The following is a 113,727-nucleotide window of genomic DNA, read 5'->3' as shown; positions in this document are numbered from 1 at the left end:
CTGTCGCCGGAGCTGCTGCGCGAGCGTCTGAACGATGCCCCGCGCATCGAAGTGTGGTCGGCTGACCACGCGCGCATCGCCGATGCCCATGCGTTGGGCGACCAGCCGCTGCCGCCGCTGCCGGTGGCCGCGCGCGAGGCCCCCGCTGGCGACGCGCTGAAATCCTTCCTCGGCCATTATCCGGGCCGGGTGCTGATTGCCGCCGATTCGCCCGGGCGTCGCGAGGCGCTGCTGGAAGTGTTGCAGGCCGCCGAGCTGAAGCCGCCGGTGGTGGCCGACCTGCCCAGCTTCCTCGCCGACGATGCGCGCTTCGCGATCGCGGTGGCACCGCTGGAGGATGGCTTCGCACTGGACGATCCGCGCATCGCGGTGCTGACCGAGCGCCAGCTGTTCCCCGAGCGCGCCGGCAGCACCCGCCGCACGCGCCGTGCCGGCCGCGAGCCGGAAGCGATCATCCGCGACCTCGGCGAACTGACCGAGGGTGCGCCGATCGTGCACGAGGACCATGGCGTCGGCCGCTACCGCGGCCTGATTGCGATGGACGTCGGCGGCATGCCCGGCGAGTTCCTGGAAATCGAATATGCCAAGGGTGACCGCCTGTATGTGCCGGTCGCCCAGCTGCACCTGATCAGCCGCTACTCCGGCGCTTCGGCGGAAACCGCGCCGCTGCATTCGCTGGGCGGCGAACAGTGGAGCAAGGCCAAGCGCAAGGCCGCCGAGAAGGTGCGCGACGTGGCTGCAGAGCTGCTGGAGATCCAGGCCCGCCGCCAGGCCCGTGCTGGTCTGGCGCTGCAGGTGGACCGCGCGATGTACGAGCCGTTCGCGGCCGGTTTCCCGTTCGAGGAAACGCCGGACCAGCTGGCCGCGATCGACGCCACCCTGCGCGACCTGGCCAGCAGCCAGCCAATGGACCGCGTGGTCTGCGGCGACGTCGGCTTCGGCAAGACCGAGGTGGCGGTGCGTGCCGCGTTCGCCGCCGCCAGTGCCGGCAAGCAGGTGGCCGTGCTGGTGCCGACCACGCTGCTGGCCGAACAGCACTACCGCAACTTCCGCGACCGTTTCGCCGATTACCCGCTGAGGGTCGAGGTGCTGTCGCGCTTCAAGACCACCAAGGAAATCAAGGCCGAGCTGGAGAAGGTCGCCGCCGGCACCATCGACGTCATCGTCGGTACCCATCGCCTGCTGCAGCCGGACGTGAAGTTCAAGGACCTGGGCATGGTCATCGTCGACGAGGAACAGCGCTTCGGCGTGCGCCAGAAGGAAGCGCTGAAGGCGCTGCGCGCCAACGTGCACCTGCTGACCCTGACCGCCACGCCGATCCCGCGCACGCTGAACATGGCCATGGCCGGCCTGCGCGACCTGTCGATCATCGCCACGCCGCCGCCGAACCGGCTGGCGGTGCAGACCTTCATCACCCAGTGGGACAACGCGCTGCTGCGCGAAGCCTTCCAGCGCGAGCTGGCACGCGGCGGCCAGCTGTACTTCCTGCACAACGACGTGGAAAGCATCGGCCGCATGCAGCGCGAGCTGTCCGAGCTGGTGCCCGAGGCGCGCATCGGCATCGCCCACGGGCAGATGCCCGAGCGCGAGCTGGAAAAGGTGATGCTGGATTTCCAGAAGCAGCGCTTCAACGTACTGCTGTCGACCACGATCATCGAGTCGGGCATCGACATCCCCAACGCCAACACCATCATCATCAACCGCGCCGACCGCTTCGGCCTGGCCCAGCTGCACCAGCTGCGTGGCCGGGTCGGTCGTTCGCACCACCGCGCCTACGCCTACCTGGTGGCGCCCGACCGCCGCTCGATCACCCCGGATGCGGAAAAGCGCCTGGAAGCGATCGCGTCGATGGACGAACTCGGCGCCGGCTTCACCCTGGCCACGCACGATCTGGAAATCCGCGGTGCCGGTGAACTGCTGGGCGAGGACCAGAGCGGGCAGATGGCCGAGGTTGGCTTCAGTCTGTACACCGAACTGCTGGAGCGCGCGGTGCGCAGCATCAAGCAGGGCAAGCTGCCCGACCTGGATGCCGGCGAGGAAGCGCGCGGTGCCGAGGTCGAGCTGCATGTGCCGGCGCTGATTCCGGAAGACTACCTGCCGGACGTGCACACCCGCCTGACCCTGTACAAGCGCATTTCCAGCGCGCGCGACAGTGATGCGCTGCGCGAACTGCAGGTGGAGATGATCGACCGCTTCGGCCTGCTGCCGGATGCGGCCAAGCACCTGTTCGCCATCGCCGAGCTGAAGCTGAAGGCCAACACCCTCGGCATCCGCAAGCTGGACCTGGGCGAGAACGGTGGCCGCATCGTGTTCGAGTCCAAGCCGAACATCGACCCGATGGCGGTGATCCAGCTGATCCAGAAACAACCCAATCTCTACGCCATGGAAGGGCCTGACAAGCTGCGCATCAAGCACCCGCTGCCGTTGCCGGAAGACCGCTTCAATGCGGCCCGCGCCCTTCTGACCACCCTCGCCCCGGGTTGATCGCCCCCGAATACCCCGCACCGGTCCCCACCCGGTGCGGGCGGATGACCATGTTTCCTGACGCCGTACCCGCCCCCGACCTGCTGCACGCGCAGGCCTGCCTGATCGATGCCCTCTCGATGTCGCTGCAGATGCGCGACGCCTACACCCGCCACCACTGCGACCGCGTCGGACTGCTCGCGCAGCGCCTGGCCACGCACTGCGATCTCGATGACGATGCCTGCTCGCAGATCGGCCTGGCCGCGCGCTTCCATGACATCGGCAAGATCGGCATCCCCGACGATGTACTGCTGACACCGCGCCGGCACACCGACGAGGAACGCGCGATCATGCGCGAGCATCCGGTGCGCGGCGAACACATCTTCCTGGCCACCGGCCGCAGCGATGCGGCACCGGTCGCGCGGCTGATTCGCGCCCACCATGAAGCGTTCGATGGCAGCGGCTATCCCGACGGCCTGCGTGGCGAGAGCATTCCGCTGGGCTCACGCATCGTCACCGTTGCGGATGCCTACGATGCCATGACCAGCGTGCGCCCCTACCGCGCAGCGATGGAACGCGAGACTGCGTTGCGCATCATCGACGAGCAGTCCGGCGGCCTGATCGATCCCTATGTGCTGCAGCGCTTCCATCGCATGCTGGCGCAGGAACCAGCGCTGGCCTGAGATCCGCCGGGCATGGCCCGGCGCCTCCGATCAGACAAACAAAAGGCCCGGCATTCGCCGGGCCTTCTGCATCACGCATCACGTGCGATCGATTACCAGATCACCACGCGCTTGTCGTCGGCACGCACCATCGCGTCGCCGGCCTTGCACTGGAACGCAGCGGCATACGACGGCATGTTCGACGGCGCGCCGTTGGCACGGAAGTTGGCCGGGGCATGCGGGTCGGTGTTCAGGCGGACGCGCAGCTCACCATCGGTGAAGTTGCGGCGCCACACGGTGGCCCAGTTCATGAAGAAGCGCTGGTCCTGGCTGTGGCCGTCGACTTCCACGTTCGCCTTCGGATCTTCCTTCAGCGCCATCTGCAGCGCGTCATAGGCCACGGTCAAGCCGCCCAGGTCGCCGATGTTCTCGCCCAGGGTCAGCTTGCCCTTCACGAACACGCCCGGCACCGATTCATAGCCATCGAACTGCGCGACCAGCTGGTCGGTACGTTCGGTGAAGGCCTTGCGGTCGGCGTCGGTCCACCAGTTGTCGAAGTTGCCGTTGGCAGCGAACTGGCTGCCCGAGTCGTCGTAGCCGTGCATCATCTCGTGGCCGATGACGGCACCGATGCCGCCGTAGTTCAGCGCCGGATCGGCCTTGGCGTCGAAGAACGGCGCCTGCAGGATGGCGGCCGGGAACACGATCTCGTTCTTGGTGGCGTTGTAGTAGGCGTTGACGGTCTGCGGGGTCATGCCCCACTCGGTCTTGTCCACCGGCTTGCCGATCTTGTCCAGCATGTAGCGATAGTTGAACGCGCGCGCAGCCTGCATGTTGCCCAGGTAGCTGTCACCGTTGGTCTGCAGGTCCGTCCACTCACGCCACTTGTCCGGGTAGCCGATCTTCGGGGTGAAGCTGGCCCACTTCTCCAGCGCCTTCTTCCTGGTCTCTTCGCCCATCCACGGCAGCTGCTCCAGGCGCGCCTTCAGCGCCACCGAGAGGTTCTCCACCAGGTGCTGCATGGCCACCTTGGATTCGGCCGGGAACACGGCGTCGACGTACAGCTGGCCCAGGGCTTCACCCATGCCGCCGTTGACCGACTCCAGCACGCGCTTCCAGCGCGGCTGCATTTCCTTCTGGCCACGCAGGGTGGTGCCATAGAAATCGAAGTTGGCCTTCTCGAACTGGCTGCTCAGGTACGGCGAGGCGTCGTCGATGGTGTGGAAGCGCAGATAGGCCTGCCAGGTGCTGGCCGGCACGTCGGCGAGCATCTTGTCCATTTCACCGAAGAAGCCCGGCTGCGCCAGCGAGAACTTCTGCGCGGCCGGCACCTTCAGGGTGTCGAACAGCGCGGTCCAGCTGAAGTTCGGGGTCAGCTTGTCGGCGTCGGCCGCGCTGAGCGGGTTGTAGCGCTTGGCCGGGTCACGCATCTCGATGCGCGACATCGAGGCCTTGGCCAGGCGGGTTTCGAAGGCCATCACGGCCTTGGCCTGCTCGGCAGCCTGCGCCGCGTCCACGCCGGACAGCGTCAGCACCTGCGCGATGTAGGCCACGTAGGCGTCGCGGATCTTGGCCTGCGCGTCATCGAAGTAGTAGCCCTTCTCCGGCAGGCCCAGGCCGCCCTGGCCGACGTAGGCGATGACGTTGGCCGAATCCTTGTAGTCGGCATTGGCGAACAGCGAGAACAGCACGCCCTTGCCCTCGGCCTGGCTGTCGCGCAGGTACTGGGTGATGGCGGCGGTATCGTTCAGCGCGGTGATCTTGTCCAGCTGCGGCTGCAGCGGCGCCAGGCCGGCGGCTTCGATCTTGGCTTCATCGTTGCCGGTCTTCCAGATGTCGCCGATCTTGGCTTCCACCGAGCCGGCCTTGGCCTGGCTGGCCGCGGCCTGCTGCACCAGTGCGTGCTGCACTTCCAGCGAGCGCTCGCGCAGGATCTCGAAGCTGCCCCAGGTGGTCTGGTCGCCCGGCACCGGGTTGGCCTTCAGCCACTTGCTGTTGACGAAGCCGTTGAGGTCGGTACAGGCCGAGATGGACGGATCCAGGTCGGCGCTGTTGAGCGAGATCAGCGGCGTCTTGATCTGCGACAGGTCGAAGGCCGGCTTGGCGTCGGCGCTGGCCGCCGGCGCGGTTTCATTCTTGCCACAGGCCGCCAGCGAGGCAGCGATGGCGATGGTCAGGCCCAGCGGGACCAGGTTGCGGACGTTCATGAGGCTCTCCTGCGGGTAATTTCACAGGGTAGCCGGGGAGGCCTGCGGTGGGACCGGCCAAAGGTCACAGGACGCGCTTATGTAGAGTCGAGCCATGCTCGACTGCTCTCCGTTCCGGGTTTATTGTCCTTGCGGCAAGAGGCCAACAGCATTCGAGCATGGCTCGACTCTACAAAAAGCGAAGGCCGGCTTGCGCCGGCCTTCTGTTTTATTTCGCCTTGCCCTGGTTGGCCACGGCTTCAGCGGCCTTGCGCGCTGCTTCCGGGTCGCCCAGGTAGCGGAACGACTTCACCGTCAGGTCGTCGTTCAGTTCGAACAGCAGCGGGATGCCGGTCGGGATGTTCAGCTCGAGGATTTCCTCGCGCGAGACGTTGTTGAGGTACTTGTACAGCGCGCGCAGCGAATTGCCGTGGGCGGTGACCAGCACGGTCTTGCCGTCCTTCAATTGCGGCGCGATGGCGTCGTGCCAGTACGGCAGCACGCGGTCCAGCGTGGTGGCCAGTGATTCGGTACCCGGCAGCGCGTTGCGGTCCAGGCCAGCGTAGCGACGGTCATGGATCGGGTGGCCCGGATCCTCCAGGTCCATGGCCGGCGGCGGGATGTCATACGAACGACGCCACACCTTGACCTGGTCCTCGCCGTGCTTGGCGGCGGTCTCGGCCTTGTCCAGGCCCTGCAGGCCGCCGTAATGGCGTTCGTTGAGGCGCCATGACTTGTTCACCGGCAGCCAGTCCTGCTCCAGCTCGGCCAGCGCACCCTGCAGGGTGTGGATGGCACGCTTCAGCACGGAGGTGTGGGCGACGTCGAACTGCAGGCCTTCCTCGCGCATCAGGCGACCCGCGGCGGCCGCTTCCCGGCGCCCCTGCTCGGTCAGGTCGACATCGACCCAGCCGGTGAAGCGATTGTCCAGGTTCCACTGGCTCTGGCCATGGCGCAACAGTACGAGTTTACGGGTCACTGCAGGGTCTCCAACGCGAGGAAAGGCAGGCCGCCATTGTAGCCCCGGGCGCCGCTCACCGGGCCGTGGCACCGCGCATGCGATGCTGTGACCAATGAATACGGTGATCGACCCCGGGCGCTGGGAAGGCAGCGTCGCTGCGGCACGCAAGCAGCAGATCCAGCTGGCTGGCCGCGTGGAGCGCCAGGACCGGCTGCCACGCAACGTGCGCTGGCTGGCCGGGCTGGATGTCGGCTTCGAGGACGATGGCGCCATCACCCGCGCCGCGGCGGTACTGCTGGACGCAGAAACGCTGCAGCCCGTGGCGCAGGAGATCGCGCGCATCCCCACGGTGATGCCCTATATCCCCGGCCTGCTCAGCTTCCGCGAGCTGCCGGCATTGCTGGCCGCACTCGCGCTGCTGCCACGCACGCCGGACCTGGTGTTCGTCGATGGCCATGGCATCAGCCACCCGCGCCGGCTGGGGGTGGCCGCTCACCTCGGTGTGGTCACCGACCTGCCAAGCATCGGCGTCGCCAAGTCGAAACTGGTGGGCCGGTTCGTCGAACCGGGCGCCGAGGCCGGTGCGCATACGCCGCTGCTGGATGGCGATGAGCAACTGGGCTGGGTGCTGCGCAGCAAGCTGCGCTGCAAACCGCTGTTCGTGGCCGGTGGCCATCGGGTCAGTGCAGATACCGCGCTGGACTGGGTACGGCGCACGCTGCGCGGTTACCGGCTGCCGGAGCCGACGCGGCTGGCAGACCGGCTGGCCTCGCGACGGGACGAATAGCCACCGCGGGCACCACCCGGCACGGCCCTCAATTTCAATCAACGATGCACGTGACCGCGATGGCCCTGCGCGTCCTCGCCGTGGTCATGGCCTTCATGGCCCTCGTGCTCGCCGCCCTTGGCCGGCGCCGGCTCACCACAGGCTTCGCCGCAGTGGTCCGCTTCGATCTGCAGTGTCACGTGCTCGATGCCGAAGTCATCGTGCAGGCGCCCGCCCAGATCACGACGCAGCGCATCGGCATCGGTGCCGTCGCGCATCACGATGTGCGCGGTCAGCGCCGGGGTGCTGGAGGCCAGCGCCCACACATGCAGGTCATGCACGTCCAGTACCGCAGCGTGGCCGGACAGGCTGTCGCGCACCTTGGCCACGTCCATGCCCTTGGGCACGCCTTCCAGCAGCACGTTGATCGCTTCGCGCATCAGCACATAGGTGCGCGGCAGTACCCACAGGCCGATCAGCACCGCCAGGATCGGGTCGATCGGCTTCCAGCCGGTCCACTTGATCAACAGCGCGCCAGCAATCACGGCCACCGAGCCGAGCATGTCTGCCCACACTTCCAGGTAGGCACCCTTCACGTTGAGGCTCTCGCCGCTGCCAGCCTGCAGCAGGCGCATCGAGATCAGGTTGATGACCAGGCCCGCCGCGGCAATCACCAGCATGCCCGACGAGGCAATCTCCTGCGGCTCGCGGAAACGTCCAATGGCCTCCCACAGGATATAGCCGGCGACCACGAACAGCATCGCGCCATTGATCATCGCGCCCAGCGCTTCCAGGCGTGCATAGCCGTAGGTGCGGCGCGCGTCCGGCGGGCGCCGGCTCAGCCGCACCGCGACCAGCGCGATCATCAGCGCTAAAGCGTCGGTAGCCATGTGCGCCGCGTCGGACAGCAGCGCCAGGCTGTTGGTCCAGAACGCGCCCACCACCTCGACGACGAGGAAGGTGGAGGTCAGGCCGAGCGCCCACCACAAGGGTTTCTCGTGGCGGATCTCGGATGGCAGGTGATCGTGGTCGTGGCCCATGGCAACAGCTCCTTTGCGATGGGAGGCAGGCTACGCCGGAGGGCGTTGGGAAACTATCACGGTGTTTATAACATTGCAGGCCACGCGGTCCCTCACCGGGCATGGCCCGGCGCTACCGGAGCGCGGCCGGCAACGCCAGGCCACGCCTGGCGGACGCAGCGGACCGACGTCCGCCTGCGGTCAGAACCCGAAGCGCAGGCTGGCCCAGTACGCGCGGCCCGGCTCGTTGTAGGTCGCCGCGCCGGCATCGCTGCTGTTGGCCTCGCGGAACAGGCGCTTGTCGGCCAGGTTGTTCACGCCGAAACCGAAGCTGACCGTCTCGGTCACCTTGTAGCGCGCGCTCACGCCCCAGATGTTGTACGCACCACGGTCCTGCAGCGCGATCGACGGATCGCAGGTGCCGGTGCAGCGCGGATCATTGTTGATGTTGGTGGTGGCCGGCTTCTGCTTGCCGTAGAAGGTGCCGGTCAGCAGCACCGACAGCTTGTCGGTGGCCTGCCAGTCCAGCATCGTGTTGACGGTGTACTTCGGAATTACCGACAGCGGCTGGCCGGTGCTCTTGTTCTCGTTCTCCACCATGTAGGTGAAGTTGTTGCTCCACTTCAGGCGGTTGCCCTGCTCGCCCAGCAGCGGGACCACCAGGTTGCCTTCCAGACCCTGCACGATCGCCTTGGGTGCGTTCTCCCAGCGGAAGATGCGGCCCTTGGTGTCGGCGGTCAGCCCGATCTGGTTGTACCCGGCCTGGATCTTGTCCTTGTAGTCGTTGTGGAAGTAGGTCAACGACGCTTGCCAGCCGCTCTGCGGTGCCCACTCGATACCCAGTTCCTTGTTCAGGCTGGTTTCCGCCTTCAGGTCCGAGTTGCCGCGCATGTAGCAGCCGGCGCCCAGGCTCGGCAGTGCATTCGGGCAGCCATTGCCCCGGGTGTAATACAGATAGTCCGGATTCGACTGGTACAGGTTCGGCGCCTTGAATGCACGGGCGATACCGCCCTTCACCACCCAGTCGCTGTTGATGCGGAACTGCGCGTTGAGGCTGGGGCTGGTGTTGTTGCCGAACTGGCTGTGGTGGTCGAAGCGCAGGCCCGGGGTGACGATCCAGCGCTCGCCCAGGTAGATGTTGTCTTCCACGAACACGGCGGTGGTCTGCGCGTCGGACTTGCCGCGTGCGCGATCGGCCGACAGCCCCGGGATGCCGCCGCCGCTGCTGCTGGACTGGCTCATCGAGTACGGGTCGGTCAGGCGGCTGTCCAGGTATTCAAAGCCCAGCGTCCAGATGTTCTCGGCACCACCCAGCGTGGTCGGGAAACTGACTTCGCCGTCCAGCTGGTAGTTGCGCAGGCGCGAGGTCGACCAGTCGGTGCCGTTGAAGCTGCCCTCCGGGCCACCGGCCAGGCCTTCGTTGATGCGCGAGTTGTTCACCGCCTCCACTGCAGCCGTTACCCGCGAGGTCACATCACCCCAGCGGCCGCGATGGGTGATCGCTCCGGTGTTGCGATACATGCGGTTGGTCTCGGCCTGCTGCTCGGCCAACGCCCCCAGATCGATCGGTGTCGAGGTACCGGTGGTGCTGACCGCGCGGTCGCCAGCATAGATGTTGCCCTGGCGACTGGTGCCGGCTTCGAATTCGACCACCTGGTTGGCGGTCACGTCCCAGCGCAGCAGCGCGTTGACATCGCGGTTCTTGACGCCCTCGCGACCGGCCGGCGGCACCGCGTTCGGATTCGTCGCGAAGTCACGATTGAGTTCCAGCGAATCGGCGTCGGTCTTGTTGAGATTGCCGTACAGGCGGAACGACAGGGTGTCGGTCATCGGCCCGCTCAGCTGCAGGCCGACGCGCTCGCTGCCGCCTTCGGCGCTGTGCTCGGGCACCAGGCCATACAGGTCGACCGCGCCGGTCAGGTCGCCGGTCGGGCGCTTGGTGATGATGTTGACCACGCCACCGGAAGCACCCGAGCCATAACGTGCCGCTGCAGGGCCACGCAGCACTTCGATGCGCTCGATCATTTCCGCCGGCACCCAGTTGGTATCGCCGCGGGTATTGCGCTCACCGCTGCGGCCCATGCGCACGGCATCACGCGCACCGATGCGCTTGCCGTCGACCAGGATCAGGGTGTTTTCCGGGCCCATGCCACGCAGATCGATCTGGCGGTTGTTGCCGTACTGGCCCGAGGCACTGTTGCCGGTCAGGTTGACGCCGGGCATGGTGCGCAGCAGCTCGGCGATGTCGTTGGCCGGCGGGCGCCTGGCGATGTCCTCTGCGGTGATGGTGGAGGTACCCAGGGCCTGGCGCGCGATCTGCGAGGCGGTGACGTGCACCGTGTCGATATCGGTGGCGTCGGTTTCGGCGTGGGCGGTCAGAGCGCTGCCGGCCAGCAGGGCGGCAACGGCAAGCGCCAGCGGGCGCGGCGAAAGGACAACGGCAGGGGACATGATCAGGACCTTCTGGCAGGGCTACGGGCCCTCTGGCAAAGGGCTTGAGGCAACGACGAGGGGGAGGCGGAGCAGTCCTGCAGCAGGCACCTGCAGCCCGTTCCGTGCGCGCATTCTCCCATCAATGCGATTGATTCTCAAATGCGTTCACTCATTGCCGCAGCGGCGCCGATGTGGTTTGCGCACCGTGCAACCCTGCACCGCGCGTAAACTGGCCGGCTAACCCGCCATCAACCGTATGCCGCCGCGGCCGATACCCGTGGTTTGCCGTACGCAGTCAGAGATCGACGTGGAACCACCCCAATTGGACGATGCCAGCCAGCCGCTGGCCGAGGCCTGGCAGCAGTGCCTGCTGCAGGCCGGCCCTGCCGCCACCGCGCTGCTCAAGGCCGCTGCTACCGATGCCCCACCCGCGCTGGCCCAGCGCTTTTACGAAGTACTGCTGCAGGACACCCGTGCGCGCCGTTTCCTGTCCCACGACCAGGTCAAGCAGCGCCTGCAGCCGGCCATGCAGCGCTGGCTGGCGCAGCTGCTGACCACTGATGCCAGCGGCATCGCCAACACCGTGGCCTCACAGCGGATCATCGGCGACGTGCACGCCCGCGTCGGCATTCCGGTCGACCTGGTTACCCGCGGTGCGCGTGTGCTCAAGCACGAACTGTTCGTGCGCCTGCGCGACGATGCACCGGACAGCGACACCGCATTTGCCGCCATCGACTGCCTCAGCGCGATCATGGATATCGCCATGGAAGGCATGACCCTGGCCTACACCCACGCGCGCGAGCGCTCCACCCGTGCCGACGCCGCCTACCGGCTGTTCTCGCTGGTACAGAACGTTGGTACCGAACGCGAGCGCCAGCGCGCACTGCTGCTGGACTGGGAAAACGCCCTGCTCTACGCGTTGGCCGGCCACGTGCAGGCCAGCGACAACGCCAGCCTGGCTACCTCGGAGTTCGGCCTGTGGTTCACCCACAAGGGCATCCCCAGCTTCGGCGAAAGCAGCGAAACGCAGCAGGTGGGCCAGTTGATGGCCCGCATTGATGGCCACCTGCAGCGCGCGAGCGGCGATGCTCCGGCGCAGCGGCTGGCGGTGCTGCCGGCCATCCGCGAGGACCTGGCCGCCATCCGCACCCTGATGACACTGCTGTTCGAGCGCATCGGCGAACTGGATGCCGGCAGCGACGCGCTGACCAACCTGCTCAACCGTCGCTTCCTGCCCACCGTGCTGCGCCGGGAAATCGAGCTGGCCACACGCAACCGCACACCATTCTCGCTGCTGCTGCTCGACCTGGATCACTTCAAGGCGATCAACGATGGCCACGGCCACGATGCCGGCGACCGCGCGTTGCAGCACGTCGCCGGCCTGCTCGGCCAGCTCACGCGCGGCAGCGACTACCTGTTCCGCTATGGCGGCGAAGAATTCGTGGTGGTACTGGTGGCTGCCAGCGAATCGCAGGCGACCGTGATCGCCGAGAGCCTGCGGCGGCAGATCGCACAGTCGCCGGTGGCACTGGCCAACGGCCAGGTGCTGGCACTGACCGCCAGCATCGGCGTGGCCGGCCACGACGGCCATCCGGACTACGAGCGGCTGATGGCCCGTGCCGACGCGGCAATGTACGAGGCCAAGCGCAGCGGCCGCAACCGCGTGGTGGTGGCCAGTGCGGACCTGCAGGAAGCGCCGGGACGGCGCGCACTGCAGCGATGACGGCAGGACAGGTAGAGTCGACCGCGGGTCGACTATCGCGCGCACCGCGGGGTTTTTCGCACGCAGGGCGAAGAGCAGTCGACTGACAGTCGACTCTACTGACAGCCGGCACTACCGATACGGCCGCCGGCCGCTGCTTTCACCGCCACCACCCGCCACGCTGCCCACCAGAGCAGCGCCAGCAACGCGATGCCCGCCCCCAACAGGCATACCGCCGGCCAGCCATGGCGCGCCTGCATCCAGGGCCCGGCCGCTGCACCGGCACCACTGCCCACCGCATAGAACAGCATGTACAAAGCCACCAGGCGTCCATGCTGTTCAGCCGGCGCGCGCAGCAGCAATGCCTGGTTTGATACGTGCAGTGCCTGCCCACCCAGGTCGAGCACAATCACGCCCAACAGCAGCAACGACAGCGACTGCGGCAGGCCCAGCAAGGGCCACCACGCAACCAGCATCAACAACAGCGCACCGACGCTGACAGGATGCGCGAAACCACTGTCCATCCAGTGCCCTACCCGCGCCGCCAGCAGCGCACCGATCACCCCGGCCAGGCCCAGTGCACCGATGGCGGCGGTCGACCAATGCAGCGGTGGCGCCGAGAGCGGCAAGGGTGCCGCCGCCCAGAACACATTGAGGCCGGCAAACAGCAGCAGTGCCAGCGGCCCACGCTCGCGCAACGTTCGATCGCGGCGCAGCATGCCCAGCATCGAGCCCAGCAGCTCGCGCCAGCGTGGGGGAACCGACGGCACCGGTACTGGGGGCAGGCGCCGCCACAGCAGCGCCGCCAACCCCGCCATCACCATCGCTGACAACAGGTAGACCATCTGCCAGCCAAAGGCCGCCGCCACCGTACCGGACACCACGCGCGCCAGCAGCAGGCCGATGAACACGCCGCCCTGCACCACACCGACCACGCGACCGCGCTGCTCGGGCGGTGCCAGCATGGCGGTATAGGCGATCAGGCCCTGGGTCAGCGCCGTGCCCAGCAAGCCGGCCAGCAGCATGCCCGACAACAGCCAGCCCGCCGTGCGTGACGCTGCCAGCCACAGCAGCGCCAGCACCAATGCGATCAACTGCAGCCGCAGCAGGCGTCGCCGGTCACCACGGTCCGCCAGCGGCAGCAGGCCAAGCAACGCCAGCACGCTACCGGCCTGGGTAGCAGCCAGCACCGCGCCGGCCACGGCCCGGTCCAGCGCAAAGGCGCGTGCAAGCTGATCCAGCAGCGGCTGTGCGTAGTAGACGTTGGCGACGCTGGCGCCGGCGGCAACCGCAAGCAGGACCAGCAGTGGGCGGGGAAGCGATGTGGCACTCATGACGTGGTTGCAATTTGAAACTTGATGCAGGCTACTGCCATTGGTTTTAAACTGCAACCACATCAGAGAGGTCCACCATGCACGCCGACAGCCCCTGCCCCGTCGCCCGCAGCGCCGATCTGCTCGGTGATCGTTGGGCGCTGCTGGTCATCCGTGATGCCTTCGATGGCGTCACCCGTTTCGGTGATTTCCAGCGCAGCCTCGGCGCGGCCCGCAACATCCTCAGCGACCGCCTGCGCCGGCTGGTAGAGGCCGGCGTCCTGCAGCTGCAGCCGGCCTCCGATGGATCGGCCTACCAGGAATACGTGCTCACCGCCGCTGGCCAGGAACTGTTCCCGCTGCTGGTCGCGCTGCGCCAATGGGGTGAACGCCATCGCTTCGAGGCCGGTGAAGCCCATTCACAGCTGATCGAATCGGCGACGCGGCGGCCGCTGCCCTACATGCAGCCGCGCGGGCGCGACGGCCAGCCACTTCAGCCCACCGCCACCCGCGTGCGCAAGTTCAGGGACGGCGGGCGCGACACCTGATCCGCCCATTCGCGCACACCGACGAACACCCGCGCCGGTTAGCATCGGGTCTTTCCGCCACTGGATGCCGCCGATGTCGCGCGATCGCCCTTCCCTGCTGACCGCCCTGCTGTTGCCGCTGCTGGCCTGCGCCACAGCAACCACGCAGGCCCGCGAGGTTGCCGCGCCCGCCGACCACGTGCAGGCCGATGGCCCCTATGTGTTCCGCCAGGGCGACCAGCTGCAGGCCAAATGGATATGCGACGACAAGGTCGAGTCGCACACGCTTGCCACGCAGGCCGCAGGTACCGACATCGCCCCGCGCTGCGGCTACGAGCACACGGTGCACGTGGCTGCCCCGAATGCGCCTTCGGTTTCCGTGCTGCCGGCCGTGCCGCGCATCGTTGCGCTGTCCGACATCCATGGCCAGTACGGGCTGCTGGTGCGCCTGCTGCGCGCCCACCAGGTCATCGATGCCCAGGATCGCTGGGCGCTGGGCAAGGACACGCTGGTCATCGCCGGCGATGTGTTCGACCGCGGCCCGCAGGTGACCGAGGCCTTCTGGCTGCTGTATGGCCTGCAGCAGCAGGCGGCCGCCGCCGGCGGCGCGGTGCACTTCGTGCTCGGCAACCACGAAACCATGGTGCTGTACGACGACCTGCGCTACGTCAACCCGAAGTACCTGCGCAGCGCGCAGCTGCTAGGCCGCAGCTACCCGCAGCTGTACGGTGCCGATTCGGTGATCGGGCAGTGGCTGCGCACCCGCCCGGTGCTGCTGAAGATCGGCGACACCCTGTTCCTGCACGGCGGCATTTCGCCCGAGGCAGTGCAGCTGGCGCTGGACCCGGCGCGCACCAATGCGGCCTACCAGGCGTCACTGGGCCTGCCAAAGGCCGAAGTAAAGGCCGACCCGGCCACCGCACCGCTGTATGACGGCAAGACCAGCCCGATCTGGTACCGCGGCTACTTCGATGGCCGCCTCGACACCGCGGGGGTGCAGACCGTACTCGACCGCCTGCAGCTCAAACGCATCGTGGTCGGCCACACCTCGATGCCACACGTCAGCAGCTTCCATGGCGACCGCGTGATCGCCATCGACAGCAGCATCAAGAACGGCGAGAACGGCGAACTGCTGTTCATCGAGGATGGCAGGCTCAGCCGTGGCCTGCTGGATGGCTCGCGGGTGCCGTTGGCGCCGGGTGAGCCGGGCCTGCAGGACTGAATGAAGGGACAGCGCGACGGCACCGGGCGGCGGCGGCGCGCTCCACCTTCACCCGGTTTGCGGCTACCCTCGGCAGCCGAGAGAGGCCCACCCCGTCCATCCGGTGGGCCTGACCGTTACAGGAGCCCCCGCGCATGCGCGTTCTGATTGCTGAAGACGACCCGGATATCGCCTCCGGCCTGTGCGCCTCGCTGCGCCGGCAGGGGCACGTGGTTGACCACGTCGACAACGGCGCGCACGCCGACGCGGCACTGGGCTCGACCCAGTACGCATTGCTGGTGCTGGACCTGGGCCTGCCTCAGCTGGATGGCCGCGACGTGCTGCAGCGCCTGCGCCAGCGCGGCGATGGCCTGGCGGTACTGGTGGTGACCGCCCGCGACGGCCTGGCCGAGCGCGTGCGCGTGCTCGACCTGGGCGCCGATGACTACCTGGTCAAGCCGTTCGCGCTGGACGAGTTCGAAGCACGCGTGCGTGCGCAGCTGCGGCGGGTCACCAGCAATGGCAACCCGGACCTGCGCATCGGCCGCCTGCGTATCGATCTGGCCGGGCACCGGGTGTGGATCGACGACCAGTCGCTGGAACTGACCGCGCGCGAGTTCGGCCTGCTGTCGGCACTGGCGGTACGCGCCGAGCGCATCGTGTCGCGCGCGCAACTGGTGGAAGCGCTGTGCGACTGGGGCCAGGACCTCACAGACAACGGCCTGGACATCGCCCTGCACCGCCTGCGCCGCAAGCTGCAGCCCGGCGGCATGGGCATCCGCACCGTGCGCGGGCTGGGCTACATGCTGGAAGACGCACAGGACGACAGCGCCCCGTGATCAGTGGACCACCCAGCCTGCGCCGGCGCCTGCTCGCCTTCCTGGCGTTGCCGATGCTGGGCCTGCTCACCTTCAACACGATCCTGGCCTACTACGTTGCGCTGGACTATTCCAACCGCATCCACGACCGCAACCTGATCGACGACACGCATTCGTTCGCGCAGATGCTGAGCACCATGCCGGTGACCAGCGACCTGTCTCCGCAGGCGCGCTTCCTGATCGAGTACGACCCCGACGGCCATCGCTACTTCAACGTCGACAGCAGCCGCATGGGTACGCTCAGCGGCAATGCAGACTTCAGCCCGTACGCCCCTTCGCAGGACTGCACCGGCGTGCATCCGGCGCTGTACGACGGCAACCTCAATGGCCAGCAGGTGCGCATGGCCACCGTCTGCACGCAGGCGATGAACGATCCGCAGGACCAGCTGGCGGTGACCGTGGCCGAGAGCATGGCCGACCGCCGGCAGCGTGCGCGCGAGATCCTGATGATCATCATCCCGCTGATGACCATGCTGGCGCTGGGTACCGCAGCGCTGGTCTGGTTCGGCGTGACCTATGGCCTGCGTATCCTGACCCCGCTGAGGACCCGCCTGGCCCAGCGCCGCGGCGAACTGGCACCGATCTCCGATGCCGACGTGCCCGAGGAGATCCAGCCACTGATCAGCACCATCGATGATCTGTTTGCCCGCCAGGCGGAAATGATCACCCTGCAGAACCGTTTCATCGCCGATGCCGCGCACCAGCTGCGTTCGCCGCTGGCGGGCATGGCCCTGCATGTGGACCAGGCACTGGCACATGGCGACCCCGATACAGTGCGCGAGGCGCTGCAGCACATCCGCCGGCTCAACCAGCGCACCGCCCGGGTCAGCACCCAGCTGCTGGCACTGAGCCGGGCGCAGACCGTGCCCGATACCGTGGAGGCACTGGACCTGTGCGAGCTGGTACCGCAGTGGGTCGGCATGCGCGTACCGGAGGCGATCCGCGATGGCATCGATCTGGGCTACCGCGGCAGTCCCCATCCGCTGCGTGTACTCGGCAACGGCGCCATGCTGCAGGAAGCGCTGGACAACCTGATCGACAACGCCCTGCGTTATGCCGGCCGCAATGCAACCGTCACGGTGGGCGTGCACGCGCTGGACGACAATGATGTCGAACTGTATGTGGAAGACAACGGCCCTGGTGTGCCCGACGACGTGATGCCACGGCTGGGCGAGCGCTTCTTCCGGGCGCCGGGCACCGCTGCCAGCGGCACCGGCCTCGGCCTGGCCATCGCGCACGAGGCGGTGGAGCACTTCGGTGGCCGCCTGAGCTTCCTGAACCGCCCAGGTGGCGGACTGAAAGTCGCCATCACGCTGCCGCTGCTGAAGGCGCCCTGACCCGGCCCGGGGCGCTGAAAGGCTGGCGAAAATCGCGCTTGCGATCCTGCCATCCCCACTGCCGTCCCGGAGCCGCCAGGTGACCGAATCGCACGACTTCTTCCTCCCCGGTGGCCCACAGGGCGTGCTGCTGGTCCATGGCCTGACCGGCACCCCGGCGGAAATGCGCATGCTGGGCAAAGGGCTGAACAACGCCGGTTTCACGGTGCACGGCGTGCAGCTGCCCGGCCATTGCGGCACCGTGGATGACCTGCTGGCGACCACCTGGGAACAGTGGTACCAGGGCGTGGAAGATGCGGCGGCCGCCCTGCGCGGCAAGGTCGACCAGCTGTTCGTGGGTGGACTGTCGATGGGCGCGGTACTTTCGCTGGCGTTGGCGGCACGTCGCCCGGAGTGGGTGTCCGGCGTGGGCGTGTACGGCGCCACTTTCCGTTACGACGGCTGGAACATTCCCGCCGTGGCCCGCTTCTCGTTCCTCCTGCCGTGGTTCAAGCGCTTCAACATCGGCCGCGACCGCATGTTCATGGAAGAACCGCCGTACGGCCTGCGCGACGAGCGCCTGCGCGCGCAGGTCAGCGCCGCCATGCTGTCCGGCGACAGCGCGGCTGCCGGCCTGCCGGGCAACCCCTGGCATGCGCTGGCCGAGATGCGTGCGCTGAGCCAGTGGACCCGCCGCCACCTGCATCAGGTCACCGCACCGTGCCTGGTGATGCACGCCCGCGAGGACGACGTGGCCAGCATGGGCAACGCCGAGCTGGTGATGTCGCGGGTCAGCGGCCCGAAGGAACTGGTGGTGCTGGAAGACAGTTACCACATGATCACCATCGACCGCGAACGCCGCGATGTGATCCGCCGCAGCGCGCGCTTCTTCACCGAAATCGGTGAACGCACTGGCGTGCTCAAGGCGGTGGCCTGACATGGGGGCACTTGCCACGCTGCTGTGGCTGGCCAATGTCGTGCTCGATACCGGTGGCCAGCTCGCGTTCAAGGCCGCCGCCAGCGACCCGCAGGAGGGCGAAGGACTGCAGCGCTGGAAACACATGCTCAGCCGTCCCTGGCTGTGGATCGGCATCGCCTGCTACGTGCTTGAGTTCGTCGCCTGGATCGCGTTCCTGTCGCTGGTGCCGCTGTCCAAGGGCGTGCTGCTGGGCTCGATCAACATCGTCGCGCTGATGATCGCCGGCCGTTTCCTGTTCCGCGAGAAACTCACGCCGCTGCGGGTGACCGGCATGCTGCTGGTCACCGCCGGCGTAGCCGTGGTGGGGGCCGGCTCATGAGGCGCCTGTATGTGATCGGCTTCCCGCTGCTGATGGCTTTCGACACGCTGGCCCAGCTGTGCTTCAAGTACGCCGGTGACGCCGCGTTGCCGGTCGAGGCCAACACCGCCTGGCTGCTGCGCGTGCTGTCGCAGCCGTGGGTTTACGGCGCCATCCTCGGCTACGTGGGTGCATTCTTCACCTGGATGAGCCTGCTGCGCCATGCGCCGATCGGTCCCGCCTTTGCTGCCTCGCACCTGGAAGTGATCAGCGTGCTGCTGCTGTCGGCGTGGCTGTTGAACGAGCCGCTGACCCTGCACCATCTGCTCGGTGCGGTACTGATCGTGGCCGGCATCGTCTGCCTCGGCCGCGCCGAGGCGGACGACCCGCACAGCCCTGCCGAAAACACCCCGTGAGCGCGCTGCGATGAGCCTGTTCGCGCGCGAACTGCCACCAACCGCCGGCCTGCCGATGCAGGCCAGCGATTTCCTTCCCGGTGGCGGCGACCTGCGTGACATCCTGGCCAGCCAGCTCGGCACACCGCCGCTGCAGCTGACCTGTTCCGGCACGCACGCGCTGCTGATCGCCCTGCGCACGCTGCGCAAGCGTGCGCCAAAGCGCGACACCGTGATCATGCCGGCCTATACCTGCCCGCTGGTGCCGATCGCGGTGCACAGCCTGGGCCTGCGCGCGCAGTTGTGCGATACCCGGCGCGGTCATTTCGACTTCGACCCCGGCCAGCTCAAGCGGCTGGCCGATGCGCGCACGCTGGCGATCCTGCCCACCCACCTGGGCGGGCGCATTGCCGATGTCGAGCTGGCCTGCGAAGTCGCCCGCAACGCCGGCGCCTGGGTGATCGAAGATGCCGCGCAGGCACTCGGCGCACGGGTCGGCAACAGCAGTGTCGGCCTGCGCGGCGATATCGGATTCTTCAGCCTGGCCGCCGGCAAGGGCCTGAGCCTGCATGAAGGCGGCCTGCTGGTCAGCCGCGATGACGAACTGCGTGCTGCGCTGGCCGAACATGCCGACCAGCACGTTCGCTCCAGCCTGCGCTGGGAGCTGCTGCGCAGCGTGCAGTTGCTGGGCCTTGCTGCCTGCTATCGCCCTTCGCTGCTGTCACTGGTGTATGGCAATCCACTGCGCAATGCGCTTCAGCGTGGCGATCTGGAAGATGCGGTCGGTGACATTTTCCCGCTGGATATCCCGCAGCACCGGGTCAGCCAGTGGCGGCAGAACATCGGCGCGCATGCTGCGCGGCGCTTGCCGGCATTCCTTCAGGCCGGTCGGCTGCGTGCGTTGCAGCTGCGGGTGCAGCTGGCACAGCTGCCTGCCGTTGAGGTGGTCGATGGGCTGGCCGGTAGCGGTGGCACCTGGCCACTGTTGATGCTGCTGCTGCCCAGCCAACGCGCCCGCGATGCGGTACTGAAGGACTTGTGGCCACGCGGGCTTGGCGCCAGCCGCATGTTCATCCATGCCCTGCCCGGCTATGCCTACCTGCGCGGCATCGTGCCGCAGGACGACATGCCCAACGCACGCGACTTCGCCGCACGCATGCTGACCCTCGGCAACAGCGCCTGGCAGACCCGTGAAGAGACCGCCGAAATACTGCGGGCACTGGCCCGCGCGTGACGCCAGGACGCACGGATGGAGTGCGCCCCGCGCATTCATCCATGCACCTTCCTGAACGCTTTCCGCGCCCTGAAATGCAGGCTTTCAACAGGAAAGGAACGAGAAAGGCTGCCTGCCTACATTGAGCCTGGCCCGGCATCGCGCCGGACGTTCCTTTCATCGACGGACCTGCCCATGCACTGGAGCATCCTGTGTGACTTCGACGGCACCATCAGCCTCGAAGATGTCATCGACTCGCTGCTGGAGAAATACGGCCAGCCGGGCTGGCAGGAACTGGAAGACCAGTGGAAAGCGGGAAAGATCGGCTCGCGCGAATGCATGCAGGGCCAGGTCAGGCTGCTGAAGCTGGACCCGGCCACGCTCGACGCCCACCTGGACCAGGTGCAGATCGATCCGGGCTTTGCCGCCTTTGTCAGCCGTGCCGAACAGCTGGGCGTGCCGCTGCGCATCGTCAGCGACGGCCTGGACCATGCGATCCACCGCATCCTCGCCAACCACGGCCTGTCGCGACTGCCGGTGGTGGCCAACCACCTGCGCTGGTGCGATGGCTACTGGGAACTGGAATCGCCCTACCAGGCCGAAGGCTGCCGCAGCGGCACCTGCAAGTGCACCTGCGCCGCGCAGGCGCGCGCCAACGAAGCACCGCGTGTGCTGATGATCGGCGATGGCAGTTCGGATTTCTGCGTCTCCGAAGATGCCGACTTCGTGTTCGCCAAGCGTCGCCTGATCACCCATTGCACCGATGCCGGCATCGAGCATGCCGCCATCGATACCTTCCACGATGCAATCGCACTGCTGCCGCGCTTGCTCGATGGCAGCCTGCTGCAGCCACGTCGTATCGACGCCAGCCCGCAGCCCGCCGTACTGCCCCTGCTGCTGGCCACCGCCTGAGCACTCCCTTCCAAGCACGCCCCCGCTACCTCTTTCGAACGTCCTTCACGGAACCGAACTGCATGAACATTTTTGACAAGAACGCCGACGCCGCTGCCTCCGACGCGCAGCTGCTGGCCGACGAAGCCCGTTACAGCTCCTTCGGCGATACCGTCCACTACGTCGACCCGCCGAAGATCTTCCAGCGCGGCGAAGGCAGCTACATGTTCGACGGTGCGGGCGTGCCCTACCTCGACCTGCAGATGTGGTACTCGGCCTGCAACTTCGGCTACAGCAACAAGCGTCTGAACGATGCGCTGAAGGATCAGATCGACACCCTGCCGCAGGTCGCCAGCCAGTACCTGCACCCGACCCGCGTGCAGCTGGCCAGGACCATTGCCGTGGACATGCACGAGAAGTTCGGCCTCGACGGCCGCGTGCATTTCAACGTCGGCGGCGCGCAGGCCATTGAAGACTCACTGAAGATCGTGCGCAACGCGCGTGGCGGCAAGAGCCTGATGTTCGCCTTCGAGGGTGGTTACCACGGCCGTACCCTGGGTGCGTCGTCGATCACCTCCAGCTACCGCTACCGCCGCCGCTACGGCCACTTCGGCGAGCGCGCGATGTTCATTCCGTTCCCATACCCCTTCCGTCGCCCGAAGGGCATGACCCCGGAAGAGTATTCCGACCATTGCGTGTGGCAGTTCGAGCGCCTGTTCGAAAGCGAATACAACGGCGTGTGGGATCCCAAGGTCGGCCAGGCGGAGTACGCCGCGTTCTATGTCGAGCCGATCCAGGGCACCGGCGGCTACGTCATCCCGCCGCGCAACTTCTTCACCGGCCTCAAGCGCGTGCTGGACAAGTACGGCATCCTGATGGTCGTCGATGAAATCCAGATGGGCTTCTGGCGCACCGGCAAGCTGTGGGCCATCGAGCACTTCGGCGTGACCCCGGACGTGCTGGTGTTCGGCAAGGCGCTGACCAACGGCCTGAACCCGCTGTCGGGCCTGTGGGCGCGCGAAGAGCTGATCAACCCGACCGTGTTCCCGCCGGGCTCCACCCACTCCACCTTCAACTCCAACCCGCTGGGCACCCGCCTGGGCCTGGAAGTGCTGAAGCTGGGCAAGGAAATGGATTACGAGCGCACCGTGCCGGAAAAGGGCGCGTACTTCCTCGATGGCCTGCGTGGCCTGCAGAAGCGCCACCCGGAAATCGGCGACGTCGACGGCCTGGGCCTGGCCCTGCGCGCGGAAATCTGCCAGACCGACGGCTACACGCCGAACAAGGAACTGCTGGACCGCATGGTCGACATCGGCTTGGCCGGTGACCTGCTGCACGACGGCAAGCGCATGGGCCTCGTGCTCGACGTGGGTGGCTGGTACAAGAACGTGATCACCTTCGCGCCGTCGCTGGACATCAGCTACGAAGAGATCGACCTGGCGATCACCCTGCTTGACCAGGCGCTGACCAAGGCCAAGGGCTGAGGTCCGATGCGCTGCCGGTTCCCGTGCCGATGGAAATGACGTCACGCGCATCCAGCACCGCGCTGGAACCGGCCGCGCTGCTGGAGGGCTTCCTGGCCCACCCGCCGCTCGGGTTCGAGGCAGGCCGCCTTCCCAGCGGCCTGCCGACCTTCCGTGCGCCGCTGGATCTGACCACCACCATGGACGACGACCTGCGCGGCAAGCTGCTTGGCCTGCCGCTGTCGCGCCTGTGGCGGCCCTGGATCACCTGGAAAACCCGCTTCGTCGGTGCCACCAGCACCGAGTACACCCCGCTGCCCGCGCACGTCGCTCCAGAGGCATTGGCCGAGGACGTGACGCGTCACGCGATCGGCGATACGCGCCTTCTGGTGGTCAAGGACCTGGCGATCGATTCGCCGCTGCTGGACGACGCGGCCAACGCACACAGCGGTGCCTTCCTGCAGGCATTGCTGGCACGCGGCTTCGTCGAACTGGAAGGCATGCCGCTGGCCTGGGTGGCCATCGATTTCGATTCGATCGATGGCTATCTCGGCCGCCTGTCGTCTTCGCGCCGCAAGAACATCCGGCGCAAGCTGCGCTCGCGCGACGACCTGCAGATCGACTGCATCGCCACCGGCGATCCGGCCCTGGCCGACCCGCAGCTGCAGGCCGAACTGTATGCCTTGTACCTGGGCGTGTACGCGCAGAGCGCGGTGCATTTCGACCAGCTCGACGTGCCCTACTTCCAGCATCTTCTGGCCGACAGCCAGGGCCAGGGACGGATGTTCCTGTACCGCCACCAGGGCCAGCTGATCGGCTGGAACCTGTGTTACGTGCATGCGGGCAAGCTGGTGGACAAGTACATCGGCCTGGCCTATCCGCAGTCCCGCGAGCACAACCTGTACGCGGTGAGCTGGATGCACAACCTCGAATACGCGCTGCAGCACGGCCTGAGCCACTACGTGGCCGGCTGGACCGATTCGCGGATCAAGGCCGAACTGGGCGCCCGCTTCACCTCCACCCGGCATGCGATCCACGCCCGTTCCCCGCTGCTGCGTGCAGCCCTGCGCAGGCTGGCCCCGTACCTGCAGGGCGAACCGGACGGAGGCGGCTGAGCGATGCCATTGCGTTCCCCGCTGATCCTGGACCTGGACGGTGGCGTGCTGCCGCTGCCAGAGGCGCAGACCCTGGCCCTGCCGCAATGGCACGATCCACTGCGCTTCGCCTGCCGCAATGCCACCCTGAACCGTTTCGCCACTGAAGTGCTGGCACCGTTGCCGGCCCAGCTCGGCACGGTAATGCTCGGCAGTGGCGACTTCCACCACCTCAGCCTGCCGCTGCTGCAGCGCATGCGCACGCAGGCGCCGTTCCAGCTGGTGGTGCTGGACAACCATCCGGACAACATGCGCTTCCCGTTCGGCATGCACTGCGGGTCGTGGGTGAACGCCGCCAGCAAGCTGCCGCAGATCTCGCACATCCACGTGCTCGGCATCACCTCCAGCGACATCGGCCTCGGCCATGCCTGGGAGAACCACTGGCGCCCGCTGATGAGCGGCCGGCTGACGTACTGGTGCATGGACGTGGACGTGGGCTGGGGGCATCGTCTCGGCATGGGCCACGCCTTCCGCCGGTTCGAGCACCCGGAGGCACTGGTCGCCGCGTTCGCCGCCGAGCAGGCCAAGTCGCCGCAACCGACCTACCTGTCGATCGACAAGGATGTGTTCGCCGAGGACGTCGCCCGCAGCAACTGGGACCAGGGTCGCTTCCAGCTGGAACACGCACTGGTGGTGATCGAAGCGCTGCGCGCCGGCGGCCTGGTCGGCAGTGACATCACCGGCGAAGTGTCGCTGGCCAACTACCAGAGCCGCTTCAAGCGCTGGCTGTCGTCGCTGGATGGCCAGCCTGACGTCAGCGCCAAGGATCTACCTGTGTGGCAGGCGCGGCACCAGCAGGTGAACCGCGAGCTGCTGGCGGCGATGGCCGCAGTGCCGACGGCCTGCTGACCGCTTCCGTTAGTGCCGGCTGCTGGCCAGCGTGGCTTCGTCGGTAGTGCCGGCCGCTGGCCGGCAATGCCAACCAAGGTTGGCAACTACCAGACCCAGGCAGCGGCGGTCGTGCCGGCCGCTGGCCGGCAACCTCATTGTTCCCGGGCTCACGGGGATGCCGGCCAGCGGCCGGCACTACACTGGACGCCTGCCCCAGGAGCCCTCGCCATGCCCCAGACCGTCATCCCCCAGCTGCGCATGCGCCACGCCGACACCACCCTGCCGTTCTACGTGCAGGGACTGGGCTTCGTGGTTGACTGGGAACACCGCTTCGAACCCGGCTTCCCGCTGTTCGCCCAGCTCACCCGCGACGGCCAGACGATCTTCCTCACCGAACACAGCGGCGACTGCGAGGTCGGCGGCGCGGTGTACTTCATCGTCGAGGACGTCGACGCCCTGCACCGCGCCTTCAGCGCCGCAGGCGTCCCCATCGAACAGCCGCCGCATGACACCGAATGGGGCAGCCGCGAGATGCTGCTGCGTGACCCCGACGGCAACCGCCTGCGCTTCGCCACCGACGCGAGCTGAACCGGGCGGCCTTGAGCCGGATATACGAAACATATACGCTTCGTATACCCCCTCCTTCAGGACCGCCCATGGGCATCGTCAACATCGATGACACCCTGCACGACCAGCTGCGCCGTGCCTGTACCGTCTCCAGCCGCTCGATCAACGCCCAGGCCAACTTCTGGATCCGGGTCGGCATGCTGTGCGAGCTGAACCCCACGCTGAGCTTCCAGGACATCGTCGCCAGCGAGCTGCGCGCGGCCGGCGTGCAGCCCCCGTTGCTGCCGCCGGGCCAGGTCTGAGCCAATGGGCATCATCAAGCGCCCCGACGAGATCGCGCTGATGGCCGAATCGGGTCGCCTGCTGGCGCAGGTGTTCGCCGCGCTCGACCAGCTGCCGTTGCAGGGCCGCAGCACGATGGAGATCAACGATTTCGTCGAACGCATGATCGTTGATGAGCTGCAGGCGAGGCCGGCCAGCAAGGGCCAGTACAGCTTCCCGTACGTGCTCAACACCTCGATCGACAACGTTGTCTGCCACGGCGTACCCAGCACCACCGACGTGCTGCGCAACGGCCAGATCGTCAACCTCGACATCACCCTGGAGAAGAACGGCTACATCGCCGACTCCAGCACCACCTATCTGGTCGGTGAGGTCGACTATGCCGCGCGCAGGCTGGTGCAGACCACCTACCAGGCGATGTGGAAAGGCATTGCCGCCGTGCGTCCTGGTGCGCGGCTGGGCGACATCGGCCACGCCATCGCCCGCCACGCGCGCAGCCACGGCTACAGCGTGGTGAAGGAATACTGCGGCCACGGCATCGGCCAGGAGATGCACGAGGAACCGCAGATCCTGCACTACGGCCATCCCAACACCGGCATGGTGCTGGAAGAAGGCATGGTGTTCACCATCGAACCGATGCTCAACCAGGGCAAGCCGGCCATCCGCCAGCAGCCGGACGAATGGCCGGTGTACACCCGCGACGGCAAGCTGTCGGCGCAGTTCGAGCATACGGTGGCAGTCACTCGCAATGGCGTGCGCGTGCTGACCCTGCGCCCCGGCGAGACGCCGCTGTGCGCGGTGGATGCCGCCTAGAGTGGCCGTTGCTGCATCCCGGCACCCTCGTGCACGGCGCGCTTCCGTGCCGTCAGCGGTTCGCGTACCCGCTGTGCCACATAGCCGACGCTGGCTGCGAGAATGAAGGTGTAACCAAGGAGTTCGGTGGTCTCCTCGATGGTGTTCTTGAACACGCGGATGTACTGGTCACCCAGCAGTCCGGTCCACAACGACGTCATGCCGATCAGACGCGAATAGAACAGCAGCAGAACCAGGCCGATCGTCATCACGGTACCCGGCCGGGATACGAGAAAACGCACCAGCGCCGGCATGGCCCGGCGCCAGTCGCGGCTGGCCCAGGCCAGTGAGCCGATGATCAGCACGGCCACCGGGTACTTCCAGAAGCCGTGTGCGATCAGGTCCAGCGCCTCATCCATTTCACGCAGGAGCATGCAGGCGAACAGCGCGGCCGCCAGAACGGCAAAGGCCCGATCATCGGCACGTCGCAATGCAAGCCGGACGAAGGCAGCCACGCTGGCGACCAGGAAGCCTTCCTGGGTCAGTTCGACCAGCGACCACTCGCCGACTGCATTGCCCAGCCAATGGATGTCGAGCCAGGCCAACGCAGGCGGAAGCGCCATCATCAGGCCGAACAGGAAGGTGCGCCCCAAGTGGGACAGGAGCAGCTGTAGATTGTCTTTCATGCAACACCGATGCCGCGCCGTGGCGGTCGTACAACGAGAACACAGGCGACCGGGGGGCTGCCGAACGACGGCATGCGCGGCGGGGTCGCGACCAGGCGCGCATTATCCGCGCTGTATCCGGCCACGTGAACCGTACCGGTGGAACACATACGCAACACCGGCGTACGTCACGCACTCATGGCGATAAAGGACGCAGCAGCAACAACGTCGCCAGGCAGAACATGAAGATCGCCACGCCTGCATCCAGCACACGCCAGGCGCCCGGCCTGCGGAACACCGGCTGCAACAGGCGCGCGCCATAGCCCAGCGTGCAGAACCAGACCACACTGGCAATGCAGGCACCGGCGGCGAAGGCCCAGCGCAGATCGCCCGGGTAACGCGTGGACAGACTGCCCAGCAGCACCACGGTATCCAGATAGACGTGCGGGTTGAGCAGGGTGAAGGCCAGGCAGGTCAGCAGTACCTGCCGTCCGCTGCCGCCCTGCGCCTCGGCGGCGGCCAGCGCACTGCCACCGCGCCATGCGCGGAGCCCCGCCTGCAGGCCATACCAGAGCAGGAAGCCCGCACCACCGAAGCGCAGCACCTGCAGCAGCAGCGGCCACTGCAGCACCAGCGCGCCCATGCCGCCGACGCCGGCCAGGATCAGCACGATGTCCGCGCCGGCACAGGCCAGCACCACCCTGCCCACATGGCGCTGCTGCAGGCCCTGGCGCAGCACGAAGGCGTTCTGCGCACCGATGGCGATGATCAGGCCGGCACCTGCGAACAGGCCGGCGGCGGTAGCGGCGATCCACATCAGGACAGGCCAGGCAGCGAGGGGACGCGCAGGGTGCGGCCGCTGACCCTGTTTAGACAATCTGATTTTTCTTTATCCTGTGCAGGAAAACTGAAGAGGCACCGGGATGGATCTGGTACATCCGCAACTGGCCGCGTTTGCTGCGGTGCTGGAAGAAGGCAGCTTCGACGCCGCGGCACGCCGCCTGTCGATCAGCCCGTCGGCCCTGTCGCAGCGGATCAAGGCCCTGGAGGACAGGCTCGGCCAGGTCCTGGTCGTGCGCCAGGCACCGTGCCGGCCGACCACCGCGGGCGAAGCACTGCTGCGCCGGGTCCGGCCGATGCAGGCCCTGGAGGCCGAGGCATTGGCCGAGCTGCTGCCCGAGCGTGGCAGCGACGCTGCGCGCACGCCGATCCCCCTGGCGGTCAACGACGACTCGCTTGATACCTGGTTCGTGCCGGCCATCGCCGAACTGCACCAGCGCCATGGCTACCTGTTCGACCTGCGCATGGACGACCAGGATCACACCCTGCAGCTGCTGCGCGATGGCAGCGTGCTCGGCGCGGTCACCGCCGAAAGCCAGCCGGTAAAAGGCTGCAACGTGCACCCGCTCGGCGCGATGCGCTACCACGCTGTCGCCTCGCCCGGCTTCGCCCGCCAGTACTTCCGCGACGGCATGCAGGCTGCGGCACTGGCGCGTGCACCGATGCTGGTGTTCAACCGCAAGGATGAACTGCAATGGCGCTTCGTGCGGCGCCTGACCCGCGCCCGCCTGCAGCCACCGCTACACTACCTGCCCTCCTCCACCGGTTTCGTCGAAGCCGCTGCGTGCGGACTCGGCTGGGGCATGGCCCCGGAAACCCTGGTTGCGCCCGCCTTGCGCGCGGGCCGCGTGGTGGTACTGGAACCCCGCCGCTGGCTCGATGTGCCGCTGTACTGGCAGCATGCCGCCGTACGCTCAAGCACGCTGCAGCACATCACCCAGGCGCTGCGCACTGCGGCCAGCGGCACCCTACGATGAGGACAATCCAATGACCGCAGACCCGGGCTTCACGCCGCGCGCACTACCGTTTGCGCACTTCTTCACCACTGGGACGGCATGGGCGTGATCGGCCGACGTACAAGGATGCACGGCGCGAGGGCCGCGCTGGCGCTGGCAGCCTGCCTGCCACTGGCTGCAGCGGCGCAGACTCTCACCGATGCACCCGCATTGGACTGGGAACAGGCGCGGCAGCGCCTGGAGCAGGTCTCCGATGCACTGGCCGCCGCTGATGCAGCGGTGCGCAACAAGCAGGACCTGCAGGACGCCACCCGCCTGCTGCGCCTGCCGGAGATCACCGGCGAAGTGCGCCGGCTGCAGTTCCAGAAGACCCTCACCCTGCCACTGGGCTCGCTGGCGCCGGTGGCCGAGGCCTTTGGCATCGACTCGCCCCTGTCGTTCACCGAACGCGACTGGCGTACCCGCCCGGTGGTGACCGCGGTGCTGCCGCTGTACACCGGCGGCGTGATTCCGGCTGCGCAACGTGCGGCCAGCGCCGCCCACGAACAGGCCAGTGCCGAGCGCGAGGCTCAGCGCCAATCGCTGACCGTACAGCTGGCCCAGGCTTATTTCGGCCAACGCCTGGCCGAGCAGGCAGTGGATGTGCGCCGCGACGTACGCGATGGCCTCAACCGCCACCTGTCCGACGCAGAGAAGCTGGAACGCGAGGGCTTCGCCACCCGCGCCCAGCGCCTGCAGGCCACCGTGGCCCGCGACAAGGCCGAGCGCGAATACCAGAAAACGGTGAACGACCTGGCCACGCTGAAGGCGGCGCTGGCCACGCTGTTGCGCAGTGGTGGCGAGGTACAGCCGGTGTCGCCGTTGTTCGTGCAGCGCGTGCCGCTGGAACCGGTGGCCAGCTTTGAGCGTACTGCGCAGGCACGCCAGCCGCAGATCGCACGCCTGCGGGCGATGGTGGCACAGGCCGAACAGGGCGTGCGCGTGCAGCAGGCCAAGCTGAAGCCACAGATCTTCGCCTTCGGCCAGTACGACTTTCGCCGCCGCGACGAGATGCTGACCGATCCGGACTGGGCGTTCGGCATCGGCCTGAAGTACACCTTCCTGTCGCCGAACTCGCGGCCGGCGCAGATCAGCGCCGCGCGTGCACAGCAGGACCAGGCCGAAGCGGGCCTGCGCGAGGCCGAGAACCAGGTCGCACTGGGCGTGCGCAAGGCCTGGAACGAGCTGGAAACCGCGCGCCAGCAGTACGTGCTGCTCGACAGCAGCATCGCCCAGGCACAGGAAAACCTGCGCCTGCAGGAGCTGGCGTTCCGCGAAGGCCAGGCGACTTCGCTGGATGTGATCGACGCGCGGCTCGGCCTCGGCGGCGCCCGCGTCGAGCGCGCACAGGCCGCCTACCAATACGATATTGCGCTGGCACAGTTGCTGGAGGTCAGTGGACAGATGGACCGTTTCGAAGAGTTCCGGCGGCGTGCGGACGAGGTGATCGACCATGAGTGATGTGCTGCACGACGATGCAACGACGCCCCCGGCCAAGCGCCGCCTGGGCCCGATCCTGATAGTGGTGCTGCTGGTCGTGGTGGTGCTCGGCCTGTGGCTGGCCTGGCGCAGCCCGGCCGACCAGATCCAGGGCATGGCCGATGCCGACACCATCAACGTGGCCGCCAAGATCACCGCGCGCGTGGCCGAACTGAAGGTGCGCGAGGGCGACCGCGTGCAGCCCGGGCAGGTGCTGTTCCTGCTCGACAGCCCCGAAGTGGCCGCCAAGGAACAGCAGGCGCACGGCGCATTGGCCGCCGCACAGGCGGTGGCCGACAAGGCCGACGAAGGTGCGCGCAGCGAGGACATCCGCGCCGCCGAAGCCAACTGGAAGCGGGCTGAAGCTGGTGCGACGCTGGCTGAAGCCACCTACCAGCGCGTGCAGAACCTGTTCAACGAAGGGGTGATGACCCGGCAGAAGCGCGATGAAGCGCATGCCCAGGCCACCAGCTCGCGCGAACTGGCGCGTGCCGCCCGCGCGCAGTACGACATGGCCTTGGCCGGCGCACGCGAGCAGGACAAGCGTGCCGCGCAGGGCCAGGTGCAACAGGCACAGGGCGCGGTGGCCGAAGTCAACGCCGCGCGTGTCGAAGTGGAAGGGCGCGCGCCGGTGGCCGGCGAGATCAACAAGCGCATGGCCGACCCGGGTGAACTGGTGCCGGCCGGCTACCCGGTGTTCACCCTGGTCGACATCGACCGCATGTGGGTGGCGATGAACCTGCGCGAATCGCAGATGCAGGGCCTGAAGGTCGGCAGCAAGCTGCAGGGCAGCGTGCCGGCGCTTGGCCAGGACGGCGAGTTCGAGGTCTATTTCATCAATCCGGCCGGTGACTATGCGACCTGGCGGACCACCCGCCAGTCGTCCGGCTACGACGTCCGCAGCTTCGAGGTGCGGGTGCGCCCGGTACGCCGCATCGAGGGCTTCCGCCCCGGCATGAGCGTGCTGTTCGCATGGCCCCAGCACTGAGCCCCGACAGCAGCAGCTTCGCCGCCAGCTGGCGGCGCGAGCTGCGGTCGCTGCGCGGCAACCGCGCCGACCTGCTGCTGGTCACCCTGCTGCCGCTGCTGATGCTGGCCGTGATGGCGTGGATGTTCACGCCCTCGGTGATGCGCGACATCCCGATCGCCGTGGTCGACCTCGACCACAGCAGCGACAGCCGCCTGCTGCTGCGCATGCTCGATGCCAGCCCCGGCGTGCGCATCGCCAGCCAGCCGGTGGACCTGGAAGACGCACGTTCGCAGCTGCGTCGGCTGGATGTGTTCGCCATCGTACTGGTGCCGCGCGATGTCACCCGGCAGGCATTGCGTGGACGCCAGGGCACCGTGTTCGCCTATTACAACGCCACCTACATGACCACCGGCCAGTCCGCGGCGCGCGATATCGGCGACGCGGTCTCGGCCTGGAACGCGCGCCTGCTGCGCGAGCGCATCGGCCTGCAGGTCGGCCCGGCCAAGCTGCGTGCGGCACCGATCGCGGTGCAGTCGGACATCCTGTACAACCCAGCGCGCAGCTACGAGCTGTTCCTGCTGCCGCTGATCTTCCCGGCAGTGCTGTCGCTGGTGCTGGCACTTGCGGTGGCCGGCAGCCTCGGCCGCGAGATCCGCGACGGCACCCTGCCCGCCTGGCTGGGCCGCACGCCGTGGCTGGCGATTGCCGGCAAGGTCGCGCCGTACATCCTGCTGTTCTCGCTGTATGGCGCGCTCGGCATCGGTTACCTGGCCTGGCTGCGCGGCGACGGTGTGGCCGGCAGCGTGCTCCTGCTGCTGCTCGCTCAACCCCTGTTCTATCTGGCCACCGCCGCCTACGCGTTGTTCTTCGTCGGCGTCACCCGCGACATGGGTACCGCGCTGTCCGCGGTCGGCCTCAGCATCGGTACTGCACTGGCATTTTCCAGCGCCACCTTCCCGGTGCTGGACGGGCCGTTATTCACCCGCGTCTGGCATCAGCTGCTGCCGCTCAGCGCCTATATCAAGCTGCAGACCCAGCAACAGTTCATCGGTTCGCCGCTGCAGGTTTCGGTATGGCCGATGGCCACGTTGCTGCTGATGTCAGTGGTGGCTGGCGGCATCGGTGGGCTGCGCCTGATCGCCTTCGCGCGTACGCCCGAAGCCGCGCAACCGGCGGGGGCCGACGCATGAGCGCACTGTGGCGCAGCCTGCGGCAGACCCTGATGGCGGTACTGTGCGACCGCTATGCGATCGTAGTGATGGTCGGCGCGGTAATCCTGTACTCGTTCTTCTACCCGGCCGCGTATCGCCACCAGGTGGCCGGCAACCTGCCGGTACTGGTGGTGGATGAAGACCACAGTGCCACCAGCCGCGAGCTGCTGCGAAAGCTCGACGCGTTGCGGGTCGCACGCGTGGTCGGGCAACCGGCGGACATCGACAGCGCGCGCCAGCAGCTGGAAGCCGGTCATGCCGAAGGCATCGTGCTGATCCCGGCCAACCTGGAGCGCGACATCCTGCGCGGCCATCCGGCCAAGCTGGTGCTGCTCGGCAACGGTGCCTACCTGGGCCGTGCCAGCTGGGTGCTGGGCAGCGTGGCCGATGCACTGGGTGCCTTCGGTCGTGACGCCGTGGTCGGCCAGGCCGCCTTCATGGGCGCGCCGCAGGCACCACCGGTGACCCTGGTGCAGCGCCCGCTGTACAACACCCAGGAAGGCTATGGCAGCGCCATCGTGCCCGGCGTGGCCGAGCTGATCGTGCACCAGACCCTGCTGATGGGCATCGGCGTCCTGCTCGGCGGCCGTCGTCTCGCGCTCGGCCGCCGCCTGCGCTTCGACCTGCCGACGCTGGCCGGTATGGCACTGGGCTTCGGCCTGATCGGCCTGTTCGGCCTGTTCTATTACGCCGGCTTCACCGCCTGGGTGCAGGACTATCCGCGCGGCGGCAACCCGCTGGGCCAGCTACTGGGCGGCACCTTGTTCATCGCCGCCACCGTGGCCTTCGGCCTGTTCGTCGGCAGCTTCTTCCGAACCCGCGAACGCGCCTTCCAGTACATCATCGCCACCTCGATCCCGCTGTTCTTCCTCGCCAACCTGTCGTGGCCGGCGGTGATGACGCCACAACCGCTGGTCTGGCTGGCGCAGCTTCTGCCGACCACCTCGGGCATCAACCTGATGGTGCGCCTGAACCAGATGGACGCCAGCCTGGCCGAAGTCAGCCATGAACTGATCACCCTCAGCGCCCTGCTGCTGCTCTACGGTGCCCTCGCCGCCTGGCGCCTCCTCGCAAAAAAGGGGACGGAGGGGATTAAGTCGTAAACGGCAGATTGGGGGATTACGACTTAATCCCCTCCGTCCCCTTTTTCCGTAACGACGAACGCCGGCGCTGGGCCGGCGTTCGAGTACTGCGGTGTGGAAGGGGAAGCGGGGTCTGGCTGCGATCGATCAGCGGTAGACGCGTTCGCAGCGGCGTTCCACCACGCGGTCGCCGTTCTTCTGCTGGCTGTTGCCCTGGATCTGGCGACCGGCTGCACCACCGGCGACGGCGCCTGCCACGGTGGCCAGCTTCTTGCCGTTGCCGCCACCTACCTGGTTGCCGAGCAGGCCACCGATCACGGCGCCGGTAGCGGTACCCGTGATGCGGTTCGGATCGCGCGAGTTGCGCTGCACTTCCACGTTCTTGCAGACCACGCGGCTGCCGTCGTTGAACTTGCGTCCCTCATCGCGCGGGCCATAGGTCTGCGCGCCGGCCACCGACGAAGCCGCCAGCAGGGTGCCCAGCACAAGCAATCGGGTCGAGGTCTTCATGGCCATCTCCTGAGTTCCGGTATGGCGCCAGTGTCCTCCCGCAGTTGGCAACCGGAAGTGAAATGCGCGTGTCCGCCACTTCATCGGCCATCGCACGTTCAGGAAGAAAATCCGCGCCCATCGCGACCAGCCGTCGCGATGGGCGCCGTCTCCCTGCCGGCGTGCTGCCTTGCTAGAACTCTTCCCAGCCACCCGCATTGGCGGCCAGCGTCGGCTCGATCCGCGGCGACAGCACCGCGGGCCGGCGTACCGGCGCAACCGATGCCGCCACGGCAGCCAGCGCCGGGCGCACCGCGGCGGCGGCGGTCACAGCCCCCGTGCGGAACACCGAAACCGCCTCGGCCAGCAGGTTGGCCTGCTCCTCCATCGAGCGCGCCGCAGCACTGGCTTCTTCGACCAGCGCCGCATTCTGCTGCGTGGTCTCATCCATCTGCACCACCGCCTGGTTGACCTGTTCGATGCCCGAGCTCTGCTCCTGGGAGGCAGCAGAGATATCGGCCATGATGTCGGTCACGCGCTGCACCGAGGCCACGATCTCGCCCATCGTGGTGCCCGCCTGGCGGACCAGCGCCGAGCCGTCGGCGACCTTGCCGACCGAATCCTCGATCAGCCCCTTGATCTCCTTGGCCGCACCCGCCGAGCGCTGCGCCAGCGTACGCACTTCGCTGGCCACCACCGCAAAGCCCCTGCCCTGCTCGCCGGCGCGCGCAGCTTCGACCGCCGCGTTCAGCGCGAGGATATTGGTCTGGAAGGCGATGCCGTCGATGACGCTGATGATCTCGGCGATCTTCTTCGACGATGCCTCGATGGCCGACATCGTGGTGACCACCTGGCCCACCACTTCACCGCCCTGGGAGGCAACACCATGCGCGCCGATGGCCAATTGGTTGGCCTGCCGTGCATGCTCGGCATTCTGCTTCACGGTGGAGGTCAGTTCCTCCATCGATGCTGCCGTTTCTTCCAGGTTCGCCGCCTGCTGTTCGGTACGCCGCGACAGGTCGGTGTTGCCCGAAGCGATTTCACCTGCGGCCAGATTGATGCTGGAGGCGCTGGACTGGATGCGGCCGACGATCTGCTTGAGCTGGTCGACGGTGGCGTTGCAGTCATCACGCATGCGCGCGAACACGCCATGGAAATCACCCTGCATGCGCACGGTCAGGTCGCCGCGCGAGATGGCCTGCAGCAGGGTCGACACCTGCACCAGGTTCTCGTCGGTGGTCTGCATCAGGCGGTTGAGCCCGGCCACCATGTCGCGGAAATCATAGGCGAAGCGATCTTCGTCGCCGCGCAGGCTGAAGTCGCCTGCCGCGGCCGCTGTCGCCAACCGGCGGATCTCGCTGTTGATCGCCGACAGGCTGGACTTGGTTTCGTCCATCGCCTGGGTGATCGCCGCCTTCTCGCCGGGCAGCGGGTCCATGTCCACCGACAGATCGCCGCGTGCGTAGTGTTTCATCACCTCGATCAGCCGGTTCTGTACCTGCACGTGCGATCCAACCAGCGCATTGGTCTCATGCACCATGCGCCCGTAGTCACCGGGGAATGCGCTTTCGTCCATGCGGTAGCTGAGGCTGCCGGCATCGTGCTGGCGGGCCAGCTCCCCCTGTGCCGCCATCACCGACTGCAGCTGTGCCTGCATGCGCTGCATCGACTTCAGCAGCTGGGTCACCTCGTCGTTGCCGGTGGCGTCGATGCTGCTGTCCAGGCGGCCACTGGCGATGCCGTCGGCCAGCTTCACCGCTCCTTCCAGCGGGCGGGTCAGGCTGCGGGTGATCGCCCAGGCCGCCAACGTCCCCAGCAACAGGCTCAGTGCCCCGAACGCGATCGACAGCGTGCCGGTCCACGATTCGGTTGCGCGGTACTCTTCGCGGCTGCGTTCGGTCAGTGTTTCCTGGTGGCGCAGCAGGGCCGAAATGGATTCATTCCAGGCCGTTGCCAATCCGTGCTCGGCCAGCAGCTCCTTCGCTGCACCATCGAAATCCCCCGCCTTCATGCGCTCATGCAATTGCTGGGTTGATGCATCGGTGGCCTTGCGGGCCGCCTCGATGCGCGCGACCAGGGTATCGCCGGTAGCGTCACGCGGAATCTTGATGTACTTGGCCCAGATACCGTCATAGGTCCGCGACAACTCCTGGGCACGCTGGTAATCCTTGTCGAACTCGTCACCCCGCTTGATCACCATCAGGCGACGATGCATCAGCACCGCGTTGTTGGTATCAAGCATGTCATTCAACAGGCGCATCTTCACCATGTTGACGTCCACCACTTTCTCGAACTGGGCGGATTTCAGCTGATTCCCATACAGCACCAGGCCGACGATGGCCATGATGAACAGCAGCAGCAGACCGAAGCCGGCGCCAAGCCGGGATCCCACACGGAGATTACGTAAGGCAAGCATCTCAATTCCCTTGATCGTGGCCGTACGTTCGATGGCGGCGCAGCGGAGGGAAACTTTACGGGACTTTATATATGGACCGATCCAAATATATGGAACTGTGCAGGCAGTCAGAAAATGCGGCAACCGATAATGGCGCCATATCCTTATCGAATAGCGCTGACACGCCAGCGCCCGATGAAAATCACGCAGGATTAACACCATAATAACGCCACCCCATCCAGGGCGGCCCGGATTATCTGCGCCGGACACAACCGTCGCCCCGGAGGGCTACAGTCTGCAGATGACACGGATCCTGCACATCGAAGGCGCGTCCATCAACGACATCGCCAGCCTCTACGTGGAAATCAATCGTGTATTCATGGCCGACGAAGACTGGCAGCTGGGCGCAAGCCTGGACGCGCTTGATGACCTGCTGCACGGGGGCTACGGCGCGCTCGCCGGTCATGCCACCGCCACGGTGGTGTGGCGCGACATCGCCCACAGCCGCGAGGCACTGGGCCGCGAGACCACGCGCGCCTGGCTGCAGTCGAAACTCGATCAGGGCGGCAGGTTCAACGGTCCGGCCATCCACGCTCAGTTGACGGCACTGTCGCTTGGCCAGGGACAGACCTACTTCGAGATCGTCATGGAGATCTTCGGCAGCCATCCGCAGATCACCCTGGTGCCAGGCTGAGCACTCTGCAGCAACCAGCCCCATCAGCTCAAAGCTTGGCCAGGGCCTCGCCCAGACGGCGTGGGAACGCCACTTCGCTGGCCAGGTGCCATGCGCGTGCATTGGCGCCCAGCCGGGTCCACTCGGCCTCGTCCATCGCCAGCGCACGCTCGACGGCCTGTTCCAGCGCCTTCTCATCCACATGCCAGGTCCTGGACAGATGGCAGGGCTCGCCCTCGTGCGCGGCAACCAGGATGCCGCGGCTGTCGTCGATCATCTGGTTCATCGGCGCGCCATCGCAGGTGATCACCACCGCCCCGCAGCTCATCGCTTCCACCAGGTAATGGCCCCAGCCTTCGGTCTGCGACAGGCACAGGTGGAACGCATGTTCGTTCTGCAGGCGCTGCACCTCCTGGTCGGGCAGCCGCTCGCGGACGATCCGCAGGTTCGCGGCCCCGCCCTCATCTTCGTCCGAAGGGCCGCCGCGCAGGATGGTCAGCAAGGGCCACTCCGGATGGCGCTTCCAGACCTCGACCAGCGTTGCCGTGCCCTTCATGCGACTGGTACCAGCTGCATGCAGGAAGCTGCGCGGCCTGCGCGGCACCGCCGGGTCGTAGCGGTCACGGCTGCAGAAACCGACTTCCAGCGCGCGCATGCCCAGTGCGTTGAAGATGCGCGTAGCGTCTTCGGTCTTGGTCAACAACGCATCGAACCGCGGCAGGATCCGCAGGCTGCGTGCGGACACCCATTCCGGATTCGGAATCAACAGATTGACCTCGGCCAGTCCGAAGCTTGCCGGCCGGACATGCTCCAGCGAGATGTTGATGTCGAACCGGGCCGGCGTGCGCCCCAGGCTCAGCCACGAGGCCAGCAGCCTGCGCAGCCGCATCCCGCGGAGCTTCCAGGCCCCCCCATTGCGCACCGCGTCCAGACGGCTGACCGTCACCGTGTGCCCGAGCTGCTGCAACGAGCGCTCGATCACCTGGATGTCATGGGACAGGCCACGCTGGTTGTCGGCGGCCAGCAGGTGGATATGCGCCATCAGGAGGGACTCCCTGGCCGGCGCAGGTCGCGCGCAGGCAAGGCGGTCGCCAGCATGAAGCCCAGCACCAGGTAGAAATAGAACGAATGGGGCATCGCTCGGTAGAACACGTTGTCCGTGAACGCCGACAGCGCATAGACGATGACCACGGCAAGTCCGGCGGTGGCGATCATCGCGGTGATGTCGTCGGCGTGGCCGAGACGCCGCACGAAATGAATGCCGGGCAGGATGAAGACCAGCAGCATGATCAGCAGCAACGGCACGCCACCGGTCACCGCCGCTTCCAGGTACTCGTTGTGCGGGTGGTTGTAGCGGAAGATCGACTCGGACACCTCGCCGCGGGCGATGCCCTCACGTGCATAGGTACCGAACTGGTTCAGGCCCACCCCCGCCACGGGATGCTCGGCGAAGGCGTCGACCGCCACGCCCCACATGGCGATGCGCTCACGGACCGAGCCGACCTCGTTTTCCTGGTTGAAACCGGAGATCTCGCCACTGACCTCACCGAAGCGCTGGATCACCTCATGGTTCAGCACCGAGGTGGCACCGACCACGCCAATGACCAGGGCACCGACGAAGGTCAGTGCCCCCCGCCAGCGCCGGGTGCGCCGGACGTGCACCGCAATCACCATCAGCATGGCGGGAATGAACGCCAGGATCGGCCCGCGGCTCTGCGCCAGGATCGAACCGTAGACGCCGACCGCGATGGCCACGCCGTGCAGCCAGCGTTCGGCCGGATGCACATTGGGCTGGATCAACCGGATGACCGAGAACAACGCCATGCACAGCGTCACCATGGTGAACTCGATCGCCGTCCATTCGCCGCCACTGAAACCGTGCGCGCGTTCAAGGCCCATCACGTGGTGCTGCACGATGCACGACCCGCCGAAGACCAGGGTGGACACGGCGAAGATCTTCCAGATCAGGCGCCAGTCCAGCGCAGTGGCGAACACGGCAGCGGTGCCCAGGTAGAGCAGTGTCTGCGCCGGCAGATCCAGCTCGTTCCAGCGCAGCCCGTGCCAGAGGATGCTGTAGAAGGCATAGGCCAGGCGCAGGAAGCAGACGATCACGATGAACCGGGCGATGCGGTAGCGCAGGCGGACATCGGGCTGGCGGCGGATCAGAACCACGCCGGTGACCAGCAGGGCCAGCAGCAGCACCGCCTTCAGCAAGGTGTAGGGTGCGGAGCCGGCAAGCGGAACGATGGCGACCAGGATGCTCAGCAGGACGGTACGCCAGGTGTAACGAGGTTCGGCGGCCATGCAGGCTGCAGTCATGCTTGTTCTTTCCATCAACGCCCGCCCGGGGGATAAGTCGCCCCGGTTTCCATGGAGGCCGCTTGGCGGAAATCGCCGGGGCTGACACTACCGTGGGCCCCTGGGGAAATCAACCAAAGTGCCGGCGCAGGGGCGCAGGCGTTGGCACACGGACAGCCCCCGGGCCCAGCACGGGTGCCGCGGATCATCGACCTCCCCAGGTCGCTACACTAATGGCCTCTCCGGCCATGCCTGCGCGTGGCCACGCCCCGACGCCCTGCCAAGACGCGAAACGCCCCAAGTGACTGATACAAAAGACAACACCAGCAACGCCAAGGCGTCCAAGGAACACACCCCGCTGATGAAGCACCATTAGCGTGGGCCGATTTATACCCACGAACCCCTTGCAATGCAAGGGTTTTTTGTGTTTGAGCGTGGACACATGCGGCATGGACACATTGTGGACACAGCAAATGGCGCGCACCGTCCCAACCTGTCTCAAGGTGTCCCCGCCTCTCTCGGCCCTGCTCCTCCATCACGGACCCGTGGACACACCAACGAACGCCCCGACCATGCGGAACACGCGTTGCCATTTGCAATATTGACAATACAATTTTCGTAAGCTTGCCAAATCCCATTTCCCTCGCACTGTAAAACAATGTGTTTGTTTTGCAGGGGGCCGAATGCACGCCAAAGGATTTAGCTTAATTGAACTGACATTGTGCCTGATATTGCTCGTCGGCCTTGGTGCATTGACGTACAAGCCACCCACCTCCATAGCTCAAAAAGCTGTTGTGCAACCGGGGACGGCCTTTGGAACCAACGACTCAATTGATCTGATTTGTATGGCCGCCCCTACCGGCTCATGCGTCAAGTTAGGAACGGCGCTGTCAAAATCGGCGGACTTCGTGCGAGTCAATGGAGTGCAGGTACAAAAGCCATACAGTGCTTTGCATGAGGCAAATCTTGCGCTCCAATGCGGCACCCGCTCAAACTAATGAAGTCCTTTTCCGCTACACCAATAAGAACACGTCGTACGCCGCTGACGACTTGAGCGCGTGCGAATGCTCGCCAACAATTCAAGCACAAACACTGGCGTGCCCCGAAAACAAAAGCGGATCAATCACACAACGCAGAAATGGCGCCTGCACCACATCAGCCTGCCCCACCCGGCAATGGACATCATGGGTAACGACAAGCAACACCTGCTCCACAAATGCGAAACCGATACCACCGGTTTCCGTTATCGCCCCAGGAACTGCATGCATCCCCGAAACGGAACAACGAGTCGCCAACTGCCCCAGTGGTCAAATTGGATTTGTGATTGAAAGCAGAACAAAAACATGCCCCAGCCAACAGTGGGGTTCCTGGATCACTGCAACACAATCCTGCGCCGCCCCTGCTCCCGCATCCACTCCTTGCACATACGACCCCAGGACGGACAAAGAAGTACGCACAACCTCCTGTGAAGCGGGCCAAGGAGGGACCATCACCCAAGAACGTTACCGCAGTTGCAACGCGGAAAGTTGGAGCGACTGGAAAACCTTAAACAACACTTGCAGCGCCAGCTGCGTTACGACGGGCACTTGCTGCACACCCGGACGCATGCAACGCGCAACAAGTGTGGCGTGTCCAATCAACACATACGGCCAGCGCAATGGAATTGAAGAACAATTCTCCCGTTGTGCCTCGGCCACCACTACTCCCGTTTGGAGCGGCATATGGACTGTAAAAGGCTCATCCGTCACTGGAAGCTGCAACGCTTGTCCGGCAAATACCGTAGAAGTGTTGAATCGAAGCGAACCACGCTCCGGATCCTGCGCCACTGGAACGTACGGAACACAAAGATGGGAGGCGCTGTTCACCCAAAACTGTGCAGATCACATACGCCTGCAATGCATCAGACAATCAGACATCGCCGGGCCGCAGTGAGACCTACAGCAATTGGGTAGAAAGCGGCACACGCAATCACAGCTCCAATTGTGCAGCTTGTCCTGGCGCGTACAACGAAACCGATGAGCCAGTGGGTTCGCGTGGACAACGGGTGCCCCAGCGGCTTTTCCGGGCAAAACAGCTTTGAAAAGCAACAGCACCGTCAACGCACAATCAGTTTCAGTTGCCCAAGTGGCCAAACCGCCCCATCACCCCCAAATGTTGGTGGCTGGAGTGGATGGTACGACACCGGCGCGCAACGCAATCATGTGAACACCTGCGCGATTTCAGAAACATTTCCAACCCGCCTCCCTGTGCAGACCATTCGGGGCGCGTGGGCGCGTGCAGGCGAGAGTGGCTTTGGTTGGGCAATTGCTTGCGACAACTCAACAATGACATCGCTGTATGGAGCACACCAATACAACGCCGGGCAATGCATCAAAAATCCAAACGTCAGCGAGAACTTTGGATACGCGACCTGGGCACCCGAATACAACGGCCCCTTCTCCTTCCAAAGGTCCGGAACGATCACGCCCGAAGTAAATGCGTGTTTATCAACCCTAACAACCCAGCACTACGGGATGAGAATCAGCAGCATTGGTTCAACTCAAATCAACTGGCCGAGCCAATGTTCGTGCCAGAAATTGAACCGCGCAAGCGTAGTCGTTTACGAATACACCTCAGTGGGCTGGGATAGCGATGGAGCGCGACTGGAGCTTTACGAGTACAGATGCGACTGACTTGGCGGCGAGTGTCTCTTTATCATCGGGGGATTTCTCCAACCTTCCGAGTCTTCCCGCGCTCGTCATTTCTTAGGAGTGTCCGACCAGCAACCAACCAGCTTACGCCCGAATAGTTGTGGTCAACGCGCGAAAAACCAGACGAACCATCGTTGCGCACGGTTGCTGCCCCAGCGATTGGGGCTTTGTGGCGTTCGGCCCACGCCCGTTCCGCAGCGCCAATTGAGAGAATTTTTGGGGTGGGGTGCGAATGAATGATTTCACCCGTAAATCGCGCTCCCGGCTGAATTTCGCCCGTATCAATAGTGCAACCAATGCTTACCCCGTCGGTGAAGACTTGAACACTGTACGAACCATTGTCCCGGATGCCAATTGCCGCACAGGCCTCATGACCGGTCCTGTCCGTGTACGTGCGAAGCTTTGACCCGACCACGGTCAGAAATTCGGCCAGATCCTGGTCTTGCACCGACTCGATAGTGTCAATTTGTTCTCGAGCTTGACAATGCACTGTTGAAACAACGCTCAACGCCAAAGCAATACTTGTTGAATATACAATCCTCACAATTACCCCATAAATGCACAAGACACTTACCGGGTAACTTCAAAGATGCTCTTGATGAAGCGATGGGAGGCGATAGCGCTGATCCAGTCAGACGGCGGCTGTCACCTATTGTTAATTATAACGTGGCGTGTAGAATTCCCTCCGCACACTTCAGAGATGAATATGCCATATACAAATATAAGGAAACATAATGGATATCTACATAACTACCATCGTAATTATCGCAATTTTAAGCCACACCCCAACCTCCAAACTAAGAATTATTCTAAAATTACTTTCAAAGTTTGGTGGTCGCGACAAATGAGAAAAGGCCGGTGCACGCACCGGCCTTTTCTTTTACCCCCCCCTTGCCAAATCATGATTACTGATGTAGTGAATCAGCGTATCCGCATCCAAGGGGGCATCATGAGCTATATCAAACAAACTGGCGACGTAATTGTTTCAAGCGGCGCCGACACTCAAAACCTGCTTGCAGATGAAGTCCAACGCAGCGCGGGCGTAACCGCTGTGATGATGATCAAGAACGATCAGCAGGACGAAAAGCTCAAGAGGCTGAAGGCTCGAAACGACCTGGACAACATCCAGAGATTGCAAGAAGCCCAGCGCGAAATCGCCAACCTTCGGTCACAGCTGGTGCAAATGCAAGCTCGTCATGACGTGATGCGTGACTTGGCGGCGGACATCTTGGTTGACCGCTCGTGCTGCACCGCCGCTGCACGTCAGTTGGGACAGAAGTGGACCGGAACTGGTGAAAGTCAAGATATTGAGCGCGACTTTGAACAGTTCAGAGCAAATGAAAAGAACGCAATCAACTCCGACCTAGAGCGCCAGAAGAAGGCTTACCGAATTGTGGATGAGGTGGCAAGTGGCTGGCTGCATCCTGAGTCCACTCGCCGGCGCCGTCCGCCCATGGAATGATGCATAGCGTTACTGGTCAAGCCAGCCTGGACGCCGGTAGAAGCGCCCGCGTTCGACAAGCTTATCCAACCGCGTAATTCTTTCGTGGCTGTTGTGCCGGGGCGCACGCCGCTTGAATTCGGCCAGTGCCTCCCGTGCCGCCTCAATGTCTTCCTGCCCCATGTACCACTCCACAATGTACGTAATGAACGATGTGTTGATTGGCTGGTACGCGTCCATGTCCCGCAGCACTTCACCAAATCGGCCCGTTTCCGTGCGGTAGGGGTTGAGGTCGTATTGCATTTTTTGAGCCGTCAAAGCGGCTTTAAAGATGACTGCAGCTGGCTTTTTGCTGCGGACCACAACGTAGTACGGGCGAATAGCCGTCTTCTTGTCGTTCTCTTCTTTAAGCGCGGCGTAGTCCATCCCACGATGGAAGCTTGTTTGATTGAGCAGCCTTTTGTTGTACATCTCTAGCATCTGTTCAAAGATGCTCTGGGCGTGCGCATCGGACATTCCGACCGCCAGCACAACCACGCGGTACTCGCCGCCCAATCGTTCTCGGACGAACCATTCCCAGGCAATTCCTCCGTTCTTCTGCCAAGCAAACGCCCCTCGACCGTACCCAGCGTAGAACGGCACTCCATCTGCGTCCACGTGCAACCACGTATAGTTCTTGTTGAAATGCGGACCCGTCATCCACTGGGTATGCGACACGCATGTCTCTTGGCTGTATGACGCGAGCAATGGGACATCAACGCTGATCTTGCTCACACCAGATGCCTTGGCATGCGCCACGAGGTCTTCCACATCGACCAATTTGAACGCCATGGTGTTCTCCCTCTTCGTAGAGCTTCGGGACGCCTACCCTTTCAGTTTGTCGGGTATAAACGCAACCCCGTACGACACAGACAGCCCTTCTTCTTTTTCATGACGTTGCTGCTCAGCGCGGTGCATTGCAAGGCAAAGGTACATGATCGCGGATCGCGCCATGAGCAGCACACGCAGAGCTTTGCGCTGGAAGTCGTCTAAGGTCATCTGTTCCGACAGTCGGTCGTGGAGCATTGATGTTTCGTCGCAATCGGAGCGGGCCCAAACGATCTTGAAAAATCGATGCTCCAAAGCATTACGCACAAGATGCAGTTGCTGGGAGTCTGGTGAGGCGCTTTGCCTTACGTCCTCATTGAAGATGTCTTCGGACAAGCTGTACAACGCATGCAACCAGATGTTCTCACTGCCTTCAAACTCTGGGCGAATGGTTGTCTCGACGCCCTTCTTGGGTTCAGTCCGCCACAGTCGTGCGAAATCCGCAGATTTGCGTTTGGCATTGATGTCCCAACGGTCGCACACAAAGTTCGCGACCTTATCCAGCAGTGAATACGCCGCGCGATAGGCTGTTTTGACCTGCTCAATGGCAATGCTGTATCGCGCACTATCGGCGTTGGACGACAAAAGAACCTCACGGTCGGCCATGTTGATCTTCTGATCATCCAGACCAACAAACATGCACCACCGCGCGTAGATGTACTCCTGCTTGAGTTGATTGAATGCGGCCAAGTACGAGATCCCTACTCCGTCGGCCCGGTGTGTTGGTAGAGAAAGCGAGTCCGTTGCGGCCACCGGTTGGGTGTACGCATCGTTCATGGGACTGAGGAAGAGCCTGTTGTCCAAACACCAGCGGCGGTAGCGCTTCTCCTGGGCGCTGCGGCCCAATGCGAACGTGTCCATCCAGGTAAGGTCCGGGTTGCTCTCAACACCGTACCGATCCAAACCAAGTTCTACGGCTTCCAGCATGAGCCGAAAGCGCTCTGCGGCTTCAACGAACGTCGCACCGTGAGCGCCGATGGCAACCGCCTTACGCAGTTGCTCGCGGCCTTCGATGTTGATCCATTCCCGGTGCCCCACGTCATACAGGTTGCGCGCGTAGAAGAACAATGCACCCGCCATATTGCCTTGCGCCATCGCAAGCATGGGATCGAGTTCTAACGCTTTGCGCCAGTGCTCCAACGCATCATGTACGCGGCCCGTCTTATTGAACGCGTTGCCCAAGTTGGAGTGAATCTGTGCGCGAAATTCATCAGGGTGCTTCCCGAACCCCTCATGCGCGATGGCTGAGCGCAACTGATAAATCTGTGCGGTGTTGTCTGGCTGGATCCACGACAGCGCGTTCTCATCGGTACGACGGTGCGTGTACAGCCAGCCCAAGGCATTGGCGTGAAAGTAGTGCAGCACGCACCCGTGCCGCTTGTCCGCCAATTCCCCGCAATTGCCAATCACCTCAATGCATTTCTGCATCAACTCAAGGTCGTTGGAGTCATTGGCCGCATCAATGAGCGCACCGAGTTGTTCCACATGGCTGGATGTGATTTGGCCTTCCGCTGCCCGAATCGATATTTGGTCGGCTAGGGCGAACATCTGTTCACGGGTCATAATAATGGCGGTCAATGCGTTCTCCGAACGCGAGCGTGTAGCATGGGGTCTTGCCATCCATTACACACCGTCATGAGCCTAATTTCGACCGTTTTGATTTTGGCTGCAGCTGGAAATCCCGATGTCCCGCTTGCTGTGGAGTCTTCGGCGCTGGTGACGGCGTACGAGCGCGACGCCGACGCTGCCGACAAGCGCTACAAGGGCGTGAGGCTTAGGGTCACTGGGGTGGTCGCTGAGGAGCCCGCCTGTACCGGCGCTCCCCCCTCCTGGCTCTTGAGGGCACAGGGATCCACGACCGGCCCGTGGCCGTGTTGGACCCGGCCCGCAAGGACGAGCTGGCCGGTTTGCGCAGTGGGCAGTCTGTAACGCTCGATTGCCTGGGCAATGGGCATGTCTCCGGCACTCCGATGCTCAAAAACTGCACCATGGTTCAGCAAGCCCACGACCACAGCCGCTAGGGTTGTGATCGACGGCCCATACGCATATCTGGTGGCCTTGCTCCTGGGCGAACTCCACGCGCCCCCAGACGGTTCAGCTTCGCGGCTTGTCTTCACTGCGCGGCGCGCTTATACCTTGTCTCGCCCTCGGGGCAGGAGAACAAGATGGCAAAGAAAGTTCACGATATTGATAGCAGGACCGCACTGTCTATTGCGCGCATCGTTGAAGAGATGGAGAACGGTTCCAGTGGGGAACTGATAGCTGCAAATTGCGGAAAGGGCCGACTCGACGGCGATTTCTTCCGCGACTTGCGCCTCTTCCACTCCGCGAGCAAGACCAAACCGGCCTTTACGAAAAAGGCTCAAAGAACGGTCCGCCGCATTACCGACGAAATCGCTGCGGAAGTGGATGCCGAACTTCCGGCCAAGCCCAAGCGTAAGGAGCATGAAACCAACTCCTAACAACCCATAAACCACAGCATACGCCCGCGCACAGCGGGCTTTTTTATGCCCGCATAATTACTTTGCACTCAGTTTAGCAAATGCAATCAAAGCTGTTTCAGTATCGTGCAATCTGCTGCGGTACTGGCTGCGGACCTGGGCGATTTGCTGTGGCGTGACGTGGGCGGTAGCCTTTTCGATTTTCAAATTGATCAGGGCCATTCTGCGTTCAAACTCATCCGCCCCCATCCGTCCATTGATGACTTCAAGATAGACCTCGGACCGCTCATCTAATATCGCACGCAATTCCTCACTGCGCGTCGCCAGCCCCGCCAACATGACATTGGACGTGCCAGCAACTTTCAATACCCATTGCATGTCGCTTTTGCTTTTGACGGCGGGGATCAACTTCGTATCGACATGGGCTGACATGCCCAGTCCCAGCGATACCAAAACGATTTTCTGATCAAGGGCAGGCAACTCCTTTACCCACGCGGAATTCGCCGGCCAATTCTCAGAGTCTTGGGGTGGAACGTCGGACGCCATGGCTGTCTGCATGAGCGCGAACATCAAAATGACAAGAACCATAAAATTGCGCTGAAATGTGCTCACGGAAAATTCCTTTTAGCTGTCCATCAATTAGGCTTAGAACAGCCCCGCTGGACCCAGGTGATAATCAGTGCATCACACAGTTCATCCTCCTGCCCTTCAACCATCGTCATACCAGACGGCGGCGAACTCCACATGCGCTTGAGAACATATGTTGAATCAACGCCCATCTGTGATGCGTAGTCGAAGATTGCCTGATATATGGGATGTTCCACCGGCACAGCCGTCCCGTTTTCATCTGCGACTTGGTGAAAGCCCAGGTCCCCGTATGGAGACCAGTTGACTCGCTCCACGCCTCCCATAAACACCAATGGGCATGCGGAATAGCAGTTGTTCCACAACGATGTCTCCAATCCCTTGCTGCGGATGTACCGACCGGCCGCGATTGCTTCGAGCACATACCCACCTCCGCTCCCCAAAGCAACCTGCTCAACCGTTGGATTGGCTTCAATTGCATCAATTACTTTTTGTGCGAAGCCTTTTTCGATATCCCCTAAAACTTGCAGTACTCGGCCCTCAGCTTTAATCACGTAGAACGACGACTGTCCTACTTGCTCGATTGACGCATCTGTCGGGATGCCAAATCGACCCACACAGTCCAAATTCCATTCGATCACGCGCTCATGGTGAGCCTGCCCAATGATGCCGTTCGCCACACTGTTAAAGTTGCTCAACGAGACAGCCATAACGCGCAGGTCTTGGGCGTTCTCAGTCGTGGGGGTGACGTAATCTGGATCGTACGTCATCACGGTTCCAGAAATATATTTATCCTGCTTTAACAGCCGCCCAAGTACGTAACATGAATGCTCGGGAATGTGATACTCGTTGTAGTATGTTCCTACATGGTTGTAGTCATTGATTGCGACTGCGGCGGCCCACAACTTATCTTGCAGCGCCTTCTTGTCTTTCATTTGCTGGTACAGATCCTGGACCACCTCGGACAAGTCGGACACGCCAACAGAAGCTGCCGCCTCGTGCGCAGGATTTTCCGCTGGCTCCACTTCTACAGGGGCAGATTCTGTCACGGCAGGCGGCGGGATGGGAGACGCTGGAGGTGGCGCCGACTGATCGCAAGCTCCCAAAATTGAAATGCTGACAAGCGCGAGAATCGGTTTCATTGTATCGGAACATAAGCCAATTGATCTCATGCCGAACGTCCATTTCATTACAACCCCCTTGTTGAAACCCGCCACTTCATCTGTGAGCAGGCCATCCAAAGCCACGCATGTAGCAGCCCTACTTGGCGACAAGTATCTCATCCCAGCGGGTGATAAAGGAAAGCGACAGATGCCCCTGCCGCATGGCCCGTTTGGCGGCACCGCTCGGGCTCGCACTGGGCGACGCAAACGACAGACTGCCGCGCCCGAACTTGTGGCTGGCCGCGTCCAAAGCCTTCATCAGCGCCTCGGGTTTGGGGCTGCGCACCGGTGCGAACAGATCCTGCCCTGCTGGGCGGACTTCTCACGTAACTGACGGATCATCTGGCCCCTAGGCGCCTCGACTTTGAACAAGACAACCAGCACAAGAACAAGAAGCAAGAACCCAACAAAGCCAGCCATAGCGCCTCTCCCTAGAGATGCCAGTCCAGCGGCTTGTTGGGCGAAGACTATAGCCCAAGATATGATGGCTATTCTACGCGTTGCAGTGGACAAGGATCGTGCAATGAACACAGATGACCTCACGGACCGGCAGTTGCTCGATCTCCATTGCACTGTCATGGACGCGTGGCGGCAGCGCGGGGTTATACGTTCAGCGAACAACCCTGTGGCCGACTACACAGAGACGCTGGTGGCGCGCGCGTTCAATGCCACGCTTGCGACAGGTTCCCAGGCAGGATTTGATGCTGTCGGTCCAGACGGAACGCGGCCTCATATCAAAGGCAGGCGACTGACCGCCGCCAATAGAAGTACGCAGTTGAGCGCGCTGCGGAATTGGCGTCAAACCCCTTCGATCAACTTGCCGCAGTCGCCTTCAATAGCAGTCAGCACATTGAATGCGCTGCGCTGATCCCACTGGATGTGGATCATAAGTTGGGGTGATACCGCGCCCATACAAACAGCCACATATTGTATTTTCGGCGCTCAATTTTTGATGAGCAAGGCGTGATCAACCTTACGGACTTGATCATTGAGGCATCAACCACGCACAAGCCACAATCAAGTTAGATTTTATCGAACTGTCACCATTGGAATCATGCACGTAGAATTCATGACACATCATTTCACAAAGATCATTGAAAACAAGGCGCGCACAAAGCCGTACGAATTGCGGAATTACCGGATGATCAACACCATCGCAATCACGTACAAGGATGCGAACACACCAAGCCCAACGTATTTCGTTCTGGTGTGCTTCTTGAACGCCGACACGATGAGCGACGCCGCTGCCGAAGCAGCCGAGCGAAACTTGACCGTACTGCAAGTTCTAACGCCCGTGTTCGATGCCATGTTTCAAGACACAACATATCGTCCTGCGACGATGGTCCGATCCGTTCAGAATAGTTTTGAAAAAGGCATTGAGCTCTGCGAGGATGCAGTGACTTTTGAAGACGTCCCCGCGGATGCTCGATATACGGGATTCATGGGGTCGTGCTATGGACGTGAGTACATCCACTTGGTCCACAAGCTGCTGCACACCGACATCGAGATAATCCCTTCCACTGTCACAGTCTGAGCAATGTGGCCGAGGAACCAAGCTAGCTTATGAAAACACTGTCGCCCCTCGATCCTTCACTTGACCACATAGGGCTTCTTGATTGTAGACGGCCGCAGGCTCCTGAGATCGCCATTATTGATGTTAGAACTTGCGAGTTCCGAAGGTTGCTTCCCGGTCAGATCGAACACTTTCAAAATTAGACCAGTGCGAACGTTGATGACAGCCAACTTCTTGAGGGATGCGGTTATCAGCGTCTGTTTTTCTTCCGACTCAAAGGGCCAATCAATTTTCGGAAACTTATACTCAGCGTGGCCACCTACGTACGGGTGAACCACACCGTACAAGTACACTACGTCAATATCATCCTTTTGAGCGCGCGCATCAGCACCACTCATTTCTACATCAGCTCTCAGTGAAAGCTCCTTGTACGAAAGCCCCGGAAGCTCCCCGGCCTCCACCACTGATTGCTTGTCAAAGGCCACGTAATAGGCGTCCCGCTTCGTCTTTGTGACAGACACGGACACCCCATAGGCGTTGCTTGCGTCGTAGACGCTTCTGCGAACGTTTCTTTCACCCCCGTAGACCTTGGCAGTATCGTGGAATTCCTCGCCATCAAACCATCGACTGCTGTACGTGCCGAGAGTGCGTACCCGCAGAACTTGTGCATCCGCGTCGAAGTCGTCCGTCAAACGCGCACCGGCACTGATCACACATAGAAGACCGTCTCGCAAAGCAGATGGCTTAGTAGACAGCACGTTCTCAGTGCGCGTCTTGAACTCATCGTTGGTTTCGTACTGATCTTTCGGCGGGATATTTCCTATCGCCGCTACCACCCCAATGAGCGAATGCCCCTTGAAGTTGGGACCGAGACTCATCCCCTCCTCTAACACGCACGCTTGCGTCAAAGGCATGTAGCCTCCGGCTGGGACTTGGGCTTTTGACTTGGCCGCACCAAAACCAGCGGGAATTACAGCCATCCCGACGCACAACAGCAGCAAACGCTTGAACACTGATCACTCCTCAATACCCAGCCCTTACAAGAGACTGCGCTTAAGCAAAAAATAGACCAAAGATTAGATAGGCAATTCCAACAATGACAGTCCCAATGACAAAATAGCGCCAGAACGTTGCGCACTCAGGAAACTCTTGGGCACCCTCTGACTCGTCTATGTTGAACGCAACCTTGAATTGATGCATCTGGCTTTGACCATTACCAACCCTTGCAAACCTCACCCTTCCAACTAAAATCAATCGAAGAAGTTTTCCAAGTCATCGGACACAGTATTGGCATTGGCGATCACCGCGTCGTAAATTCTCAGCATCTTGGGATAGTCTTCATCACTGTCGCTGACACTGAACGGCGTGTTCTTGCCGCTGGAAATAAAGCGAAAAACAACGTAATCCCTCTCGCGCTCTTCATCGAAGTGCCGACGAATGATCAAGGTATATTGCTTGTGATCGCAAACGTAGGAGTCATATTCACCATCACTCCAAACCAACGTTCCATCTTCGGTCTGCTGCAACAGCTGCGTCATGAACCCCTGAAATACTTTTGGTATCACTTGATTTTCTCCTTGCCGCGTTTGGTGTAGCCCTGTACTTGTCCCAGGTGCCCTGATATCGACATCAAGGCCCTTTGAGTTTTTACGGGGACACTCCCATTCTCCTGCACATGATCGGCAAAACGATATGACTGCAAGATCGAACGATTCTTACGATGCTCGGACTTATCGTCATTCATTGCATCAGGGAATACCTGGGTGTACAACCGAATGATCTTGACAACATATCGTGCAGAAATATCCTCATTTCGAGTAATTCCTTCGATGGCGGACTCAACAGCAATCTGGCACTCTGTAATCTCACGCGCGGTCATCAAGTCTTCAACCACCCGAACAACTTCCGAAACCTTCTGCTCGGCAAGTTCTGCCGCACTTCGTGTGCGCGCAAGCTCAATTAAAGCAATAATAACGGCGTAGATCGTAAGGAAGATACTTATTGAGCCCAGTGTCTTGGGCAGACCATCATAAAGATCCTTGTCGTAGACAAAGCAACCAATAGCAACAATCAGCAAAGCCAAGAAACTCAACAAATGATCTCGTTTGCTTGAAACCCATCTGCGGTATCGATCTTTAATGCGCATTTTTAGCCCAAGATGAGATAGGCGACACCGACAACGACCGCACCGATCAAAAAGTAGCGCCAAAACGATGCGCTTTGTCTACTGCGTCTCTTAACGACAAACTGATTGAATGTGGCCCTACGAAATGCGTACATCGAATGCGCAATCATCAGGATCGCCGTCAAGTACGACTGGTCGCTGTCAAAGCTGGATTTGTACTGCATATCTTTGAGCAACAAGTTGACCACAGCCCCCGATATTGCCTTGGACCTTACATCATTGACTTGCTGCATGGACAACATCGTGAACGCCTGGGCAGCGTCTGCCGCGTCATTGAACGAATAGTTGAACTCGCCCCGATTGAATGTAAGCGCCACGCCGCTTAAACGACGTGCAAAATACTCGGCAAACTCTTGGTTGTGCGTTCGCACAACCACCTGACTTGCGGCAAACGCAGCCGCTACGGTCTGTTGATCCGCCCCAGGCTCATTGGCCTTGTCCATCATTGGTCGCAGCCGCACAAAATCCTGTGCGAGCTCCGGCGTCATCTTCATCGCGTCGTCCATGTCCCCTGTTCAGCGCATGATAGCCCAGCACAACCCTCATTCCCACCAGTCCGAACACCGGACATCAAAAAGGGCGCATGCCTGCGCCCGCCTTTGATCACCACTGGGCGTTGTAGCGCGACAAGGTTCGGGGGTGAAATCCCAGGTAGTACGCTGCCGCATCGCGTCCTACCGCTTGAATAACGCCCGCGCGCGCGCGTTCAATTTCATTTTGCAACTCGGAGTCGCGCAATTGGCCGTATTCATCCGCACCGCGTTGAAGAGTGACGACAGTCACCTCATATCTCCTTGATCTGAATATCTACGCCAATGCCCTGGATGTCTTCCATGATGGCGTGCAGATTGGATACAACAATGCTCATCTTAGCCACGAGGCTCGCCTTGCGCTTGACGGTCAGAGCGTTGCTGAAACTCTCCAATATCCAATTTCGCGAGCGGCGCATGGCTTCGCTATCAATGTATTTCAATTTCCGATTGATTGGACGAAACATGCGACTGAGTTCTTGAAATCGAGAGTGCCCGTACTGAGTGTACGTCGTATCGGCCGTCCGCTGATCCATACGCTTGGCAATTTCAACCAAGCGCATGAAACCCCGCACCTCCCTGTACAGATCCCGAAGCTCTTCAACCGTGTGTTCCCGAACATGCCGCGCTTCGGTTCGCGCGTCAACGAATAGCATTCCATCGCTCATTACTCATCCTCGTCCGTACCCTTCCGCGCGCGCATACCAGAATGAATGGTCGGCGCTTCGTCGTTGGACTCATCCCAAAATGGCTTGTCCGTTCCTTTTAGCACGTTCCACTCGCGGGGACTGGTCGAAATCATGACTTCCTCAACCTTAGCAAACGCCTCCCGCAATTTCCCCCACTCCTGCTCGTTGTAAAGATCGGTGACACTTGCCGAACCATTGGACACTTTGTGATTGAGCATATCGGAAACAATACGTCCCGACAAAAGCGCTTCGGCAAATCGACCCAGAGTGCGGCGCAAATCATGCGGAGTCAGGCCGACATCAATGTCCTTGCGCAGATCCAACATTCCTGCATCCACACGCACGTTTTTAATGATGGATTTACTGTCGCTGTAGTGTCCTTCTTTTGAGCGCGTGGAGCGGGCCGGAAATACCCATTTGCATCGCTCGGCCTTCTGCTCAACGCGGTAGATTTCGCGCTGGGCCTTGGCAATCACCATGAAGTCCCCCGAACTCTTTTTTGTCTCCAATAGCGCTTGCGTGGCTTTTTGCATTTCGATGGGAAGATGCGCTTCTACGTCCATTGCGTCCTGCCAGCGCTGCATCAAAACACGTCCAGCAAAGTACGCCACCGGCAGAAAGCGAACTTCGCCGCCCTTGGTGTCGTGAAAGAACACTTGGGATCCTGGACGCTTCGTGGTGAGATTGATTTCGCTGGGTGTTTTTGCCAGCCACACCCACGACACACTTTCGTTGGCAATGTCCTCCTTGCTTGCTTTGACATACCACTGCAGCTTTGCCGCTTCATTTCGCCGAGCACCCCACAGCAAAGTCAGAAGCAAATAATCGACCGCCACGGCGTTGTGCTTATTTTGCAAGTTGCGCCGAAACACCAAGGTCTTGAGTACGTTCGGCAACGACCCATCGTCTTTAGCCAACGGGTTGCGCACCTGGGCTTTCCGGTAGTGTTCCCGCTTCTCCTTGGCACCACGCCACAGGTCCATTTCAAAGAGCATTTGCAAGGGGTTGTGCTGCATGATGGGGGCGCGGTTTTCGCGCAATGCGTCCAAGCGCTCTTGACGCAACACCAGTTCAATTGAGCGATTCAAGTCAGCAAAAGTGTGTTCAACGGCCTCAATTCCTGCCGACTTTGTGCGCTGAATGTACTTGCCACTCAAACCCAGTTCCGCGTACTCCTCCGCCGTCAAGGCCCACCATTTGGCTTTTTTGCCAAGTTCGCCTTTGTCTGCTCGGGAATGCGATTGGATTTGAGCATGGCCGATGTCCGCAATGCGTTCCATCCGTTGGTGATTTGATCAATGGTCAGATCACGGACCTGCACATCCGCCAAATTCACCTCGGGCCGCTCCAATCGGGCCAGACTGTTTTGAACGGCTTTGGCGCTGATTGCTTTGCGCTTACCTGCGTCCACTTGCGCCTGCATCTTTTCAATGTAGCGCTCCATGCACGTTCGCACTGTAATGCTGCGGATGTCATTGGCGCGGCGTTCTAGCTCATCACGACGCTTGGGACTCTCCCCTCCTGTTTCAACGATGTACGCCAATTGCGCACGGGCCTTTTCGTGCGCCTGGATGATCGTCATGTCGGCTACAGAGCCAAGAGACACGCGCACAAGACGGTCCCCCGCCCGCTTGCGTACTTCAAATGAATTGCCGCTCTTCCCTACGTACACACCAAAGCCGGTGGGAGCTCCCGGTGTTCCGTCCATAAAGCGGTACGGCTTGGGATCCGGGTTCTGTTCAATGACCGTCTTGCCCTGCGGATCCATGGCTGGGCGCTGATTGATGTTGAGCGCGCGCAATTGCCGGTCGTTGAGTCTGTATCGCTGTTTGCTCATCTCTGTCACCCTTGTCCCTATCGTGGGGTGTGTCCACGGCTCCCCAGCACACGCCAACCTTACTATGCTGAACCCTCGTGGACACACGTTTTTGGACGGGAACAGGTTCATGGACACCTGATGGACACTTTGGCTGTCACAAGCCGTTCCAAGTCGTCCCGTGGTGTCTCAACCTGTCCTACGTCCTCATCGTTTAACCGCTTGAAATTTCGATCTTTTTTATGCAAAACAATGACTTGAAAAGTCATACACCCGCCATGAAGCAGTTCTTCGCGGCCAAGTCCGATTACCCGGACCTGCTGCTGTTCTTCCGCATGGGTGACTTCTACGAACTGTTCTATGACGACGCCCGCAAGGCGGCGCGCCTGCTCGACATCACCCTGACCCAGCGCGGCAGCTCCGGCGGCGCACCGATCCCGATGGCCGGCGTGCCGGTACATGCCTATGAAGGCTACCTGGCACGGCTGGTGGCGATGGGCGAGTCGGTGGCGATCTGCGAGCAGATCGGCGACCCGGCGCTGGCCAAGGGCCTGGTCGAGCGCAAGGTGGTGCGCATCGTCACCCCCGGCACGGTCACCGACGAGGCGCTGCTGGATGAACGCCGCGACACCCTGCTGATGGCCCTGTCGCGCAGCAAGCAGGGCTACGGCCTGGCCTGGGCCGACCTGGCCGGCGGCCGCTTCCTGGTCAACGAGGTGGAAACCGACGACGCGCTGGAAGCCGAACTGGCGCGGCTGGAGCCGGCCGAGCTGCTGGTGCCCGACGAGGAGAACTGGCCGGAGTTCCTGCGCCAGCGCACCGGCGTGCGTCGCCGTGCGCCGTGGCTGTTCGATGCCGACAGCGGCCGCCGCCAGCTGCTGGCCTTCTTCAAGCTGCATGACCTGAGCGGCTTCGGCATCGATGACAAGCCGCGCGCCACCGCCGCCGCTGGCGCCCTGCTCGGTTATGTCGAGGAAACCCAGAAGCAGCGCCTGCCGCACCTGACCTCGATCGCGATGGAAACCGCTGGCGAGGCGATCGCGATGAACGCCGCCACCCGCCGCCACCTGGAACTGGATACGCGCGTCGACGGCGACACCCGCAACACCCTGCTGGGCGTGCTCGACAGCACGGTGACGCCGATGGGCGGCCGCCTGCTGCGGCGCTGGCTGCATCGCCCGCTGCGCCTGCGCGAGGTACTGGTACAGCGCCACCATGCGGTGGAGACGCTGATCGACCGTGGCAGCGATGCTGACATCCGCGAGCAGTTCCGCCGCCTCGGTGACCTGGAACGCATCCTCACCCGCGTCGCGCTGCGCTCGGCGCGGCCGCGCGATTTCTCCACCCTGCGCGACGGCCTGGGCCTGCTGCCTGCGGTGCGCGAGGTGCTGGCGCCGCTGGATTCACCACGCCTACAGACGCTGCATGCGGCGCTGGGCGAACACGACGAGTGCGCGCAGCTGCTGGCCAGCGCCATCGCCGAAATGCCGCCGCTGAAGCTGAGCGATGGCGGCGTGCTGGCCGATGGCTTCGATGAAGAGCTGGACGAGCTGCGCCGCCTGTCCACCCACGCCGACCAGTTCCTGGTCGACCTGGAACAGCGCGAGCGCGAAAGCAGCGGCATTCCCACCCTGAAGGTGGGCTACAACCGCGTGCACGGCTACTACATCGAGATCAGCAAGGGCCAGTCCGACCGCGCGCCGGTGCACTACACCCGCCGCCAGACGCTGACCAATGCCGAGCGCTACATCACCGAAGAACTGAAGGCGTTCGAAGACAAGGTGCTGTCCGCGCGTGACCGCTCGCTGTCGCGCGAGAAGTACCTGTACGAGCAGCTGCTGGACACCCTCGGCGGCCAACTGGAACCGCTGAAGCAATGCGCCGCCGCGCTGAGCGAACTGGACGTACTGGCGGCCTTCGCCGAACGCGCGCAGGCGCTGGACTGGGCGCGCCCGGAGCTGCAGGCCGAGCCGTGCCTGAAGATCGAGCGTGGCCGCCACCCGGTGGTCGAGGCGGTGCGCGAGCAGCCGTTCGAACCCAATGATCTGGATCTGCATCCGGACCGTCGCATGCTGGTCATCACCGGCCCGAACATGGGCGGTAAATCGACCTACATGCGGCAGAACGCGCTGATCGTACTGCTGGCCCACATCGGCAGCTTCGTGCCGGCCAGCCGTGCGCTGATCGGCCCGATCGACCGCATCCTGACCCGCATCGGCGCCGGTGACGACCTTGCCCGCGGGCAGTCGACCTTCATGGTCGAGATGGCCGAAACCAGCTACATCCTGCATCACGCCACCGCCCATTCGCTGGTGCTGATGGACGAGATCGGCCGTGGCACGTCCACCTACGATGGCCTGGCACTGGCCGACGCGGTGGCCCGTCACCTGGCCTACCAGAACCGCTGCTACACGCTGTTCGCCACCCACTACTTCGAGCTGACCGCGCTGGCCGACGAGCAGCACGAGGGCGGCCGCAGCGGCATCGCCAACGTGCACCTGGACGCGGTCGAGCACGGAGAGGCGCTGGTGTTCATGCACGCGGTAAAGGATGGCCCGGCGAACCGCAGCTTCGGCCTGCAGGTGGCGGCACTGGCCGGCCTGCCGCGCGCCACCGTGGCACAGGCACGGCGTCGCCTGGCCGAGTTGGAACAGCGCGGCGGTGAAAGCCATGCCGCCGAGTTGGCGCCGCAGGCGTTGGATGCGCCGCAGCAGTTCGGCCTGTTCGCAGCACCGTCGAGCAAGGCACAGGACGCGCTGGCCGCGATCGACCCGGACGAACTGACGCCGAAGCAGGCGCTGGAAGCCCTGTACCGGTTGAAGGCACTGCTGTAGCCGCAGCGCACTCCCATGGCCTCCCGCTCGCCTTGCGGGAGGCCTGTTGAAAGACTGTGCAAATCCGATTCTTCGTTTCAATTGACAGAACCTATCAATCTGAACGGATCATTCGATTATTCATTTCATCTGGCCATAGCTAAAGTCGAGTGAAGATGTTTCTCCCACGTCTTCACCGCCACCAGGAGCCAGCCGATGAGCCAGTCCGACAACAACAACGCCAAGTGCCCGTATCACACCGCGCCGTCGCCTGCGGAAGGCGCCCAGCAGCAGCGTGAACTGAGCACCACGCCCAAGCAGAAGCACGGCGATGATCCGGTCACGCCGATGACCACGGCCTTCGGCGCACCGGTGGTGGACAACCAGAACAGCAAGACCGCCGGCCCGCGTGGCCCGCTGCTGATGGAAGACGTGTGGCTGCTGGAAAAGCTGGCCAACCTCAACCGCGAGATCATTCCCGAGCGCCGCATGCATGCCAAGGGCTCGGGCGCGTTCGGCACCTTCACCGTCACCCACGACATCAGCAAGTACACCCGCGCCAAGCTGTTCGAGAAGGTCGGCAAGCAGACCGAGATGTTCGCCCGCTTCACCACGGTGGCCGGCGAGCGTGGCGCCGCCGACGCCGAGCGTGACATCCGCGGCTTCGCGCTGAAGTTCTACACCGAAGAAGGCAACTGGGACCTGGTCGGCAACAACACGCCGGTGTTCTTCCTGCGCGACCCGCGCAAGTTCGCCGACCTCAACAAGGCCGTGAAGCGCGACCCGCATACCAACCTGCGCAGCGCGCGCAACAACTGGGACTTCTGGACGCTGCTGCCCGAAGCCCTGCTGCAGGTGACCGTGGTGATGAGCGACCGCGGCATTCCGCGCAGCTTCCGCCACATGCACGGTTTCGGCTCGCACACCTACAGCTTCACCAACGCCGACAGCGAACGCTTCTGGGTGAAGTTCCACTTCGTCAGCCAGCAGGGCATCGAATCGCTGACCGACGCGCAGGCGCAGATCCTGGTCGGCCATGACCGCGAAAGCCACGGCCGCGACCTGTTCGCCGCGATCGAGAAGGGCGACTTCCCGAAGTGGAAGCTGTTCATCCAGGTCATGCCGGAGCTGGACGCGGAAACCTACCGCGTGCATCCGTTCGACCTGACCAAGGTGTGGCCGAAGAGCGACTACCCGCTGATCGAAGTGGGCCAGTTCGAACTGAACCGCAACCCGGTCAACTGGTACCAGGACGTGGAGCAGTCGGCGTTCGCACCGAGCAACCTGGTGCCGGGCATCGGCCCGTCGCCAGACAAGATGCTGCAGGCACGCCTGTTCGCCTATTCCGATGCGCAGCGCTACCGCCTGGGCGTGAACCACCACCAGATTCCGGTGAACGCAGCGCGCTGCCCGGTGCACAGCAACCACCGCGATGGTGCGATGCGCGTGGACGGCAACTACGGCGGCCTGCCGCACTACGAGCCGAACAGCTACGGCCAGTGGCAGGAGCAGCCGCAGTACCGCGAGCCGCCGATGAAGATCCGCGGCGACGCCGACTTCTGGAATTTCCGCGAGGACGACGCCGACTATTTCAGCCAGCCCGGTGCGCTGTTCCGCAGCTATAACCAGGCACAGAAGGACCGCCTGTTCGCCAACACCGCCCGCGCCCTGGGCGATGCGCCGGACTTCATCAAGCAACGCCACATCGACAACTGCAGCAAGGCCGACCCGGCCTACGGTGCCGGAGTTGCCGCGGCGCTGAAGGCGCTGGCCAGCCAGCCGTCGGATCCGTTCAAGCCGGCGCAGCCGGAAGCGGACTTCCCCACCGCCACCCCGGGCGCCGAAGACATCGAGCTCTGATCGCCCTGCCCCGTGTACGACACGCCGCCTCCCCGTGAGGCGGCGTCGCCGTTTTAACGGTCCGCGTCGTACCTTCTGCACGCCCAACCCCAATCAAGGATTCCGCAGATGAGCCTGACCGACGAACTTCTCGCCAAATTGCAGGGCGCCCCGCTGCAGCAGGTATCGCAGCAGCTCGGCATCAGCGATACCCAGGCGTCCGGCGCGATCAGTGCCGCGCTGCCGGTGCTGATGGGCGCGCTGGGCAACAACGCCTCGCAGCCGCAGGGCGCGCAGGCGCTGCTCGGCGCCTTGCAGAACAACCACAGCGGCCTGGACCTGGGCAGCGTGCTCGGCTCGGTGCTGGGCGGCGGTGGCGGTGGTGCCGCCAGCGACGGCGCCGGCATCCTCGGCCACATCTTCGGCGGCAACCAGCAGAAGGTGGAAACCGGCCTGGCCCAGGCCACCCAGCTCGACAGCGGCCGTACCAGCCAACTGCTGCAGATCCTTGCACCAATCGTCATGGCCTTCCTCGCCCAGCGCCTGGGTGGCGGCCAGGCCGATGCCAGCTCGCTCAGCCAGGCCCTCGGCCAGGAAAAGCAGCAGGTGCAGCAGCAGGGCGGTCTTGCCGGTGGCCTGCTCGGCAGCCTACTGGACCAGGATGGTGATGGTCAGCTGGGCGTGGGCGATCTGCTCAAGCTGGGCGGCAATCTGCTCGGCGGCAAGCGCTGAGGGAAAGCCTGGCCGGACATGGGCCGGCGCTACCGGCATCGCCATGGGTAGCGCCGGGCCAGGCCCGGCGGCTTACCGGTTGCCCGCCTTCAAACGCTGCAGGATCGGTGCGAACAAGGGCGCCTGCATCGAGCGCGGCGGCTCGACATGGCCGCCCTTTTCCTGCGCCTGCCAGTACGACCACGGCAGCGGCTTGTCGCCCAGTTCGTAGTCCATGCCGTCCCAGCCATCCTCGCGGAAGGCGTAGAAGGCCCAGTGCACCTTGTCCTGCTCCAGCACCTGCAGCACATCCTGCAGGTAGCGGCTGCAGTCCGGCCACCGCCGCATGCAGCCGAATTCGGCCACCACCATGCGGTTGGCACCGACGCCATGCGAGGCGGCCCACGTCATCGGCTGCTGCAGGTAACGGCGTACACGCGCCGCATCCCAATGCTCGCTGCCTGCACCGAACGGCACCTGCGCCGGATAGCGCCAGGGTTTGGCACGCGTCTGGTTCGGTGCACTGGTTGCCGCGTACGGCTCGTACATGTGCACGCTGTACAGCAGCTTCGAATCCGCCAGCGGTGCCGGCCAGTAGTTGAAACCGTCGGCGGCGGCATACCAGCCCGCATCCAGCATCAGCGGCATCGCGGTGTCGACCTCGCGGATGCTGGCGATCAGCTCCGAGTAGAAGCGGCGCAGATCGCGTGGGCCGTCCTGCACACCGGCATACCACCGCTGCATCGCCTCGGTGGACGCATGCTCGGCCAGGCCTGCACCGTACTCGGGCACCGGCTCATTGATGAGGTTGTAGGCGGCCAAGGCAGGATGACCCTTCAGCGCCGTGGCCAGGTCATGCCAGAAGCGACGGGCCGGCACATGGTTGTCGAAGGACTGCCACAGGCGCTGGTCGACCACATCGCCGTTGTGCTGCTTCCAGCGCAGCAACGGCAGCGACAGCGGCGTCAGCACCACTTTCAGCCCGGCCGCATCGGCGTCATCCAGCACCCGCCGCAGCGTGGCCAGGTCGGCCGGAACCAGTCCGCGATAGTCATCGGCGTTGCCGATCAGGAAGTCACGACCGCCCTGCCCCTTCCACTTGTCCGGCACCAGCCGCACCCAGGTCGCACCGGTCGCACGCAGCGCCTCGAAGTATTTCCGGTCCGGAGGCGACATGTTCATGCTGTTGCCACCGCGTTGCGGAACGTCCCAGAAGGTGATGTCGGCAGCGTGCAGTGGCGCAGCAGCAAGCAGGGACAGGCATAACAGCAGACGACGCATGGGCAGGCCTTCGATAGGTGAAAAACCAGCCTGCCCAGCGCAATCCGAACGCACCGTGACTGGCGCTTTGTTTCGCACCGCGATAGGAACAATCCGTTGGAATCAGGATTTCGCTAGAGCGCGTCGATGTCACCCAAGGCCCGGATCAAACGCCGCGCGCGCTTGTCCGGCTTGTGTTCCGGCGGCTGGAAACCATCGCGTGCGGCAATGCGCAGTGCACGCTGTTCGGCACGGCGCGCCTTCGAAGCCTCGCTCTCGGCGTACAGCTGCTGTGCCGTTGGCGCCGGCCCGCGCTGGTCGCTCAGGCCCAGCACCTGGATCTCGAAATGCTCCTCGCCGCGGTCGACCTGCAGCTGCTCACCCACGCGCACCGCGCGCGAGGACTTCGGGCGCTGCCCGGCCACGCTGACCTTGCCGGTCTCGATGGCCTGCTTGGCCAGGCTGCGGGTCTTGAAGAAACGGGCCGCCCACAACCAGATGTCCAGGCGGACACTGGGCGACAACGGGGAAAGCTCAGGCATCGGTGCGGACTACTCCGGTGGCTTGTTCAGGGGACGCGGATGGTCGGGGTCGGTGCGGCAGCCGCTGCCCCCAATCAACGTGGGTACACCAGCGGACAGGTCCTGGCGCTGGCTGCCGACCAGGCACTCGGGACGGTCGGTCGGCCGCACCTGGGTATCGCCCAGCCGGTCACCTGTCGAACATGCGGCCAGTGCGGTGCCGATCAAGGCCATCGCCAGGCTCCATTTCACCTGCAGTCGTTGATGCATTGCCACATCCTGCAAACCGGCTTGGTGCTAGTGTGCGCCTCCCGGGAATCGATCACCACTCCATGGCCAAAGCGCCGCTTGACCTGACCTCCGGCCCGATCGGCCGCAACCTTCTGCTGTTCTCCCTGCCGATCCTGGCGGGCAACATCGCGCAGTCGCTGAACGGTTCGGTGAATGCGGTCTGGGTGGGGCGCTTCCTCGGCGAGGCGGCATTGACCGCCACCGCGAACGCCAACAACATCATGTTCTTCCTGATCGGCTCGGTGTTCGGCTTCGGCATGGCCTCGACCATCCTGATCGGCCAGGCAATCGGTGCGCGCGACATCGCGCAGGCACGGCGCGTGGTCGGTACCAGCGCCACCTTCTTCATCGGCCTGTCGGTGATCATCGCCATCGCCGGCTGGTTCATGGCCCATCCGCTGCTGGCGGCGATGGGCACGCCGGCCGCCTCGCTGCCGCTGGCCGAGGCCTACCTGCAGATCATCTTCCTGGCGATGCCGACGCTGTACGCGTTCGCCTTCCTCACCGCCGCGCTGCGCGGTGCCGGTGATTCACGCACGCCGTTCCGTTTCCTGATGGTGTCGGTGGCGCTGGACATCGTGCTGAACCCGGTGCTGATCTTCGGCATGGGGCCGTTCCCGGCGCTGGGCATTGCCGGTTCGGCCTGGGCCACGCTGGTCGCGCAGACGCTGTCGCTGGCCGGCCTGCTGCTGTACATGCGGCACAAGCGCCACACCCTGTGGCTGGGCCGCGCCGACATGCGCCTGTTCAAGCTCGACCTGACCATCCTCAAGGCGCTGGTCATCAAGGGCGTGCCGATGGGCCTGCAGATGGTGCTGATCTCGCTGTCGGTGATCCTGCTGATGACCATGGTCAACCAGTACGGCACCGACACCGGCGCCGGTTACGGCGCTTCCCTGCAGCTGTGGAACTACCTGCAGATGCCGGCGATGGCGATCGGCGCGGCGTGTTCTTCGATGGCGGCACAGAACGTCGGTGCGCAGCGCTGGGATCGCGTGCGCGGCACCGCGCGCCAGGGCGTGCTGTTCAACTTCCTGTTGACCGGCGCGCTGATCCTGCCGCTGGTGGTGTTCGATCGCCAGCTGCTGGCACTGTTCCTGCCGCCGGCCAGCCAGGCGCTGGACATCGCCCGCCACCTCAACCACGTGGTGATCGGCTCGTTCCTGTTCTTCGGCGTCAGCTTCGTGATCTCCGGCGTGGTTCGCTCCACCGGCGCAGTGATTCCGCCGCTGCTGATCCTGGCCGGTTCGCTGTGGGGCGTACGCGTGCCGTTCGCCGAACTGCTGCAGCCGTACTGGGGCGCCGATGCGATCTGGTGGAGCTTCCCGGTCAGCTCGCTGGTGTCGATGCTGCTGTCGCTGGCCTATTACCGCTGGGGCGGCTGGCGCAAGGCGAAGATGATGGGCAAGCCCTCGCACGCCGAAGAACTGGCCACGCCGTCGGAGATTCCGGCCTGCCCGCCGTCGCCGGTGGCCGACCCGGATGCCGCGCCACTGCGGTAGTGCCGGCCGCTGGCCGGCAACCTCAAGCCCCTCCGGAAGCATCGTGCAACAGCCGGCCAGCGGCCGGCTCTACCGCTTCTTCTTTTTGGCAGCGTTGAACGTGGCCGCCGCGCGCAGCAGTGCCTTCAACGCCGCGGCATCCGGCATCGCGCCTTCATGGATGTCGATCGCACGTCGCGTGTTGCCGTCCAGGCTGGCGTTGAACAGGCCCTTCGGATCGGCCAACGCCGCACCGTTGGCAAAGGTCAGCTTTACCGCCTGCTTGTAGGTCTCGCCGGTGCACAGGATGCCGTCGCGCTCCCACACCGGCGTGCCGCGCCACTTCCAGGTTTCCTGCACGTCCGGCAGCGCCTCATGGATCAAGGCACGCACGCGTGCCAGCGCCTCGCCACGCCAGTCGCCCAGCTCGGCGATGCGTGCATCGATCAGTTCAGCGGCCGGGGTTCCGGCATCGGCAGGGTTCGGTGCATGCGTGGCCATCAGCGGTTCTCGTCGGCAGGGAGATCGGAACGATGCACTTACATGCGCTCGCCGGGCAATGCCGCGGCCTGGCGCACCCAATCGAGGAACTGCGCCTCATCCAACGCACCCTCCTGCTGGATGTGCAGGTAGCGCGTATCAGCACTCTTCGACGGCTCCGGCGGCACCGGCTTCAGCGCAGCGCCGCGGAAGAACGCCACCTTGATGTAGCGGGTGAAGCAGTGGAAGCTGAGAAACCAGCCTTCGCCCGGCGCAACCGCATACATCGGCGAATTCCACTTCACTGCCTTGTGCACACCGGGTACAGCCTGTTCGATCAGCGCGTCCAGCTGTGCTCCGATCGGCCGCTTCCAGTCCGGCATCGCCGCGATATAGGCCTGCACCGGCGCATCGCCTTCGCCCTTGGCGATCTGCGGGTTGCCGCCTGACAACAGCGCGGGCGCGGTGGAAGGTGCGGTTCGCTTGGCAGGCATCGCACGGCACGTCCATCAGGATGAAACCGCAGCCTAGCGCGGCTCGCACCTGCCGGTCACGGCGCAGTGCGCCATCGGCTCAGTCCGCTTGCCGCGCCCGGAACTGCTGCCAGTCCGGCAGCTTGCGGTGGCGGCGCAGCGAGCGCATCAAGGCCGCCATCACCACGCCGAACAGCGCACCGGCCAACAGTCCGGCCGCCAGCAGCAGGGCCAGCGGGCGCTCACTGCCCTGCCACAGCATCAGCCACATCAGCGCGGTCCAGAACAGCCCGAACAGCAGGCCCTGCACCAGCGCATTGGTGCCGAAGCCGGCCAGGATCGGCGGTGGCAGTGCGATGCCCATGCGCCACAGAAGGCGATGCAGCAGCGGTGCCGACTGCACGCGCGCCAGCCCCTTGCCGTCGAGGAAGCGCAGCGCCGACTGGATCACGGCGGGATAGCGCGGGTTGATGTCGTTCATCCCCTGATCGTGGCCGAAGCGATGCCGGAAACGCAAACGGCCACCCGAAGGTGGCCGTCGCGGCAACAACCGAAGTTGTTTATCAGGCCTTTTCGGCCAGACGGGCAGCCTTGGCGGCAGCAGCGGCAGCCAGGTCTTCCTTGATGCGGGCAGCCTTGCCTTCCAGGCCACGCAGGTAGTACAGCTTGCCGGCGCGGACCTTACCACGACGCTTCACTTCGACCGAGTCGATGATGGCGCTGTGGGTCTGGAAAACGCGCTCGACGCCGTAGCCGTGCGAGATCTTGCGGACGGTGAACGAGGAGTTCAGGCCGGCGTTCTTGGTGGCGATGACAACGCCTTCGTAGGCCTGCACGCGCTCGCGGCTGCCTTCCTTCACCTTCACGTTGACGACAACGGTGTCGCCCTGGCTGAACTTCGGCAGTTCACGGGTGATCTGGGCGGATTCGAATTCCGCGACGATGGACTTGTTCAGCTTGCTCATGGGTTACACCGATTCTTGTTCGGGTGGGCGTGTCGTATCGACAACGTAGGCTCATGCAGTCACCGGACTGTGCTGCACGTTTGTTTTGGGTACTGCGCGCGCCGGCCGGGGCCGACGGGAATTGGCCATGATAGCCGATAACGCCAGCCCTGCGCTAGGGGCTGGCCTTGTGTTTCTGGGCCTGACGGGCCTGCTCCAGCAGCTTGCGGTCGGCCTTGCCCAGCGCCTGTTCATCCAGCAGGTCCGGGCGCCGCTCGGCGGTACGGACCAGCGACTGCTGCCGGCGCCAGGCCGCGATGGCCGCGTGGTTGCCCGAACGCAGCACGTCCGGCACGTCACCCAGCGGGTGCAGGGCCGGCTGGCTGTAATGCGGGCAGTCGAGCAGGCCGAGGTCGCCCTCGAAGCTGTCCTGCGCCGCCGATTCCGCGTCGTTCAGGGCACCGTCCTGCAGGCGGGCCACGGCGTCGATGATCACCGCCGCGCCCAGCTCGCCACCGGACAGCACGTAGTCGCCGAGGGAAATCTCCTCGTCGACATTGGCCTCCAGGAAACGCTCGTCGATGCCTTCGTAGCGGCCACAGAGCAGGACCATGCGCGGCAGCGCCGCCAGTTCCCGCACCTTGGCCTGGGTCAACGGCGCCCCCTGCGGGCTGAGATGGATCACCCGCGCCGGGGTCGGATCAGCATCACGGATCGCCTGCAGGCAGGCCTGCAGCGGCTCGATCAGCATCACCATGCCCGGGCCACCACCGAACGGACGGTCGTCCACCCGGCGGTAGTTGCCTTCGGCGTAATCACGGGGATTCCAGCCATGCAGGCTGAACAGGCCCTTCTCCTGCGCGCGCCCGACCACGCCCAGTCCAGCGGACTGGGCGAGGAACTCGGGGAACAGGGTGATGACGTCGAAACGCATGCTCACACTCAGAACTCGGGATCCCAGTCGACCACGACCAGGTTGGCCTCGAAGTCGACCGACTTGACGAAGTCCGGCTGCACGAACGGAATCATCCGTTCGCGGTCACCACGGACCACCACCACGTCGTTGGCGCCGGTGCTGAACAGGTGCGAGACCTGGCCCAGGGCAACGCCCTCGGTGGTCTTCACGTCCAGGCCTTCCAGGTCCACCCAGTAATACTCGTCGGGCTTCGGCGGCGGCAACGCACTGCGGGCCACGTAGATCTCGGTGCCGTGCATCGCTTCAACGGTATCGCGGTCCTCGACGCCGGGGAAACGGGCGACCAGGTGCTTGCCGCTGTCGCGGCCGCGTACACCTTCAATCGTGGTTTCCACGCCGGACGGGCTGCGCACGATCCACGGCTGGTAACGGAAAATGGCGGAACGTGGCTCGGTCCAGGACTCGAGCTTGATCTCGCCGCGCACACCAAAAGCGCCGACAACCCTGCCCAGCAGGATGCGGCGCTCGATATCTTTCATCTGCTTCAACCAAGAGGGCCACGCCGAAGCGTGGCCCGTCAGGATCAGGCCGCAGCGGCCTGGGACTTGGTCGCTTCCTTGATCAGGTTGCGGACCTTGTCGGTCGGCTGGGCGCCGTTCTTGACCCAATGGTCAACGCGGGCCAGGTCCAGCTCGATGCGCTTCTCGGCGCCCTGGGCGACCGGGTTGTAGAAGCCAACGCGCTCGATGTTGCGGCCGTCGCGCGCGCTGCGCACGTCGGTGACGATGATGTGGTAGAACGGACGCTTCTTGGCGCCGCCGCGGGTCAGTCGAATCTTGACCATGGTGTTTTTCCTATTGCCCAGTCGCCAGGATGGCGAGGTAAGCGGGCGATTATAGCGGCAGAGCCCGGCCGAGCCAACCCCGGGGTGAATCCGCCTTCACGGCAGCGCCGGGCCATGCCCGGCGGGGGTTTTCACCCCAATCTGTCCCAAGCCACCGCCGCCAGCACTGCCCTGCCCTGTTCAGCCAGTGCCTGCGAACCCGGCAGGACATGCCCGTCGATGGCGTCCAGCGCCCATAGGCCGCTGGCGTTGCAGGCAAAAGCGGCCTTCACGCTATCCAGTTCAGCCAGTGCCAACGGCCGCGTCAGCTGTGCCCCCGGCCAATGCTGCTTCAACAACGTCTCGGCAGTACCGCGCAGGGCCGGCGCCTGTGGCCAGAGCAGGCGCTCACCATCGTGCACGGCCAGGTTCCAGGTGCTGCCTTCACTCATCACGCCATCAGCGGTCACGAACAGCACATCGTCGAACCCTTCCGCCATCGCCGCACGGCGCTCGGCAAACAGGCCGAAGGTGCCGACGTGCTTGATCTGCGGCAGCTCGCGCTGCCACATCACGCTGCGCACCCGCTTCGGTGCGGTCAGCGCCACCGGCGCGGACACCGCCACCAGCACGTCCACCGGTACGGCCGCCAGCGGATTGCGGAAATCGAAGCGGCGCGAGTACACCGTCACCCGCAGCGAGGCATCGGCCAGGCCGGCCTGCTGCAGCGCCTGCGCCATCCAGCCCCGCACCTGCGCCGCGTCCAGTTCGCTGCCGAACAGTTCGCGCGTGGCCTGCGACAGCCGCGCCAGATGCAGGTCCAGTCCCTGCACGGCGTGACCGCGCACCTGCAGCGAGGTGAAGTGGCCATAGTTGACCAGCGCAGGCAGCAGATCCTCCACCTGCACCGGTTCGCCGTTGCAGGTCACGGTCATCGCAGCAGCGCCTGCGCCTGTTCCCACATGCCGCGCAATACGTCGGCGGCCGGCTGTGCCGGGGCCATCCACGCCGACTGCCCGGCCCAGGCCTGCATCGCCGCCAAACGATTTTCCTGTACGGCCTGCCTGCGCATCGGCGCGGTCAGGCCGCGCTGCACCGGGTACGGGCGTGGCGCCGGTGCGCCTTCCGCAGCGGCGGCGCGCACATAGGGTGTCGCCAGGCCACGCCCCAGGCGGCCGCTGAAGGCGCGGGTCGGCCAGGTATCTTCCGGTTCGCTGGCCGCCAATCCATCGGCCCACGCCGAAGCAATCGCCGCTTCGGGCGTGCGCAGGAAGGCAGTGCCGATCTGCACGGCACTGGCCCCCAGGGTGAGTGCGGCAGCAATGCCACGGCCGTCGGCGATACCGCCGGCGGCGATCACCGGAATCTGCAGGTGATCGGCCAGGCGTGGCAACAACGCAAACAGGCCAACCAGCTGGCGCTCGGCCATCGCCGGATCGAACGCACCGCGATGGCCACCGGCCTCCACGCCCTGTGCGACCACCGCGTCGGCACCGGCGTCCTGTGCCGCACGCGCTTCGGACAAGGTGGTCGCACAGGCGATCCAGGCAATGCCGGCATCCTTCAACTGCTGTACGTGGCGCGGCAGCAGCACGCCCATGATGGTCGAGGCCACCGCCGGGCGCGCCGCCAGCAGTGCGGCGAACTGTTCTTCGAAGTCGGCGGGCGTGGCATCGGCGGCGCTGGCCGGCACGTCCGGACCCCACTGCGCGAGGAAGGCGCGGCTGGCGGCTTCAGCGGCGACATCACGGGTCGGTGCCGGGTCCGGCACCCATAGGTTCACCTGTGCGGGGCCCGTCGAGGCAGCGCGGAAGTCATCCATCCAGTGGCCGATATCGGCCGATGACGACAGCACCGCGCCCATCGCCCCCATGCTGCCGGCATTGGCCAGCGCAGCCGACAACGGCACCGGGCAGGCGCCGGCCATCGGGGCCAGCAGGATCGGAAGCTGCAATGAAAAACGCCGACAGAAGGTGTCGGCGCGTTCAAGAATCGGCGATGCATTCACGCGACATACCTGTTGGAGAAGTCGCCATCCAGCATACGCCAGTCGTTGTGACCGGGGCCGCGTCGCAATGCGCGCCGGCCCCGTCGCTGCATCAACGGAACGGCATGCCGCGGCCGCCCATGGCGCCCATCATGCCCTTCATGCTGCGCAACATGCCCTTCATGCCGCCGCCGGCCATCTTGCTCATCATCTTTTCCATCTGCATGTACTGCTTCATCAGCTTGTTGACGTCAGCGGGGGTCACGCCCGAGCCCTTGGCGATGCGCGCGCGGCGCGAGCCGTTGAGCAGGTTCGGGTTGCGCCGTTCCTTCTTGGTCATCGAGCTGATGATGGCGATCATGCGCGGCACTTCCTTGCCCTGGCTGACCTGCTGCTTCAGATGGTCGGGGATGTTGCCCAGGCCCGGCAGCTTGTCCATCAGGCCGCCGATGCCGCCCATGTTCTGCATCTGCTCCAGCTGGTCACGCATGTCGTTCAGGTCGAACTTCTTGCCCTTGGCGACCTTCTCGGCCAGCTTGGCGGCCTTGTCCTTGTCGACCTGCTGCTCGACCTGCTCGACCAGCGACAGCACGTCGCCCATGTCGAGGATGCGGCTGGCGATACGGTCCGGGTGGAATACGTCCAGGCCTTCCGGCTTCTCGCTGACACCGACGAACTTGATCGGCTTGCCGGTGATGTAGCGCACGCTCAGCGCGGCACCGCCACGGGCGTCACCGTCGGTCTTGGTCAGCACCACGCCGGTCAGCGGCAGGGCGTCGCCGAAGGCCTTGGCGGTGTTGGCCGCGTCCTGGCCGGTCATGGCGTCGACCACGAACAGGGTTTCGGCCGGATTCACCGCCGCATGCAGGGCCTTGATCTCGGCCATCATTGCTTCGTCGATGGCCAGGCGGCCGGCGGTATCGACCAGCAGCACGTCGACGAACGACTTGCGCGCATCGTCGATGGCGGCGCGGACGATGGCTTCCGGCTTCTGGTCGGCGCTGGACGGGAAGAACAGCACGCCGACCTGCTCGGCCAGGGTCTTCAGCTGCTCGATCGCGGCCGGACGGTAGACGTCGGCCGAGACCACCATCACCTTCTTCTTGCGCTTTTCCTTCAGGTGCTTGGCCAGCTTGCCCACCGTGGTGGTCTTGCCGGCGCCCTGCAGGCCCGCCATCAGGATGATGGCCGGAGCGGGCACATTGAGGTTCAGGTCGCTGGCTTCGGCGCCCATCACCGCGGTCAGCTCGTCGCGAACAACCTTGATCAGCGCCTGGCCCGGGGTCAGCGACTTCAGCACTTCCTGGCCGACCGCGCGCACCTTGATGCGCTCGATCAGGGCCTGCACCACCGGCAGCGCAACGTCGGCTTCGAGCAGCGCGATGCGGACCTCACGGGTGGCCTCGCGGATGTTCTCCTCGGTCAGGCGGCCGCGGCCACGCAGGCGCTCGATGGTGCCGGAAAGGCGCTGGGTCAGTGACTCGAACATGCGGCGCAACCTGTCTGAAAGCGGGGGACAATAAGGCAGACAGTATAACGGGTCCGCTCCCCTCCCCGGACTGCGACCACAGGGCCGTCGCCACCACCGCAGGGGTATGCGAAACTGCAACGATGTTAATCGTTCTCATCGCCGCCCTGCTCTACCTGGCCGCCAGCGCCCTGCTGGTGCGTGCGCTTGGCCGCGATGGAAGCACCGGCTCCCCCGCCTGGCTGTGGCCCGCCCTGCCGGCGATGCTGCTGCACGGCGGCTACCACGTGATGGTGGCGATGCGCACCAACGGCGGGCCGGACATGCACTTCTTCGCCGCGCTGTCGCTGGTCGGCCTGGGCATGGCCTGGCTGACCTCGCTGGTCGGCGCGCGCGGGCGGATGTCGGCACTGGGCGTGGTGGTGTTCCCGTTGGCCGCGGTACTGCTGCTGGCCTACCACGGCTACGGCCATGAACCGAGCAAGGTGCTGGGCTGGCGCCTGGCCAGCCACGCCTGGCTGGCGCTGCTGGCCTACGCGACGTTGAGCATCGCCGCGCTGCTGGCGATCATGCTGTGGCTCCAGGAACGCGCCCTGCGCCGCCGCGAGTTCCGGCCGTGGCTGCGCGCCCTGCCGCCGCTGGCGGATCTGGAATCGCTGCTGTTCCGGGTGATCACCGTCGGCTTCGCGCTGCTGACCCTGACCCTGGTCACCGGCGTGCTGTTCGTCGACGACCTGCTGGCGCAGAAGCTGGTGCACAAGACCGTGCTGAGCGTGCTGTCGTGGATCGTGTTCGGCGTGCTGCTGATCGGCCGTCGCCGCTACGGCTGGCGCGGCATGAAGGCGGTGCACTGGACGCTGGCGGCAATGCTGTTGCTGCTGCTGGCCTTCTTCGGCAGCCAGTTCGCGATCGAACTGGTGTTCGGGCATTCGCGATAGCGGTGTGCCGGCCAACGGTCGGCACCCACCCCGGTAGTGCCGGCCGCTGGCCGGCAACAGGACCGCACCCTGCGTGTATGCCGCAGACGGTCAAGGCAACGGCTGGGCCAGGATCTTCCGTACCGAGCGACCGCTGTTGGTGATGATGTCATCCACCTGCCAGCAGCCTTGGCCCTGGCGCATCATCGGCAGACGGGTCACGTAGGCCTTCTTCCATACCGAATAGCGCATCTCGACCTGGCCGGACGTCGCCGAGACCTCTTTCCAGATGTAGCGCACCGGACTCTCGATGTCGCCATCCTGCGCATCCAGCCACGGGTCCGAATCGATGGTGCAGATGCCTTCCTCACGCACCTGGCAGGCGCGCTCGCCACGCAGGGCCTTGCCGAAGGCCGGGCTGACCAGCGCCGGCGGCGGTTCCAGCAGATCGCCATTGCCGGTGGTTGCCTCGTAGAAGGCACGGGCGACAGCCACTGGTTCCTGGCAGGCCGGTGCGGCCTGCACGGTGGGGGCCAGCAGCAGCCCGGCGATCATGAACATCCCTGTCTTTCGCATGTATTTCTCCTTGAGGTAGTGCCGGCCGCTGGCCGGCAACACAGGATATCCCGGCGCTGCCGGCCAGCGGCCGGCACTACCCGATACCCGGCTTACAAGCCGTAACGCTCGATCACGTCCAGGTGCGGCTGGCGATCCTGGTCGCAGGCTTCGGCCAGCCGCAGCCAGCAATGCGGATGCGGCCACTTCGCGGTTTCCTGCTGCAGGAAGCGGTGCAGCGCCAGCGGCGCATGGTCCTGCGGCTGGGCGACGGTGAACAGCAGGCCCGGCAGCGTGCCCTCCTCCTCGTCCGGATCGGTCACGGTGTAGTCCGGGCGGCTGTGCGACCACACCTGCCAGCCCTGCGCCTCGGCCGCTGCGACAAAGGCATTCCACGCGTCTTCGCCCGGGTGCGCGCCGTCGATCAGCCAGCTGCGGGCAAAGCCGCCGCGCTCCAGCACATGCACCTGCGCATAGGTCGGGATGAAATGCTCGCGCGCTTCCTCCTCCTCCGGCGCCGGGTGCACCAGCGCAGCATCGAACACCACCCAGTCGCCGACCTGCTGGGCGCGGTTGGCCGGTGCGTTCTCGACGATGCGCGCGGTGACCGGGCCGCTGCGGCGCGCGTAATACTCCATCGGCTCGCCATGCTCTTCGCTGCGGATGATCACCCAGCCCCACGGCTCCTCGACCACGCCGTCCTGGCTGGACAGCTCCATGCCGATCGCTGCCGCCGAGCGGCGCACTGCGTCCCAGTCGCGCGCCGCACTGGCCGCGCTCATGTGGTCCCAATGCGCGGCGTTGGGTTCTTCCAGCAGCTCCACCAGCTGCGCATAGCAGGCCTGCGCCTCGCTGAAGCGACCGGTTTCCATGTACATCCGCGCCAGCGTACCGCGTGCGCCATGCGAGCCCGGCGAGGCCGCCAGCAGCGCCTGCGCGGCCTGCTCCAGTGCCGGCCAGTCGGACACGCGACGGGCACGCTGCACCTCGCACCAGTGCGCGAACACCGGCACGCTGCCGCGATAGGCATCAGCCAGCTGGCGCAGGCCTTCGTCGTCGCCCTGCTCGGTCAGCCAGCGCATCAGCGTGTAGGCGGCCGGGCCATCATCCTGCGTGTGTGCGCGCACGAAGCGCCACAGCAATGCGCGCGCTTCCGTCTGCGCCCCACAGGCGCTCAGCGCGGAGGCAGCCATCTCGGCCAGCGCCTCGTCATCTGGCAGCTGCGCCTGTGCCTGCAGCAGCCACTGCGCCTCACGTTCGGGATCGCGCGACTGATTCTGCTCTCCCTGCTCGTTCAGCCAAACCAGTAGTTCAGCGGCTGGCACCGGTAGCGGCGCCACATCCGGCAATGCATCGATGCGTGCCGCCAGGCCGGCCACCAGCGCAGCCGCACCCCGGTCCTGGCGCAGCTTTGCCAGATGGATACGCGCCAGTTCCAGCTGGCGCAGCGCCACCCAGCGTGCGCCACGCTGCAGGGCCAGCTCCAGGCTCAGCGCAGCGACTTCGATCAGCAGGCGGTGCGCGCCAACCTCGGCAAAGTGTTCGATGATGGTGTTGAAGCGCGTACCCAGGTCCCAGGTATTGCGTGCGGGATCACGCCGGCACAGCGCTGCGGCGGTGTTCGCCCACAGCCGCCAGTAGGTAGGCGTCAGCTCGCTCCACGGCACTAGCTGCTGCAAGGCCTCTTCGTCGCGGTCCAGCTGGGCCAGCGCCCACGCCTTGGACAGGCGGCGCGGCACCGTGCAGTTGGCCGGCTCGTACTCGCCGGACGCGGCCACTTCGGCCTCGCGCTTCTCGATCAGCAGCAGCGCTTCTTCGGCGCGGCCCATGCCCAGCAGGATCTTGATCTGCATCTCCGGGAAGCTGTCGAACACTTCCTTGCCGCAGGCCTCGATCGCGTCGGACTGCACCTGCAGGTAATCCAGTGCATCCTGGCCACGGCCATCATCAAGCAGTGCATCGGCCTTCTCGCAGCTCAGGCACTGGAAGCAGGCCCAGCTCGGGTCGATGCGGCCCAGTGTTTCATCGCACACCTCGATGCGCTCGGGCACCCAGCCGGGGCCATCGATGTTGCCGTAGCAGGCGGCAAGATCCTGGGTCACGCAGATCGACTGCGGGCATTCCAGGGTGTCCTCGCGATGCGCACGCTCGAACAGCGCCACGGCTTCGCCCAGCGCGCTCTCGCCTTCGACGCGGTTGCCGACGCGGTTGCGCAGCGCCCAGTGGCCGACGTAGACGTCGACCCACGGGTTGTCCAGCGCCTTGCCCAGCGCACGCGCTTCGGGCAGCAGCGCGTCGACGCGGTCGACACGCAGTTCACTCACCTCGTCGGCGAGGCGGTTCAGCAGGTGCGCATTCTGCGCCTGGCCGGCCTGGCGCAGGTCACCCTGCAGTTTTTCGACCCAGTTCCAGATGTCCATGGGGTAAGTACTCCTGTCTAGCGAAGGCTGGATGAGAGGATGCGGTGCTCAGCGCAGCATCTGCTGCAGGGCACCGGCGATATCGGTGAAGGCGCCGTTGAGATCCGGGCCGGGCGTGGCGGTCGCGCGGGCCAGCGGACGGCCCTGCGCGGCGACGATGATCTTCAGTGAGCGCAGCAGGCGCGCTGCGGCTTCGGCCTGCGGGTGGCCGTCGCGCTGGGCACGCAGCAGCGCCTGCACCGCGGGGTTGTCGAGGTTGAGGTACAACCGCGATGGCGCACGCGATTCGATGCGCGCGGTGAACTGACGCGCCAGCCGCAGCGCCGCCATTGAAACGCGCTTGTCGTTCTCATCGTCTTCCAGGCGCTGCTTCAGTTCGGCTTCGCGATCGGGCACCACCACCACCGGCAGCGACTCGGGACTGAAGCGTGCCGGCAGCAATTGTTCTCCGTCACCCAGCTGCTCGCGCAGCCATGCCAGCTGCGCCTCATCGAGGCTGTCATCGCTGCGGAACAGCGCACGGTTGCCCTGTTCGGTGCCCAGTTCAACCAGGCGCAGGCCCTTGGCCTGGGCCCAGCGCCGCAGGAACGGCACTACTGCATAGCGATGACCATGCGCGACCGGCACGCCCATCGCACGGAACAGCATTTCCTCGAAGCCGCCACCGTTGTCGAGGATCACATGCACGGCACCGCGTGCGGGCAGCGCACTGGCAGGCAGATCGCCCTGCGAGGTCGGCACGCGCACGTGCTCCAGCAACAGGTCGAACAGGCGGTCATCGCACAGCGCCGCGCCCAGCAGCGCCTCGTTGTGGCGGCTCAATACACGTCGCCACGCTTCCGGCTGCTGCCGCGCGACGTCGGCCAGGCCATCAATCAGCGCCTCCAGCAACGCATGCTGCACGGCGCGGTACTGGTCGTCGCGCTGCAGGTCTTCGCGGCTGGCGGTAGGCGTGAGCCGCGAGGATTCGATCACCCCGCCGATGAAGCCCGCCCACGGCGGCAGCAGGTCACGCGCATCGTCGTCCAGCAGCATGCCGCGCACGAACACCGACAGGTTGCGGTTATCGCTGGTGCCGTAGGTGGCACCGTCCTGCACCCACAGCAGGCCGGTGGCATCGCTATTGCCATCGGCACGCAGCGGCACGGTGACGATCGGCTCGAAATCATGTTCGAAACGCGCCGCGAACTGCAGCGCCTGGCGACGCGCCTGCACCGGATGCAGGGCCACATCGCCCTGGCCGCGCCACGGCGGCGGCTCGGGGTTGAGCGCCTCGCCTGCAGCACCGATGAAGATCGGCTCGGACAGCAGCGCGCAGTAGCGACCCAGCACTTCGTGCAGGCGCGCCTCGTTGGCCAGCGGCAGGAAGTCCGGATGCAGCTCCAGTTCCACCTCGGTGCCGACCGCGCGTGCCGGCACTTCGCTGACGGTGTACTGCTCGGCGTTGCTGGACACGTACAGATGGCCCAGTTCCGGCGTCTGGTACGAGGTGGTGCGCACGCTGACCCGGCGCGCCAGCACGAAGGCCGACAGGAAGCCGAGGCCGAACATGCCGATCAGGCCCTCATCGTCCTCGCCGCCCTGGCGCAGGCCGCGGGTGTAGCCGACGCCGACGGTCGCCAGGTAGTCATGGATCTCCTGGCGGGTCAGGCCGGCACCGGTATCGATGATGCGCAGCACGCCGGCAGCGGCATCGACCTGCACCGAAATGCGCGAAGGTACCTCGATGCCGGGCTGTTCGATGCGGTGGCGGATGATCGAGTCGTGCGCGTTCTGCACCAGCTCACGCAGCGCCACCACCGGGGTGGAATACAGGTGCTTGCCCAGCACCGTCATCAGTCCATTGAGATCGACCCCGGCACGACGGATTTCGGCGTTGGGGGCGGTGAGCGCGGTGTCCTGCATGTAATCGTTTACTCCTGGGCACGGAAAGACGCCAGAGGGCGTCTTCGTCGAGCGGGAAAAACTAGCACAGGGAGGCTGACCGTTACCGTGTCGGCCGCCGTATTCCACGTGCGCTGTGGTGACGCCGGGCCATGCCCGACGCGATCACGCCGCGTCGATAGCCTCGGACAGGCGCTCCACCGCGATCACTTCCATACCCTTCACCGAGCCGCCCTTGGGCGCATTGGCCTTGGGCACGATGGCGCGCTTGAAACCATGGGTGGCGGCCTCGCGCAGGCGGTCTTCGCCATTGGGTACCGGTCGGATCTCGCCGGACAGGCCAACCTCGCCAAACGCAATCGTCTTTTCCGCCAGCGGCCGGTCCTGCAGCGAGGACAGCACCGCCAGCAGCACCGGCAGGTCGGCAGCGGTCTCCTGCACGCGGATGCCACCGACCACGTTGACGAACACGTCCTGGTCGCCGACCAGCACGCCGCCGTGGCGATGCAGCACCGCCAGCAGCATGGCCAGCCGGTTCTGCTCCAGGCCGACCGCGACACGACGCGGGTTCGACAGCGGCGACGCATCGACCAGTGCCTGCACTTCCACCAGCAGCGGCCGGGTACCCTCGCGCGTGACCATCACGCAGCTGCCCGGCTGATGGGTGCTGCCACCGGACAGGAAGATCGCCGACGGATTGGAGACTTCCTTCAGGCCCTTGTCGCCCATCGCGAACACGCCCAGCTCGTTGACCGCACCGAAGCGGTTCTTGAACGCGCGCAGCAGGCGGAAGCGGCTGCCACTCTCGCCTTCGAAGTACAGCACCGCATCGACCATGTGTTCGAGCACGCGCGGGCCGGCGATACCGCCCTCCTTGGTCACGTGGCCGACCAGGAACACGGCGGTGCCGGTCTCCTTGGCGAAACGCACCAGCCGCGCCGCGCTCTCGCGCACCTGGCTGACCGAGCCGGGCGCGGCGGTCAGGCTCTCGGTCCACAGAGTCTGCACGGAGTCGGCCACGATCAGCCGTGGGCCGGCCTTGGACGCATGCTGCAGGATCGACTCGACGCCGGTCTCGGCCAGCGCGTTGACACCATCCAGCGGCAATTCCAGCCGGTGTGCGCGGCCGGCCACCTGGGCCAGCGACTCCTCGCCCGTGACGTACAGCACCGGCAGCTCGGCCGCCATCTTCGCCACCGCCTGCAGCAGCAGGGTCGACTTGCCGATGCCCGGGTCGCCACCAACCAGTACCACCGCGCCCTCGACCAGGCCACCGCCCAGCACGCGATCGAACTCGCCGATGCCGGTCGAGACACGGCGATGCTCGGTCTGCTCTACGTCCTTCAGGGCGGTGATCTTCGGCGGGTCGATCTTGCCGGCCCAGCCGGCCCGGCGCGACGCGGGCGCCTTGGCCGCCGCCGCGCTCTCCAGCACGATTTCCGACAGCGAGTTCCAGGCGTTGCACTCGGTGCACTGGCCCTGCCACTTGCTGAATTCGGCGCCGCATTCATTGCAGACGTAGGCGGTGCGGGCTTTTGCCATCGGATGATTTCCAGCAACGGGAACAGGCGTGGCAGGATAGCCGAGCCGGGTCGCAGGTGCTGCGACCGCTCAAGTCCCGCCCTCCCGCGCCGATAGCTGTCGCGGGCGTGCGCCTTGCGGGCCCCTCCCTCCCCCTCTGGATTCAACATGACTGGCAGTTACAGTCAGAGCCTGGTCGCCATCTCCCTGCTGGTGGCCATTCTTGCTTCGTACACGGCGCTGGACATGGCCGGCCGCCTGGCCACGGCCGAGGGCCGCGTGGCCCGCTGGTGGCTGGCCGGCGGCGCGGCGGCGATGGGCCTGGGTATCTGGTCGATGCATTTCATCGGCATGCTGGCCTTCGACCTGCCGATTCCGGTCGGCTACGATCTCGGCATCACCCTGTACTCGCTGGCCGTGTCGATCGGCGCCTCGGCCTATGCGCTGTGGCTGGTGTCGCGGTCCAGCCTGCCCTGGCGACGTCTGCTGGCCGGCGCCGTGCTGATGGGCCTGGGCATTGCCACCATGCACTACCTGGGCATGGCCGCGATGCGCATGCAGCCGGGCATCGACTATCACCCGGGCTGGTTCGCTGCCTCCATCGCGGTTGCCATCGGCGCCGCCGGTGCGGCGCTGTGGATTGCCTTCCGCCTGCGTGCCGAGCAGCGCAACACCACGCGCCTGCGCCTGCTCGCCTCACTGGTGATGGGCCTGGCCATCGTCGGCATGCACTACACCGGCATGGCCGCGGCGCGCTTCCCGGAGGGCAGCATCTGCGGCGCGGTCGGCAGCGGCGGCATCGACACGCGTTGGCTGGCGGTGCTGGTGATCGTCACCACGGTGGCGACCCTGGGCATCGCCCTGGTGGCCTCGCTGTTCGACCGGCAGATGCGCGTGCGCACCGGGCTGCTGGCCGATTCACTGGCGCACGCCAACGACAGGCTGATCCAGGCCGCCCTGCACGACCCGCTGACCCAGCTGCCCAACCGCATGCTGCTGCAGGACCGCATCGAGCAGGCCATCGAGAAGGCGCGGCGGCGCAACCAGGCGGTGGCGGTGATGTTCTGCGACCTGGATGGCTTCAAGGCGATCAATGATGCGTACGGACACCAGCTGGGAGATCGCCTGCTGGTGGCGGTGGCGCAGCGTATCGGCGGCCTGCTGCGGCCACAGGACACCTTCGCCCGCCTCGGCGGCGACGAGTTCGTGATCGTGCTGGCCATCGATGTTCCCGACGATGCAGTGGTGGTCGCCGAGCGGATCATCGCGGCGGCGGGCGAACCGTTCCTGCTGGATTCAGCCGAGCTGCAGGTCAGCGCCAGCCTGGGCATCGCCCTGTATCCGGCTGATGCCGGCAACGAGCGCGAGCTGATGGCACACGCCGATGCGGCGATGTACCACACCAAGGAAACCGGCCGGAACGGCTATACCTTCTTCACCCCGTCGATGCAGCTCAGCGCCAACCGCCAGCTGCGCCTGCTGCAGGATCTGCGCAAGGCGATCGCGCGTGACGAGCTGCTGCTGCACTACCAGCCGAAGTTCCCGGCCGCTGGCGCACCAGCTACCGGCGCCGAGGCCCTGCTGCGCTGGCAGCACCCGGAACTGGGCCTGCTGGCGCCGGATGTGTTCATTCCCATCGCCGAGCGCAGTGGCTTGATCCTGCCGATCGGCGACTGGGTACTGGACCGTGCCTGTGCACAGCTGCGTGCATGGCACGAGGCCGGGCATACCGGATGGTCGATGGCGGTGAACCTGTCGCCGCTGCAGTTCTCCTCGCCGGCCCTGCTGGACAGCGTGCGCGAGGTGCTGCAGCGGCACCGGATCGAGCCGGCGCGGTTGACCCTGGAGATCACCGAGACCACGGCGATGAAGGATGTCGACGCCAGCCTGGCGATTCTCAACGATCTGACCGCGATGGGCGTGCATATCGCCATCGACGATTTCGGCACCGGCTACTCCAGCCTGCTGTACCTGAAGCGGATGCCGGCCACCGAACTGAAGATCGACCGTGCGTTCGTGCATGACCTGGAACGCAACGACGAGGATGCCGCCATCGTCTCGTCGATCATCGCGCTGGGCCGCACCCTGCAGCTGCAGGTGGTGGCCGAGGGCGTGGAGACCCAGGCGCAGCGCGAGCACCTGAGCGAGCTGGGGTGTGATCAATTGCAGGGTTACCACCTGGGCCGACCGATGGACGCCGAGGAATTCCTGCGCCGGGTGGGGTGAGACCCCATCCACGCATGGCGTGGATCTCCTGGTAGCGCCGGCCGCTGGCCGGCTTCCCGCAACTGCCGGCCAGCGGCCGGCACTACCCCCCTTTGTGCCGGCCATGCCAGGTGGGATGAGGCCGATGGCTTTGGGGTCGGATCCCTTGCTGCAGGCAAGGACTCTGACCCCATCCACGCATGGCGTGAATCCTGGTAGAGCCGGCCGCTGGCCGGCTTCCCGCAATTGCCGGCCAGCGGCCGGCACTACCACGCTGTGCCGGCCATGCCGGGTGGGATGAGGCCGATGGCTTTGGGGTCGGATCCCTTGCTGCAGGCAAGGGCTCTGACCCCATCCCCGTACAGCATGGATCTCCTGGTAGAGCCGGCCGCTGGCCGGCTTCCCGCAATTGCCGGCCAGCGGCCGGCACTACCACCGCGCGTGCCATTCCCGGTGGGCGCGACAAACAAAAAGGCCGCCCGAGGGCGGCCTTTCTGCGTGGCAACGTCGCGCGGACGTCAGTGCATCATGTGCACGTTCATGTTGTGCATGACCCACAGGGTACCGACCACGATGATGCCGATCACCACCACGGTGAAGGCCGCAGCGTTGACGTTCCAGCGGCTTTCCGAAGAACGGTCCAGGTGCAGGAAGAACACCAGGTGGACCAGCATCTGCAGCACCGCGGTGATCGCGATCACCACACCGTTGACGGTGCGCGAGAAGTCGCCCGACATCACCATCCAGAACGGGATGACGGTCAGCACCACCGCCAGCACGAAGCCGATCAGGTACGACTTCACGGTGCCATGGCTTTCGCCGCCGGTGCCGTGGTCGTGTGCATGGTTGTCATGTGCCATTACAGCGCTCCATTGAGGTAGACGACGGAGAACACGCCGATCCAGATCAGGTCCAGGAAGTGCCAGAACAGGCTCAGGCACGCCATGCGGGTCTTGTTGGTCGGGGTCAGGCCGTACTTCTTCAGCTGCACGAACATCACCAGCAGCCACAGCAGGCCGGCGCTGACGTGCAGGCCGTGGGTACCGACCAGGGCGAAGAACGCCGACAGGAAGGCACTGCGGTCCGGACCGTAGCCCTGATGGATCAGGTGCTGGAACTCCCACACTTCCATGCACATGAAGCCGAAGCCCAGCAGCCAGGTGATGCCCAGCCACAGGTACATCTGGCCCATCTGCTTGCGGTGCATGGCAATCATGCCCAGGCCGAAGGTCAGCGAGGAGGTCAGCAGCAGCGCGGTTTCCCATGCCACGAACGGCAGTTCGAACAGGTCCTTCGCGGTCGGGCCACCATCGGTACCGCCGGCCAGCACCACGTAGGTGGCGAACAGCGAGGCGAAGATGAGGCAGTCGCTCATCAGGTACACCCAGAAACCGAAGACGGTGTTGCCGCCGGTGTCGTGGTGCTCGTGGTCGTCATGGCCATGGGCCGCCGCGTGCGCGGCGTGCCCGTGGCTCAGGGTCGAGGTATTGGTGCTCATGCCTTCAGCTCCGACTTCACCAGGCCCTGGGCTTCCAGGTGCTTGCGGTGTTCGTTCTCGATGCGTTCCACCTCGGCGGCCGGGACCCAGTAGTCCACGTCCTGGTCGAAGGTGCGGTAGATGAACGTGGCGATCATGCCGACGAAGCCGACGATGGCCAGCCACCAGATGTGCCAGATCATCGCGAAGCCGAACACCAGGCTGAAGGCACCGATGACAACGCCCGTGCCGGTGTTGCGCGGCATGTGGATGTCGGTGTACTTGGCCGGCTTCGGCCAGGCTTCACCACGCTGCTTGCGCTCCCAGAAATCGTCCAGTTCGGTGACTTCCGGCAGGGTGCCGAAGTTGTAGAAGGCCGGCGGCGAAGAGGTTTCCCACTCCAGCGTACGCGCATCCCACGGGTCGCCGGTCAGGTCGACGGTCTTCTTGCGGTCACGGATCGACACGGCCACCTGGATGATCTGGCACAGGATGCCGGCGCCGACGATGAAGGCACCTGCAGCTGCGATCAGCAGCAGCGGCTCATAGGCCGGGTTGACCGTGCTCTGCAGGCGACGGGTCATGCCCATGAAGCCCAGCACGTACATCGGCATGAAGGTCACGTAGAAGCCGATGAACCAGCACCAGAACGCGCACTTGCCCCAGAACTCGTTGAGGCGGAAGCCGAACATCTTCGGCCACCAGTAGGTGATGCCGGCGAACATGCCGAACACCACGCCGCCAATGATGACGTTGTGGAAGTGGGCGATCAGGAACAGGCTGTTGTGCAGCACGAAGTCGATGGCCGGGATCGCCAGCATCACGCCGGTCATGCCGCCGATGACGAAGGTGACCATGAAGCCGATGGTCCACAGCACCGGGGTGGTGAAGTGCACGCGGCCGCGGAACATGGTGAACAGCCAGTTGAAGATCTTCACGCCGGTCGGGATCGAAATGATCATCGTCGTGATGCCGAAGAAGGCATTGACGTTGGCACCCGAGCCCATGGTGAAGAAGTGGTGCAGCCACACGATGAACGACAGCACGCCGATGCAGGCGGTGGCGTAGACCATGCCCTTGTAGCCGAACAGCGCCTTGCGCGAGAAGGTCGCGATGACTTCGGAGAACACACCGAACGCCGGCAGGACCAGGATGTACACCTCCGGGTGACCCCAGATCCAGATCAGGTTGATGTACAACATGGCGTTGCCGCCACCGTCATTGGTGAAGAAGTGCGTACCCAGGTAACGGTCCAGGGTCAGCAGCACCAGGGTGATGGTCAGCACCGGGAAGGCAGCGACGATCAGCACGTTGGTCACCAGGGCGGTCCAGGTGAACACCGGCATCTGCATCAGCTTCATGCTGGGGGTACGCATCTTCAGGATGGTGATGAAGAAGTTGATACCGCTCAGCGTGGTACCCAGGCCTGCGACCTGTAGACCCCAGATGTAGTAGTCCATGCCTACGCTTGGACTGTATTCGATGCCCGACAACGGCGGGAACGCCAGCCAGCCGGTGGCAGCGAACTCACCGATCCACAGCGACAGCATGATCAGCACCGCGCCGGACACGAACAGCCAGAAGCTGAGCGAGTTGACGAACGGGAACGCGACGTCGCGCGCACCGATCTGCAGCGGCACGGCCAGGTTCATCAGGCCGGTGATCAGCGGCATCGCCACGAAGAAGATCATGATCACGCCGTGGGCGGTGAAGATCTGGTCGTAGTGGTGCGGCGGCAGGTAACCCTCGGACCCGCCGACGGCGAGCGCCTGCTGGGTACGCATCATGATGGCGTCGGAGAAACCGCGCAGCAGCATGACGAAGGCGACGATGAGGTACATCACGCCGATCTTCTTGTGATCCACCGAAGTGAACCACTCCTTCCACAGATAGCCCCACAGCTTGAACTTGGTGATCAGGGCCATGACGCCCAGGCCACCCAGCACCGCGCCGACCAGGGTGGTCAGCACGATCGGATCGTGGGGGATCGACTCAATTGAGAGTTTACCCAACATGTTCATTCTCCCGAGCCCGCATGGCCGGCGTGGCCTGCGTGTTCGTGTTCGTTGGCATCCAGGCTTTCACCCGATTCCTTGGAATCATGCGCGTCACTGGGGGCATGGCCCTCGTGCGCTTCATGGCTGGCGGCATCGGCAGCGGCGGCACCGGCGTGTTCGTGCTTCATGCCGTAATGCTTGTTGTCGCCCATGTGCTTGGCGATGACCCAGTCGAACAGGCCTTCTTCGGTCTTGCCGAAGTAGGTGACCGGATACCACTCGGCGTTGCGTGCTTCACCCAGCGCCTTGAACGAGGCCTTGTCCAGGGTCTGCTCGCCGGCGCGGACCTGGTCCAGCCACTGGTGGTATTCGGCATCGGTGACCGAGTAGGCGGTGAAGTGCATCTTGGCGAAGCCCGCGCCGCTGTAGTGCGAGGACATGCCCGGGAATTCACCGGTCTCGTTGGCGATCAGATGGAGCTTGGTCTCCATCGCAGCCATCGAGTAGATCATGCTGCCCAGGTGCGGGATGAAGAACGCATTCATCACCGAATCGGACGTGATCTTGAAGTTCAGCGGCGTGTTGACCGGGAACTTGATTTCGTTGACGACCGCCACCTTCTCTTCCGGATAGATGAACAGCCACTTCCAGTCCAGCGAGATCGCCTCGATGGTGACCGGCTTGACGTCCGATTCCAACGGCTTGTACGGGTCCAGCGCGTGCGACGAACGCCAGGTCAGGACCGCCAGCACCAGCACGATCATGCAGGGAATGGACCACACCACCACCTCGATCGCCGTCGAGTGGGACCACTTTGGCTCGTAGCGGGCCTTGGTGTTGGAGGCGCGATACTTCCACGCGAAGGTCAGGGTCATGATGATGACCGGGATGACGACCAGCAGCATGAGCACGGTAGCCGTGATCAGCAGGGTCTTCTCATCCTGGCCGATCTGGCCCTTCGGACTGAGGATGGCCACCGCATCGCAGCCGGTGAGCATCACCAGCAACGACAGCAGCAGGCCCGGGCGCAACCAGCGCCCAAGGGTTTTCAACGGAATCATCGGTCGATCCAATTGCGAGGGAATGCCGTTCCCCGTCCTGCCTGTTCCGGCCAAAGCCGGTCCCACCGGTCCGGAAGACAGGCAGGGAGGTGGGGTCGAGTCAGCCTTTCAATTTTAGGCCGTCACGCACCATTTAAGAAAGGCATTGACAATGATCGAGCGCAGGAAAGGCCTGATTCTGACTGCGACACGTTGTCGCACTGCGCGGCATGGCGGGCAGAACGCCCGGGCGCTGCATCCTGGCATCGGGCGATGGCGGGGGCTCCGTCCGTGTTCGGCAAAGTCATCTGAACCTGTTCAGGTGTGCTGGCGGGTGCCCGGCGTGGGATGCTCGGCGCAGGAGGAAGGCCCGTGGACAAAATCGACTTCAAGAAGCGCGATCGCGCGTTGTACCTGCCCCCGGCGGGCCGGTTCGTGACGGTAGACGTACCGCCCCTGCCCTACCTGATGGTCGACGGCCACGGTGATCCGAATACCGCCCCCGCGTATGTGCAGGCGGTGCAGTGGCTGTACTCGGTGAGCTATGCACTGAAGTTCGCGCTGAAGGCCGGGGGCCAGGACTACGTGGTGCCACCGCTGGAAGCGCTTTGGACTGCCGAGGATCCGTCGAGCTTTGTGGCACGCCGCAAGAGTGAGTGGGCCTGGACAGTGATGATCCGGACGCCGGACGGGATCAGTCCAGCGCAGTTGGAGGCTGCCATCGCCAAGTCGGCGAAGAAACTGGGCGAGGTCCCGGCCAGCCTTCGCCATGAAATTCTTGAAGAAGGCCTCTGCCTGCAGACCCTGCATGTAGGCGCCTACGATGACGAGGGTCCGGCCCTCGCCCATCTGCACAACGAACTGATGCCTTCGCTGGGCTACGCCTTCGCCGGCCCCCATCACGAGATCTACCTGAGCGATCCGCGCAAGACCGACGCGGCGCGGTTGAAGACCGTGCTGCGGCAGCCGGTGCGCGCGCTTGAGCCTGATAAGGGTTCGCGCTCATGACACAAGGCCAGTGATTGCTTCAAATGCCAAAACAAAAAGCCCCAACCAAGGCCGGGGCTTTTCATTACAACTGGTGCCGGAAACAGGAGTCGAACCTGCGACCTACGCATTACGAATGCGCCGCTCTACCAACTGAGCTATTCCGGCGGAGCCCGCGATTTTACGGGCTGGGCGCCCCGGCGGTCAATCCATCCGGCTCAGCCCACCTCCACCCGGTTGGCACACACCCGCCCGGCCGCGAAATCCTGCAGATTCCCCAGCGTGATCGCCGAGATCTCCTGCAGCGCCTCCACGGTGAAGAAGCCCTGGTGGCCGGTCACCAGCACATTCGGGAAGGTCATCAGGCGCTGGAAGGCCTCGTCATCGATGATCTCGCCAGACAGGTCCTGGAAGAACAGCGCGCTTTCCTGCTCGTACACGTCGATGGCCAGATGACCCAGCCGGCGCGACTTCAGCGCGCGGATCACCGCATGGGTATCGACCAGTGCGCCGCGCGACGTATTGACCAGCATCGCGCCCGGCTTCATCCGCGCCAGTGATGCATCATTGATCAGGTGATGGGTCTCAGGCGTCAGCGGGCAATGCAGCGACACGATGTCGGCACGCGCCAGCAGTTCATCCAGCCCGACCATTTCGCCGATACCGCCGAACGCGGGTGACGGATAAGGATCGTGCCCCAGCACGGTGCAGCCCATGCCGTTGAAGATGCGCGCGGTGGCCACCCCGATCTTGCCGGTACCCACAATGCCAACCGTGCGGCCATGCAAGGTGCGTCCGAGCAGGCCATCCAGCATGAAGTTGCCCTCGCGCACGCGGTTGTAGGCGCGATGGGTCTGCCGGTTGAGGGTCATCACCAGCGCCAACGCATGCTCGGCCACCGCCTCCGGGGAATAGGCCGGTACGCGTGCGACGAACAGATCCAGCGCTTTCGCGGCTGCCAGGTCCACATTGTTGAAGCCGGCACAGCGCAGCAGTACGGCCCGCACGCCCATCGCATGCAGGGCGTGCAGCACCGGCGCATCCAGGCGGTCGTTGACGAACACGCATACGGCTGCGCAATCCTGCGCCAGCGCGGCCGTGTGCACGTCCAGCGCCACATCGAAGTACACGAACGCAAAGCCGTCCCCAGCCGCATCGCGCTGGTTCGCCTCATCAAGGAAACGACGGTCGTAGGGACGGGCACTGAAGACGGCGATCTGCATGGACGGGCCTGGGTGGAATGGCAGACCGACCATACCGCAGCAGCACCCGCGTTGGGATGGCACCGGCGATGCCGTCATCGCCGGTGCCGGGTGCCACTTAGAACTTGTAGCCCAGGCCCAGCATCACGCCGTTCTGGATCTGCCCGTCGCGGCGCTCACCCACGTAATCGGCCATGATGGACAGCCGCTCGCTGGCACGGCTGGTCACACCCAGGTTCCAGGCCAGCACCTGCTCGCCCACCGCCTGGCTGCTGGCGCCGAACACCAGATCCGGTGCCGCGGCGAAGCCGGTGCTGTAGCGGGCCTGCGAATCGCCCAGTTCCTTCTGCCAGACCACCCGGGCGCGCGGGGTGATGCGCTCGCCGTTGTTGCCTTCGAAGGTCTTGAACAGCTGCAGGCCCGCACCCATGCGGATGCTCTCCAGGCTGCCGCTGCGGCCAACCAGCGCACCGGCGCCCTGCCCTTCGTTGAAGCGGGTGGCCGAGGTGCGCGCGTAGTCCACCACCGGCAGCAACGGCTGGATCACCAGGCCCTTGGCGGTGGTGAAGGAGAACGCATGTTCCACCCGTGCGGAGATCGCATCGTTGCTGTACTTGGCGCGCAGTGGCTGCTGCAGGCCATCGATGCCGTTGATGCTGCGACGGGTATCGTGGCGCAGATCGGTGTAGCGCACGGCCGCCGACAGATAGCCGCGCGCGTACGTCGCATCGAGGTAGCCGCCCACGTCCAGCGCACGCACGTCACCAGTGAAACCAGAGCCATCGCTGGCCTTGGTCGACATGTCCGCCGCGGCCACGCTGACGCCCAGGGTCACGCGGTCATCGGCCACACGGGTATCCGCACCGACCACGATGCCACCGATGGTGTGGCTCAGGCCGGCCACGCCACCGTCAGCATCGAGGCGGCCATGGCTGGCGAAACCACGCGCCCAGATGCCATGGCTGCGTCCAGCATCACCGCTGGCCGCGGCGCTGCCCGACGCGGGCTCGACCAGGTGCATCGCCAGCTGGTTGAACAGGCTGCCATGGCGCATGCCCGGCTGGGAGGAGACCGACTGCGCCACCTGCGAGGCCAGGCCATCGGCATCACCGCCGCTGCGCATGGCCGACTGGTGCTGCTGCACGACGTTGCCGATGCTGCCCACCAGCGCGGTGTCGGCCAGTCGCAGGCTGGCGTGCGCATCACCGCGCAGGGCACCGGCCTGTTGTGCGATCACATCGCGGTCGGCGAACTGCAGTGCGCCCAGCAGCGATCTCAGTCCCTTGTCCTGGCGATCGGAGGCGGTCGCCAGCGCGCGGCCCAGGCCGTCGCCGGACGTGCCATTGGCAAACAGGCCCAGCTGGTCAAAGCCCGGGTTGGCGGTCAGCCACAGGCCATCGGCCGTCTGCTTCACGTTGAAGCTGAGCAGTGAATTGTGGCGCGGGCGGAACACTTCACCGGCAGTGATGCTGGCACTGTACCCGGCGTCCCCCAGCCGCACGACATCCTGGAAGCCCCCCTGGTAGATCGGCCCTTCCACCAGATCGCGGCGGTAGGCACTGGCATAGAAGCCCTGGGCCACATTCAACGCAAGGTGTGCGCCCTGCGCGATCACCAGCGCGCCCTCCTCGGTGCCGCCATCGTAGAAGCTGCCGACGCGCAGGCGGCCATTGCCGGTACCACCGGTTTCGGTAACATCGAACAACACCTGGCCGCCGGGCATGATGTTGACGTAGCCGTGGGTCACCAGGTCCCCACCGCGCGGCATCAGCGTGCCGAACACGCGCAGGCGGTTGAAGCCATCTTCGCGGTAGGACGGGCCGGTGCCATCCAGCAGCGCATCGCTGTCGGTGCCGACCGATGCGATATCACCGTGGCCGACCACGATGCTGCCCGGCATCACCCGCAGCTCGGGGGTGCGCAGCGCACCACCCTCCAGTGCGATGGTGCCGTTGTCCACCAGAATGAAATCGGCGCCGGTGGTTTCAGCGGTGCGCCAGGTGGCGCCATTGCTGACACGGATCACGCCGGCGGAGTTGGCCAGGGTCGAGGCATCCAGATCGGCCAGCCGCAGCTGGCCGCGCAGTTCATCCTGGAGGTCGGGGTCGGCGAGCAGCTGCTGCAACGACTGCGCGCCGATACCGTTCGCCCCCCGCGTGGAGAAGTTGTACAGGCTCACCGCATAGTTGATGTAGGTGCTGGCCCAGTCGGTGTTCCAGCGCGCGAAATCGTCGTCGACAAAGGCCTGCAGCTGGCGCGCGGTACGAAGGTAGCCCGGGTTGATGTCGCCGCTGACGTTGCTGGTGACACGAAGGGTGTCGCCCGGATCGCGATAGCCCGCCGTGTTGATGATGCTGTTGCTGCGGATGTCCTGGCCCGGGAATGACTCCAGCTTGCTCCCACTGCCATCCGGATCGAAGGTAACCGACGTACCCGTGGTACGCGCCGGGTCGCGGAATACCAGCAGGCCATTGGGCTGCACCACTTCATACATGGCCTTGTGCAACAGGCCCGCATCCATGCCGCCGCCGTAGTTGCCTGTGTAGATCTGGGTCATTCGCGCCGACGGCGCATAGGTGATCCTGCCACCACTGCTGGCGGCATGGATCTGCACCGAGTCGACCAGCGGCAGATCGCCGCCGAGGTAACGGTTGACGCCACCGGACTGCATGATCGAGCAGGACGAAATGCAATGGCCGGACACGATGGTGTCCAGGCCCTGGGTACGGATCACCGCCTGCAGCCACTCGCCGGCAATCAGCGCGCCACCGTTGGACGTTCGCAGCACGACTTCGCGGATCGGACGGCCTTCAGCCTGCGCCTTGGCCAGCAGTGCGGGCAGCGCCACCACATCGGCGACGGTGACGCCGCCGCTGAGGAAGACGCGATCGTCCTGCACGTGATAACTCATTGCCATGACGTCATCAGCTGCCGCGATGGCGCCAACGCCCATCAGCCCGGCCAGGGCCAGGCTCAACTTCGAATACTTCATGCGTTCTCTCTCTCCACCCGCAACACGCGGGTAGAACGATCAACGCCGCAGCGGGGCGATCTCCCCCAGTGGAACGGATCCTGAAAAATGAATACATTCACAATAAGAATCCGATCGATGCACACTCTTCCCCATCCGGTCATCGTCGCGTAAAACTCGATGACGCATTCGCCACCGACAGTCGAGGCCAGCCCTGTCCACCCCGTCTCCCCTGATCCATCGCGCGCCGGAGCCGCCCGCACCTGCGGATGCCTTCATCGCGTTCGTACGCGAAGAGCGCGCACCGCTGTGCGCGTTCCTGCGCACGCGGGGGGTCGGGCCTGAGGATGCGGAGGATATCGCGCAGGACTGCATGGAGCGGCTGATCCGCTATCGCGCACAGGGCCCGGACGAACTGCGCCTGCTGCTGTATCGTATCGCCCGCAACCGCCTGGCAGACCGCGGACGCTCGCCGCAGTCGCGGCCGCATCTGCCGCTGGCCGAACACGATGGCAGCGACGAACCGCCCAGTTCCTCGCCCGATCCATTGCGCCAGGCCGAGTCAGGGCAGATGCTGTCCCTGCTGCGGCAGGCCCTGTTCAAGCTGCCCGAACGCGCACGCGAGGTCTATCTGCTCAACCGCATCACCGGCATGAGCTACACGCAGATCGCGCGGCATTGTGGAATTACTGCCAAGACCGTGGAAAAACATATCGCCCGGGCCCTGCAGGGCCTGCGTCAGGAGTTGGGATCGGATCCGCTGCACAACGACAGGGACGGCCAATGAGTGGCACCCCGCACAGGAATGATGCACAGCTGTTTGAACGCGCCAGCGCCTGGGTAGCCCGCCTGGAAGCCCCGGACTGCACATCGGCCGAACGCGAAACGTTCGAGGACTGGCTGGCCGAAGATCCGGCCCACGTCAAAGCCTGGGTGCAGGCCGAAACCCTGTTCCAGCAGGGTGCGGAGCTTGCGGCTGACCCCTGGCTGCGCACCGCCGCGGCACGGGCGGCGCGTCCGCCGCGCCGGCGCTGGTTGCCGGGCGTGGCCGCTGCCGCCGGTGTCTGCATGGCGATCGGCATCGGCTGGATGGTTGCCGTCGACGGCAACCCGACGCCACAGGTCTACGCCAATGATTCGCACCAGGCACAGCAGCAGACGCTGGCCGATGGCAGCGTCGCCATGCTGGATGCCGGCACCACCCTCCGCGCCCGCTTCGGCTGGCGTCATCGTGATCTGGTGCTGGAGCGGGGTCGGCTGCAACTGCAGGTCGCTCCGTCGAACAAGGCGCTGCAGCTGCACGCCGGCGGCAGTACGATCCGCGACATCGGCACGACCTTCCAGGTGGAACGCCTGCGCGATGGTCTGGTCGAGGTCGCGCTGCTGGAAGGTGCCGTGGAAGTCAGCAACGGCGCAGCGCAGCACACGCTGGCACCCGGCCAACAGCTGCAGGTATTGCCCTCCGGCCGTATCCAGCCGGGCCCTGCCCTCTCGTCCAACGCAGCCGCTGAAGGCTGGCTGCGTGGGCAACTGGTGTTCGATGCCACGCCACTGTCGATCGTGGTCGAGCGCATGAACCGTTATGGCCGCACGCCACTGGTGATCGTCGATCCGGAGATCACCGACCTGGCGGTAAGCGGCACCTTCCGCGCCGGTGATGCACAGGAGCTGCTGTCGGCGCTGGAACTGGGTTGGTCCGTGGCTGGCCAGACGCGTCCGGATGGCGCGCTGGAACTGCGCCGCACCTACTGAGGAGACCGGCAGTGAAGGCAGGTCCGGGTGCGCTGCAGTGGGGGCTGCTCCGCGCCCTGCTATGCCTTGCACTGGGTGTTGCCGCACTACCGATGGCCGATGCCGGCGAGCCCGCCGGCACGCTGGAGATCGACGTGGGCGCCGGCCCACTGGTGCCGGCACTGCAGCAATGGGCCCGGCAGAGTGGCACCGCCCTGCTGTTCGACGCACGTGAACTGGATGATCTGCGCACCGGCGGCAGCCGTGACCAACGCGATACCGGGGCCTCCCTGAAGCAGCTGGTCGCCGGCCTGCCGGTCAACATCCTGCGCACTTCATCCGGTGCCTTTGTCGTGCGGCGCGTCCATCCCGAGCCCCCTGCCACGCCGCCGAAAGCGGTCGCAGCCCCGCGCCTGCCGCGCCCGGCTCCCAAGTCCGCCGACACGCCACACCAGGTGGAACTGGCGCCCATCCATGTCACCGGCAGCCGGCTGCCGCGCTCTTCGGTGCAGACCACACTGCCGGTCACCACCATCGATCGCGACGATATCCTGCGCAGCGGCTACGGCAATCTGTTCGACCTGCTGCGGCACCTGCCCGGCATGAACGGCCATCCGGCCATGAGCACCTCGCGCGGCGGCGATTCGCAGTACCTGCCGGTGGGCGCAGCGGCCACCACCAGTCTCGACGGCATGGGCCCGCGGGCGACGCTGTTCCTGGTCAACGGCCGGCGCCTGCCGCGCTATCCGATGGTGTCGCTGGAACAGGGTGGGCTCACCGACCTCGGCGGCATTCCGCTGAGCTTCGTCGACCGCATCGAACTGGTACGCGGTGGTGCCTCGGCCATCTATGGGGCCGACGCCATGTCCGGCGTGGTCAACATCATCCTGCGCGACCAGGCCGATGGGCCCGAAGCCATGCTGCAGACCGGGCTCAGCAGCCGCGGCGATGCGGGCCAGTACCGCCTGCAGGCCGCCACGGGCGGCGCGCGTGGCAACGGGGACCGCTGGTTTGCCGGACTCGATCTGCACCGTGTCGAACATGTCGCCGGTGACCAGCGTGACTGGCACGCGGAAACCTCGCTGTATCCGATCGGCGCGATCTTCGGCAACTGGTACGTGCCCGCCCGGCGCTGCGAGCCGCCCCTGAAGCGGCGCGAGGATGGCTGCTGGTTTGACAGCGCGCGGCCGCGGTCGCTGCAGCCCGCCTCGGATACCGCGTCGGCCTTCCTGCACTACCGGCATGAACGTGGTGAGGGACGCTATGCCTATGTCGAGGCGCGGGCCAGTCACAACCGCCAGCGCTTCGATCTGGGCCCGACCGCCGTTGCGGTGGTCTCGCGCGGAATCACCTTCAACAGTGTGCTGCGTGAGGCCGGCAACGTGCGCCCCAGCGTCCGCGCCACCGATGCCGACCTTACCTTCGGCATCGGCCGCGACCAGGGCCGGCGCAGCTGGGAGGCGGGCATCAGCGCGCAGCGCAGCGACGTGACCTTGTCCACTGCAGGCACCGTGCGCACGACACGCCTGCTTGAAGCAACGCAGGCGCGCAGGTTCACTCCCGGTTTCGACGCGCCGCCGGCGGCCGAGGCGGACACGCTGTTTCCGTCCATCCGCAACCGCGGCAGCACCGCACAATGGCAGGGCTGGTGGGGCGTGCAGCGTGAGCTGATGGCAATGCCCGGCGGCAATGCGCAGCTGGCCACCGGCATCGACCTGCGCCATGAACGCTGGACCTCGCGCCCGGACGCACTGCTGAGTCAGGGCGACCTTGCGCTGGGCCTGCCACAGCAGCGACGCCGCCTGTCGCGACAAAGCAGTGGCGTCTACGCCGAGCTGGGCCTGCCGCTGGCCCCCACGTTGCGCGCGGACCTGGCTGCACGCTGGGACCGCGACGGCGGCTTCATGGCGTTCTCGCCTCGTGCCGGGCTGCGCTGGAGCCCGACGCCGCACTGGTCGTTCCTGCTGGCCAGCGGGCGCGGCTATCGTGCACCGAGCCTGTTCGAGCAACGGCGGCCTCCCGGCTACTTCGGCTCGATCACGCTTCCGGTGTCCAGTGCCCTTCCGGAATGTGCGATCGCCACGCGTGGTGGCGGCTGCAGCGTCACGGCCAACGTGGTTGAGAACGATGCACTGAAGGCCGAGCGATCACGCAGCCATTCGCTGGCAGCCACGTGGACGCCCAACGACACATTCTCGCTGTCGCTGACCCACAACATCGTGGAACTGCGCAACGAGATCCTCGCCCTGCAGCCGAGCGATGCGGTGTGGAACCGCAGCACGTGGGAACTGGATGAAGACGGCCACCTGGGCAGCCTGCGCCTGTCGTTCGACAACATCGGCCGCACCACCTCCCGCAACTGGGTGCTGCGTGGCGAGTACCGCATCGACAGCGGCAGCAACGGCCAATGGTTGTTTTCGCTCGATGCGCTGAAGCAGCAGGAACTGCTTCGCCGCCGTGACCATGAGGCCGCCGTGGACCTGCGTGGTCATGTGACACCCGAGCTGGCTGCGGTGTTGAACGTGCAATGGCAGAACAGCAACTGGGACATCGCGCTGCGCGGCAACCAGATCGGGCGCACGCGTGCCTGGCTGCCGGGGGCGGAGTGCCCGCAGAAGCAGGTCGACCGGAACCACTGCATGAACCCACGGCAGCTGCGCTGGAACCTGCACCTCGCACGCCGGCTGGGGCCGCGCATCGTTGCAGCGCTGGACGTGCACAACGTGCTGGACACGCAACCGGTGAACTATCTGGTCGGCAATGGCGGGCAGATGCCCGGGCTGGACGATCCGCTCGGCCGCTACTACCTGCTTACCCTGCAGTTCCGCTGAAGCGTAGTAATCTACGCGCCCTGTTCCACCGCGGTCCCCTTCCCCCATGAAAGCCTATCTCTGGTTCTGGGGCGCGTTCCTGCTGTTCTTCGCGTTGCCTTTTCCCTGCATTCTCTATTTCGGCACTTCGTGGCCGGTAGCGCTGGTCGACCGCAGCGCACCGTGGCTGGCACTGTTGCTGCTCGCACTGTCGATGGTGCTGTGGCTGATGCTGCTGTTCGCCTTCCTGCACTACCTGTTGCTGGGGCCGCCACGCGCACTGCACCGGGTGCAGTCGATCCTGGCCGACGGTGAACCGCGCAGTGCGCTGATCGAGCAGGCCGAACAGACCGGCGTGCAGGTACGTGGGTTCGCGCAATGGAAACTGCAGTTGTCCTTCAAGAACCTGTCCGGTACGCCGGTCCGCGAACAGATGCTGGTGGTCGACAGCAAACCCCAGCTGCATCGCTTCGAGGTGGGCAGGCACATCGATGCGCGCCTGGGCCGGACACCCGGAGCATTCCCCAACATCGTGCTGGACGGTGCCCAGCCCGAACTGAATGTCGCCAGCCTGTGGCGGCGCGGCATCGGTGCAGCACTCGGCATCGCCGTCGTTGCCGCTGCCTATGTGTGGGCCTACCAGCTGCAGAGCGAGGGGCTGGGCTGGACCTTCCTGTCGTTCGGTCACCCGCTGCTGGTGTGCCCGCTGGTGCTGTGTGGCTATGCGCTGGGCCTGCGCCTGCTCGGCCGCCTGCTGCACGCCGATGCCCGCGGCGATGCGCTGAAGTATCGCGGCATCGGCGTGGAGGCCAGGGTGTTGAAGGTGCGTCAGACCGGCACCTACCTCAACGAACAGCCGCAGGTGGAGTTCCAGCTGGAATACATCGACCGCGAAGGCAACGTGCAGCAGGCTCGCGTGCGCCGCTTCATCCCGCTGATTGAACTGGCCAACATCCCGCGCGAGCATGTGACGCTGCTGTACGACCCGGATGACCGCAGCAACGTGCGCCTGGAGGGAGTATGAAACAGCCGCCCTCAACCCGCACAGTGTTCCTGGTACTGCTGCTGGTTCTGGCGGGCGTGGCCGTTGCCGGAGGCGCCCTGCAGACCATCAGCGAAACGCTGGGGCATTCGGTACAGCCGGACCGGTTGCCCGCGTCCGTCTCGTCCCAGTCGCCGCGCGAACAATCCGCATCGCTTGTGCCGTCCCCGGCGCCCTTCCCCGCCGCGAGCACCGCTGGAGCGCCCGAGCGCAACAACCGCCTGTTCGATGCGGACTACCTGCTGGCTGCCCGTCAGGCACTGGAGCAGATGCCAGCGCTGGCCGGCCAGAGGCTGACGGTCTTCCACAGCATCCACTTCTACGACGATGGCCGCATCAACCTCGATCTGGTCGATCCGCAACAGCCGGGCCACGTCGACAGCTATCACTTTGAACGTGGCCAATGGCGCAAGGGCAATCCGGTGAACCCGCAGCAGTTTGCGCCGACCATCAGCCTGCAGCGCAGCAGCACATCCCTGGCCAGCATCGATTTCGAGGCTGTGCCGCGCGTGGCGCAGGCGCTTCAGGAACAGCGCGATGCGCTGCAGAACCCCGCATCTGAAGTCGGCCACGTTTACGTGATCGTGCGCAAAGCCGGCAAGCTGGTATGGCTGCCGGACGAAGTCGCCGGTGACCGCGAATCCGTGCGCCTGCAGTTCGATGCGCAGGGCGCCCTGCGCGGCGTGAGCCGCCGGTAGGCCACACAAAAAAGGGGACGGAGGGGATTAAGTCGCATGTGCCTTGGTGCGGTTTGCGACTTAATCCCCTCCGTCCCCTTTTTCTATTTCACCGAGCGCGCGATGGCGTACTGCGCGGCGTAGTACGTGGACAGCACCAGCAGGCTGGCCAGCGGCAGGCCACCGGCGAAGCGGTCCCAGGCCAACAGGGAATCGCTGGCGACGAACAGCACGGCACCGGCAGCGGCCCAACGGGCACTGGCGGCCTCCATGGCGTCAGGCTGCGGGCGGCGCCACTGCCGTGCCAGGGCCAGCACCGCCATCGATGCCAGCACCACCACGTACGCCAGCACCGGAATACGCATCGGTGCGGGCAGGTGTGGCCACAGGCCCAGCACGTTGAGCACGGCAAACGCACCGAGCAGGACGCTGGCGCCGACCAGCCCACGCCCGGCACGCAGGCCTCCGCGGAAGGCGATGATGTAGCAGACATGCGCCAGCAGGAATGCGACCAGCCCTGGTACGAACGCATCCATCGGCAGCATCAATGCGATATCGCCCACGCACGAGAGCAGCATGCCGGCCAGCACCGCACGCCGATAGAACGGCTGCACCGGATCATGCACGCCCCAGACGATGGCAGCGATCAGCAGCGTGGTGGCCGGCTTGGCCAGCCAATGCAGCCAGCGCCCATCGCCATGCAGGAACGCGCCGATGATGGCGAGGATCGCCATCAACAGGATCACGCCATCGCGGGCGCGCGGCTTCATCGTGCCTTCCACAGATCCGCCAGGCGGTCAGGCTTGCCGGCGATGCGCTCCAGCACCGGGTACTGCAGGCCACCGTGGTAGGCGATGCTCATCGTTTCGATGCGATCGAACTGCTTCACCAGCAACACGATCGGCGCCTTGTCCTTTGCTGCGGCGGCGACTGCATCCTTCAAGCGCTGGCTGCTGTATTCACGGCCGCCAACCGCGATCACCTTCATGCCCGGTGCAAGACCGGCGTTGAACGCCGGACTGTCCCAGATCACGTCACCGACCGTGCCGTTGTCGAGCACGGTCGCACCCAGTGAGTACGCCAGCAACGCTGCCTTGGCGCGCTTTTCCTGCGCCTTGTAGGCGTCGTTCGGGGTATCGCGGTAAACCAGCTTCCAGCCCGCCAGTTCCAGGCCACCGGTCAACGAACCATGGCCATCCAGGCGCCCGCGCAGGAACGTCGCCCAGTCGTACGGCGCGATACCGTTCAAGGTCGCGACCACATCATCGAAGGTGTACGGATTGACGTCCCAATTGCCATTGCCGACGCCGAAGAACGCACGTGCGAAGTCGTCCAGGCTGCGGCGATTGCCGCTCAGTTCGCGCAGCTTGCCCTCCACTTCCAGCCACAGCATCTGGCCGCCGGAGTAGTAGTCCTCGCTCATCTGGTAGTTGCGGTAGGGCAACGTGCGGCGCTGGGCGATGGTCGGGTCGTTGGTGGTGTCCTGCAGCGGCCGCCAGGCCAGGCCCGGGCGACCACGGTCATAAGTCGCGGCCACGTTGGCCAGCATGTCGCGCGCCTGTGTGGTCGACCACAGGCCCGAACGCGCCGCCAGCACCTGGCCCCAGAACTGGGTCTGGCCCTCGTACACCCACAGCAGGCTGTCGCCCATCGGCACGTTGAAATTGGCGGTGGCCAGATCGGCGCCGCGACGGTACTTCCCGTTCCACGAATGGGTGTACTCATGCGGCAGCAGGTCGCGCATCCACGCGTTGCTGTCCCACTCTGTGAAGTAGCCTGGATCGGCACTGTTCTCGCTGGAGCGGTGGTGCTCCAGACCAATGCCGCCGAGGCGGTCGGTCAACGCCAGCAGGAATTCATAGCGGTTGTAGTGGCGCGCACCGTAGAGCTTGTCGGCCTGCTGCACCAGCGCGCGGTGCATCGTGATCTGTGCCTCACTCGGTTTCAACGACTTGGCCTCGTCGGCGAACACATTGAGGTGCACCGGCACCTTCGCACCCGGGTCGAGATCGATACGCTGGTAGTGCTCGCCGGCGAACAACGGCGAATCGACCAGATGGTCATACGAGATCGGCTTGAACACCACGGTGTCACCGTCGCGTCGCGCGGTTTCCAGGGCAGTGGCGAACGACCAGCCCTTGGGCAGGGTCACGCTGGCCTGCGCCTGCAGGTTGCGCGCATCGACGCCGGCCGGATACAGCGAATTGGCGTTCCACTGCAGGTTGAGCATTTCCGGGGTCATCACCACCCGGCCCTGGCTGCCGCCCTGCGAGGACAGGAAATCGAAGTGGGCGACGATCTCGCTCACGCCCTCGGGCACGTTCACCTTGAACGCATAGACGTTGAACTGGTCGCGCTGCCAGGCCAGCGGCTTGCCGTTGGCGGTCACGCGCAGGCCGGCCAGCTTGTCGATCGGACCGGTGGGCGAATGGTTGCCGGGAATCCACTGCGGGTACAGCAGGGTGACCGGGCCGGGCTTGACCGGCACGGTGGCGGTCACCTTGAAGATGCGACGGGCCAGATCACGCGCGTCGACATCGATGCGCAGCAGGCCGGGAGCCGCCGCGTTCGCCGGTGGCGAGGTCTGCGCAAGTGCAGGCGTGGCCGCCAGCGCGAACAGCAACGACATCGCCAAGGCTCGGGTCTTCATCGGGCAACTTCCAACAACGGAGAATCTTCCGATGCTAGGCCCGTAAAGTGCCCTGCCCCATGGCCAAAGGTCATGGGCGAGCGCCCATTCGTGCATGTACAGAAGCGTGCGAACCAAGGTTCGCACCCACCTTGTGCTGGTTCGCACCCACCAGAGCAGTTTCAGTAGATCCACGCCATGCGTGGATGAGGCGCTTCCCGGTCAGTCAACCAGGCGCAGGCGCAGTTCCTTCGGCAGCGCGAACACCATCGATTCCGGTTCGCCGTCCAGCTCGCCCACGCCGCTGGCGCCCAGCTCGGCCAGACGCGCCAGCACGCCATCAACCAGCACCTGCGGCGCCGAGGCACCTGCGGTCACACCGATGTGCTGCTTGCCAACCACCCACTGCGGGTCGATCTCGTGCGCGCCGTCGATCAGGTACGACTCCACGCCCTCACGACGGGCCAGCTCGCTCAAGCGGTTGGAGTTGGAACTGTTCGGCGAGCCGACCACCAGCACCAGGTCGCAGCGCTTGGCCAGATCGCGCACGGCGTCCTGGCGGTTCTGCGTGGCGTAGCAGATGTCGTCGTTCTTCGGGCCCTGCATTGCCGGGAAACGCTCGCGCAATGCATCGATGATGCCGCGCGTATCGTCCACCGACAGCGTGGTCTGGGTGGTATAGGCGAAGTTTTCCGGCTGGTTGATGTGCAGCGTGGCAACCTGCTCGACATCCTCGACCAGATAGATCTGGCCGGTGCCGGCTTCGCGGTTCCACTGGCCCATGGTGCCCTCCACTTCCGGGTGACCGGCGTGGCCGATCAGCACCACGTCACGGCCGGCACGGCAGTGGCGGGCGACTTCGAAGTGGACCTTGGTCACCAGCGGACAGGTGGCGTCGAACACCTTCAGGCCACGACGCTCGGCCTCCTGGCGCACGGCCTGGGACACGCCATGCGCGCTGAAAATGACCGTGTTGTTGTCCGGCACTTCATCGAGTTCCTCGACGAAGATCGCACCGCGCTGCTTCAGGTCGTCGACCACGAAGCGGTTGTGCACCACTTCATGGCGGACGTAGATGGGCGCGCCCAGCGTTTCGATCGCGCGCTTGACGATCTCGATCGCACGATCGACACCGGCACAGAAACCACGCGGGTTGGCGAGCAGCACATCCATCAGTTCAATCTCCCGGCAGCGGCCGGCTTACGGTTTCGGATTGGCATTATCCGCCTTTTTGGCGGACTTGCCGTCGAACAGGCCAAACAGGGCGATGCCGATGGCACCCACCACGATGGCCGAATCGGCGATGTTGAACGAGGGCCAGGTGTAGCTGCCCACGTACCACTGGATGAAATCGACCACATGGCCATGCACCTGGCGGTCGATCACGTTGCCGATGGCGCCGCCGATGATCAGCGCGTACGGCACCGCCGCCTTCCAGTTGCCGCGCGCAGTGCTACGCAGCCACCAGGCCATCAGGCCGCTGATGGCGATCGCGAGGGCCGTGAAGAAGTACTTCTGCCAGCCACCGGCGTCGCTCAGGAAACTGAACGCGGCACCGGTGTTGTAGGTGCGGTACCAGTTCCAGAAGCCGTCGATGACCACCACCGGCTGGAACTCCGGCAGGCTCGACAACACCCAGGCCTTGGACCACTGGTCCAGGCCGATGATGGCCACCGACAGCAGCAGCCAGACCAGGGCGTTCGGATGCGGACGGGGCGCGGCCATCAGAACCAGCTCCGCACTTCACCGGCGCCGGTGATGTTGCTCACGCAGCGGCCGCACAGTTCCGGGTGGTCGGCGTTGCTGCCGACGTCGGCGCGGTGGTGCCAGCAGCGCACGCACTTGGCCTTGGTGGTCGGCTGGGCGCTGACGAACACCTCGTCGGTGGTCGCCGGGCGCACCTGCACGTCGCCACTGATGAACAGGAAACGCAGTTCATCGGCCAGCGGCTGCCACTTCGCGGCCTGCTCTTCGCTGGCGGCGATGGTGATTTCCGCTTCCAGCGCGGCACCGATCGCGCCGTTGGCACGCATCGGCTCGAGCACCTTGGCCACCTGCTCGCGCACGGCCAGCAGCTGGTCGAAGTCGGCGGCGTTGAGCTGGGCATCGGCCGGCAGCGGCGCCAAGCCGTCGTACCAGGTGGTGAACAGCACATGGCCGGCATGCTCGCCCGGCAGATAGCCCCACAGCTCGTCGGCGGTGAAGGTCAGGATCGGCGCCACCCAGCGGGTGAACGCTTCGGCGATGTGGTACATCGCGCTCTGTGCCGAACGGCGACCGTGCGAATCGGTCGGCATCGTGTACAGGCGGTCCTTGGTCACGTCCAGGTACAGCGAGCCCAGGTCCACGCTGCAGAAGTTCAGCAGCAGCTGCACGATCTCGGCCATGTTGTAGCCGTCGTAGGCCGCCTTGATCTTCTCCTGCAGCTCCCACGCGCGATGCACGATCCAGCGGTCCAGCGCGACCATCTGGTCGAGCGGCTGCAGGTGCTGGGCCGGATCGAAACCGTCCAGGTTGCCGAACAGGAAGCGTGCGGTGTTGCGCAGGCGACGGTAGGCGTCGGCGTTGCGCTTGAGGATCTCCTGCGACAGCGACATCTCGTTGCTGTAGTCGGCCGAGGCGATCCACAGGCGCAGGATGTCCGCGCCCAGCTTGTTCATGATGTCCTGCGGCTCGATGCCGTTGCCCAGCGACTTGGACATCTTGCGGCCGTGCTCGTCCACGGTGAAGCCGTGGGTCAGGCACTGCTTGTACGGCGCGCGCTTGTCGATCGCCACGCCGGTCAGCAGCGAGGACTGGAACCAGCCGCGGTGCTGGTCGGAACCTTCCAGGTACAGGTCGGCCGGCTTGCCGAAGCCACGCGCCGCAAGCACGCCTTCATGGGTCACGCCCGAGTCGAACCAGACGTCGAGGATGTCGGTGACCTTCTCGTAGTCGGCCGCTTCGGCGCCCAGCAGTTCAGCAGCATCCAGCGAATACCACACGTCGATGCCCTCGGCTTCGACGCGGTCGGCGACCTGCTGCATCAGCTCCACCGAACGCGGGTGGATCTCGCCGGTCTGGCGATGGGTGAACAGTGCGATCGGCACGCCCCAGGTGCGCTGGCGCGAGATGGTCCAGTCCGGACGACCGTCGACCATGCTCTGGATGCGCGCCTTGCCCCAGGTCGGGAACCAGCCGACGGTATCGATGGCGGCCAGCGCATCGTTGCGCAGGTTGGCCTTGTCCATCGAGATGAACCACTGCGGGGTGGCGCGGAACACCACCGGCGTCTTGTGGCGCCAGCAGTGCGGGTAGCTGTGGCGGATCGGGTGGAAGGCCAGCAGCGAACCGTTGTCGCGCAGCACGCTGACGATGGCCTCCTGCGCCTTCCACAGGTGCTGGCCGGCCAGCACCACGTCACCGGCCGGCGGGGTCGATTCCAGGTACACGCCACGGCCGTCGATCGGGGTCACCTGGCCGGCGTTGTACTTGTCCAGCAGGCCGTACTTCTGGCTGACCACGAAGTCTTCCTGGCCGTGGCCGGGGGCGGTGTGCACCGCACCGGTACCGTCCTCGTCGGAGACGTGCTCGCCGTTGAGCACCAGGATCTCGCGCTCCGGGTAGAACGGGTGCGCCAGCAGCTGGTTCTCCAGCGCGGCACCGGTGGTTTCACCGTGCAGCACCACGTTTTCGACGCCATAGCGCTGCAGCGCGCGCTCGGCCAGGGCCGCGGCCAGCACCAGCCAACGGCGCTTGCCGTTGTGCGCCGGGCCTTCGGCCAGCACGTAGTTGATCTCCGCGCCCAGCGACACCGCCAGCGAAGCCGGCAGCGTCCACGGGGTGGTGGTCCAGATCGGCACGGCCACTTCCACGTCAGCCGGCACGCTCACGCCGAACGCCTGGCCGATGGCCTGCGCATCGCGCGCGGCGTAGGCCACGTCGATCGCCGGCGATTCCTTTTCCTGGTACTCGATCTCGGCCTCGGCCAGCGCCGAGCCACAGTCGAAGCACCAGTACACCGGCTTGGCGCCACGCACCAGGTGGCCATTGGCCACGACCTTGGCCAGCGCACGGATCTCGTTGGCTTCGAAGTCGAAGCTCAAGGTCTTGTACGGGTTGTCCCAGTCGCCGGTGACGCCCAGGCGCTTGAAGTCCACGCGCTGGATGTTGATCTGCTCTTCGGCGAACTCGCGGCACTTCTGCCGGAATTCAACCGCGTCGAGCTTGGTGCCGACCTTGCCCCACTTCTTCTCGACCGCGATCTCGATCGGCAGGCCGTGGCAGTCCCAGCCCGGCACGTAGGGCGCATCGAAGCCGGCCAGGTAGCGCGACTTGACGATGATGTCCTTCAGGATCTTGTTGACCGCGTGGCCCAGGTGGATGCGGCCGTTGGCGTACGGCGGGCCGTCATGCAGCACGAACAGCGGGCGGCCGGCGGCGTTGTCGCGCAGCTGCTGGTAGAGCCCCTGCTCTTCCCACCGCGCCAGAATGCCCGGCTCGCGCTTGGGCAGGTCGCCGCGCATCGGGAATTCGGTGGCTGGCAGGTTCAGGGTGGTCTTGTAGTCCTGGCTCACGCAGTGGCTCGCAATCTATGTTCGGAAAGGATGGCGCGCGCCTGTTCGGCGTCGCGGTGCATCTGGTCGGTCAGTGCCGCCAGATCATTGAATTTCTCTTCGTCGCGCAGCTTGGCGACGAACTCCACGTCGATGTGGCGCCCGTACAGGTCGCCCTGGAAATCAAACAGGTGCGCTTCCAGCAGCGGCTCCACGCCGTCCACCGTCGGCCGCGTGCCGAAGCTGGACACCGACGGCCACGGCTGGTCGAACACGCCGTGCACCCAGGTCGCGTAGATGCCCGACAGCGCCGGGGTCTTCGGGAAACGCAGGTTGGCGGTGGGGAAGCCCAGCGTGCGGCCGAGCTGGCGCCCACGCACCACCCGCCCGCTGATCGCGTAGGGACGGCCGAGCAGATCGCCGGCACGGGCGAAATCGCCGTCCTGCAGCAGCTGGCGGATGCGGGTGCTGGAGATGCGCTCGCCGTGCAGATCCACCGCTTCGATCTCGCCGGCGCTGAAGCCGAGCTCGGCGCCGAGCTGCTGCAGCAGGGCCAGGTCGCCGCGGCGGCGGTTGCCGAAGCAGAACTCCGGCCCGATCCAGACCTCACGCGCACTCAGGCGATTGACCAGCAACTGGCGCACGAAGGTCTCGGCCGGCATCGCCGCCATCGCCGCGTCGAAACGCAACAGGCCGATCGCATCGACGCCGAGCTCGCGCAGGATCTCGACCTTGCTGCGCGCCAGGGTCAGCCGCGGCGGCGGCGTGCCCTGGGCGAAGAATTCACGCGGCAGCGGCTCGAACGCCACGGCCACCGCGGCCACGCCCAAGGCGCGCGCGCGGGCAACCGCGTGGCGGACCAGCGCACGATGGCCCAGGTGGAGGCCGTCGAATGCACCGATACAGACCACGCTTCCGTTGGGGAACAGCTCCCCGCCCTCGACGCTTCTGAACAGCCTGCTCATCAACTCTCGTTCCGGCCCGACCGGGGCCGCTGCTTCAATGGTGTAACCCTGAAGTATAGCCGCCACGGGCCGCGATCAATGCCCGCGCAGGTCGCGTGGGCGGAAGCCCATCGCCAGCATGGCCACCGCGTAGGTCGCGCCGCCGCCGCCGACCAGCAGCGCCAGGGCACCGATACGGTGCCATTTGTCCATGACGGTGAAGTCGGGAACCCAGTGCAGCAGGGCCAACAGCACGCCGACCATGGCCGCACAGGCCAGCAGCAGCCGCACCAGGTAGCCGCCCCAGCCCGGCCGGCGCTGGTAGACATCGGTCTTGCCCAGCCAGTACCAGAGCAGGCCCAGGTTCAGGTAACTGGACAGTGCGCTGGCGATGCCCAGCGCCAGGTGCAGGCCCGGCTGCTTGCCGATGGCCGCCATCACGCCCTGCGCCTTCAGCTCGTCCGGCACCATGACCTGGTAGAGCACGGCCAGCAGGGCGAAGTTGAACACCATGTTGGCCACCAGCGCGGCCACACCGGCACGGACCGGGGTCTTGGTGTCCTGGCGGGCATAGAACGCCGGCAGCACCACCTTCAGCAGGGCGAACGCCGGCAGGCCGAAACTCAGGCCGTACACCGACAGCGCGGTCATGCGGGTATCGAAGGCGGTGAACTGGCGGTACTGGAACAGAGTGGCGATCAGCGGCTCGGCCAGCAGCAGCAGGCCCAGCATGGCCGGCACCGAGATCAGCAGGGTCATCCGCAGGCCCCAGTCCAGCGAGCGCGAGAAACCCTCGCGGTCGGTGCTGACGTGATGGCGGGCCAGCGCCGGCAGGATCACCGTGCCCAGCGCCACGCCGAACACACCCAGCGGCAGCTCCAGGAAGCGATCGGCCAGCGACAGCCACGACTGCGAGCCGTCGGTCAGCTTGGCCGCGATGAGGGTATCCAGCAACAGGTTGATCTGCGCCACCGACGAACCGAACAGGGTCGGCACCATCAGCGTCAGCACCTTGCGCACGCCCGGATGGCGCCAGCCCCAGCGCGGCAGGGTCAGCAGGTTGATGCCCTTCAGCGAGGGCAGCTGGAACAGCAGCTGCAGGATGCCGGCGGCGAGTACCGCCCAGCCCAGCGCCAGGATCTGTTTTTCCGGGGTGCCGCCCAGCCGCGGCGCCAGCCATAGCGCACCGGCGATCATGCACAGGTTGAGGATGACCGGGGTCAGCGCCGGCATCGCGAAACGCTGGAAGCTGTTCAGCGCGCCACCGGCCAGCGCGGTCAACGAGACGAACAACAGGAACGGGAAGGTCAGGCGGAACAGGTCGACCAGCAGGGTCTGCTTGACCGGGTCGGTATCAGCACCACTCGAGAATGCGACCGCCAGCTGCGGCGCGAAGATCAGCGCCAGCGCGGTGACCAGCATCAGCACGCCGCCCAGGGTGCCGGCGGTGCGGGCCATCAGTTCACGCAGCTCGGCATGGCTGCGGGTTTCCTTCACTTCCGTGAACACCGGCACGAAAGCGGTGGCGAAAGAGCCTTCGGCGAACAACCGGCGCAGGAAATTGGGTACCCTGAAGGCAACCCAGAACGCATCGGTAACCGCATTGGTGCCGAACGTGGTGGTGATCACCTGGTCACGGACAAGTCCGAGTACCCGCGAGACCATGGTCATGCTGCTGAACGACAGCAGGCCTCGCAACATCTTCGGTGAACTCACTCAGCGTCCCTCTTGACAATCGACTTGACGTGCATTTCTCGGGCCATCATACTAGCTAGCTTGCTGTTCCCATAACACCGATTTTTTCAGGAAACCACCACCGTGGCCAATATCAAGTCCGCCAAGAAGCGCGCCAAGCAGACCGTCGTGCGCAACGCGCGCAACGTGGCTCAGCGCTCGATGCTGCGCACCGCTGTCAAGAAAGTGATCAAGGCGCTGGACGCCAACGATGCCGCCGGCGCCGAAGCCGCCTTCGCCGTTGCCCAGCCGATCCTGGATCGCTTCAGCGCGCGTGGCCTGATCCACAAGAACAAGGCTGCTCGCCACAAGAGCCGCCTGAACGACCGCATCAAGGCCCTCAAGGCCGCCTGATCCGGCGTTGCCGCCCTGCCCCTTCGGGGGTCGGGCAGCAGAAAAGAACCCGGCCCCGGCCGGGTTTTTTGTTGCCTGCGATCCACGCGATCCGGTAGTGCCGGCCGCTGGCCGGCAACCCCGAGGAATGCCGGCCAGCGGCCGGCACTAACGGAAAATGAAAAACCCGGCCGAAGCCGGGTTTTTCGCATGGAACCACAACAGCATTACTGCGCGTTGCGGGCTTCCAGCTCGTCTTCCTTCTGGCGATCGAAGAAGGCCATGATCCGGCTCATGATCGGGAAAGTACCTTCGCGGCCCAGCGCGGAGACCAGGAACCACGGCTCCTTCCAGCCCAGCTCGGCAACGATCTGATCGGCCGCAGCCTTCGCTTCGTCTTCGAACATCAGGTCGGCCTTGTTCAGCACCAGCCAGCGCGGCTTCTGCAGCAGCTCCGGATCATGCTTTTCCAGTTCGCGCTCGATCGCGCGCACCTGCTCGACCGGGGAAATGCCTTCCACCCCGCCTTCCATCGGCGAGATGTCCACCAGGTGCAGCAGCAGGCGGGTGCGCTGCAGGTGGCGCAGGAACTGCGCACCCAGGCCGGCACCGTCGGCAGCGCCTTCGATCAGGCCGGGAATGTCGGCAATCACGAAGCTGCGGTAGTTCTCCACCTTCACCACACCCAGGTTCGGGTACAGTGTGGTGAACGGGTAATCGGCCACCTTCGGCGTCGCCGCCGAAACGGCACGGATCAGGGTGCTCTTGCCGGCATTGGGGAAGCCCAGCAGGCCGACGTCAGCCAGCAGCTTCAGTTCCAGCTTCAGCGTGCGCTCTTCGCCCGGCTCGCCCGGCAGCGCCTGGCGCGGCGAGCGGTTGGTCGAGCTCTTGAAGTGCATGTTGCCGAGGCCACCACGACCGCCCTGCGCCACCAGCAGGCGATCACCATGCTGGGTCAGGTCGCCGATGATTTCATCGGTGGCGACGTTGATCACCACGGTGCCGACCGGCACGGTGATGGTCAGGTCTTCGCCGCCCTTGCCATAGGCCTGGCGGCCCATGCCGTTCTCGCCACGCTGCGCCTTGAAGATGCGGTCATGGCGGAAGTCGACCAGGGTGTTCAGGTTTTCGTCGGCGCGGATGTACACGCTGCCGCCCGCACCGCCGTCGCCGCCGTCCGGGCCGCCGAGCGGAATGAACTTCTCGCGACGGAAGCCAATGCAGCCGTTGCCGCCGTTGCCGGCGAACACTTCGATTTCTGCTTCGTCTACCAGTTTCATTGTTTCGATGCCTGCGATGGGCGCGGCCTGCCTGCCGTCGCCTTGAATGTTATGCCAGCCACTGGCCGGCACCCCGGCCTGGCCGGTCTTGCTTTCACTCTAACGAAAAGCCCCGCCGAAGCGGGGCTCTTCATGCAGCACCCCCATGCCGAGGCACGGGTGCCGGCGATGCCTGGATCAGGCGTCGGCCGAGACGATGCTGACGGTGCGACGCTTCTTGGCGCCCTTGACCGAGAACTCCACCTTGCCGTCCACGAGGGCGAACAGGGTGTGGTCACGGCCCAGGCCAACGCCCGAACCCGGGTGGAACTGGGTGCCGCGCTGACGCACGATGATGTTGCCGGCTTCGATGGCCTGGCCGCCGAAGATCTTGACGCCCAGGTACTTCGGGTTGGAGTCGCGACCGTTGCGCGAGGAGCCTACGCCCTTTTTATGTGCCATGACTGCTTCTCCTGATGCTTAGCCGGCGATGCCGGTGATCTCGATTTCGGTGTAGTACTGACGGTGACCCTGACGCTTCATGTGGTGCTTGCGGCGACGGAACTTGATGATCCGGACCTTGTCAGCACGACCCTGGGACAGGACCTTGGCGGTGACGGCAGCGCCCTTCAGCGCATCGCCCAGCTTCACGCCGTCGCTGTCACCCAGCATCAGGATGTTGTCAAACTTGATCTCGCTGCCGACTTCGACTTCGAGCTTTTCAATGCGGAGCTTTTCGCCCTGCGCCACGCGGTATTGCTTACCGCCGGTGACCAGTACTGCGTACATGACCAAGCCTTCCTCTGTAGTTATTGTGGTCTGAGCTGCCGCCATCGAGGGCGGACAGGAGCGGAATTGTACGCAGATCAGCGGGCGCGGGTCAAGTCAACCCCTGAACGGCCCGGGGGCCCGGCCGGAACGGGGTCAGATCCCTTTTCAGGTCGTGAAAAGGGATCTGACCCCTGCCTGTCGGCCTGTCTCATCAGGTGAGACATCGGGCTGGCATTGTCGCCCATTGCCCCCATCTGGTCACCTCGGTAGGCTGACCGATTGCCGTTCCCTGCTGGCCCGGCACCCAGCCAACGCCCCCACAACCGGATCCCCCATGGCGATGGATTTCATCCGCATCCGCGGCGCGCGGACGCACAATCTGAAGAACCTCGACCTCGACCTGCCCCGCGACAAGCTGATCGTGATCACCGGCCTGTCCGGTTCGGGCAAGTCCTCGCTGGCGTTCGACACCATCTATGCAGAAGGCCAGCGCCGCTACGTCGAGTCGCTGTCGGCCTATGCGCGCCAGTTCCTGAGCGTGATGGAAAAGCCGGACCTGGACCACATCGAAGGCCTGTCCCCGGCCATCTCGATCGAGCAGAAGTCGACCTCGCACAACCCGCGTTCGACCGTCGGCACCATCACCGAGATCTACGACTACCTGCGCCTGCTGTACGCCCGCGTCGGCACCCCGCGCTGCCCGGACCACGGCTATCCGCTGGAAGCGCAGACGGTCAGCCAGATGGTCGACCAGGTACTGACGCTGGACCCGGAACAGCGCTACATGCTGCTGGCGCCGGTCATCCGCGACCGCAAGGGCGAACACGCACAGGTGTTCGACCAGCTGCGTGCGCAGGGCTTCGTGCGTGTGCGCGTGGACGGCGAGCTGTATGAAATCGATGCGGTGCCGCCGCTGGCGCTGCGCCAGAAGCACACCATCGAGGCGGTGATCGACCGCTTCCGCCCGCGCGAGGACATCAAGCAGCGCCTGGCCGAGAGCTTCGAGACCGCACTGAAGCTGGGCGATGGCATGGCCTCGGTGCAGAGCCTGGACACCGCCGACGCCACGCCGGCGCTGTTCTCCTCCAAGTACTCCTGCCCGGTATGCGACTACTCGCTGCCGGAGCTGGAACCGCGCCTGTTCTCGTTCAACGCACCGATGGGCGCCTGCCCCGGCTGCGATGGCCTGGGCATCGCCGAGTTCTTCGACCCCTCGCGCGTGGTGGTGCATCCGGAGCTGTCGCTGGCCGCCGGTGCGGTGCGCGGCTGGGATCGCCGCAACGCCTACTATTTCCAGCTGATCGCTTCGCTGGCCAAGCACTACAAGTTCGACGTGGATGCCGCGTGGAATTCGCTGTCGGCCAAGGTGCAGCAGGCCGTGCTGTACGGCAGCGGCGACGAGACGATCACCTTCACCTACTTCACCGAAGCTGGCGGCCGCACCCAGCGCAAGCACCGCTTCGAGGGCATCATTCCCAACCTCGAACGCCGCTACAAGGAAACCGAGTCGCCTGCGGTGCGCGAGGAGCTGTCCAAGTACATCAGCGAACAGCCGTGCCCGGAATGCAATGGCGCGCGCCTGAACAAGGCAGCACGCAACGTGTTCGTGGCCGATCGCCCGCTGCCGGAGCTGGTGGTGCTGCCGATCGACGAGGCACTGAAGTTCTTCAGTGAACTGAGCCTGCCGGGCTGGCGTGGCGAGATCGCCGCGAAGATCGTCAAGGAGATTGGCGAACGCCTCGGCTTCCTGGTCGATGTCGGCCTGGATTACCTGACCCTGGAGCGCAAGGCCGACACCCTGTCCGGTGGCGAGGCGCAGCGCATCCGCCTGGCCAGCCAGATCGGCGCCGGCCTGGTCGGCGTGATGTACGTGCTCGACGAGCCGTCGATCGGCCTGCACCAGCGCGACAACGAACGCCTGCTCGGCACCCTCACCCGCCTGCGTGACCTGGGCAATACGGTGATCGTGGTCGAACATGACGAGGATGCGATCCGGCTGGCCGACTACGTGCTGGACATCGGCCCGGGCGCGGGCGTGCACGGCGGCGAGATCGTCGGCCAGGGCACCCTGCAGGACATCCTGGAGGCACCGCGTTCGCTGACCGGCCAGTACCTGTCGGGCAAGCGCGCGATCGAGATTCCGGCGCGCCGGCACACGCCGAACCCGAAGATGACCCTGCACCTGCGCGGGGCGACCGGCAACAACCTGAAGGGCGTGGACCTGGCGATTCCGTCGGGCCTGCTGACCTGCGTGACCGGCGTATCCGGCTCGGGCAAGTCGACCCTGATCAACGACACCCTGTTCTCGCTGGCCGCCAACGAGATCAACGGTGCCTCGCACCCGATCGCTCCGTACAAGGAGATCGATGGCCTGGACCTGTTCGACAAGGTGGTGGACATCGACCAGTCGCCGATCGGCCGCACCCCGCGCTCGAACCCGGCCACCTACACCGGCCTGTTCACGCCGCTGCGCGAACTGTTCGCACAGGTGCCCGAAGCGCGTGCACGCGGCTATTCGCCGGGCCGCTTCAGCTTCAACGTGCGCGGCGGCCGCTGCGAAGCCTGCCAGGGTGACGGCCTGATCAAGGTCGAGATGCACTTCCTGCCGGACGTGTACGTGCCCTGCGACGTCTGCCATGGCAAGCGCTACAACCGCGAGACGCTGGAGATCCTGTACAAGGGCTTCAACATCAACGACGTGCTGGAAATGACCGTCGAGGATGCGCTGAAGCTGTTCGAACCGGTGCCGTCGATCGCGCGCAAGCTGGAAACGCTGGTCGACGTCGGTCTGAGCTACATCAAGCTGGGCCAGAGCGCGACCACGCTGTCCGGTGGTGAAGCGCAGCGCGTGAAGCTGTCCAAGGAGCTGTCGCGCCGCGATACCGGCCGCACCCTGTACATCCTCGACGAGCCGACCACCGGCCTGCACTTCCACGACATCGAAGCGCTGCTGGGCGTGCTGCACAAGCTGCGCGACGAAGGCAACACGGTGGTGGTGATCGAGCACAACCTGGACGTGATCAAGACCGCCGACTGGATCGTTGATCTGGGTCCGGAAGGCGGCCATCGCGGCGGCACCATCCTGGTCACCGGCACGCCGGAAGACGTGGCGGCCTGCCCGCAGTCGTACACCGGCCAGTTCCTGGCCCGCATGCTGCCCTCCACCAGCGCCCGCCCCGAGCAGCCGGCTGCCGTGGCCAACAAGCCAGACGCCCGCCCGCCGCGCAAGGTGAAGCCTGAAAAGGCCGAGAAGCCGGCGAAGAAGGCCGTGGCTGCCAAGAGCACCGGCAAGACCAGCAAGACCGCAACTGCCAGCAAGAAGAAAAAGGACGCCTGATGAGCAGCGAACACAAGATCCTGGCCCGCATCCCGATCAGCGTGCGCTGGCGTGACATGGACAGCATGGGCCATGTGAACAACGCCAAGTACATCTCCTACCTGGAAGAAGCGCGCGTGCGCTGGATGCTGGGCGTGGAGGGTGTGTCGATGACCGACCGCATCGCACCGGTGGTGGCCGCGACCAACGTCAACTACCGGCTGCCGATCGTGTGGCCCAACGACATCCTGGTCGAGCTGTTCGTCGAGCGCCTGGGCAACAGCAGCGTGACCATCGGCCACCGCATCGTCGACCAGCAGGACGAATCGAAGCTCTATTCGGACGGCAACGTGGTGGTGGTCTGGATGGACACCCAGACCGGCAAGAGCGCACCGCTGCCGGAGGCGATCCGCAACGCGTCGACCTGACGCGCCTGTGGTAGTGCCGGCCGCTGGCCGGCAACCTCCAGATGTATCGCGGATGCCGGCCAGCGGCCGGCACTACCGATCCAATTCAAAGGACTGACATGATCCACCAGACTGAACTGCGCGACCTGCTGCCCGGCATGGTCGCCTTCCCCACCGATGTCTTCCCCGCCGACCAGGCCTGGCTCGGCCAGCACCTGCTGCCGCTGCTGAAGATCGACCTCGGCGTGCTGCGCCCGGAACTGGCCGGCCAGGTGGCAACGATGCTGTGCCCGATCGAGCCGTATGACGGCTGCATCGGCGAGACCACAGAAGAACACCACAACGATTTCACCGGCACCAACTGGATCGCCTTCGAACTGACCGCCGGCAATGAGATGCGCTTCCTCGGCAACGCGGGCTATTTCATCGGTGATGCGGTGCAGGACAAGGATGCGCAGGAACACATCGCGCAGATGCGCGACAGCTACGCCAAGGCACGCGACTACCACGCCACGCATGGCCGCCTCGCCTGCTACTCGCGCTACGGCAAGGGTGAAGCCAGCGAGCGCGATTACCTGGATACGCTGGGCGGACAGATTTCCTGCGGCAACTGGATCGAGACGGCTGACATCCCGAACGCCTTCACCCTGGAATTCACCGACGCCGCCAACGACCGGCATGCACCGGACGATGCGGAACTGGCAATCATCCGCCGCGATGGCAACGCGTTCTTCGCGGTGGCCGAAGTGGCCGGCTACAACTGGTGCGCCACCGGTGCCGATGCGATCGTGATGCTGTACGAGCCGGAAAGCCGCACGGTGCTGTTCTCGTACGACTGGTCGTAAGCCCCTGGTAGTGCCGGCCGCTGGCCGGCATTTCGCGTCCTGCCGGCCAGCGGCCGGCACTACCGGATATTCCGGTCGCGCCGAGCGTCCTCGACGCTACGGCAGCCATCCCAATCGTCGCTTCATCCGTAGAGTCGAGATCCTATGTTCGTGGTCAAGCCTGCTGGAAGCAGGCTTGACCCACCTTCAGCATGGCCGGATC

The 113,727-nt window shown here is 64.9% G+C and carries 104 protein-coding genes and 1 tRNA gene (1 of these 105 only partly in view); 46 read left to right on the top strand and 59 right to left on the bottom strand.

All coding sequences use genetic code 11. The annotated features are described in order from the left end of the window. Positions 1-2,484, top strand: partial view of a transcription-repair coupling factor gene (gene mfd, locus ACX9OT_RS19180; protein ID WP_459003227.1) — the 3' portion only. It extends 981 nt beyond the left edge of the window; the window shows 2,484 of its 3,465 coding nt (coding positions 982-3,465); the start codon falls outside the window, past its left edge; its stop codon occupies positions 2,482-2,484. A 44-nt stretch (positions 2,485-2,528) separates the two neighbouring features. Beyond that, positions 2,529-3,146, top strand: a complete 618-nt coding sequence (locus tag ACX9OT_RS19175) for an HD-GYP domain-containing protein (protein WP_032127517.1) — start codon at positions 2,529-2,531, stop codon at positions 3,144-3,146. Positions 3,147-3,238: 92 nt separating this feature from the next. Here the strand turns inward: ACX9OT_RS19175 and ACX9OT_RS19170 are convergent, their stop codons facing one another. Beyond that, complete coding sequence (locus ACX9OT_RS19170) at positions 3,239-5,332, bottom strand: M13 family metallopeptidase (protein WP_459003225.1); 2,094 nt, start codon at positions 5,330-5,332, stop codon at positions 3,239-3,241. Positions 5,333-5,540: 208 nt separating this feature from the next. Further along, positions 5,541-6,290, bottom strand: coding sequence for a 2,3-diphosphoglycerate-dependent phosphoglycerate mutase (gpmA, locus tag ACX9OT_RS19165; RefSeq protein WP_004150217.1), 750 nt, complete (start codon positions 6,288-6,290; stop codon positions 5,541-5,543). A 94-nt stretch (positions 6,291-6,384) separates the two neighbouring features. Between gpmA and nfi the strand changes: the two genes are divergently transcribed. After that, complete coding sequence (nfi, locus tag ACX9OT_RS19160; protein WP_132809639.1) at positions 6,385-7,059, top strand: deoxyribonuclease V; 675 nt, start codon at positions 6,385-6,387, stop codon at positions 7,057-7,059. 38 nt (positions 7,060-7,097) lie between these two features. On the opposite strand, the gene ACX9OT_RS19155 is transcribed toward nfi, so the two are convergent. Then, complete coding sequence (locus ACX9OT_RS19155; protein ID WP_032127521.1) at positions 7,098-8,078, bottom strand: cation diffusion facilitator family transporter; 981 nt, start codon at positions 8,076-8,078, stop codon at positions 7,098-7,100. A gap of 180 nt (positions 8,079-8,258) precedes the next feature. Next, on the bottom strand, positions 8,259-10,508 hold the full coding sequence (locus ACX9OT_RS19150) for a TonB-dependent siderophore receptor (protein WP_049462383.1): 2,250 nt from the start codon (positions 10,506-10,508) through the stop codon (positions 8,259-8,261). A gap of 289 nt (positions 10,509-10,797) precedes the next feature. Between ACX9OT_RS19150 and ACX9OT_RS19145 the strand changes: the two genes are divergently transcribed. Then, positions 10,798-12,213 (top strand): GGDEF domain-containing protein, encoded by a 1,416-nt coding sequence (locus tag ACX9OT_RS19145; RefSeq protein WP_049399641.1) that lies wholly within the window; start codon positions 10,798-10,800, stop codon positions 12,211-12,213. Positions 12,214-12,308: 95 nt separating this feature from the next. Here ACX9OT_RS19145 and ACX9OT_RS19140 read toward each other — a convergent pair whose 3' ends face one another. Continuing rightward, entirely contained in the window at positions 12,309-13,526 is a 1,218-nt protein-coding gene (locus ACX9OT_RS19140) for an MFS transporter (protein ID WP_459003221.1), read from the bottom strand. A gap of 77 nt (positions 13,527-13,603) precedes the next feature. On the opposite strand from ACX9OT_RS19140, the gene ACX9OT_RS19135 reads away from it, so the two are divergent. The 15 genes from ACX9OT_RS19135 to map all read left to right on the top strand — a co-directional run bounded on the left by ACX9OT_RS19135 (position 13,604) and on the right by map (position 26,313). Beyond that, entirely contained in the window at positions 13,604-14,053 is a 450-nt protein-coding gene (locus tag ACX9OT_RS19135; RefSeq protein WP_459003219.1) for a winged helix-turn-helix transcriptional regulator, read from the top strand. Positions 14,054-14,126: 73 nt separating this feature from the next. Next, positions 14,127-15,254 (top strand): metallophosphoesterase, encoded by a 1,128-nt coding sequence (locus ACX9OT_RS19130; protein WP_329810591.1) that lies wholly within the window; start codon positions 14,127-14,129, stop codon positions 15,252-15,254. A gap of 134 nt (positions 15,255-15,388) precedes the next feature. Next, positions 15,389-16,072: a response regulator gene (locus tag ACX9OT_RS19125; RefSeq protein WP_014646433.1), complete on the top strand. Its 684-nt coding sequence runs from the start codon at positions 15,389-15,391 to the stop codon at positions 16,070-16,072. Further along, positions 16,069-17,448, top strand: coding sequence for a sensor histidine kinase (locus ACX9OT_RS19120; RefSeq protein WP_005412674.1), 1,380 nt, complete (start codon positions 16,069-16,071; stop codon positions 17,446-17,448). The genes ACX9OT_RS19125 and ACX9OT_RS19120 overlap by 4 nt, the downstream gene beginning before the upstream one ends. Positions 17,449-17,527: 79 nt before the next feature. Beyond that, entirely contained in the window at positions 17,528-18,364 is an 837-nt protein-coding gene (locus tag ACX9OT_RS19115) for an alpha/beta hydrolase (protein ID WP_065179649.1), read from the top strand. Between the two features lies 1 nt (position 18,365). Beyond that, positions 18,366-18,725 carry an EamA family transporter gene (locus ACX9OT_RS19110; protein WP_012479558.1) on the top strand — a complete coding sequence of 120 codons (360 nt, stop codon included), beginning with the start codon at positions 18,366-18,368 and terminating at the stop codon, positions 18,723-18,725. Continuing rightward, the gene (locus ACX9OT_RS19105; RefSeq protein ID WP_459003216.1) at positions 18,722-19,120 is read left to right on the top strand and encodes a DMT family transporter; all 399 of its coding nucleotides are present in this window, start codon (positions 18,722-18,724) and stop codon (positions 19,118-19,120) included. The genes ACX9OT_RS19110 and ACX9OT_RS19105 overlap by 4 nt, the downstream gene beginning before the upstream one ends. 10 nt (positions 19,121-19,130) lie before the next feature. Continuing rightward, positions 19,131-20,333 (top strand): DegT/DnrJ/EryC1/StrS family aminotransferase, encoded by a 1,203-nt coding sequence (locus ACX9OT_RS19100; RefSeq protein ID WP_459003214.1) that lies wholly within the window; start codon positions 19,131-19,133, stop codon positions 20,331-20,333. A 174-nt stretch (positions 20,334-20,507) separates the two neighbouring features. Further along, on the top strand, positions 20,508-21,224 hold the full coding sequence (locus ACX9OT_RS19095; RefSeq protein ID WP_049462375.1) for an MtnX-like HAD-IB family phosphatase: 717 nt from the start codon (positions 20,508-20,510) through the stop codon (positions 21,222-21,224). A 62-nt stretch (positions 21,225-21,286) separates the two neighbouring features. Next, positions 21,287-22,687: an aspartate aminotransferase family protein gene (locus tag ACX9OT_RS19090; RefSeq protein ID WP_459003212.1), complete on the top strand. Its 1,401-nt coding sequence runs from the start codon at positions 21,287-21,289 to the stop codon at positions 22,685-22,687. Between the two features lie 29 nt (positions 22,688-22,716). Further along, positions 22,717-23,781, top strand: coding sequence for a GNAT family N-acetyltransferase (locus ACX9OT_RS19085; protein WP_459003210.1), 1,065 nt, complete (start codon positions 22,717-22,719; stop codon positions 23,779-23,781). Positions 23,782-23,784: 3 nt separating this feature from the next. Further along, positions 23,785-24,669: an arginase family protein gene (locus tag ACX9OT_RS19080; protein WP_459003208.1), complete on the top strand. Its 885-nt coding sequence runs from the start codon at positions 23,785-23,787 to the stop codon at positions 24,667-24,669. Between the two features lie 210 nt (positions 24,670-24,879). Beyond that, the gene (locus ACX9OT_RS19075) at positions 24,880-25,239 is read left to right on the top strand and encodes a bleomycin resistance protein (protein WP_071228487.1); all 360 of its coding nucleotides are present in this window, start codon (positions 24,880-24,882) and stop codon (positions 25,237-25,239) included. A 68-nt stretch (positions 25,240-25,307) separates the two neighbouring features. After that, complete coding sequence (locus tag ACX9OT_RS19070; RefSeq protein WP_005412680.1) at positions 25,308-25,520, top strand: ParD-like family protein; 213 nt, start codon at positions 25,308-25,310, stop codon at positions 25,518-25,520. Between the two features lie 10 nt (positions 25,521-25,530). Continuing rightward, positions 25,531-26,313, top strand: a complete 783-nt coding sequence (gene map, locus ACX9OT_RS19065; protein WP_459003229.1) for a type I methionyl aminopeptidase — start codon at positions 25,531-25,533, stop codon at positions 26,311-26,313. On the opposite strand, the gene ACX9OT_RS19060 is transcribed toward map, so the two are convergent. Next, the gene (locus tag ACX9OT_RS19060; protein ID WP_032127534.1) at positions 26,310-26,978 is read right to left on the bottom strand and encodes a hypothetical protein; all 669 of its coding nucleotides are present in this window, start codon (positions 26,976-26,978) and stop codon (positions 26,310-26,312) included. The genes map and ACX9OT_RS19060 overlap by 4 nt on opposite strands. A 175-nt stretch (positions 26,979-27,153) precedes the next feature. Next, positions 27,154-27,774 carry a LysE/ArgO family amino acid transporter gene (locus ACX9OT_RS19055; protein ID WP_032127535.1) on the bottom strand — a complete coding sequence of 207 codons (621 nt, stop codon included), beginning with the start codon at positions 27,772-27,774 and terminating at the stop codon, positions 27,154-27,156. A gap of 106 nt (positions 27,775-27,880) precedes the next feature. On the opposite strand from ACX9OT_RS19055, the gene ACX9OT_RS19050 reads away from it, so the two are divergent. From ACX9OT_RS19050 to ACX9OT_RS19030, 5 genes are all read left to right on the top strand, one after another. Continuing rightward, complete coding sequence (locus ACX9OT_RS19050; RefSeq protein WP_459003205.1) at positions 27,881-28,774, top strand: LysR family transcriptional regulator ArgP; 894 nt, start codon at positions 27,881-27,883, stop codon at positions 28,772-28,774. 78 nt (positions 28,775-28,852) lie between these two features. After that, positions 28,853-30,253 carry a TolC family protein gene (locus tag ACX9OT_RS19045; RefSeq protein ID WP_459003203.1) on the top strand — a complete coding sequence of 467 codons (1,401 nt, stop codon included), beginning with the start codon at positions 28,853-28,855 and terminating at the stop codon, positions 30,251-30,253. Then, positions 30,246-31,259 carry an HlyD family secretion protein gene (locus tag ACX9OT_RS19040; RefSeq protein ID WP_032127538.1) on the top strand — a complete coding sequence of 338 codons (1,014 nt, stop codon included), beginning with the start codon at positions 30,246-30,248 and terminating at the stop codon, positions 31,257-31,259. The genes ACX9OT_RS19045 and ACX9OT_RS19040 overlap by 8 nt, the downstream gene beginning before the upstream one ends. Further along, positions 31,244-32,431 (top strand): ABC transporter permease, encoded by a 1,188-nt coding sequence (locus ACX9OT_RS19035; RefSeq protein WP_459003201.1) that lies wholly within the window; start codon positions 31,244-31,246, stop codon positions 32,429-32,431. Before ACX9OT_RS19040 ends, ACX9OT_RS19035 begins: the two co-directional genes overlap by 16 nt. Further along, the gene (locus ACX9OT_RS19030; protein WP_459003199.1) at positions 32,428-33,555 is read left to right on the top strand and encodes an ABC transporter permease; all 1,128 of its coding nucleotides are present in this window, start codon (positions 32,428-32,430) and stop codon (positions 33,553-33,555) included. Before ACX9OT_RS19035 ends, ACX9OT_RS19030 begins: the two co-directional genes overlap by 4 nt. A 126-nt stretch (positions 33,556-33,681) precedes the next feature. On the opposite strand, the gene ACX9OT_RS19025 is transcribed toward ACX9OT_RS19030, so the two are convergent. Next, a complete protein-coding gene (locus ACX9OT_RS19025) occupies positions 33,682-34,050 on the bottom strand; it encodes a glycine zipper 2TM domain-containing protein (protein ID WP_032127541.1) in 369 nt (122 codons plus the stop codon). Between the two features lie 166 nt (positions 34,051-34,216). After that, positions 34,217-36,439, bottom strand: a complete 2,223-nt coding sequence (locus ACX9OT_RS19020) for a methyl-accepting chemotaxis protein (RefSeq protein ID WP_121503890.1) — start codon at positions 36,437-36,439, stop codon at positions 34,217-34,219. 280 nt (positions 36,440-36,719) lie between these two features. On the opposite strand from ACX9OT_RS19020, the gene ACX9OT_RS19015 reads away from it, so the two are divergent. Further along, positions 36,720-37,112, top strand: coding sequence for a barstar family protein (locus ACX9OT_RS19015; protein WP_049462356.1), 393 nt, complete (start codon positions 36,720-36,722; stop codon positions 37,110-37,112). A gap of 28 nt (positions 37,113-37,140) precedes the next feature. Here ACX9OT_RS19015 and ACX9OT_RS19010 read toward each other — a convergent pair whose 3' ends face one another. The 3 genes from ACX9OT_RS19010 to ACX9OT_RS19000 form a co-directional block, all read right to left on the bottom strand. Continuing rightward, on the bottom strand, positions 37,141-38,133 hold the full coding sequence (locus tag ACX9OT_RS19010) for a glycosyltransferase (protein WP_121503891.1): 993 nt from the start codon (positions 38,131-38,133) through the stop codon (positions 37,141-37,143). Next, complete coding sequence (locus tag ACX9OT_RS19005; protein ID WP_459003196.1) at positions 38,133-39,410, bottom strand: O-antigen ligase family protein; 1,278 nt, start codon at positions 39,408-39,410, stop codon at positions 38,133-38,135. Before ACX9OT_RS19005 ends, ACX9OT_RS19010 begins: the two co-directional genes overlap by 1 nt. A 1,481-nt stretch (positions 39,411-40,891) precedes the next feature. Continuing rightward, positions 40,892-41,254: a hypothetical protein gene (locus ACX9OT_RS19000; protein WP_459003194.1), complete on the bottom strand. Its 363-nt coding sequence runs from the start codon at positions 41,252-41,254 to the stop codon at positions 40,892-40,894. A gap of 150 nt (positions 41,255-41,404) precedes the next feature. Between ACX9OT_RS19000 and ACX9OT_RS18995 the strand changes: the two genes are divergently transcribed. Beyond that, positions 41,405-42,061, top strand: a complete 657-nt coding sequence (locus ACX9OT_RS18995) for a hypothetical protein (protein WP_459003192.1) — start codon at positions 41,405-41,407, stop codon at positions 42,059-42,061. Between the two features lie 967 nt (positions 42,062-43,028). Further along, positions 43,029-43,541, top strand: a complete 513-nt coding sequence (locus tag ACX9OT_RS18990) for a hypothetical protein (RefSeq protein WP_459003190.1) — start codon at positions 43,029-43,031, stop codon at positions 43,539-43,541. Positions 43,542-43,550: 9 nt separating this feature from the next. Here the strand turns inward: ACX9OT_RS18990 and ACX9OT_RS18985 are convergent, their stop codons facing one another. Beyond that, on the bottom strand, positions 43,551-44,351 hold the full coding sequence (locus ACX9OT_RS18985) for a hypothetical protein (protein WP_459003189.1): 801 nt from the start codon (positions 44,349-44,351) through the stop codon (positions 43,551-43,553). Positions 44,352-44,384: 33 nt separating this feature from the next. Continuing rightward, positions 44,385-45,965, bottom strand: a complete 1,581-nt coding sequence (locus ACX9OT_RS18980; protein WP_459003188.1) for an LA2681 family HEPN domain-containing protein — start codon at positions 45,963-45,965, stop codon at positions 44,385-44,387. A gap of 587 nt (positions 45,966-46,552) precedes the next feature. Here ACX9OT_RS18980 and ACX9OT_RS18975 point away from each other — a divergent pair. After that, positions 46,553-46,849, top strand: a complete 297-nt coding sequence (locus ACX9OT_RS18975; protein WP_459003187.1) for a hypothetical protein — start codon at positions 46,553-46,555, stop codon at positions 46,847-46,849. Positions 46,850-46,906: 57 nt separating this feature from the next. On the opposite strand, the gene ACX9OT_RS18970 is transcribed toward ACX9OT_RS18975, so the two are convergent. The 3 genes from ACX9OT_RS18970 to ACX9OT_RS18960 all read right to left on the bottom strand — a co-directional run bounded on the left by ACX9OT_RS18970 (position 46,907) and on the right by ACX9OT_RS18960 (position 48,835). After that, positions 46,907-47,440: a hypothetical protein gene (locus ACX9OT_RS18970; RefSeq protein WP_459003186.1), complete on the bottom strand. Its 534-nt coding sequence runs from the start codon at positions 47,438-47,440 to the stop codon at positions 46,907-46,909. Positions 47,441-47,463: 23 nt separating this feature from the next. Continuing rightward, positions 47,464-48,603, bottom strand: a complete 1,140-nt coding sequence (locus ACX9OT_RS18965) for a COG3904 family protein (protein WP_459003185.1) — start codon at positions 48,601-48,603, stop codon at positions 47,464-47,466. A gap of 70 nt (positions 48,604-48,673) precedes the next feature. Next, complete coding sequence (locus tag ACX9OT_RS18960) at positions 48,674-48,835, bottom strand: DUF4113 domain-containing protein (RefSeq protein WP_459003184.1); 162 nt, start codon at positions 48,833-48,835, stop codon at positions 48,674-48,676. A gap of 264 nt (positions 48,836-49,099) precedes the next feature. Between ACX9OT_RS18960 and ACX9OT_RS18955 the strand changes: the two genes are divergently transcribed. Together ACX9OT_RS18955 and ACX9OT_RS18950 are read left to right on the top strand one after the other, a co-directional pair. Then, positions 49,100-49,444 carry a hypothetical protein gene (locus tag ACX9OT_RS18955; RefSeq protein ID WP_459003183.1) on the top strand — a complete coding sequence of 115 codons (345 nt, stop codon included), beginning with the start codon at positions 49,100-49,102 and terminating at the stop codon, positions 49,442-49,444. 273 nt (positions 49,445-49,717) lie between these two features. After that, on the top strand, positions 49,718-50,110 hold the full coding sequence (locus tag ACX9OT_RS18950; protein ID WP_459003182.1) for a hypothetical protein: 393 nt from the start codon (positions 49,718-49,720) through the stop codon (positions 50,108-50,110). A 56-nt stretch (positions 50,111-50,166) separates the two neighbouring features. On the opposite strand, the gene ACX9OT_RS18945 is transcribed toward ACX9OT_RS18950, so the two are convergent. From ACX9OT_RS18945 to ACX9OT_RS18910, 8 genes are all read right to left on the bottom strand, one after another. Beyond that, a complete protein-coding gene (locus ACX9OT_RS18945; RefSeq protein WP_459003181.1) occupies positions 50,167-51,102 on the bottom strand; it encodes a hypothetical protein in 936 nt (311 codons plus the stop codon). Between the two features lie 237 nt (positions 51,103-51,339). Continuing rightward, positions 51,340-51,627: a hypothetical protein gene (locus ACX9OT_RS18940; protein ID WP_459003180.1), complete on the bottom strand. Its 288-nt coding sequence runs from the start codon at positions 51,625-51,627 to the stop codon at positions 51,340-51,342. A 23-nt stretch (positions 51,628-51,650) separates the two neighbouring features. Then, positions 51,651-52,181, bottom strand: a complete 531-nt coding sequence (locus ACX9OT_RS18935) for a hypothetical protein (RefSeq protein ID WP_191862808.1) — start codon at positions 52,179-52,181, stop codon at positions 51,651-51,653. Between the two features lie 56 nt (positions 52,182-52,237). Next, complete coding sequence (locus ACX9OT_RS18930; RefSeq protein WP_459003179.1) at positions 52,238-52,780, bottom strand: hypothetical protein; 543 nt, start codon at positions 52,778-52,780, stop codon at positions 52,238-52,240. A 97-nt stretch (positions 52,781-52,877) separates the two neighbouring features. Beyond that, entirely contained in the window at positions 52,878-53,057 is a 180-nt protein-coding gene (locus tag ACX9OT_RS18925; protein ID WP_459003178.1) for a hypothetical protein, read from the bottom strand. Between the two features lies 1 nt (position 53,058). Beyond that, a complete protein-coding gene (locus ACX9OT_RS18920) occupies positions 53,059-53,472 on the bottom strand; it encodes a hypothetical protein (RefSeq protein ID WP_459003176.1) in 414 nt (137 codons plus the stop codon). Beyond that, complete coding sequence (locus ACX9OT_RS18915) at positions 53,472-54,773, bottom strand: hypothetical protein (RefSeq protein ID WP_459003174.1); 1,302 nt, start codon at positions 54,771-54,773, stop codon at positions 53,472-53,474. The genes ACX9OT_RS18920 and ACX9OT_RS18915 overlap by 1 nt, the downstream gene beginning before the upstream one ends. After that, the gene (locus tag ACX9OT_RS18910; protein WP_459003172.1) at positions 54,677-55,330 is read right to left on the bottom strand and encodes a hypothetical protein; all 654 of its coding nucleotides are present in this window, start codon (positions 55,328-55,330) and stop codon (positions 54,677-54,679) included. Before ACX9OT_RS18910 ends, ACX9OT_RS18915 begins: the two co-directional genes overlap by 97 nt. Positions 55,331-55,551: 221 nt before the next feature. Between ACX9OT_RS18910 and mutS the strand changes: the two genes are divergently transcribed. The 3 genes from mutS to ACX9OT_RS18895 all read left to right on the top strand — a co-directional run bounded on the left by mutS (position 55,552) and on the right by ACX9OT_RS18895 (position 60,693). Further along, positions 55,552-58,143, top strand: coding sequence for a DNA mismatch repair protein MutS (gene mutS / locus ACX9OT_RS18905; RefSeq protein WP_459003170.1), 2,592 nt, complete (start codon positions 55,552-55,554; stop codon positions 58,141-58,143). 195 nt (positions 58,144-58,338) lie between these two features. Then, positions 58,339-59,982 (top strand): catalase, encoded by a 1,644-nt coding sequence (locus ACX9OT_RS18900; RefSeq protein ID WP_149908602.1) that lies wholly within the window; start codon positions 58,339-58,341, stop codon positions 59,980-59,982. A gap of 108 nt (positions 59,983-60,090) precedes the next feature. Continuing rightward, positions 60,091-60,693 (top strand): DUF937 domain-containing protein, encoded by a 603-nt coding sequence (locus tag ACX9OT_RS18895; protein ID WP_154352129.1) that lies wholly within the window; start codon positions 60,091-60,093, stop codon positions 60,691-60,693. A gap of 72 nt (positions 60,694-60,765) precedes the next feature. Here ACX9OT_RS18895 and ACX9OT_RS18890 read toward each other — a convergent pair whose 3' ends face one another. The 3 genes from ACX9OT_RS18890 to ACX9OT_RS18880 all read right to left on the bottom strand — a co-directional run bounded on the left by ACX9OT_RS18890 (position 60,766) and on the right by ACX9OT_RS18880 (position 62,723). Continuing rightward, positions 60,766-61,953, bottom strand: coding sequence for a glycoside hydrolase family 5 protein (locus ACX9OT_RS18890; protein ID WP_032127549.1), 1,188 nt, complete (start codon positions 61,951-61,953; stop codon positions 60,766-60,768). Between the two features lie 113 nt (positions 61,954-62,066). Further along, positions 62,067-62,474 (bottom strand): RNA-binding S4 domain-containing protein, encoded by a 408-nt coding sequence (locus ACX9OT_RS18885; RefSeq protein ID WP_004149153.1) that lies wholly within the window; start codon positions 62,472-62,474, stop codon positions 62,067-62,069. A 9-nt stretch (positions 62,475-62,483) separates the two neighbouring features. After that, entirely contained in the window at positions 62,484-62,723 is a 240-nt protein-coding gene (locus tag ACX9OT_RS18880; protein WP_032127550.1) for a hypothetical protein, read from the bottom strand. A 62-nt stretch (positions 62,724-62,785) separates the two neighbouring features. On the opposite strand from ACX9OT_RS18880, the gene ACX9OT_RS18875 reads away from it, so the two are divergent. Beyond that, a complete protein-coding gene (locus tag ACX9OT_RS18875; RefSeq protein ID WP_459003167.1) occupies positions 62,786-64,246 on the top strand; it encodes an MATE family efflux transporter in 1,461 nt (486 codons plus the stop codon). Between the two features lie 69 nt (positions 64,247-64,315). Here ACX9OT_RS18875 and ACX9OT_RS18870 read toward each other — a convergent pair whose 3' ends face one another. From ACX9OT_RS18870 to ffh, 10 genes are all read right to left on the bottom strand, one after another. Next, on the bottom strand, positions 64,316-64,726 hold the full coding sequence (locus tag ACX9OT_RS18870) for a DUF1801 domain-containing protein (protein WP_154352128.1): 411 nt from the start codon (positions 64,724-64,726) through the stop codon (positions 64,316-64,318). A gap of 38 nt (positions 64,727-64,764) precedes the next feature. Next, positions 64,765-65,199 (bottom strand): DUF1801 domain-containing protein, encoded by a 435-nt coding sequence (locus tag ACX9OT_RS18865; protein ID WP_032127553.1) that lies wholly within the window; start codon positions 65,197-65,199, stop codon positions 64,765-64,767. 79 nt (positions 65,200-65,278) lie between these two features. Continuing rightward, positions 65,279-65,659: a DUF6404 family protein gene (locus ACX9OT_RS18860; RefSeq protein ID WP_049398969.1), complete on the bottom strand. Its 381-nt coding sequence runs from the start codon at positions 65,657-65,659 to the stop codon at positions 65,279-65,281. An 82-nt stretch (positions 65,660-65,741) separates the two neighbouring features. Further along, positions 65,742-66,143: a 50S ribosomal protein L19 gene (rplS, locus tag ACX9OT_RS18855; RefSeq protein WP_005408597.1), complete on the bottom strand. Its 402-nt coding sequence runs from the start codon at positions 66,141-66,143 to the stop codon at positions 65,742-65,744. 154 nt (positions 66,144-66,297) lie between these two features. After that, a complete protein-coding gene (gene trmD / locus ACX9OT_RS18850) occupies positions 66,298-67,056 on the bottom strand; it encodes a tRNA (guanosine(37)-N1)-methyltransferase TrmD (protein WP_459003166.1) in 759 nt (252 codons plus the stop codon). A gap of 8 nt (positions 67,057-67,064) precedes the next feature. Further along, complete coding sequence (gene rimM / locus ACX9OT_RS18845; RefSeq protein WP_010483256.1) at positions 67,065-67,577, bottom strand: ribosome maturation factor RimM; 513 nt, start codon at positions 67,575-67,577, stop codon at positions 67,065-67,067. 44 nt (positions 67,578-67,621) lie between these two features. Then, entirely contained in the window at positions 67,622-67,882 is a 261-nt protein-coding gene (gene rpsP / locus ACX9OT_RS18840) for a 30S ribosomal protein S16 (RefSeq protein WP_005415733.1), read from the bottom strand. Positions 67,883-68,013: 131 nt separating this feature from the next. Beyond that, on the bottom strand, positions 68,014-68,796 hold the full coding sequence (locus tag ACX9OT_RS18835) for an aminotransferase class IV family protein (protein ID WP_459003163.1): 783 nt from the start codon (positions 68,794-68,796) through the stop codon (positions 68,014-68,016). Further along, positions 68,793-69,869, bottom strand: coding sequence for an NAD(P)H-dependent flavin oxidoreductase (locus tag ACX9OT_RS18830; protein ID WP_285302453.1), 1,077 nt, complete (start codon positions 69,867-69,869; stop codon positions 68,793-68,795). The genes ACX9OT_RS18835 and ACX9OT_RS18830 overlap by 4 nt, the downstream gene beginning before the upstream one ends. 91 nt (positions 69,870-69,960) lie before the next feature. After that, a complete protein-coding gene (ffh, locus tag ACX9OT_RS18825) occupies positions 69,961-71,337 on the bottom strand; it encodes a signal recognition particle protein (protein WP_005408591.1) in 1,377 nt (458 codons plus the stop codon). Between the two features lie 122 nt (positions 71,338-71,459). Here ffh and ACX9OT_RS18820 point away from each other — a divergent pair, with 122 nt between their 5' ends. Then, positions 71,460-72,254 (top strand): cytochrome C assembly family protein, encoded by a 795-nt coding sequence (locus tag ACX9OT_RS18820; RefSeq protein ID WP_107433545.1) that lies wholly within the window; start codon positions 71,460-71,462, stop codon positions 72,252-72,254. 90 nt (positions 72,255-72,344) lie between these two features. On the opposite strand, the gene ACX9OT_RS18815 is transcribed toward ACX9OT_RS18820, so the two are convergent. The 4 genes from ACX9OT_RS18815 to radA form a co-directional block, all read right to left on the bottom strand. Further along, a complete protein-coding gene (locus ACX9OT_RS18815) occupies positions 72,345-72,809 on the bottom strand; it encodes a YqhG/Tai3 family protein (protein WP_459003160.1) in 465 nt (154 codons plus the stop codon). 92 nt (positions 72,810-72,901) lie between these two features. Next, a complete protein-coding gene (locus tag ACX9OT_RS18810; protein ID WP_459003159.1) occupies positions 72,902-75,208 on the bottom strand; it encodes a tetratricopeptide repeat protein in 2,307 nt (768 codons plus the stop codon). 48 nt (positions 75,209-75,256) lie between these two features. Beyond that, on the bottom strand, positions 75,257-77,113 hold the full coding sequence (locus ACX9OT_RS18805; RefSeq protein ID WP_459003157.1) for an ATP-binding protein: 1,857 nt from the start codon (positions 77,111-77,113) through the stop codon (positions 75,257-75,259). Between the two features lie 144 nt (positions 77,114-77,257). Then, positions 77,258-78,634 (bottom strand): DNA repair protein RadA, encoded by a 1,377-nt coding sequence (gene radA / locus ACX9OT_RS18800; RefSeq protein WP_014646395.1) that lies wholly within the window; start codon positions 78,632-78,634, stop codon positions 77,258-77,260. Between the two features lie 147 nt (positions 78,635-78,781). Here radA and ACX9OT_RS18795 point away from each other — a divergent pair, with 147 nt between their 5' ends. Next, a complete protein-coding gene (locus ACX9OT_RS18795; protein ID WP_459003154.1) occupies positions 78,782-80,839 on the top strand; it encodes a putative bifunctional diguanylate cyclase/phosphodiesterase in 2,058 nt (685 codons plus the stop codon). A 497-nt stretch (positions 80,840-81,336) separates the two neighbouring features. On the opposite strand, the gene cyoD is transcribed toward ACX9OT_RS18795, so the two are convergent. Genes cyoD through cyoA form a run of 4 tightly spaced genes read right to left on the bottom strand, consistent with a single transcriptional unit; the run spans position 81,337 to position 85,353 of the window. Next, complete coding sequence (gene cyoD, locus ACX9OT_RS18790; protein WP_005408584.1) at positions 81,337-81,678, bottom strand: cytochrome o ubiquinol oxidase subunit IV; 342 nt, start codon at positions 81,676-81,678, stop codon at positions 81,337-81,339. Beyond that, positions 81,678-82,316 carry a cytochrome o ubiquinol oxidase subunit III gene (gene cyoC, locus ACX9OT_RS18785; RefSeq protein WP_005408583.1) on the bottom strand — a complete coding sequence of 213 codons (639 nt, stop codon included), beginning with the start codon at positions 82,314-82,316 and terminating at the stop codon, positions 81,678-81,680. Before cyoC ends, cyoD begins: the two co-directional genes overlap by 1 nt. Continuing rightward, entirely contained in the window at positions 82,313-84,310 is a 1,998-nt protein-coding gene (gene cyoB / locus ACX9OT_RS18780) for a cytochrome o ubiquinol oxidase subunit I (RefSeq protein WP_049424462.1), read from the bottom strand. The genes cyoC and cyoB overlap by 4 nt, the downstream gene beginning before the upstream one ends. Positions 84,311-84,312: 2 nt before the next feature. Continuing rightward, positions 84,313-85,353 carry a ubiquinol oxidase subunit II gene (gene cyoA, locus ACX9OT_RS18775; protein ID WP_180845329.1) on the bottom strand — a complete coding sequence of 347 codons (1,041 nt, stop codon included), beginning with the start codon at positions 85,351-85,353 and terminating at the stop codon, positions 84,313-84,315. A gap of 351 nt (positions 85,354-85,704) precedes the next feature. Here cyoA and ACX9OT_RS18770 point away from each other — a divergent pair, with 351 nt between their 5' ends. Next, positions 85,705-86,340 carry a GyrI-like domain-containing protein gene (locus ACX9OT_RS18770; protein ID WP_180845328.1) on the top strand — a complete coding sequence of 212 codons (636 nt, stop codon included), beginning with the start codon at positions 85,705-85,707 and terminating at the stop codon, positions 86,338-86,340. A gap of 71 nt (positions 86,341-86,411) precedes the next feature. On the opposite strand, the gene ACX9OT_RS18765 is transcribed toward ACX9OT_RS18770, so the two are convergent. The 3 genes from ACX9OT_RS18765 to ACX9OT_RS18755 form a co-directional block, all read right to left on the bottom strand. Further along, a tRNA-Thr gene (locus ACX9OT_RS18765) sits at positions 86,412-86,487 on the bottom strand. Positions 86,488-86,537: 50 nt separating this feature from the next. Continuing rightward, on the bottom strand, positions 86,538-87,542 hold the full coding sequence (locus ACX9OT_RS18760) for a 2-hydroxyacid dehydrogenase (RefSeq protein WP_459003151.1): 1,005 nt from the start codon (positions 87,540-87,542) through the stop codon (positions 86,538-86,540). Positions 87,543-87,639: 97 nt separating this feature from the next. Next, positions 87,640-90,513 carry an autotransporter domain-containing protein gene (locus tag ACX9OT_RS18755; RefSeq protein WP_459003149.1) on the bottom strand — a complete coding sequence of 958 codons (2,874 nt, stop codon included), beginning with the start codon at positions 90,511-90,513 and terminating at the stop codon, positions 87,640-87,642. Between the two features lie 256 nt (positions 90,514-90,769). On the opposite strand from ACX9OT_RS18755, the gene ACX9OT_RS18750 reads away from it, so the two are divergent. From ACX9OT_RS18750 to ACX9OT_RS18730, 5 genes are read left to right on the top strand one after another with little or no spacing between them, the layout of a single operon-like run. After that, complete coding sequence (locus ACX9OT_RS18750) at positions 90,770-91,279, top strand: RNA polymerase sigma factor (RefSeq protein ID WP_080291744.1); 510 nt, start codon at positions 90,770-90,772, stop codon at positions 91,277-91,279. After that, complete coding sequence (locus ACX9OT_RS18745) at positions 91,276-92,244, top strand: FecR family protein (RefSeq protein ID WP_049424370.1); 969 nt, start codon at positions 91,276-91,278, stop codon at positions 92,242-92,244. Before ACX9OT_RS18750 ends, ACX9OT_RS18745 begins: the two co-directional genes overlap by 4 nt. Before the next feature lie 11 nt (positions 92,245-92,255). Further along, positions 92,256-95,054, top strand: coding sequence for a TonB-dependent receptor plug domain-containing protein (locus ACX9OT_RS18740; RefSeq protein ID WP_071227738.1), 2,799 nt, complete (start codon positions 92,256-92,258; stop codon positions 95,052-95,054). A gap of 46 nt (positions 95,055-95,100) precedes the next feature. Further along, positions 95,101-96,057, top strand: coding sequence for a hypothetical protein (locus ACX9OT_RS18735; protein WP_071227739.1), 957 nt, complete (start codon positions 95,101-95,103; stop codon positions 96,055-96,057). Continuing rightward, positions 96,054-96,773, top strand: coding sequence for a hypothetical protein (locus ACX9OT_RS18730; RefSeq protein WP_459003146.1), 720 nt, complete (start codon positions 96,054-96,056; stop codon positions 96,771-96,773). The genes ACX9OT_RS18735 and ACX9OT_RS18730 overlap by 4 nt, the downstream gene beginning before the upstream one ends. A gap of 83 nt (positions 96,774-96,856) precedes the next feature. Here ACX9OT_RS18730 and ACX9OT_RS18725 read toward each other — a convergent pair whose 3' ends face one another. From ACX9OT_RS18725 to murJ, 7 genes are all read right to left on the bottom strand, one after another. After that, positions 96,857-97,522: a lysoplasmalogenase gene (locus ACX9OT_RS18725; RefSeq protein WP_107433599.1), complete on the bottom strand. Its 666-nt coding sequence runs from the start codon at positions 97,520-97,522 to the stop codon at positions 96,857-96,859. After that, entirely contained in the window at positions 97,519-99,402 is a 1,884-nt protein-coding gene (locus tag ACX9OT_RS18720; protein ID WP_459003144.1) for a M61 family metallopeptidase, read from the bottom strand. Before ACX9OT_RS18720 ends, ACX9OT_RS18725 begins: the two co-directional genes overlap by 4 nt. A gap of 201 nt (positions 99,403-99,603) precedes the next feature. Continuing rightward, entirely contained in the window at positions 99,604-100,554 is a 951-nt protein-coding gene (ispH, locus tag ACX9OT_RS18715; protein ID WP_049424359.1) for a 4-hydroxy-3-methylbut-2-enyl diphosphate reductase, read from the bottom strand. A 27-nt stretch (positions 100,555-100,581) separates the two neighbouring features. Then, positions 100,582-101,106: a signal peptidase II gene (gene lspA, locus ACX9OT_RS18710; protein ID WP_180846398.1), complete on the bottom strand. Its 525-nt coding sequence runs from the start codon at positions 101,104-101,106 to the stop codon at positions 100,582-100,584. Next, on the bottom strand, positions 101,106-103,937 hold the full coding sequence (gene ileS, locus ACX9OT_RS18705; protein ID WP_459003142.1) for an isoleucine--tRNA ligase: 2,832 nt from the start codon (positions 103,935-103,937) through the stop codon (positions 101,106-101,108). The genes lspA and ileS overlap by 1 nt, the downstream gene beginning before the upstream one ends. Continuing rightward, positions 103,934-104,881, bottom strand: a complete 948-nt coding sequence (locus ACX9OT_RS18700; protein WP_032127582.1) for a bifunctional riboflavin kinase/FAD synthetase — start codon at positions 104,879-104,881, stop codon at positions 103,934-103,936. Before ACX9OT_RS18700 ends, ileS begins: the two co-directional genes overlap by 4 nt. Before the next feature lie 75 nt (positions 104,882-104,956). Then, entirely contained in the window at positions 104,957-106,561 is a 1,605-nt protein-coding gene (gene murJ, locus ACX9OT_RS18695) for a murein biosynthesis integral membrane protein MurJ (protein WP_459003139.1), read from the bottom strand. A 117-nt stretch (positions 106,562-106,678) separates the two neighbouring features. On the opposite strand from murJ, the gene rpsT reads away from it, so the two are divergent. Continuing rightward, entirely contained in the window at positions 106,679-106,948 is a 270-nt protein-coding gene (gene rpsT, locus ACX9OT_RS18690; RefSeq protein ID WP_005408560.1) for a 30S ribosomal protein S20, read from the top strand. A 206-nt stretch (positions 106,949-107,154) separates the two neighbouring features. Here rpsT and cgtA read toward each other — a convergent pair whose 3' ends face one another. The 3 genes from cgtA to rplU all read right to left on the bottom strand — a co-directional run bounded on the left by cgtA (position 107,155) and on the right by rplU (position 108,975). Next, entirely contained in the window at positions 107,155-108,207 is a 1,053-nt protein-coding gene (gene cgtA / locus ACX9OT_RS18685; RefSeq protein WP_049424353.1) for an Obg family GTPase CgtA, read from the bottom strand. Positions 108,208-108,384: 177 nt separating this feature from the next. Continuing rightward, positions 108,385-108,648 (bottom strand): 50S ribosomal protein L27, encoded by a 264-nt coding sequence (rpmA, locus tag ACX9OT_RS18680; protein ID WP_005415704.1) that lies wholly within the window; start codon positions 108,646-108,648, stop codon positions 108,385-108,387. An 18-nt stretch (positions 108,649-108,666) separates the two neighbouring features. Then, the gene (rplU, locus tag ACX9OT_RS18675) at positions 108,667-108,975 is read right to left on the bottom strand and encodes a 50S ribosomal protein L21 (protein WP_005408557.1); all 309 of its coding nucleotides are present in this window, start codon (positions 108,973-108,975) and stop codon (positions 108,667-108,669) included. 316 nt (positions 108,976-109,291) lie between these two features. Between rplU and uvrA the strand changes: the two genes are divergently transcribed. From uvrA to ACX9OT_RS18660, 3 genes are all read left to right on the top strand, one after another. Continuing rightward, positions 109,292-112,294: an excinuclease ABC subunit UvrA gene (gene uvrA, locus ACX9OT_RS18670; protein WP_459003136.1), complete on the top strand. Its 3,003-nt coding sequence runs from the start codon at positions 109,292-109,294 to the stop codon at positions 112,292-112,294. Then, positions 112,294-112,701, top strand: coding sequence for an acyl-CoA thioesterase (locus ACX9OT_RS18665; protein WP_142807505.1), 408 nt, complete (start codon positions 112,294-112,296; stop codon positions 112,699-112,701). The genes uvrA and ACX9OT_RS18665 overlap by 1 nt, the downstream gene beginning before the upstream one ends. A gap of 98 nt (positions 112,702-112,799) precedes the next feature. After that, complete coding sequence (locus ACX9OT_RS18660; RefSeq protein ID WP_459003133.1) at positions 112,800-113,525, top strand: enolase; 726 nt, start codon at positions 112,800-112,802, stop codon at positions 113,523-113,525. Positions 113,526-113,727 lie beyond the last annotated feature (202 nt).

Source organism: Stenotrophomonas genospecies 3 (assembly GCF_054473855.1).
The sequence above is the reverse complement of the archived record's forward strand: the minus strand, read 5'-3'. Positions and strand labels throughout refer to the sequence as shown.

What these genes read in the sequence shown, in the direction of transcription:
- ACX9OT_RS18990 (WP_459003190.1), top strand. Translation starts at nt 43,029, where the DNA reads ATGAGCTATATCAAACAAACTGGCGACGTAATTGTTTCAAGCGGCGCC.
- ACX9OT_RS19015 (WP_049462356.1), top strand. Translation starts at nt 36,720, where the DNA reads ATGACACGGATCCTGCACATCGAAGGCGCGTCCATCAACGACATCGCC.
- ACX9OT_RS18735 (WP_071227739.1), top strand. Translation starts at nt 95,101, where the DNA reads ATGAAAGCCTATCTCTGGTTCTGGGGCGCGTTCCTGCTGTTCTTCGCG.
- ACX9OT_RS19150 (WP_049462383.1), bottom strand. Translation starts at nt 10,508, where the DNA reads ATGTCCCCTGCCGTTGTCCTTTCGCCGCGCCCGCTGGCGCTTGCCGTT.
- ACX9OT_RS19005 (WP_459003196.1), bottom strand. Translation starts at nt 39,410, where the DNA reads ATGACTGCAGCCTGCATGGCCGCCGAACCTCGTTACACCTGGCGTACC.
- ACX9OT_RS18900 (WP_149908602.1), top strand. Translation starts at nt 58,339, where the DNA reads ATGAGCCAGTCCGACAACAACAACGCCAAGTGCCCGTATCACACCGCG.
- ACX9OT_RS18725 (WP_107433599.1), bottom strand. Translation starts at nt 97,522, where the DNA reads ATGAAGCCGCGCGCCCGCGATGGCGTGATCCTGTTGATGGCGATCCTC.
- rplU (WP_005408557.1), bottom strand. Translation starts at nt 108,975, where the DNA reads ATGTACGCAGTACTGGTCACCGGCGGTAAGCAATACCGCGTGGCGCAG.
- rpsP (WP_005415733.1), bottom strand. Translation starts at nt 67,882, where the DNA reads ATGGTCAAGATTCGACTGACCCGCGGCGGCGCCAAGAAGCGTCCGTTC.
- ACX9OT_RS18805 (WP_459003157.1), bottom strand. Translation starts at nt 77,113, where the DNA reads ATGCAGGACACCGCGCTCACCGCCCCCAACGCCGAAATCCGTCGTGCC.
- ACX9OT_RS18665 (WP_142807505.1), top strand. Translation starts at nt 112,294, where the DNA reads ATGAGCAGCGAACACAAGATCCTGGCCCGCATCCCGATCAGCGTGCGC.
- cgtA (WP_049424353.1), bottom strand. Translation starts at nt 108,207, where the DNA reads ATGAAACTGGTAGACGAAGCAGAAATCGAAGTGTTCGCCGGCAACGGC.
- ACX9OT_RS18660 (WP_459003133.1), top strand. Translation starts at nt 112,800, where the DNA reads ATGATCCACCAGACTGAACTGCGCGACCTGCTGCCCGGCATGGTCGCC.
- ACX9OT_RS18815 (WP_459003160.1), bottom strand. Translation starts at nt 72,809, where the DNA reads ATGCGAAAGACAGGGATGTTCATGATCGCCGGGCTGCTGCTGGCCCCC.
- ACX9OT_RS18810 (WP_459003159.1), bottom strand. Translation starts at nt 75,208, where the DNA reads ATGGACATCTGGAACTGGGTCGAAAAACTGCAGGGTGACCTGCGCCAG.
- ACX9OT_RS18875 (WP_459003167.1), top strand. Translation starts at nt 62,786, where the DNA reads ATGGCCAAAGCGCCGCTTGACCTGACCTCCGGCCCGATCGGCCGCAAC.
- ACX9OT_RS18865 (WP_032127553.1), bottom strand. Translation starts at nt 65,199, where the DNA reads ATGCCTGCCAAGCGAACCGCACCTTCCACCGCGCCCGCGCTGTTGTCA.
- uvrA (WP_459003136.1), top strand. Translation starts at nt 109,292, where the DNA reads ATGGCGATGGATTTCATCCGCATCCGCGGCGCGCGGACGCACAATCTG.
- ACX9OT_RS19170 (WP_459003225.1), bottom strand. Translation starts at nt 5,332, where the DNA reads ATGAACGTCCGCAACCTGGTCCCGCTGGGCCTGACCATCGCCATCGCT.
- ACX9OT_RS18795 (WP_459003154.1), top strand. Translation starts at nt 78,782, where the DNA reads ATGACTGGCAGTTACAGTCAGAGCCTGGTCGCCATCTCCCTGCTGGTG.
- ACX9OT_RS18860 (WP_049398969.1), bottom strand. Translation starts at nt 65,659, where the DNA reads ATGAACGACATCAACCCGCGCTATCCCGCCGTGATCCAGTCGGCGCTG.
- ACX9OT_RS19035 (WP_459003201.1), top strand. Translation starts at nt 31,244, where the DNA reads ATGGCCCCAGCACTGAGCCCCGACAGCAGCAGCTTCGCCGCCAGCTGG.
- cyoB (WP_049424462.1), bottom strand. Translation starts at nt 84,310, where the DNA reads ATGTTGGGTAAACTCTCAATTGAGTCGATCCCCCACGATCCGATCGTG.
- ACX9OT_RS18985 (WP_459003189.1), bottom strand. Translation starts at nt 44,351, where the DNA reads ATGGCGTTCAAATTGGTCGATGTGGAAGACCTCGTGGCGCATGCCAAG.
- ACX9OT_RS19060 (WP_032127534.1), bottom strand. Translation starts at nt 26,978, where the DNA reads ATGAAAGACAATCTACAGCTGCTCCTGTCCCACTTGGGGCGCACCTTC.
- ACX9OT_RS19030 (WP_459003199.1), top strand. Translation starts at nt 32,428, where the DNA reads ATGAGCGCACTGTGGCGCAGCCTGCGGCAGACCCTGATGGCGGTACTG.
- ACX9OT_RS19080 (WP_459003208.1), top strand. Translation starts at nt 23,785, where the DNA reads ATGCCATTGCGTTCCCCGCTGATCCTGGACCTGGACGGTGGCGTGCTG.
- ispH (WP_049424359.1), bottom strand. Translation starts at nt 100,554, where the DNA reads ATGGATGTGCTGCTCGCCAACCCGCGTGGTTTCTGTGCCGGTGTCGAT.
- ACX9OT_RS19090 (WP_459003212.1), top strand. Translation starts at nt 21,287, where the DNA reads ATGAACATTTTTGACAAGAACGCCGACGCCGCTGCCTCCGACGCGCAG.
- ACX9OT_RS18720 (WP_459003144.1), bottom strand. Translation starts at nt 99,402, where the DNA reads ATGAAGACCCGAGCCTTGGCGATGTCGTTGCTGTTCGCGCTGGCGGCC.
- mutS (WP_459003170.1), top strand. Translation starts at nt 55,552, where the DNA reads ATGCAAAACAATGACTTGAAAAGTCATACACCCGCCATGAAGCAGTTC.
- ACX9OT_RS18700 (WP_032127582.1), bottom strand. Translation starts at nt 104,881, where the DNA reads ATGAGCAGGCTGTTCAGAAGCGTCGAGGGCGGGGAGCTGTTCCCCAAC.
- ACX9OT_RS19085 (WP_459003210.1), top strand. Translation starts at nt 22,717, where the DNA reads ATGGAAATGACGTCACGCGCATCCAGCACCGCGCTGGAACCGGCCGCG.
- ACX9OT_RS19020 (WP_121503890.1), bottom strand. Translation starts at nt 36,439, where the DNA reads ATGCTTGCCTTACGTAATCTCCGTGTGGGATCCCGGCTTGGCGCCGGC.
- ACX9OT_RS19110 (WP_012479558.1), top strand. Translation starts at nt 18,366, where the DNA reads ATGGGGGCACTTGCCACGCTGCTGTGGCTGGCCAATGTCGTGCTCGAT.
- lspA (WP_180846398.1), bottom strand. Translation starts at nt 101,106, where the DNA reads ATGGCCGCGCCCCGTCCGCATCCGAACGCCCTGGTCTGGCTGCTGCTG.
- ACX9OT_RS19130 (WP_329810591.1), top strand. Translation starts at nt 14,127, where the DNA reads ATGTCGCGCGATCGCCCTTCCCTGCTGACCGCCCTGCTGTTGCCGCTG.
- cyoA (WP_180845329.1), bottom strand. Translation starts at nt 85,353, where the DNA reads ATGATTCCGTTGAAAACCCTTGGGCGCTGGTTGCGCCCGGGCCTGCTG.
- ACX9OT_RS18950 (WP_459003182.1), top strand. Translation starts at nt 49,718, where the DNA reads ATGATCAACACCATCGCAATCACGTACAAGGATGCGAACACACCAAGC.
- ACX9OT_RS18820 (WP_107433545.1), top strand. Translation starts at nt 71,460, where the DNA reads ATGTTAATCGTTCTCATCGCCGCCCTGCTCTACCTGGCCGCCAGCGCC.
- ACX9OT_RS18915 (WP_459003174.1), bottom strand. Translation starts at nt 54,773, where the DNA reads ATGGAACGCATTGCGGACATCGGCCATGCTCAAATCCAATCGCATTCC.
- ACX9OT_RS18760 (WP_459003151.1), bottom strand. Translation starts at nt 87,542, where the DNA reads ATGCAGATCGCCGTCTTCAGTGCCCGTCCCTACGACCGTCGTTTCCTT.
- ACX9OT_RS18920 (WP_459003176.1), bottom strand. Translation starts at nt 53,472, where the DNA reads ATGAGCGATGGAATGCTATTCGTTGACGCGCGAACCGAAGCGCGGCAT.
- ACX9OT_RS19050 (WP_459003205.1), top strand. Translation starts at nt 27,881, where the DNA reads ATGGATCTGGTACATCCGCAACTGGCCGCGTTTGCTGCGGTGCTGGAA.
- ACX9OT_RS18975 (WP_459003187.1), top strand. Translation starts at nt 46,553, where the DNA reads ATGGCAAAGAAAGTTCACGATATTGATAGCAGGACCGCACTGTCTATT.
- ffh (WP_005408591.1), bottom strand. Translation starts at nt 71,337, where the DNA reads ATGTTCGAGTCACTGACCCAGCGCCTTTCCGGCACCATCGAGCGCCTG.
- ACX9OT_RS18955 (WP_459003183.1), top strand. Translation starts at nt 49,100, where the DNA reads ATGAACACAGATGACCTCACGGACCGGCAGTTGCTCGATCTCCATTGC.
- ACX9OT_RS19125 (WP_014646433.1), top strand. Translation starts at nt 15,389, where the DNA reads ATGCGCGTTCTGATTGCTGAAGACGACCCGGATATCGCCTCCGGCCTG.
- rpmA (WP_005415704.1), bottom strand. Translation starts at nt 108,648, where the DNA reads ATGGCACATAAAAAGGGCGTAGGCTCCTCGCGCAACGGTCGCGACTCC.
- ACX9OT_RS19105 (WP_459003216.1), top strand. Translation starts at nt 18,722, where the DNA reads ATGAGGCGCCTGTATGTGATCGGCTTCCCGCTGCTGATGGCTTTCGAC.
- cyoC (WP_005408583.1), bottom strand. Translation starts at nt 82,316, where the DNA reads ATGAGCACCAATACCTCGACCCTGAGCCACGGGCACGCCGCGCACGCG.
- radA (WP_014646395.1), bottom strand. Translation starts at nt 78,634, where the DNA reads ATGGCAAAAGCCCGCACCGCCTACGTCTGCAATGAATGCGGCGCCGAA.
- murJ (WP_459003139.1), bottom strand. Translation starts at nt 106,561, where the DNA reads ATGTTGCGAGGCCTGCTGTCGTTCAGCAGCATGACCATGGTCTCGCGG.
- ACX9OT_RS18755 (WP_459003149.1), bottom strand. Translation starts at nt 90,513, where the DNA reads ATGAAGTATTCGAAGTTGAGCCTGGCCCTGGCCGGGCTGATGGGCGTT.
- ACX9OT_RS19135 (WP_459003219.1), top strand. Translation starts at nt 13,604, where the DNA reads ATGCACGCCGACAGCCCCTGCCCCGTCGCCCGCAGCGCCGATCTGCTC.
- ACX9OT_RS19025 (WP_032127541.1), bottom strand. Translation starts at nt 34,050, where the DNA reads ATGGCCATGAAGACCTCGACCCGATTGCTTGTGCTGGGCACCCTGCTG.
- ACX9OT_RS18930 (WP_459003179.1), bottom strand. Translation starts at nt 52,780, where the DNA reads ATGGACGACGCGATGAAGATGACGCCGGAGCTCGCACAGGATTTTGTG.
- nfi (WP_132809639.1), top strand. Translation starts at nt 6,385, where the DNA reads ATGAATACGGTGATCGACCCCGGGCGCTGGGAAGGCAGCGTCGCTGCG.
- rimM (WP_010483256.1), bottom strand. Translation starts at nt 67,577, where the DNA reads ATGAAAGATATCGAGCGCCGCATCCTGCTGGGCAGGGTTGTCGGCGCT.
- ACX9OT_RS19075 (WP_071228487.1), top strand. Translation starts at nt 24,880, where the DNA reads ATGCCCCAGACCGTCATCCCCCAGCTGCGCATGCGCCACGCCGACACC.
- trmD (WP_459003166.1), bottom strand. Translation starts at nt 67,056, where the DNA reads ATGCGTTTCGACGTCATCACCCTGTTCCCCGAGTTCCTCGCCCAGTCC.
- ACX9OT_RS18995 (WP_459003192.1), top strand. Translation starts at nt 41,405, where the DNA reads ATGAGCCAGTGGGTTCGCGTGGACAACGGGTGCCCCAGCGGCTTTTCC.
- ACX9OT_RS18940 (WP_459003180.1), bottom strand. Translation starts at nt 51,627, where the DNA reads ATGACGCAGCTGTTGCAGCAGACCGAAGATGGAACGTTGGTTTGGAGT.
- ACX9OT_RS19095 (WP_049462375.1), top strand. Translation starts at nt 20,508, where the DNA reads ATGCACTGGAGCATCCTGTGTGACTTCGACGGCACCATCAGCCTCGAA.
- cyoD (WP_005408584.1), bottom strand. Translation starts at nt 81,678, where the DNA reads ATGGCACATGACAACCATGCACACGACCACGGCACCGGCGGCGAAAGC.
- rplS (WP_005408597.1), bottom strand. Translation starts at nt 66,143, where the DNA reads ATGAGCAAGCTGAACAAGTCCATCGTCGCGGAATTCGAATCCGCCCAG.
- ACX9OT_RS18965 (WP_459003185.1), bottom strand. Translation starts at nt 48,603, where the DNA reads ATGAAATGGACGTTCGGCATGAGATCAATTGGCTTATGTTCCGATACA.
- ACX9OT_RS19055 (WP_032127535.1), bottom strand. Translation starts at nt 27,774, where the DNA reads ATGTGGATCGCCGCTACCGCCGCCGGCCTGTTCGCAGGTGCCGGCCTG.
- ACX9OT_RS19175 (WP_032127517.1), top strand. Translation starts at nt 2,529, where the DNA reads ATGACCATGTTTCCTGACGCCGTACCCGCCCCCGACCTGCTGCACGCG.
- ACX9OT_RS18890 (WP_032127549.1), bottom strand. Translation starts at nt 61,953, where the DNA reads ATGCGTCGTCTGCTGTTATGCCTGTCCCTGCTTGCTGCTGCGCCACTG.
- ACX9OT_RS19155 (WP_032127521.1), bottom strand. Translation starts at nt 8,078, where the DNA reads ATGGGCCACGACCACGATCACCTGCCATCCGAGATCCGCCACGAGAAA.
- ACX9OT_RS19100 (WP_459003214.1), top strand. Translation starts at nt 19,131, where the DNA reads ATGAGCCTGTTCGCGCGCGAACTGCCACCAACCGCCGGCCTGCCGATG.
- ACX9OT_RS18880 (WP_032127550.1), bottom strand. Translation starts at nt 62,723, where the DNA reads ATGCATCAACGACTGCAGGTGAAATGGAGCCTGGCGATGGCCTTGATC.
- ACX9OT_RS19040 (WP_032127538.1), top strand. Translation starts at nt 30,246, where the DNA reads ATGAGTGATGTGCTGCACGACGATGCAACGACGCCCCCGGCCAAGCGC.
- ACX9OT_RS18835 (WP_459003163.1), bottom strand. Translation starts at nt 68,796, where the DNA reads ATGACCGTGACCTGCAACGGCGAACCGGTGCAGGTGGAGGATCTGCTG.
- ACX9OT_RS18870 (WP_154352128.1), bottom strand. Translation starts at nt 64,726, where the DNA reads ATGGCCACGCATGCACCGAACCCTGCCGATGCCGGAACCCCGGCCGCT.
- ACX9OT_RS18910 (WP_459003172.1), bottom strand. Translation starts at nt 55,330, where the DNA reads ATGAGCAAACAGCGATACAGACTCAACGACCGGCAATTGCGCGCGCTC.
- ACX9OT_RS18730 (WP_459003146.1), top strand. Translation starts at nt 96,054, where the DNA reads ATGAAACAGCCGCCCTCAACCCGCACAGTGTTCCTGGTACTGCTGCTG.
- ACX9OT_RS18885 (WP_004149153.1), bottom strand. Translation starts at nt 62,474, where the DNA reads ATGCCTGAGCTTTCCCCGTTGTCGCCCAGTGTCCGCCTGGACATCTGG.
- ACX9OT_RS18960 (WP_459003184.1), bottom strand. Translation starts at nt 48,835, where the DNA reads ATGAAGGCTTTGGACGCGGCCAGCCACAAGTTCGGGCGCGGCAGTCTG.
- ACX9OT_RS18895 (WP_154352129.1), top strand. Translation starts at nt 60,091, where the DNA reads ATGAGCCTGACCGACGAACTTCTCGCCAAATTGCAGGGCGCCCCGCTG.
- ACX9OT_RS18745 (WP_049424370.1), top strand. Translation starts at nt 91,276, where the DNA reads ATGAGTGGCACCCCGCACAGGAATGATGCACAGCTGTTTGAACGCGCC.
- ACX9OT_RS19140 (WP_459003221.1), bottom strand. Translation starts at nt 13,526, where the DNA reads ATGAGTGCCACATCGCTTCCCCGCCCACTGCTGGTCCTGCTTGCGGTT.
- ACX9OT_RS19010 (WP_121503891.1), bottom strand. Translation starts at nt 38,133, where the DNA reads ATGGCGCATATCCACCTGCTGGCCGCCGACAACCAGCGTGGCCTGTCC.
- ACX9OT_RS19070 (WP_005412680.1), top strand. Translation starts at nt 25,308, where the DNA reads ATGGGCATCGTCAACATCGATGACACCCTGCACGACCAGCTGCGCCGT.
- ACX9OT_RS19045 (WP_459003203.1), top strand. Translation starts at nt 28,853, where the DNA reads ATGGGCGTGATCGGCCGACGTACAAGGATGCACGGCGCGAGGGCCGCG.